Annotated in this window: 84 protein-coding genes (2 of these 84 running past the window's edge); 40 read left to right on the top strand and 44 right to left on the bottom strand. The window is 38.4% G+C overall.

Features of this window, described 5'->3' with window-relative positions; translation table 11 throughout:
• Both CYTFE_RS26600 and CYTFE_RS0114250 read right to left on the bottom strand, forming a co-directional pair.
• Positions 1 to 2,314: the 5' portion of a M1 family metallopeptidase gene (locus CYTFE_RS26600; RefSeq protein ID WP_052343207.1), read on the bottom strand. The gene continues 311 nt to the left of window position 1, outside the view; only the first 2,314 of its 2,625 coding nucleotides appear in the window; the start codon lies at positions 2,312 to 2,314; its stop codon lies beyond the left edge, outside the window.
• 199 nt (positions 2,315 to 2,513) lie between these two features.
• Positions 2,514 to 5,129: a glycoside hydrolase family 3 C-terminal domain-containing protein gene (locus tag CYTFE_RS0114250; RefSeq protein WP_027472338.1), complete on the bottom strand. Its 2,616-nt coding sequence runs from the start codon at positions 5,127 to 5,129 to the stop codon at positions 2,514 to 2,516.
• 401 nt (positions 5,130 to 5,530) lie between these two features.
• On the opposite strand from CYTFE_RS0114250, the gene CYTFE_RS0114245 reads away from it, so the two are divergent.
• From CYTFE_RS0114245 to CYTFE_RS0114235, 3 genes are all read left to right on the top strand, one after another.
• On the top strand, positions 5,531 to 6,703 hold the full coding sequence (locus CYTFE_RS0114245; RefSeq protein ID WP_027472337.1) for a helix-turn-helix domain-containing protein: 1,173 nt from the start codon (positions 5,531 to 5,533) through the stop codon (positions 6,701 to 6,703).
• A 150-nt stretch (positions 6,704 to 6,853) separates the two neighbouring features.
• Positions 6,854 to 8,155: a Na+/H+ antiporter NhaC family protein gene (locus CYTFE_RS0114240; RefSeq protein ID WP_027472336.1), complete on the top strand. Its 1,302-nt coding sequence runs from the start codon at positions 6,854 to 6,856 to the stop codon at positions 8,153 to 8,155.
• A gap of 87 nt (positions 8,156 to 8,242) precedes the next feature.
• Positions 8,243 to 9,145 carry a DMT family transporter gene (locus CYTFE_RS0114235; protein WP_027472335.1) on the top strand — a complete coding sequence of 301 codons (903 nt, stop codon included), beginning with the start codon at positions 8,243 to 8,245 and terminating at the stop codon, positions 9,143 to 9,145.
• A 100-nt stretch (positions 9,146 to 9,245) separates the two neighbouring features.
• Here CYTFE_RS0114235 and CYTFE_RS0114230 read toward each other — a convergent pair whose 3' ends face one another.
• Complete coding sequence (locus CYTFE_RS0114230) at positions 9,246 to 12,692, bottom strand: sensor histidine kinase (protein WP_027472334.1); 3,447 nt, start codon at positions 12,690 to 12,692, stop codon at positions 9,246 to 9,248.
• A 232-nt stretch (positions 12,693 to 12,924) separates the two neighbouring features.
• On the opposite strand from CYTFE_RS0114230, the gene CYTFE_RS0114225 reads away from it, so the two are divergent.
• Together CYTFE_RS0114225 and ppdK are read left to right on the top strand one after the other, a co-directional pair.
• Positions 12,925 to 13,932 (top strand): dihydroorotate dehydrogenase-like protein, encoded by a 1,008-nt coding sequence (locus CYTFE_RS0114225; protein ID WP_027472333.1) that lies wholly within the window; start codon positions 12,925 to 12,927, stop codon positions 13,930 to 13,932.
• A 253-nt stretch (positions 13,933 to 14,185) separates the two neighbouring features.
• Positions 14,186 to 16,900, top strand: coding sequence for a pyruvate, phosphate dikinase (gene ppdK, locus CYTFE_RS0114220; protein ID WP_027472332.1), 2,715 nt, complete (start codon positions 14,186 to 14,188; stop codon positions 16,898 to 16,900).
• Positions 16,901 to 17,105: 205 nt separating this feature from the next.
• On the opposite strand, the gene CYTFE_RS0114210 is transcribed toward ppdK, so the two are convergent.
• The gene (locus CYTFE_RS0114210; RefSeq protein ID WP_027472331.1) at positions 17,106 to 18,320 is read right to left on the bottom strand and encodes a response regulator; all 1,215 of its coding nucleotides are present in this window, start codon (positions 18,318 to 18,320) and stop codon (positions 17,106 to 17,108) included.
• 380 nt (positions 18,321 to 18,700) lie between these two features.
• Between CYTFE_RS0114210 and CYTFE_RS0114200 the strand changes: the two genes are divergently transcribed.
• From CYTFE_RS0114200 to CYTFE_RS0114165, 8 genes are all read left to right on the top strand, one after another.
• A complete protein-coding gene (locus tag CYTFE_RS0114200; protein WP_027472330.1) occupies positions 18,701 to 21,232 on the top strand; it encodes an endonuclease MutS2 in 2,532 nt (843 codons plus the stop codon).
• Entirely contained in the window at positions 21,177 to 21,962 is a 786-nt protein-coding gene (locus tag CYTFE_RS0114195; protein WP_235208072.1) for an urease accessory protein UreH domain-containing protein, read from the top strand. Before CYTFE_RS0114200 ends, CYTFE_RS0114195 begins: the two co-directional genes overlap by 56 nt.
• 137 nt (positions 21,963 to 22,099) lie before the next feature.
• On the top strand, positions 22,100 to 23,230 hold the full coding sequence (locus CYTFE_RS0114190; RefSeq protein WP_044262822.1) for a DOMON domain-containing protein: 1,131 nt from the start codon (positions 22,100 to 22,102) through the stop codon (positions 23,228 to 23,230).
• A 513-nt stretch (positions 23,231 to 23,743) separates the two neighbouring features.
• Entirely contained in the window at positions 23,744 to 24,868 is a 1,125-nt protein-coding gene (locus CYTFE_RS0114185) for an efflux RND transporter periplasmic adaptor subunit (RefSeq protein ID WP_027472327.1), read from the top strand.
• Between the two features lie 10 nt (positions 24,869 to 24,878).
• A complete protein-coding gene (locus CYTFE_RS0114180; RefSeq protein ID WP_027472326.1) occupies positions 24,879 to 28,043 on the top strand; it encodes an efflux RND transporter permease subunit in 3,165 nt (1,054 codons plus the stop codon).
• The gene (locus CYTFE_RS0114175; RefSeq protein WP_027472325.1) at positions 28,030 to 29,358 is read left to right on the top strand and encodes a TolC family protein; all 1,329 of its coding nucleotides are present in this window, start codon (positions 28,030 to 28,032) and stop codon (positions 29,356 to 29,358) included. The genes CYTFE_RS0114180 and CYTFE_RS0114175 overlap by 14 nt, the downstream gene beginning before the upstream one ends.
• 16 nt (positions 29,359 to 29,374) lie before the next feature.
• Positions 29,375 to 30,406 carry a sensor histidine kinase gene (locus tag CYTFE_RS26595; protein ID WP_052343205.1) on the top strand — a complete coding sequence of 344 codons (1,032 nt, stop codon included), beginning with the start codon at positions 29,375 to 29,377 and terminating at the stop codon, positions 30,404 to 30,406.
• Positions 30,399 to 31,169 (top strand): LytR/AlgR family response regulator transcription factor, encoded by a 771-nt coding sequence (locus CYTFE_RS0114165; RefSeq protein ID WP_052343204.1) that lies wholly within the window; start codon positions 30,399 to 30,401, stop codon positions 31,167 to 31,169. Before CYTFE_RS26595 ends, CYTFE_RS0114165 begins: the two co-directional genes overlap by 8 nt.
• A gap of 116 nt (positions 31,170 to 31,285) precedes the next feature.
• On the opposite strand, the gene CYTFE_RS0114160 is transcribed toward CYTFE_RS0114165, so the two are convergent.
• The 5 genes from CYTFE_RS0114160 to CYTFE_RS0114140 form a co-directional block, all read right to left on the bottom strand.
• A complete protein-coding gene (locus CYTFE_RS0114160; RefSeq protein ID WP_152541703.1) occupies positions 31,286 to 32,077 on the bottom strand; it encodes an SDR family oxidoreductase in 792 nt (263 codons plus the stop codon).
• Between the two features lie 206 nt (positions 32,078 to 32,283).
• Positions 32,284 to 34,593, bottom strand: coding sequence for a family 65 glycosyl hydrolase domain-containing protein (locus CYTFE_RS0114155; RefSeq protein WP_027472322.1), 2,310 nt, complete (start codon positions 34,591 to 34,593; stop codon positions 32,284 to 32,286).
• A 214-nt stretch (positions 34,594 to 34,807) separates the two neighbouring features.
• On the bottom strand, positions 34,808 to 35,464 hold the full coding sequence (gene pgmB, locus CYTFE_RS0114150) for a beta-phosphoglucomutase (RefSeq protein WP_027472321.1): 657 nt from the start codon (positions 35,462 to 35,464) through the stop codon (positions 34,808 to 34,810).
• A 93-nt stretch (positions 35,465 to 35,557) separates the two neighbouring features.
• The gene (locus tag CYTFE_RS0114145) at positions 35,558 to 36,916 is read right to left on the bottom strand and encodes an SLC45 family MFS transporter (protein ID WP_027472320.1); all 1,359 of its coding nucleotides are present in this window, start codon (positions 36,914 to 36,916) and stop codon (positions 35,558 to 35,560) included.
• 383 nt (positions 36,917 to 37,299) lie between these two features.
• The gene (locus CYTFE_RS0114140) at positions 37,300 to 38,325 is read right to left on the bottom strand and encodes a LacI family DNA-binding transcriptional regulator (protein ID WP_027472319.1); all 1,026 of its coding nucleotides are present in this window, start codon (positions 38,323 to 38,325) and stop codon (positions 37,300 to 37,302) included.
• A gap of 436 nt (positions 38,326 to 38,761) precedes the next feature.
• On the opposite strand from CYTFE_RS0114140, the gene CYTFE_RS0114130 reads away from it, so the two are divergent.
• The 9 genes from CYTFE_RS0114130 to CYTFE_RS29525 all read left to right on the top strand — a co-directional run bounded on the left by CYTFE_RS0114130 (position 38,762) and on the right by CYTFE_RS29525 (position 53,620).
• A complete protein-coding gene (locus CYTFE_RS0114130; protein WP_027472317.1) occupies positions 38,762 to 41,722 on the top strand; it encodes a SusC/RagA family TonB-linked outer membrane protein in 2,961 nt (986 codons plus the stop codon).
• Positions 41,723 to 41,733: 11 nt separating this feature from the next.
• Positions 41,734 to 43,359, top strand: coding sequence for a RagB/SusD family nutrient uptake outer membrane protein (locus CYTFE_RS0114125; RefSeq protein WP_027472316.1), 1,626 nt, complete (start codon positions 41,734 to 41,736; stop codon positions 43,357 to 43,359).
• 18 nt (positions 43,360 to 43,377) lie between these two features.
• Complete coding sequence (locus CYTFE_RS0114120) at positions 43,378 to 44,430, top strand: SusE domain-containing protein (RefSeq protein WP_027472315.1); 1,053 nt, start codon at positions 43,378 to 43,380, stop codon at positions 44,428 to 44,430.
• A 73-nt stretch (positions 44,431 to 44,503) separates the two neighbouring features.
• Positions 44,504 to 46,108 (top strand): SusF/SusE family outer membrane protein, encoded by a 1,605-nt coding sequence (locus tag CYTFE_RS0114115; RefSeq protein ID WP_027472314.1) that lies wholly within the window; start codon positions 44,504 to 44,506, stop codon positions 46,106 to 46,108.
• 61 nt (positions 46,109 to 46,169) lie between these two features.
• Complete coding sequence (locus CYTFE_RS26590; RefSeq protein WP_044262819.1) at positions 46,170 to 48,026, top strand: glycoside hydrolase family 13 protein; 1,857 nt, start codon at positions 46,170 to 46,172, stop codon at positions 48,024 to 48,026.
• Positions 48,027 to 48,098: 72 nt separating this feature from the next.
• Positions 48,099 to 50,606 carry an alpha-amylase family glycosyl hydrolase gene (locus CYTFE_RS26585; RefSeq protein ID WP_052343202.1) on the top strand — a complete coding sequence of 836 codons (2,508 nt, stop codon included), beginning with the start codon at positions 48,099 to 48,101 and terminating at the stop codon, positions 50,604 to 50,606.
• Positions 50,579 to 50,884 (top strand): T9SS type A sorting domain-containing protein, encoded by a 306-nt coding sequence (locus tag CYTFE_RS31665; protein ID WP_316929585.1) that lies wholly within the window; start codon positions 50,579 to 50,581, stop codon positions 50,882 to 50,884. Before CYTFE_RS26585 ends, CYTFE_RS31665 begins: the two co-directional genes overlap by 28 nt.
• 244 nt (positions 50,885 to 51,128) lie before the next feature.
• On the top strand, positions 51,129 to 51,971 hold the full coding sequence (locus tag CYTFE_RS0114100) for an alpha/beta hydrolase (RefSeq protein ID WP_152541704.1): 843 nt from the start codon (positions 51,129 to 51,131) through the stop codon (positions 51,969 to 51,971).
• Between the two features lie 5 nt (positions 51,972 to 51,976).
• On the top strand, positions 51,977 to 53,620 hold the full coding sequence (locus CYTFE_RS29525; protein ID WP_081735998.1) for a GDSL-type esterase/lipase family protein: 1,644 nt from the start codon (positions 51,977 to 51,979) through the stop codon (positions 53,618 to 53,620).
• A 241-nt stretch (positions 53,621 to 53,861) separates the two neighbouring features.
• On the opposite strand, the gene CYTFE_RS0114085 is transcribed toward CYTFE_RS29525, so the two are convergent.
• From CYTFE_RS0114085 to CYTFE_RS28810, 3 genes are all read right to left on the bottom strand, one after another.
• Positions 53,862 to 55,121 carry a permease gene (locus CYTFE_RS0114085; protein ID WP_044212347.1) on the bottom strand — a complete coding sequence of 420 codons (1,260 nt, stop codon included), beginning with the start codon at positions 55,119 to 55,121 and terminating at the stop codon, positions 53,862 to 53,864.
• 141 nt (positions 55,122 to 55,262) lie between these two features.
• On the bottom strand, positions 55,263 to 55,835 hold the full coding sequence (locus CYTFE_RS0114080) for a helix-turn-helix domain-containing protein (protein ID WP_044262816.1): 573 nt from the start codon (positions 55,833 to 55,835) through the stop codon (positions 55,263 to 55,265).
• A 184-nt stretch (positions 55,836 to 56,019) separates the two neighbouring features.
• Positions 56,020 to 57,468: a sugar transferase gene (locus CYTFE_RS28810; protein WP_161636234.1), complete on the bottom strand. Its 1,449-nt coding sequence runs from the start codon at positions 57,466 to 57,468 to the stop codon at positions 56,020 to 56,022.
• Between the two features lie 142 nt (positions 57,469 to 57,610).
• Here CYTFE_RS28810 and CYTFE_RS0114070 point away from each other — a divergent pair, with 142 nt between their 5' ends.
• Positions 57,611 to 58,252 carry a protein-L-isoaspartate(D-aspartate) O-methyltransferase gene (locus tag CYTFE_RS0114070; RefSeq protein ID WP_027472308.1) on the top strand — a complete coding sequence of 214 codons (642 nt, stop codon included), beginning with the start codon at positions 57,611 to 57,613 and terminating at the stop codon, positions 58,250 to 58,252.
• Positions 58,253 to 58,319: 67 nt separating this feature from the next.
• On the opposite strand, the gene dnaB is transcribed toward CYTFE_RS0114070, so the two are convergent.
• Positions 58,320 to 59,885, bottom strand: coding sequence for a replicative DNA helicase (gene dnaB, locus CYTFE_RS0114065; RefSeq protein WP_027472307.1), 1,566 nt, complete (start codon positions 59,883 to 59,885; stop codon positions 58,320 to 58,322).
• 213 nt (positions 59,886 to 60,098) lie between these two features.
• On the opposite strand from dnaB, the gene ispE reads away from it, so the two are divergent.
• Complete coding sequence (gene ispE / locus CYTFE_RS0114060) at positions 60,099 to 60,911, top strand: 4-(cytidine 5'-diphospho)-2-C-methyl-D-erythritol kinase (RefSeq protein WP_027472306.1); 813 nt, start codon at positions 60,099 to 60,101, stop codon at positions 60,909 to 60,911.
• A 48-nt stretch (positions 60,912 to 60,959) separates the two neighbouring features.
• Here ispE and CYTFE_RS0114055 read toward each other — a convergent pair whose 3' ends face one another.
• From CYTFE_RS0114055 to tgt, 4 genes are all read right to left on the bottom strand, one after another.
• Positions 60,960 to 61,280: an acetyl-CoA carboxylase biotin carboxyl carrier protein subunit gene (locus CYTFE_RS0114055; protein WP_027472305.1), complete on the bottom strand. Its 321-nt coding sequence runs from the start codon at positions 61,278 to 61,280 to the stop codon at positions 60,960 to 60,962.
• An 11-nt stretch (positions 61,281 to 61,291) separates the two neighbouring features.
• A complete protein-coding gene (locus CYTFE_RS0114050) occupies positions 61,292 to 62,836 on the bottom strand; it encodes an acyl-CoA carboxylase subunit beta (protein WP_027472304.1) in 1,545 nt (514 codons plus the stop codon).
• A 169-nt stretch (positions 62,837 to 63,005) separates the two neighbouring features.
• Complete coding sequence (locus tag CYTFE_RS0114045) at positions 63,006 to 64,097, bottom strand: LptF/LptG family permease (RefSeq protein ID WP_027472303.1); 1,092 nt, start codon at positions 64,095 to 64,097, stop codon at positions 63,006 to 63,008.
• Between the two features lie 109 nt (positions 64,098 to 64,206).
• The gene (gene tgt, locus CYTFE_RS0114035; protein WP_027472302.1) at positions 64,207 to 65,337 is read right to left on the bottom strand and encodes a tRNA guanosine(34) transglycosylase Tgt; all 1,131 of its coding nucleotides are present in this window, start codon (positions 65,335 to 65,337) and stop codon (positions 64,207 to 64,209) included.
• A gap of 291 nt (positions 65,338 to 65,628) precedes the next feature.
• Between tgt and CYTFE_RS26570 the strand changes: the two genes are divergently transcribed.
• The 8 genes from CYTFE_RS26570 to CYTFE_RS0114000 all read left to right on the top strand — a co-directional run bounded on the left by CYTFE_RS26570 (position 65,629) and on the right by CYTFE_RS0114000 (position 72,362).
• The gene (locus CYTFE_RS26570) at positions 65,629 to 66,780 is read left to right on the top strand and encodes a glycosyltransferase (RefSeq protein ID WP_152541705.1); all 1,152 of its coding nucleotides are present in this window, start codon (positions 65,629 to 65,631) and stop codon (positions 66,778 to 66,780) included.
• The gene (locus CYTFE_RS0114025) at positions 66,771 to 67,382 is read left to right on the top strand and encodes an RNA polymerase sigma factor (protein ID WP_027472301.1); all 612 of its coding nucleotides are present in this window, start codon (positions 66,771 to 66,773) and stop codon (positions 67,380 to 67,382) included. The genes CYTFE_RS26570 and CYTFE_RS0114025 overlap by 10 nt, the downstream gene beginning before the upstream one ends.
• A 41-nt stretch (positions 67,383 to 67,423) precedes the next feature.
• Positions 67,424 to 68,044, top strand: coding sequence for a 16S rRNA (guanine(527)-N(7))-methyltransferase RsmG (rsmG, locus tag CYTFE_RS0114020; RefSeq protein ID WP_027472300.1), 621 nt, complete (start codon positions 67,424 to 67,426; stop codon positions 68,042 to 68,044).
• Positions 68,045 to 68,198: 154 nt separating this feature from the next.
• Complete coding sequence (gene rpmH / locus CYTFE_RS26565; protein ID WP_044262814.1) at positions 68,199 to 68,357, top strand: 50S ribosomal protein L34; 159 nt, start codon at positions 68,199 to 68,201, stop codon at positions 68,355 to 68,357.
• 99 nt (positions 68,358 to 68,456) lie between these two features.
• Positions 68,457 to 69,299 (top strand): PASTA domain-containing protein, encoded by an 843-nt coding sequence (locus CYTFE_RS30040; protein ID WP_044212349.1) that lies wholly within the window; start codon positions 68,457 to 68,459, stop codon positions 69,297 to 69,299.
• A 3-nt stretch (positions 69,300 to 69,302) separates the two neighbouring features.
• Positions 69,303 to 70,358 carry an RluA family pseudouridine synthase gene (locus tag CYTFE_RS30035; RefSeq protein WP_027472299.1) on the top strand — a complete coding sequence of 352 codons (1,056 nt, stop codon included), beginning with the start codon at positions 69,303 to 69,305 and terminating at the stop codon, positions 70,356 to 70,358.
• Between the two features lie 192 nt (positions 70,359 to 70,550).
• Positions 70,551 to 71,531 (top strand): D-alanine--D-alanine ligase, encoded by a 981-nt coding sequence (locus CYTFE_RS0114005; protein ID WP_027472298.1) that lies wholly within the window; start codon positions 70,551 to 70,553, stop codon positions 71,529 to 71,531.
• A gap of 114 nt (positions 71,532 to 71,645) precedes the next feature.
• Positions 71,646 to 72,362 (top strand): DUF2490 domain-containing protein, encoded by a 717-nt coding sequence (locus CYTFE_RS0114000; protein ID WP_161636235.1) that lies wholly within the window; start codon positions 71,646 to 71,648, stop codon positions 72,360 to 72,362.
• Positions 72,363 to 72,479: 117 nt separating this feature from the next.
• On the opposite strand, the gene gcvP is transcribed toward CYTFE_RS0114000, so the two are convergent.
• The 6 genes from gcvP to CYTFE_RS0113970 form a co-directional block, all read right to left on the bottom strand.
• On the bottom strand, positions 72,480 to 75,356 hold the full coding sequence (gene gcvP / locus CYTFE_RS0113995) for an aminomethyl-transferring glycine dehydrogenase (protein ID WP_027472296.1): 2,877 nt from the start codon (positions 75,354 to 75,356) through the stop codon (positions 72,480 to 72,482).
• Positions 75,357 to 75,626: 270 nt separating this feature from the next.
• Positions 75,627 to 76,265: an MBL fold metallo-hydrolase gene (locus CYTFE_RS0113990; RefSeq protein WP_027472295.1), complete on the bottom strand. Its 639-nt coding sequence runs from the start codon at positions 76,263 to 76,265 to the stop codon at positions 75,627 to 75,629.
• A 68-nt stretch (positions 76,266 to 76,333) separates the two neighbouring features.
• Positions 76,334 to 77,032 carry a YjjG family noncanonical pyrimidine nucleotidase gene (locus CYTFE_RS0113985; RefSeq protein WP_027472294.1) on the bottom strand — a complete coding sequence of 233 codons (699 nt, stop codon included), beginning with the start codon at positions 77,030 to 77,032 and terminating at the stop codon, positions 76,334 to 76,336.
• 235 nt (positions 77,033 to 77,267) lie between these two features.
• A complete protein-coding gene (locus tag CYTFE_RS0113980) occupies positions 77,268 to 78,140 on the bottom strand; it encodes a Cbp1 family collagen-binding glycoprotein adhesin (protein WP_027472293.1) in 873 nt (290 codons plus the stop codon).
• Positions 78,141 to 78,183: 43 nt separating this feature from the next.
• Positions 78,184 to 78,906, bottom strand: a complete 723-nt coding sequence (gene rsmI / locus CYTFE_RS26555) for a 16S rRNA (cytidine(1402)-2'-O)-methyltransferase (protein ID WP_044212350.1) — start codon at positions 78,904 to 78,906, stop codon at positions 78,184 to 78,186.
• Between the two features lie 79 nt (positions 78,907 to 78,985).
• Entirely contained in the window at positions 78,986 to 79,771 is a 786-nt protein-coding gene (locus CYTFE_RS0113970) for a hypothetical protein (RefSeq protein ID WP_027472292.1), read from the bottom strand.
• A 145-nt stretch (positions 79,772 to 79,916) separates the two neighbouring features.
• Here CYTFE_RS0113970 and CYTFE_RS0113965 point away from each other — a divergent pair, with 145 nt between their 5' ends.
• On the top strand, positions 79,917 to 80,495 hold the full coding sequence (locus tag CYTFE_RS0113965; RefSeq protein WP_027472291.1) for a thymidine kinase: 579 nt from the start codon (positions 79,917 to 79,919) through the stop codon (positions 80,493 to 80,495).
• Positions 80,496 to 80,502: 7 nt separating this feature from the next.
• Entirely contained in the window at positions 80,503 to 82,968 is a 2,466-nt protein-coding gene (locus CYTFE_RS0113960) for a bifunctional UDP-N-acetylmuramoyl-tripeptide:D-alanyl-D-alanine ligase/alanine racemase (protein ID WP_027472290.1), read from the top strand.
• Positions 82,969 to 83,000: 32 nt separating this feature from the next.
• Here the strand turns inward: CYTFE_RS0113960 and CYTFE_RS0113955 are convergent, their stop codons facing one another.
• The 4 genes from CYTFE_RS0113955 to CYTFE_RS0113940 all read right to left on the bottom strand — a co-directional run bounded on the left by CYTFE_RS0113955 (position 83,001) and on the right by CYTFE_RS0113940 (position 87,305).
• The gene (locus CYTFE_RS0113955; protein ID WP_027472289.1) at positions 83,001 to 83,711 is read right to left on the bottom strand and encodes a Crp/Fnr family transcriptional regulator; all 711 of its coding nucleotides are present in this window, start codon (positions 83,709 to 83,711) and stop codon (positions 83,001 to 83,003) included.
• A gap of 130 nt (positions 83,712 to 83,841) precedes the next feature.
• On the bottom strand, positions 83,842 to 85,503 hold the full coding sequence (locus CYTFE_RS0113950) for an NAD+ synthase (RefSeq protein WP_027472288.1): 1,662 nt from the start codon (positions 85,501 to 85,503) through the stop codon (positions 83,842 to 83,844).
• A gap of 39 nt (positions 85,504 to 85,542) precedes the next feature.
• A complete protein-coding gene (locus CYTFE_RS0113945) occupies positions 85,543 to 86,214 on the bottom strand; it encodes a porin family protein (RefSeq protein WP_027472287.1) in 672 nt (223 codons plus the stop codon).
• Between the two features lie 125 nt (positions 86,215 to 86,339).
• A complete protein-coding gene (locus tag CYTFE_RS0113940) occupies positions 86,340 to 87,305 on the bottom strand; it encodes a bile acid:sodium symporter family protein (protein ID WP_027472286.1) in 966 nt (321 codons plus the stop codon).
• Positions 87,306 to 87,695: 390 nt separating this feature from the next.
• Here CYTFE_RS0113940 and gldB point away from each other — a divergent pair, with 390 nt between their 5' ends.
• Together gldB and CYTFE_RS0113930 are read left to right on the top strand one after the other, a co-directional pair.
• Positions 87,696 to 88,715, top strand: a complete 1,020-nt coding sequence (gene gldB / locus CYTFE_RS0113935; RefSeq protein WP_027472285.1) for a gliding motility lipoprotein GldB — start codon at positions 87,696 to 87,698, stop codon at positions 88,713 to 88,715.
• A complete protein-coding gene (locus CYTFE_RS0113930) occupies positions 88,712 to 89,263 on the top strand; it encodes a 5-formyltetrahydrofolate cyclo-ligase (RefSeq protein WP_081735997.1) in 552 nt (183 codons plus the stop codon). Before gldB ends, CYTFE_RS0113930 begins: the two co-directional genes overlap by 4 nt.
• A gap of 49 nt (positions 89,264 to 89,312) precedes the next feature.
• On the opposite strand, the gene CYTFE_RS0113925 is transcribed toward CYTFE_RS0113930, so the two are convergent.
• Both CYTFE_RS0113925 and CYTFE_RS0113920 read right to left on the bottom strand, forming a co-directional pair.
• Positions 89,313 to 89,483 carry a DUF362 domain-containing protein gene (locus tag CYTFE_RS0113925; RefSeq protein WP_027472283.1) on the bottom strand — a complete coding sequence of 57 codons (171 nt, stop codon included), beginning with the start codon at positions 89,481 to 89,483 and terminating at the stop codon, positions 89,313 to 89,315.
• Positions 89,484 to 89,634: 151 nt separating this feature from the next.
• Positions 89,635 to 90,825 carry a M20 metallopeptidase family protein gene (locus tag CYTFE_RS0113920; RefSeq protein WP_027472282.1) on the bottom strand — a complete coding sequence of 397 codons (1,191 nt, stop codon included), beginning with the start codon at positions 90,823 to 90,825 and terminating at the stop codon, positions 89,635 to 89,637.
• 167 nt (positions 90,826 to 90,992) lie between these two features.
• Here CYTFE_RS0113920 and CYTFE_RS0113915 point away from each other — a divergent pair, with 167 nt between their 5' ends.
• Positions 90,993 to 91,922, top strand: a complete 930-nt coding sequence (locus tag CYTFE_RS0113915) for a cation diffusion facilitator family transporter (protein WP_027472281.1) — start codon at positions 90,993 to 90,995, stop codon at positions 91,920 to 91,922.
• Between the two features lie 142 nt (positions 91,923 to 92,064).
• Positions 92,065 to 94,050, top strand: a complete 1,986-nt coding sequence (locus tag CYTFE_RS0113910; protein WP_027472280.1) for a cation:proton antiporter domain-containing protein — start codon at positions 92,065 to 92,067, stop codon at positions 94,048 to 94,050.
• Positions 94,051 to 94,608: 558 nt separating this feature from the next.
• Here the strand turns inward: CYTFE_RS0113910 and CYTFE_RS0113905 are convergent.
• The 3 genes from CYTFE_RS0113905 to CYTFE_RS0113895 form a co-directional block, all read right to left on the bottom strand.
• Positions 94,609 to 95,706 (bottom strand): TlpA disulfide reductase family protein, encoded by a 1,098-nt coding sequence (locus CYTFE_RS0113905; protein WP_027472279.1) that lies wholly within the window; start codon positions 95,704 to 95,706, stop codon positions 94,609 to 94,611.
• Positions 95,707 to 95,753: 47 nt separating this feature from the next.
• Positions 95,754 to 96,872, bottom strand: a complete 1,119-nt coding sequence (gene meaB / locus CYTFE_RS0113900; RefSeq protein WP_044214119.1) for a methylmalonyl Co-A mutase-associated GTPase MeaB — start codon at positions 96,870 to 96,872, stop codon at positions 95,754 to 95,756.
• Positions 96,873 to 97,007: 135 nt separating this feature from the next.
• Positions 97,008 to 98,117: a DUF1573 domain-containing protein gene (locus CYTFE_RS0113895; RefSeq protein WP_044214118.1), complete on the bottom strand. Its 1,110-nt coding sequence runs from the start codon at positions 98,115 to 98,117 to the stop codon at positions 97,008 to 97,010.
• A 472-nt stretch (positions 98,118 to 98,589) separates the two neighbouring features.
• Between CYTFE_RS0113895 and lpdA the strand changes: the two genes are divergently transcribed.
• The gene (gene lpdA, locus CYTFE_RS0113890; RefSeq protein ID WP_044214116.1) at positions 98,590 to 99,981 is read left to right on the top strand and encodes a dihydrolipoyl dehydrogenase; all 1,392 of its coding nucleotides are present in this window, start codon (positions 98,590 to 98,592) and stop codon (positions 99,979 to 99,981) included.
• Positions 99,982 to 100,060: 79 nt separating this feature from the next.
• On the opposite strand, the gene CYTFE_RS0113885 is transcribed toward lpdA, so the two are convergent.
• From CYTFE_RS0113885 to CYTFE_RS0113830, 12 genes are all read right to left on the bottom strand, one after another.
• Positions 100,061 to 100,417: a TM2 domain-containing protein gene (locus CYTFE_RS0113885; protein WP_027472275.1), complete on the bottom strand. Its 357-nt coding sequence runs from the start codon at positions 100,415 to 100,417 to the stop codon at positions 100,061 to 100,063.
• Entirely contained in the window at positions 100,414 to 100,644 is a 231-nt protein-coding gene (locus CYTFE_RS0113880) for a DUF2752 domain-containing protein (RefSeq protein WP_235208330.1), read from the bottom strand. Before CYTFE_RS0113880 ends, CYTFE_RS0113885 begins: the two co-directional genes overlap by 4 nt.
• A gap of 84 nt (positions 100,645 to 100,728) precedes the next feature.
• Complete coding sequence (locus CYTFE_RS0113875; RefSeq protein ID WP_027472273.1) at positions 100,729 to 102,633, bottom strand: sensor histidine kinase; 1,905 nt, start codon at positions 102,631 to 102,633, stop codon at positions 100,729 to 100,731.
• Between the two features lie 83 nt (positions 102,634 to 102,716).
• Positions 102,717 to 104,369 carry a nucleoside kinase gene (locus CYTFE_RS0113870; protein WP_027472272.1) on the bottom strand — a complete coding sequence of 551 codons (1,653 nt, stop codon included), beginning with the start codon at positions 104,367 to 104,369 and terminating at the stop codon, positions 102,717 to 102,719.
• A gap of 83 nt (positions 104,370 to 104,452) precedes the next feature.
• Positions 104,453 to 107,317 (bottom strand): excinuclease ABC subunit UvrA, encoded by a 2,865-nt coding sequence (gene uvrA / locus CYTFE_RS0113865; protein WP_027472271.1) that lies wholly within the window; start codon positions 107,315 to 107,317, stop codon positions 104,453 to 104,455.
• Between the two features lie 141 nt (positions 107,318 to 107,458).
• A complete protein-coding gene (locus CYTFE_RS26550; RefSeq protein WP_081735996.1) occupies positions 107,459 to 108,514 on the bottom strand; it encodes a lytic transglycosylase domain-containing protein in 1,056 nt (351 codons plus the stop codon).
• A 181-nt stretch (positions 108,515 to 108,695) separates the two neighbouring features.
• Complete coding sequence (pdxA, locus tag CYTFE_RS0113855; RefSeq protein ID WP_027472270.1) at positions 108,696 to 109,799, bottom strand: 4-hydroxythreonine-4-phosphate dehydrogenase PdxA; 1,104 nt, start codon at positions 109,797 to 109,799, stop codon at positions 108,696 to 108,698.
• Positions 109,800 to 109,910: 111 nt separating this feature from the next.
• The gene (locus CYTFE_RS0113850; protein WP_027472269.1) at positions 109,911 to 111,347 is read right to left on the bottom strand and encodes a leucyl aminopeptidase family protein; all 1,437 of its coding nucleotides are present in this window, start codon (positions 111,345 to 111,347) and stop codon (positions 109,911 to 109,913) included.
• A gap of 56 nt (positions 111,348 to 111,403) precedes the next feature.
• On the bottom strand, positions 111,404 to 111,802 hold the full coding sequence (locus CYTFE_RS26545) for a hypothetical protein (RefSeq protein ID WP_044214113.1): 399 nt from the start codon (positions 111,800 to 111,802) through the stop codon (positions 111,404 to 111,406).
• A complete protein-coding gene (locus CYTFE_RS0113840) occupies positions 111,803 to 112,801 on the bottom strand; it encodes a DUF4837 family protein (RefSeq protein ID WP_027472268.1) in 999 nt (332 codons plus the stop codon).
• 45 nt (positions 112,802 to 112,846) lie between these two features.
• Entirely contained in the window at positions 112,847 to 114,025 is a 1,179-nt protein-coding gene (locus CYTFE_RS26540; RefSeq protein ID WP_052343201.1) for a lytic transglycosylase domain-containing protein, read from the bottom strand.
• 1 nt (position 114,026) lies between these two features.
• Positions 114,027 to 114,803: a V-type ATP synthase subunit I domain-containing protein gene (locus CYTFE_RS0113830; protein ID WP_235208325.1), complete on the bottom strand. Its 777-nt coding sequence runs from the start codon at positions 114,801 to 114,803 to the stop codon at positions 114,027 to 114,029.
• A 282-nt stretch (positions 114,804 to 115,085) separates the two neighbouring features.
• On the opposite strand from CYTFE_RS0113830, the gene CYTFE_RS0113825 reads away from it, so the two are divergent.
• Positions 115,086 to 115,343, top strand: the 5' end (the start) of a protein-coding gene (locus CYTFE_RS0113825) for an Ig-like domain-containing protein (RefSeq protein ID WP_027472266.1). Its footprint extends 1,545 nt past the window's final position; 258 of the gene's 1,803 nt are visible here — the first part of the coding sequence; it begins with the start codon at positions 115,086 to 115,088; the stop codon falls past the right edge of the window.

The following is a 115,343-nucleotide window of genomic DNA, read 5'->3' as shown; positions in this document are numbered from 1 at the left end:
TTAGTACCCAATTTTCTTTTTTTCTGTTTTCCTTGTATTGTAGGTTCTCAACAAATCTATCTAAATCTGTTTCGTTGGGTGAGAATACTGGACTTACAAATAGAAGTTTGTTCTTTATCTCTTCATTTTTTAGTTGGTTTGCAAAAGAAATAACAAAGTGTTGATCTATTGTTTCGTCTTTGAGAGCGAGGTGCAGTACTGCTTGACTTAAGTCTCTGTCGGAGAGTGTGAAATTATATATTTCTGCCTTTTCAATAACTTGTTTAAGTTTCTGAAGACCAGTATGGCTCGTCACTATTTGTGTCCAGGTGTTAAAAAGCAATTTTTGGATGCTGCTGATTTTACTGATGGAGAATCGTTTGAGTAGTGTTTCTTCCATTTTTTTTGCATATTTCAATCTTGTGCTTTGGGTGGTGAAACGCCAGAATACATCTATGAGTTGCGAACAAGCTAAGTTTAATACCTGTTCATTGTGTTCATTGACTACGATGGTTTGTAACATATTCAAATATGCGGAAGGTGCTATTTCTCCGTGTAAAAAGTTCTCATAAAGTTGAATTAACATGGCGCCTCTGGTTAATTCATCATCCCAACTGTTTATATGCATAGTGGCATAGGTTAAGGAGTTTTTATCCATTAAAAATAAGCCATAGCCGCTTTCATTGATAGTAGGAAGTATGTACTCTGGTTTCTGAAGAACTTCTTCGATGCTTGTTTTTGCTGATAGTAATTCTACTTCTTCATTTGTTTCTTTTGAGTCATTGATTCTGCAGTATTTGATTCGTTGTGCCCATATTTTACTGGTGTCTCCATATTCGGGTTGTTGTTTTATGACCAGTTGGTCATCCTCAAAATGGAAGCGAATGATCGGGCGACCGGTCTCGTGGATCCATGTATTGCTCCATAGTTGCAGGTCATATTCCGAAAAGTCATTTAAAATCTCGATTAGATGAGTCCATGTGGCATTGCCATAGCTATATTTTTTTAGATATTGACTAAGTCCATTACGAAGTTGTTCTTTGCCAGTTAGGTGCTCTAATTGATGCATCATAATAGGCGCCTTATGGTAAATGATATTTCCGTACATGGAACCGGCATCTTTCAGATTTGTGAGTCTTTGTTGTATGGGGTTGGCGCCTCTGCTCCGGTCAACGGAGTAGGATGCCGGAAAGTGATTTGTTAAAAAGGTAAGTTGATGATTTAACTGAGGAAATTGTTCTTCTACAATTTTATCGGCCATAAAATTAGCAAAGACCTCTTTCTGCCAAACCCCACTAAACCATTTCATGGTCACTAAATCACCGAACCACATATGTGCCGTTTCATGAGCTAGAAGTTGGGCCCTGCGTAATAATTGTTGTTGTGTTGGTTTTTTGCTTAGAAAAAGCAGGTCGGAGCGATAGTAAATAGCTCCCGGATGTTCCATACCTGCAAATTGAAAAGAAGGGATGCAAACTAAATCATATTTAGAGAATGGAAAATCTACCTCCGTATAGTCTTCAAGCCAATTGATAGAATGGAAAACTTGGTCGAAGATGGCAGGTGTATTTCTCAATATCTGAGCGCTATCTTTTTCCATATGGTAGATGCTAATCTCCCTTCCATTTCTTTTTTGTGTTATTTTCTGGTATGCTCCCACAGTAAAAGCCCAAAGGTAGGTGCTGATGGGGTGGGAGCTCGCATACCTGACCAGCTTTCTGTTGTGAGATATTTCTTCCATGTATTCTTGCTGGCCATTGGTTATGGCGGTTAATTGTTGAGGCATACTGATTACATAGGTGATGCTCGCCTTTAAGTCTGGTTGGTCGAAACAGGGAATGGTGGTTCGGGCCTTGGCTGGAACAAAAAGAGAATATAGATATTGATCATTTCTATGGAGTGCTTCGTCGCCTAGTATGTAGCTTATTTCTATCTCGTTTTCTCCTTTTTTTAAGAAGCGTGGAGGGATGACTAAATGCTCGTTTTCGAGACTGTAAAATGCTTTGTTATCATTTACCAATACTTCTTTTATCTTTTGCGGGCTGCTTACAAAATCGAATATCAGTGGTGTTTTGATGCTTTTTTTGTGTAATGAGATGATCGATTTACCTTCGATTTTACCTTCTATGGAATCGGGAATAGTCAGTTCTAGCTGATATTTTATATGGGAGATGTCGTTGAATCGTTGTTTTGCCAAGTCGATGGATACGCCTGGTTCTATGGATATTTGTTCTGCCTGCTGACAGGCATATAGCATGAGGAAGGCTGGGATCAGTAGAGCGATGAACTTATTCATAATGGATGCATTGGGCTTTAACAAACGTAGTTGAAGCATGAAATTAATTATTTTCTAACAAATGCAAAATACTAATATTTTTCTAACCTGTGCTATTTGCATATTTTTTCTGGTGTTTATAATCAAGATGTTTTGCCTTTTCTCTTTGTTTTTTAGTTTCTCATTACAATAATTCAGTAATCAATCAGGTTAGTGGCTGTAATTATTTGTGATTACAGCCACTGGAATAGCTTTGTGATTATTGGTTCATTGATGACCGATGTATCTTTTCAATCACAAAGGGCTTTTTATCGCCCGGAGGGATAATTTGTATGGATGCATGTTTTATCTTTCCTTTTAAGGTTTTAATTTTAAGACGTACTGGAGTGCCATATTCTGGAGGAATTGGAATCTTAATAGGCAATTTTCTTTTCCCATCTAGTTTATAAGTGTTTATCTTAAGGCCTTCCATGGATGTTTCTAATACTGCATCTTTCGAAGCATACTTAAAATGTAGTTCTGCATCCCAAGTGTTTACATAAAACCCTGGGTCTGTGAATAGGATTTCGTATTCTATCCATTTATACGAAACATTATCTGTGTTTTTTGTTTTGTGATCATCAACAATATTATTTTCATAAATGTGATCCCATTTTTTTGTGCGGTTTTTATCATTGGCATTAAAATATCCACTTTTTTCACCAACCCTCACTTCAGGAATATCTCCTCCTGTCAGCTCAATTGCTTTTACAGCCACAATATTCTCACTGGATTGACCTATCATAATTTCAAACGTACCGGATTCCACCTTGAATTTATGAGTGTTTTTATCGTAATGAGAAAATGCTTCGTATGGTAGTTTAATAGAAACGGATTTACTTTTACCAGCAGGAATATGTACACGTTTAAATCCTTTTAGTGCTTTCGTAGGTGCGATTCTATTTGTCTTCACATCTCGTACATACACCTGTACTATTTCATCACCATCCATTTTACCTATATTCAAAACTTCCATATTTACCATCACATCGTCCATTTCTTTCATGTGACTTTTACTTAATTTGACATTCTCAATTTTGAATTTGGTATAACTTAAACCATAGCCGAATGGATATAGTGGTTTAGTGGTTGAATACATGTATGTCCGACTTATCTCAGGACCGTAATCATCTTTCCACCTTCGTATGTTGTAATCGTGCATATGAGGCAGGTTATTTGCCGATTTTACCCATGTGGCAGTTAGTTTTCCACCTGGATTAACCTCTCCGTAGAGTACATGGGCTAAAGCCGTACCTTGTTCCTGCCCATTGGGCCATGCACAAATAATTCCAGGGATATTTTCTTGTTCCCATGTGAGATTTGTTGGTCCGCTGGGAACAAGCACCAGAATAATATTTTTATTGACGGCTTGTACTGCTTTTATGAGCTGATGTTGCTTTCCTGGTAATTTTAAGTTCTTTCTATCTACATTTTCTGTAGCAGTTGATTCATCGTTACCTACAACCAGAATTACATAATCGGACTTTTTAGCTAAAGCAATAGCTTCGTTTATTTTGTCATCATCAGAGATATCGCCTTTAACCGTACACCCTTCTGCAAAGCTAACTTCGCCTTTGGCACTTTTTATGATTCCATCCAATGGGGATATTTTACTTTGAGGATTACCGGAGTATATACCCAACCAGCAGCGGTTAGCAAACGGGCCAATAACAGCTAAGTGTTCAATGTCTTTGCTAAGAGGTAGGACCTCATTGTTTTTTAAAAGAACAATCGATTGCTCGGCTGCTTTAAGTGCGAGTTTTTTGTGTGTTTCGCACTCTAATACCGACGCCGGAATCTTTGAATAAGGGTTAAGCGTAGCATCATCAAAATCGCCCGTCATAAAGCGAAGTCTTAATAATCGTCTGACTGATACGTCCAATTCATTTTCACTCAGTAGTCCCTTCTCGATGGCAGGCTTTAATGCTTGTACCATTGGTGCGGGTTTCGTTTTGTGTCTGAAACATTCTTGATCCAATCCTGCTCTTATGGCCATTGCAGCTGCCTCTTCTTGCGTTTGTGCAAAATGCATACGTTTTTCAATTCCCTGTACTGCTGCCCAATCTGCAATTACATAACCTTTGAAGCCCCATTGTTTACGCAATACACCATTGATTAACCAATCGTTGGCAGAGCATGGGACTCCATTTAATCCGTTTAAGGCAGTCATTACGCCTGTGGCTTCTTCGTCTACAATACATGTTTTGTATGCTGGGAAATAATATTCGTACAAATCCTCAGGGCCGATAAGAGAGTGGCTATATTCTCTTCTTTTGTCTACATTGTTTGCAACAAAGTGTTTTACTGTGGTAACAGTCTTGGTATACTTAGGATCATTTCCTTGCATACCTCTAATGTACATGCGAGCCATTTCAGACATTAAGAATGGGTCTTCGCTGTAACACTCTTCGTTACGTCCCCACCTTGGGTCGCGTGCCATGTTAACTGTAGGTGAAAACATCATTACTTCCTTTCTTCCCATGTTTTTTAAGGCTCTTGCTTCGTTAGAAATGGCAGTGGCCACATCGAACATTAAATCAGGATTCCAAGTGGAGCCCATGGCTATGTTTTGAGGAAATTGGGTGCAGTTCCAGTCGATAATGCCATGTAATGCTTCTCCGTACCAAACGAAATCAGGAATGCCTAACCGATCAATACCTGGTATTACGGAACCGCAGTAACTAATTTTTTCATCTAATGTCATCCTTGATAACAAATCATCAACACGCTTGTCAATAGGGGCGTCTGGATTTCTCCAGGTTTGACTATAGGTTGTATTTCCTATTGTTAGGCATAGAAAAAATAGCAATGTGGAAATTTTCATTTGTTGCTTCATGATAATATCTTGAGTTAATAATAGTTTTTTGTATCCAGTTTTTATGCAATGGTACATTGTCTGCTTGAAGAATATTTATATAGGTCTGTTTTTTGTGTTGTAAAATGGCTGCTGAAACGTTGTTTTAACCGTTAAATACGAAAAATGTATTGGTTTATTGTGTGTTAAAAGTGTTGTAAGTCAATGTGTAAATAAGCTTGTGTTCATTTTTCATAGCAGTACTATGTCTTATTTCAACAAGTTTTTGATGGGTTGCTCTTTTATCTCTTATCATAAAGTTCTGGTGCGTCATTTGCGTTAAGTCCAAAGGTGCCATTTCTTGATGCGGTGTAGTTGCTACGTTGCTTTCTTTTGTCTATCAGAATGTGCTTTCTTAAAAAAACGTCGTATTTTTGTGAACTATGATCCCGGATAATAAAAAGCAAGTTATTGAGGAGGCACTAAAGCGTATATGTGGGCACAAACTATTTGTTCATTCTCCTACTTATATCGATTTGTTAAAATACCTTGTAGTAAAAACACTCAACAACGAAGAGTTAAATGAGGTTACTATAGGCAGTGACCTATATGGTATTGATTATTCCCTAAACAAAAGCAATAGTACAGTTCGTTCTTATATACATAAACTAAGAAAAAAGTTAGCCGATTATTATAATGAAGTGGGAGCAAACGAAACAGTAGTATTTCAAATAGCTAAAGGGCAATATAATTTGAGTTTTTTATCGTCTCATGAATATCTTAAAACAAAGAGAAGTGAAATTTCTACAGTAACCATTCCAATCAAATATTTTAAGTTGAGTGGTGGATTTGTATTGCTGTTCATCATTGCTTTTTGCTGTATCAAAACTTATGTTTCTAAACCTTGTTTGGTGTGGAAAAATTTTTTTGATCCCAATGCCCAAAATTTGCTTGTTATTTCCGATCAATTTGTTGTTTCTCAGCGATTTGAGGATGGTAGGTATTATGGAGTGTCATATCCGGAAGTGAATAGTAATGATGACTTTATAGAATATACGCAAGCACATCCTCAAAAGAAAATAAAGACAACTGACTATACTTTAATGACAAAAATGGCTCCGTACACAGTTAAGTCGTTGAGCTTGTGGTTTCAGTCATATAAAAGTGATTTTAATCTCGGGTTAGAAAGTCAAATGAAATACGAAGATGTGACCAAGTACAATATTGTTTTTGTAGGTCAGTATAAAACAATGAACCTGTCAAGAACTTTGTTTTTAAAGAACAGTAAGGTGTTTACTACGTTTGACGATGGATTTATGTATAAAAATGGTCGTATCGAGAAAATATATAACACCCAATATGGAGGTAATCATAAAGTTGAATATGCGATGGTTTCCTATACTTCGTTTGCATCAGGGAAAAGTGCATTGTACTTTGTGTCAAATAACGATATAGGCGTGTTATCAACGGTGCGAAATTTTACCGATAAAGCTTGGCTTACTAAATTTCAAAAGCAAATAGGAAGTGAGGCAAAATATTTTAATGCTTTGTTTGAGGTAAGTGGGTTGCAACGAACGGATGTGAGTTGTAAGTTGGTGGAGCTGGAAGTATTGTAAGGGAGGATACTCATTGATGTTATTTCTGTTTTGCCTAGTAAAGCTTTGGTCTAATAATGAATAGGTTCGTGTAGATGGTAGAGATGTTATTTTGATATCAGAAGGTTTGTTTTACTAACTCGTTCAAAATAGCTTTCTTTGCAAAAAAAAATGGAAAGCAAATCCTTGAAGCACCCGATACTAGCTTTGTTGCCTATTATTGTATTTCTTATACTTTATCTGGTTTCCTCGGTTATCTCCGGAGATTTTTATAAGATGCCAGTTCCTGTTTCTTTTTTGGTAGCATCGGTGATTGCCTTGGGAATGAATACAAAAAGAAAGTTTAAGGATCGAACCGAGACTTATTTAAAAGGAATGGGCAACTCGGGGATTATGATGATGTGTTTGATCTTTATATTGGCGGGTGTTTTTGCTAATTTGGCAAAAACAATGGGAGCAGTTGATGCAACGGTTACTATTGGTATTCATCTTCTTCCACCCAATGTTTTAATTGCGGGTATATTTATAATAGGATGTTTTATCTCATTGTCGGTAGGAACTTCTTTGGGAACCGTCGTTGCCCTTACGCCTGTGTCAATGGGTATTGCTGAGCAAACAGGTATTTCTGTAGCTTTGGCTTTGGGCGCTGTTATTGGAGGAGCTATGTTTGGCGATAACTTATCATTTATTTCAGATACAACTATTGCTGCTGCCAGAACGCAAGGCTGTAAGATGAGGGATAAGTTTAGGGTGAATTTTATCATTGTTTTACCAGCTGCCATCATTACCTTTATTATTTATCTGTTTTTGAATCCTCAGCAGACGGTTCCTATTGTTAATCATGATATAGAATATCAGTGGTTAAAGGTGATGCCTTATTTGTTTGTTCTAGCGGCCGCTCTTGCAGGTATGAATGTTTTTATGGTGTTGGTCTTTGGTTCTGTTTTGGCTATGATTATTGGCTTATCTATAGGTAGTTTTGATGCTTGGGGTATGGTGAATTCTATTGGTAATGGAATGGATGGGATGTCGGAAATTATTATTATTTCGATACTAGTGGGGGGAATGGTAGAGATTATTCGATATAATGGAGGAATCGATTATATTATCAGATTAATCGGAAAGAATACACGATCGAAACGGGGCGCTGAACTAAGCCTTGCCCTTCTGACTTCTATTGTTAATGTTTTTACCGCCAATAACACAATTACAATTTTAATGGTAGGCCCGCTTGCTAAGGATATATCTGCAGAATATGGTATTAAAGCTCGTAGGTCGGCTAGTATATTGGATACTTTCTCTTGTTTTATGCAGGGCTTGTTGCCCTATGGAGCACAGATATTAGCTGTTATTGGTTTGGCAGGGGCAAGTATTTCACCTTTTGAGATTATGCAATATTTATTTTATCCATACCTGATGGGACTCATCTCTATTTTGGCCATATTATTTGGCTTTCCAAAGTTGAAGGATTAATTCATATCCTTTCATATTTAAACTATCTTCGTGGCTTGTTTTTTAGGTCATATTGTTCCATATGGCCTTTGAAAGAAAAATATAAACATGAAAAAAATAATAACGCATACTTATTTTTTGGCCATCATAGCCTGTTTACTTTGGTCAACAGCCTTTGCAGGAATTAAAATAGGGCTTCAATATACTACGCCATTGCAATTTGCAGGAATCCGATTTTTTTTTGCTGGCTTATTTATTATTCCTCTTACCAAAAATTTAAGGGTATTTGTATCTGCTATGCGGAGTGATTTTTGGCTTATAGCCCGGGTTTCGTTATTTCAAACGATTATTTTATATAGTTTGTTTTATTTAGGTGTTAGTTTGGTTCCCGGGGCTATTGCGGCTATTTTAATTGGGTCTCAACCTTTGTTTGCTGCCTTGGTGTCTTCGGTGATGCAAAAGAACGACCAATTGTCTTTTAAGAAGTTGCTGGCCATATCTTTAGGGATTGGCGGTATTGCTTTGATTGCTTATGATAAAGGCTGGGGTGATGAAAGTGGATTGCAACAAATGATGGGTATGGGTATTCTTATTTTGGCCAATATCTCATCGGGGATAGGAAACGTTTTTGTGTCGAAACAAAAAGGAAAAATTTCTCCAACAGTATTAAGTGCTTGGCAAATGAGTATGGGTGGACTGGTGCTTTTTTTGATTTCTTTGATATTTGAACCTTTTTCTGGTTTTGATATGCCTGTGGCTTACTTTTTATCTTTGGGGTGGCTTAGCTTTTTGTCAGCGACTGCTTTTACCATTTGGTTTACGTTGCTTCAGCGTTCCGAGGTGCGTGTGTCAGATTTAAATATATGGAAATTTATCATACCTATTTTCGGAGCTATGTTAAGTTGGATTATTATTCCCAATGAGCATGCAGAATTAATCCCTATTCTGGGTATGATTATCATAGGATTTTCTTTGGTGCTATACGGTTTGGTGAATCGAAAAGTAAGTTAGCTGGCGACTTGATTGGCAGTGAATTACTATTTCTAATAGATTTTTAATGCATTTTTTCCGGCTATCCTTTTTTTAGGAAGACTTGTTTGGGGTGTTAAAATCAATTTTTATGCTCGGATGCCAGCTGGTGTTGAGAATGCAAGAAATGGGCATTTATGTAGAAGCTAAAGGTGGTTCCTTGATCAAGGTTTGATTTTACAATGATTTCTCCTCCTAATAGTTGAATAATATTTTTCACAATACTCAATCCTAAGCCCATACCTTTGTATACTTTATTTCTATTGGCTTTTTGGAATGGTTGAAATATCAGATCTAAATCACTTTCCTCAATACCTATTCCGGTATCCTCTACCTGAAATAAAATAGGTGTCATGTTGTCTTGCTCGTATCTTACATTTTCAAATCCAAGCGTTTGTAAATCCTTGGGAGGTATCCTTTTTACCGTTAGCTTTACATGTCCAACTTTGGTAAACTTAAATGCGTTTCGTATTAAATTACTCAACACTTGTTTTAGGCGCTGTTTGTCTGAATAAATATTTTGATCTTCCTCTGCCAGGGAGCAATCTTCCACAAACGCAACATAAGTAGATCTATCCTCAAAACTTAATTCTTTGATGGTTTCTTTAATGATGTCGGGTATATTCACCTGTTGTTTAGATAACTTAATATTTCCGGTCTCTATGCGCGAGATATCTATGATGTCATCTATTAATGTTAGCAAGGTTTCGCTGCTTTGTCCAATATGATATATTAATTCTTTTTTCTGATCTTCAGGAAACTCTTCGAGTTGAATAAGGCTTGAGAAGCCAATAATGGCATTCATGGGAGTCCTGATTTCATGGGAAAGGTTTGCTAGGAAAGATGTTTTGAGTCTGTCGGATTCTTCTGCTTTTAATTTGGCTTTTTCTAGGTCTCGGGTTCTTATCTTCACTAAATCTTCGAGGTAATTACGATGAATGTTCAATTCTACATTTTGATTCAAGATCTCTTCTTTTGTTCTTTCTAGTTCTTTATTGGCAGTAGATATTTCTTTGGTTTTTTCGTTCACCATATTGAGTAAAACCTTTTTTTGATCACTGTACCAAGTTGTTCTAACTTTAACAATGGCATATATCGTTAATAATATGATTGTGAAAATGCCAAGTTTAAACCATAGGGTTTCGTAGTATGATGGTATGATGATTACATTTAAACGTGCTTCATCTTTGCTCTCAATACCATGGTTATTAATCCCTTTAACCCGGAGAACATATTTTCCGGATTTTAAGTTATTAAAAACGATAGGTTCTGAGGTGTAACTCCGGGTCCAGTTAGTAGAATAGCCCTCCAATTTCCAGCTGACTCGGTTACTGCTGGAGTGGGAATAATTTAATACCGATGGAAAAAATTTAATATCTCCGCCATCGTCTTTGTGGTATTGTACAAGGGTATCTTTAATATAAGTGACATCTTCGTATAATTCAGACATAAAGCCAGATACCCTGGTTTGTTTGCTCCATGCACTTATTTGTGGTGCCTTGTTGTAAGGGTTTTGATAAATGTGGGCAGGATCAAATTCGATAAAGCCTTCATCCCCTCCAAAAAGTAAGATACCATCTTCTCCTTTATAATAAGTCCGCTTGTTAAATTCTTTCCACAAACTACCATCATTCATATCATAGGTTAAGAACGACATGTCATTTGTATTTACTTTACTAATGCCAAAGTTTGAACTTACCCACATATGGTCATTGTTATCGGAAAGGATTCCATAAACATAGCTCTCAAGTTCTTTGATGGCAAGTTGATTTGAGATGCTGTCTGTTTCGGGGTTGTAAATTAATACTCCTGAACCAAAGGTGGCAATCCATAGCTTGCCTTGCTTGTCAACTTCCACGTCAACAATCATTTTTGTTGTGCGGTTGGTCATTGGGGTGTTTATTTTTTCGTATTTGCCGGTTTTGATCTGGAATCTAAATAAATTTCCGTCTCGTTCAGAAAACCATAGAAATTGTTTATCAAGAGAAAAATCCAGCGATACAAATCTTATTAATCCAGTTTTTTTAAGGAAAAATTCATTGTCGAAGGTCTCATATGCGTGGGTTTGGGTGTTAAAACGTATAAGTCCCCCATACCCCAATAACCACAATGTATGATTGTTTTCTTTGAGGCCTATATGTAAGTGGTTTAGTCGACGTTTGTTTTTGTCTGCTGCTTTAAAAGGATAGGCTTTAAATTCCTTGGTTTTTAAGTGGTAACTTCGTAATCCGAGGTTTGTGACGAACCAAATGGTATGATTATCGCCTTGAATGATTTGGTAAGTGTAGGTGCCAGAAGACTTAGAGAAAAGCCCAAATTGTGTATCGTTCGTGTTTTTTTTAAATACCTTACCATCGTTGGTTCCTATCCAGTAGGTGCCTTCACTGTCTTTAAATACCATTGTTAACAGGTCTGCTTTGTTGTTGGTTAACTGATAGGCATTGAATCGTTTAAAAAGGTTTTTGTGGTAGTCGTATTTTAATAATCCGTTTTTTGTGGCTACAAATAATATTTCCTGGTCCTTTATGAAAAGCATATCCTTGATTTCATCAAAAGGCAGGTTATTGTAGATGTCGGATTCATCTTTTTTATAGTTTGTGACTTTTTTCTTTTGGACATGATAAAAGAATAAACCGTCTTTGATGGAAGCTACCCAGTAGTTTCCATATTTATCAGCCACAATTTTCTTTAAGATGACACCTTTTTTCACGGTGAAGACATTAGATAATTGGTGGGTTTTTATATTGAACTCAAATAAACTATTACCCGTTGTAAAAACGATGCGGTCTTCATCAATTTCCAGCACATCTCGAATGCGAACCGAAAATGTTCCGCTTCTCTTAGCCAACCCGTCCTTGTCCATATCTTTCAAGCTGAAATTATTGATATATGTTTTTTGTTTTTTGCTAAAACACATTAAGCCGTTGGAGCTGACAATCCAAATGTTTTCAGAACCATCTGCTATCTTGTAAACATTTGTTTGTGGGTAAGGACAGTTTGTTCTTGAGAACTTACCTGTGGATGGAATGAAAAAAAATAGGCCCTCAAAATCGGTTCCAACTAGCAAGGTGTCTTTACTGAGTTGGTAAATGCAATTGATTCGTTTGTGCCTTTTATTGCGCAGAGCTTCTATTTGGTAATTTTTGAAGGTGTTTTTTACAATGTCAAACCTGTTTAATCCTCCCCATGTTGTTCCTATCCAAAAGGTATATTCATCTTGATCTTCAATAATGCATGTGATTGAATTGTCGCTTAGTGCCGAGGTATCTTGCGGGCCCCTTCTGAATACATCAAAAAAAGAACCGTCGTAACGCATTAATCCGTCTGTTGATCCTACCCACAGAAAGCCCTTACTGTCTTTGTATAGAGATGTGGTGTTTAAATGAAATAGGCCATCTTTTTTGCGCAAATTTTCAAAACCTCCGTATTCAGATTGTGAAAATAAGGGCAATGATGAAAATATCAAAACATATACTATGATAGTTATATTGATATCGAATATGCTTTTATGCTGATGTATTGAGCGCATATGAACTGAAAACGTTTATGGCCTTTGTTTATTTAATGGCCTTAAAAATATGCTTATTTGTTATGCATTCCAATACCTTCATACTATAATCATTGCGGGATTATATTTATTGTTTTAGTTTATAGTTGTTTGCATGATAAACTCTTTCTAAAAAAATGATATTCGGCTATTTAAACATTTTCATTATTAGAATGTTTTAACAGCAATGTATTAACCCCTTAACAAACAAATCATGGATTTAAAAACAACGTATATGGGTATTGAGCTCAAAAATCCCATTATTGTAGGAGCAAGCAACCTGGTGACAGATGTTAAAATGGCTCAAAAGTTAGAAGAGGCAGGCGCTGCTGCTATTGTTTTCAAATCGCTCTTTGAAGAACAAATCCATTTAGAAGCTGCTGAACTTGATGAAGACCTGCATGAATATGACGAGAGAAATGCAGAAATGACTTCTTTATTTCCTCAAATAGAGCATAGTGGACCCAAGGCGCATTTGATGGCTTTGAAAAGTGTGGTGGATGCGGTGTCTATTCCGGTTTTTGCAAGCCTCAATTGTCTGTATGATGTAAGTTGGGTTGAATATGCCAAGTATTTGGAAGAAACAGGAATTGCTGGGATAGAGTTGAATTTTTATCCTACCATTTCCGAAAACCAAAAGAGCTCTGTTCAAATAGAACAGGAACAATTGGAAGTGCTGATAAAGGTGAAAGAAGCTCTAAAAATTCCTGTTAGTGTTAAGCTGAGTCCGTATTATTCTAATACGCTCCATGTTATCCGTAATTTTAACGATGCCAAAGCAGATGCATTTGTGCTTTTTAATCGACTTTTTCAGCCGGATATTGACATCGAAACGGAGGCGCTTAAGATGCCGTATAATTTAAGTAGTAAGAATGATAATAGACTTTCTTTGCGTTATGCAGGGCTTCTTTCTGGCAATGTGAAAGGCTCTATTTGTGCCAATAATGGTATTCATGATGCTGAGGATTTAATTTCAGTATTGTTAGCTGGTGCTGATGCTGTGCAGATTGTGAGTACCATCTATAAAAACGGACTTATACAGGTGACCACTATGCTTGAAGATTTGTCTGTTTGGATGAAAAATAAAGGATACGCTAAACTAGAAGACTTTAAAGGTAAACTGTCAAAAAATAGTCTGAAAGAACCTTATGCATACAAGCGGGCACAATATGTTGATTATTTGATGAAGCCAAAAGAATTCACAAAACAGTTTCAGATTTAGTATTTATAACTCTTTTATGGAGCAAGAGGTGCCTTGGGCACCTTTTTTTGTACCCGTATTTTACGGGTTTAGGAGTTTATCTGCATCTTCAGGTCTGCAAATATGATTATAAAAAATGCTGTCGCGAAACATGCTGTTTATGAGCATGAATTGATTGAAGGCATTTTTATTCTCGAAAAAAATCGTTTACTTTATTAGCACAGTAAAAAATATCCCAAATTCAAAATTTCTAACTATAAAAAATTCCTTAATTATGGCTGTAAAAAGAGTTTATACCTTTGGTAACGGACAAGCAGAAGGAAGGGCTGATATGAAGAACCTCTTGGGGGGTAAGGGTGCTAACCTGGCAGAAATGAACCTAATTGGAGTGCCAGTGCCTCCCGGATTTACAATTACGTCAGATGTTTGTACCGAATACAATACGTTAGGTAAAGATGCAGTTGTTGCACTGTTAAAATCAGATGTTGAAACTGCCATTAAAAATATTGAGTTATTAACAGAAACATCTTTTGGAGATAAAAAAAATCCTCTTCTGGTATCTGTGCGTTCTGGCGCAAGGGCTTCCATGCCTGGCATGATGGATACGGTGCTTAATTTAGGTTTGAATGATGAATCGGTGGTTGGTATTGCTTTGAAATCAGGTAATGAGCGTTTTGCTTGGGATTCTTATCGTCGCTTTGTTCAGATGTATGGTGATGTTGTTTTGGGTATGAAGCCTGAATCTAAGGAAGAGATTGATCCTTTTGAACGGATTATGGAAGAGGTGAAAGAACAAAAAGGGGTGGATTTGGATACTGATTTGGATGTGGATGATTTGAAAGAATTGGTGGTTCAGTTTAAGGCTGCTGTGAAAGAACAAACCGGTCAGGATTTTCCCGAGAGTGCATGGGAGCAGTTATGGGGGGCTGTAATGGCTGTATTCGATAGCTGGAATAACGAGCGAGCGATTTTGTATCGTCGTATGGAAGGTATTCCTCATGAATGGGGAACTGCTGTCAATGTGCAGGCCATGGTATTTGGAAATATGGGCGATAATTCAGCTACAGGAGTGGCCTTTACACGGGATGCTGCCACCGGAGAAAATATATTTAATGGAGAGTATCTTATCAATGCACAAGGTGAAGATGTGGTGGCAGGTATACGTACCCCTCAACAGATTACCAAGGAGGGGTCATTACGATGGGCTGAACTACAAGGAGTAACAGAAGAAGATAGAGCGGAGATGTACCCTTCTTTGGAAGAGGCTATGCCTGAGGTTTTTAAAGAGTTGAATGCCACACAGCAAAAGCTGGAACGCCATTATAAGGATATGCAAGATTTAGAATTTACCGTTCAGGATGGAAAATTATGGTTGTTGCAAACACGTAATGGAAAAAGAACCGGAGCAGCGATGGTGAAGATTGCGATGGATCTGTATCGTGAAAAAATCATCGACGATAAATTAGCGTTGATGAGAATAGAGGCTCATAAACTGGATGAGTTGCTTCATCCGGTATTCGACATGGATGCTATTGGAACCGCCAATGAACTGGCCAAGGGTTTACCTGCTTCGCCGGGAGCCGCTTCTGGACAAATTATTTTCTTTGCTGATGAAGCCAAAAAATATCCTGAAACCATATTGGTGCGTATAGAGACTTCTCCAGAAGATTTGGAAGGTATGTTAGTGGCCAAAGGTATATTGACTGCGCGGGGAGGTATGACTTCTCATGCGGCTGTAGTAGCACGGGGAATGGGTAAGTGTTGTGTATCTGGTGCAGGAGCCTTGAAAATTGATTACAAAGAGCGTGTTTTGCGTATTGAAGGTAAAATGTATAGAGAGGGAGATTGGATATCGTTGAATGGTTCTACTGGTAAGGTATATGAAGGAAGAGTGAAAACACGTCAGCCAGAGTTAGATGGTGACTTTGCCTCTATTATGGATTTTGCTACCAAATATACGCGTATGACCGTGCGTACCAATGCTGATACACCTAAAGATGCTAAGATAGCTCGTGGTTTTGGTGCACAGGGCATTGGATTGTGCAGAACTGAGCATATGTTTTTTGAAGGAGAGCGGATTAAGACCGTTCGAGAAATGATACTATCTTCGGACGAACAAGGACGAAGGGCCGCTTTGGATAAGTTATTGCCCTATCAAAGAGGTGACTTTGAAGGGATTCTGGAGGCCATGCAAGGATATGGTGTTACCATCCGACTGTTAGATCCTCCTTTGCACGAATTTGTGCCGCATACCGAATTGGCACAACAGGAAATGGCCAAAGAAATGGGTATCAGTTTGGCCGATGTTAAAAATAAAGTGGCTGATCTCTCGGAGTTTAATCCAATGTTGGGACACCGTGGTTGTCGTCTGGGTAATACCTATCCTGAAATAACAGAGATGCAGGCACGTGCAATTATTGAAGCTGCCTTGAATTTGAAAGCTAAAGGTGTTATTACCAGGCCAGAGATTATGGTTCCTTTAATTGGAACTGTTGAGGAGTTTAAGATGCAGGCTGATATAATCCACCAAACAGCGCAATTGCTCTTTACCGAAAGAGGTGATAAAGTTGAATATTTGGTGGGTACCATGATTGAGATTCCTCGTGCTGCATTAACAGCCGATAAAATTGCTGAGTTCGCTGAGTTTTTCTCCTTTGGAACCAATGACCTAACCCAAATGGCTTTTGGTTATTCTCGTGATGATGCCAATAAGTTTTTGCCCATTTATATTGAAAAAGGTATCCTTAAAACTGATCCTTTCCAAATACTGGATCAGGAAGGTGTGGGACAGTTAGTTCGAATGGGAACAGAGAGAGGTCGTTCTTCTAAGGCAGACCTTAAAGTAGGTATTTGTGGAGAACATGGTGGAGAACCTAGCTCGGTTGAGTTTTGTGATTCTGTTGGGATGGATTATGTTTCTTGCTCTCCTTTCCGTGTGCCTATTGCCCGGGTGGCTGCAGCCCAAGCTAATATAAAAAAGAACAGTTGATGTTTTTTTGTTGATTGTATTTTGGTAGGCCATCTTAAAAGTCGTTTTTTAAACTTTTGAGATGGCTTCTTTTTTCCTACTAAGTCCGCAAAATACACTGGAAAATCTACTAGGCCTTAAAATGGCTTCAAAAGAAGTTATTTCTTTTCGTCAACTCACCATAGCGGTTGCTATGCTTTATCTCAATAAGTTCTTGACTGTACTTTTAATTCTCATGACGAAGTTCTAAGGTATCATTGGGGTTAAACCGATAACCGAGTACCAAAACATCGTCCACCTGTTCGTTGTGTCCCATCCAATCAGTAAAATAATTGCTTAGTTTTTCTTTTTGCTCACTCATGATTAGATGATTGTTCGATACCAACAATTTTTTGAAATGTCTTAGCATCATCTTTCTTTTGGCTTCACCGCCAAATTGATCTGCATATCCATCTGAGAACATGTATAAGCTATCACCGTCTTTTAAATTTATCTTGTGATTGGAAAAAGGAGTTTGTGAAGGGTAAATACCCACTGGCATCCGGTCTCCCTTAAAATCAATTAATTCACCATCCCGAATGATGTAAATAGGAGAGTTGGCTCCTGCATACTCCATCAGATTTGTGTCCGGATCAATTAAAACAATGGAAGCATCCAGACCATCTGAAATATCATTATCACCATCCCTGTTAAAGGTATGAATAATAATAGATCGTAGTTTGTTTAAAATTTCATTGGGTTTGTAAATTTTTCCCACATTAACTATTTCATTGATTAGTGCCATGCACATCATACTCATTAAAGCGCCAGGGACTCCATGGCCAGTGCAGTCTGCTGCGATCAGTAATTTCTTATTTTCTACCTGGTGTACCAAATAAAAGTCCCCGCTAACAATATCTCTGGGCTTATAGAAGATGAAATACTCATTCAAAACGCGTTTCAGGTAAGCAGCATGTGGTAAAGTAGCATGCTGAATTTTTTGGGCATAATACATGCTGTCGGTAATGGTATCATAAATCTCTTCGATGGATTTCAGGTAAATGGTGTTATTGTCCAACGATTTTTTAAACTTTAACTGATTGGCCACCCTTGCTTTAAGTTCTTCGATGTTGAAAGGTTTGCTGATAAAATCCGCTGCACCAACCTTAAAGCCTTTTACCAGATTTTCCGGGTCACTTTGTGCTGTTAAAAAGATAACAGGTATTTCACTGGTCTGGGCATCACTTTTTAGGCTTTCGCATACCTCATAACCATCCATTCCATCCATAATGATATCCAAGAGTATTAAATCGGGTTGCTTTTGGGTGTGGATAAATCTCAATGCCTGATGTCCAGAAGTGGCTGCAATGCATTTGTATTCGTTCAGTGCATCTCTTAAGGCAAGAATATTAGCCATGGAATCATCAACGATGAGTATTGTTTGCGGATCTGGGGTAAACATAGACTGATGTATTAATTTTGAATCAAGTTAAGGATTTTACCCTATTGTACACTAATTTTTAGTGTTTTAATTTTATCTCCAGTCTCACTTACAACAGGCCCGGGGTCATCCTGTATTTGTGTGAGAATATTGTTCTTATGGGCTATATAATCTGCTTTAAACATTGGTTTTTGTATATGTTTTTTTCAATATTGTGGGTGGTTTTATCTTTTGTGTTTAGAAGATCTGTTTTGAAACAAACTCAATGTCAGATAATAACAAAAATATTATCATACGAATAATTTAACTATTTTTGCGCTGTTTTAGAATTCCATAAGCAGGGTTCTTCCGTGATGAGGAATTGTAAACAGCGTTGAATAATCGATCATAAAGAAATACAATTGATATATCCAGAATTTTTTGAAGAGAAGATCCGTTTCGATCGGATTAGGGAACTGATTAAGGAACAATGTTTAAGTTCCATGGGGAAGGAACGTGTAGACCAGATGCGGTATGTGACCTTGTATGATGTGGTATCCCGGTGGGTTCACCAAACCAATGAGTTTAAACAAATTTGTATGGAGGAGTCATCTTTTCCAACCAGTTACTATATTGATGTGAGGGGGCCTTTGAATCGAATAAAGGTGGAAGGGTTATTCCTGGAGGAGAGGGAGCTTTTTGACTTGCGTCGTTCGCTGTTGTCTGTAAAGGATATTGTACGCTTTTTTAAGAATAAAGAAGAACAGAATGCTTATCCTCACCTTCGTGAGATCGCTTCTAAAGTGATGGTGTATCCATATATCTTTGAACGCATAGATGCGATCTTAAATAAATTTGGTAAGATAAAAGATAGTGCATCACCTGAGCTGGCTCGTATTCGAAATGAGATGATTAAAAAGCAAGGTAGCGTATCCCGTAAGATGGCTGCCATTTTGAATCATGCCCGTAAAGAAGGTCTGGTAGAAACAGATACCAATGTGGCTATTCGCGATGGGCGGGCAGTGATACCTGTTCCGGCCGGAAACAAACGTAAGCTCAATGGTATTATTCATGATGAGTCGGCAACAGGAAAAACATCATTTATTGAGCCTGCTGAGATTGTTGAGATCAATAATGAGATTAGAGAGCTTGAATATGCCGAAAGACGCGAGATAAACAGAATTTTGGTCGCTTTTTCGGATAGTATACGTCCTTATCTGGAGGATCTGATCTTTTCGTATGAGTTTTTGGGTATCATGGACTTCATTCGTGCTAAAGCTAAGTTTGCTTTGCAAATAAATGCCTGTCTTCCCAATATGGTGACATATCCTGAAGTTAATTGGGAAGATGCCACACATCCTTTGCTTTACTTGCAGAATTCAGTGGAAGGTAAGGAAGTGGTTCCTTTGTCTATTCAACTAAATAAGGAGCAACGTATTGTGCTGATTTCTGGTCCCAATGCTGGAGGAAAATCGGTATGCCTGCAAACGGTGGGTTTGTTGCAGTATATGTTTCAATGTGGATTATTGGTTCCTATGGATGAACGCAGTACCATGGGCATATATCAGCATATTTTTATCGACATTGGCGATCAGCAGTCTATCGAAAATGATTTGAGTACTTATAGCTCGCATCTGTTTAATATGAAATATTTTTTGCGTCATGGTACGCCTGAAACCCTCATTCTGATTGATGAGTTTGGTACAGGGACTGAACCTGCTTTGGGAGGTGCCATCGCTGAATCTGTGTTGAAACGCTTTAATACCATGAAGATGAATGGTGTTATTACCACTCACTATACGAATCTTAAACATTATGCTTCGGGTGTAGAGGGGATAGAGAATGGAGCTATGCAATTTGATACTGGTCAGATAAGACCTTTGTTTAAATTGTTGATAGGTCAACCGGGTAGCTCTTTTGCTTTTGAGATTGCACGGAAAATCGGATTGCCTGAAGAACTGTTGGATAGTGCCAAGGAACGGATAGGAGAGGATCATATTAATTTTGATAAACATTTGCGCGAAATTGCCCGTGATAAAAGATACTGGGAACAAAAACGAGATAATATACGACGCAAAGACAAACAGTTGGAGGATGTATATGAAAAATACCTGACGCAATTAGAGCAAAGTAAAAAAGAGCGTCAACAAATTTTGGAGAAAGCCCGGCGCGAAGCAGAAGAGTTGATGGCGACAGCCAATAAGCGCATAGAACGTACTATTAGAGAAATTAAAGAAAGCCAGGCAGAGAAAGAACGTACTAAGAAGGCTCGTGAATCACTCACCAATTTTAAAGAACGTCTGGAAAAATCGGATGATAAGCAAAAGCATCGCATTGAACGAGAGATAGAACGTATTAAAAATCGTCAGAAACGTAAAGAGGAGAGACCCGATGGGGAAGCTTTATCAGAAAAGAAAAGCAAAGAGAGTGGATCCGAAAAGAAACGTCCGACCAAAACTAGCGTAAAGGATGACGGTATGGTTCGTAAAGGAGATAAGGTGAGGCTCGAAGGACAATCATTGCCTGGTGAGGTAATGGAGATTACGGGTAAAAATGCCATGGTTGCTTTTGGACACTTGATAACCAATGTGAAAATTTCCCGTTTACAAAAGATTAGTAATCGAGAAGTTAAACAAGCCATGCGCTCACTGAACCAACAGAGTCTGGGTGCTAATATGGCCGAGCAGGTGAGGAAAAGAAAACTTACTTTTAAACCAGATATTGATGTGAGAGGCCAGCGTGCTGAGGAAGCCATCCAAATAGTGACCGCTCATATTGATGATGCAGTAATGTGTGAAGTAGGAACTGTAAAGGTATTACATGGTAAAGGTAATGGTATCTTGCGTCAAATGTTAAGAGAGATGCTTCATACCATGCCGCATGTAAAAAGTTTTAGGGATGAGCATATTCAGTATGGAGGAAGTGGCATTACTATTGTGGAGATTGACATCTGATGATAAAATAATAAACATGACGGCAGACATACAACTATTGACAACAACAGCTGTTTCGGCTGGGTTTATTCATACGATTCTGGGACCGGATCATTACCTTCCTTTTATTATGATAGGGAAGGCTCGCGATTGGAGTATTTCCAAAATATTAATGCTCACTTTTATTTGTGGTCTAGGTCATGTGCTTAGCTCTGTAGTTTTAGGTATGGTGGGTGTTTTCTTTGGCGTGGGGCTTGAAAAACTTGAATTTATCGAGGCGTCACGCGGTAATATGGCTGCTTGGGCTCTTATTGCCTTTGGTTTAGTGTATGCCATATGGGGTTTAAGAAAAGTTTATAAAAACCGTCAGCATGCACATGTGCATACCCATAGTAGTGGTGTTATACATTCGCATAAACATACACATACCCACGACCATACGCACGTTCATGGTCAGGAAGAAGGTAAAAAGATAACACCATGGGTGTTGTTCATTATTTTTGTGTTAGGCCCTTGTGAGGTTCTTATTCCCTTAATCATGTATCCCGCTGCTCAAAGTAGTATCTCAGGGACAATCATGGTTACCGCCGCCTTTGGTGTTTCTACCTTATTGGCCATGCTAGGTACTGTAACTCTTGGGGTATTGGGTTTTTCTTTACTACCAGTGAAAAGAATGGGGCTTTATACCCATGTTATTGCAGGAGCAATGATCTTTTTGTCTGGTATAGCCATTCGAATGCTGGGCATTTGAAGGTGATGAATGTTCTATTGCGGGCGTGGAATAAACTTTTTTAGTAGTTATATCTTTAACTTTAACAATAAATTGTATAGGATATAATTGTATAGGATGTAGATATGATGTAAATTGTGTATGTCAGACCCGCATAAATGCTAAAAGAAAAACCATATTGCTGTTTTGTAATGATTCTGTTTGCTTGTATGCTGGGTTGCCACCAGACTCAGGAAAAGGCACTTAGGGTGAATGAATATGGTTTGTCTAATTGTCCCAGCTATTGTACTCCCCAAGTATATGCTATTCATCGCTTATTGGAAGCCCCTTGTATAGATGGACTTATCTTAGATGACGAATGGGGCGAAGCTCCCTGGAGCGACCCATTGGTGCCAAGTGTAAAGAATGGTATGGATTATCCATCCAATGGAGCCAGCTATAAACTGGGCATAAAGGGCGACTCTCTATATCTTTGCGCAATTGTACATGATAGACATATTTGGGCGGTGAATGATATATGCCAGTCTTATTTTTTTGAAGATAACTTTTTGGAGTTTTATTTAGATGCAGATAAGGATGAGGCGGATTATGTGGTGCTGAAAATAAATGCACTGGGTAATTTTTGTGGCGAATACCGTAATCGTAATAATACGGAACCTATTTTAAGATTTTCACTCCTGGATAAACCGCATGGTCGATGTTCTGTTTCTGTGGAAGGAACATTGAATAATCCACTGGATAATGATGAATATTGGTCGTTTGAGTGTGTTGTACCTCTGTTTTTGCAAGTGGATAGTGTGAATTTGTTGCAAGCGCATCATTCTTGGAATGTGAATGTGCAAAGAACACATTGGCCTTTTGTGGTGGTTTCTGGTTTATATAAAAAGATGCTAAACCCCCATACCGGCAAGAAATATCCCGGAGAAAAATGGGTTTGGAGTTTTTTGGATGAAAGCAGTATTTATAATCCTGAACTCTGGGGTGTATGGTACTTTAATGACCATAACCTATCGGAGGGTGAAAAAAAGCAACAGCAGTATGTTGAAGAAGTGCGTTGGGAGCTTAGGAATATTTATTACGCTCAACAGGCATACCTAAAGCGGTATGGCCGTTTCTCCAAGAAAGTGGTCGGTCTTAAAGATGTTGGATTGAAAGTGTCGCAATTGCGGTATGACCTTCATATGAAAGTGCAGGATAGTACCTTTGAGATTGATATTGTGAACGCGGAAATAGAAGCCCGGTATGTGATTAATCAGGAAGGTAAAATTTGGCAAGAAAAGCTTTTGTAATTCATGCCAACGCCGGCTCTGTGGCTATTGTTCCGGCCAACCCTGTGGTTTTTTTACTGGTAGTTTAGTATTCAAATGGAAACTATCCATTAACTGAGTCTAATAACTTACCAACTCTACAACTTGTACAACTCGCCTTTTTAAAGCTTCTCACTGTCTTCGTAAGTAATTTCAAGTTTAGTGTAATACATCTTTATCCCTGTAAATCCTGATTCATCTTTTCATATTTCTTATTCACACCCTTTATATTTCAATATTTCCTTACATTGATCATTTTTGTTATCGATAATGCTACAAAGGCGAAACAAGTCATAATAAAGTGTTTCTCACACAGGGAAAGGTCTTAGAGGCGAGTTTTATGTGGCCTTTGAAAATAAAATTAAAAAGGATGAAACTGATGTGGGCCGCGTAAATAATTAGACACACAGGTGTATGATTAAAATTTGCACTGGTTTGCAACGTTTCGCTCATTTTTAAACATATAAAAGAAACTTAAATTATAATACCATAAGTATGAAAAGGAGAATCATAACCATTGGAATAGCACTGTTAATTGTTTTGGGTGCATTTATAGTGGTAAAAGCACTTCCTAAAAAAGAAGCAAAGTCAGCTACGCAAGTCTCATCGGCTAAAGCAGAAGGTTTATTGGTTGAAGTGCTGTATGCTGAGCTGGGAACCGTGCAGCATTCATATACAGCTACAGGAAAACTTAGGGCATTTGATCGTTTTGAGATTTTTGCACAAGCAGACGGACAATTGTTGGCATCGGCCAGAAATTTTAAAGAGGGACGTAGTTATGCCCGAGGACAAGTAATGCTGGAGATTGATCAGCGAGAGTATCGCATGACGGTACTGGCCCAAAAAAGTAACTTTATTACTTTGATTACTTCTATTTTACCAGACCTTAGGTCGGATTATCAGGATGCTTATGCCCTTTGGCGGGCTTATGCTTCTGAGATAGATGTTCATAAGAATTTAAAAGAACTACCTAAGGTGGATACTGAGCAGTTGAAGTTTTATTTGGCAGGGAAAGGTGTTTATAGTAGTTATTATAATATTTTGTCGGCAGAGGAGAAGCTGTCAAAATATATTATACGTGCTCCCTTTGACGGTGTTGTGACATCTGCTCTTGCCGAGGCTGGAACGGCCGTTCGTAATGGTTCTGAATTGGGAACCTTCATTAGTACCTCATCTTATGATTTAGAGATTACGGCACCTTTAGCCTTGGTGGAGGATGTAAAACCAGGAACCAATGCTGTATTAACATCTACTGAGATTGACGGACAATGGCAAGGAAGGGTAGTTAGGGTAGGTGGTGCAATAGACGAACAAACCCAAAGCCTAAAGTTGTTTATTAGAACAAGCGGTGATAATTTAAAAGAGGGTATGTTTTTAACGGCAGAGCTGGAACAGCAGCCATTTGAAAATGCCATGAGCTTGCCACGTAAAATGGTTGACAGTGATGATAACGTTTTTACGGTTGAGGATGGAGTATTACATAAAAGGCATGTTAAAGTATTGGCTCGCCAAGGTGACCTAGCTATAATTGAAGGATTAGAGCAAGGTACTCCTGTGTTGTCAACGGTGATCAAAAGTGCGCATGAGGGGATGAAGGTGCATGTGGCCATTGAAAGATAAATTTAGACATATGAAAAAATTAATAGCATATTTTATAAAATTTCCATTGGCTGTAAACTTGCTGATGGTTATGGTGTTCCTGTTTGGGATTATTGCCCTACTGAACACACAGAAAAACTTTTTTCCCAATATTCCCACACGTAATATATATGTAGATATTGTTTATCCCGGCGCATCTCCTGAAGAGGTGGAAGAAGGAGCAATTTTGAAGATCGAGGAGAATGTAAAAGGGCTGGAGAATATGGAGCGAATCACCTCCGTATCGCGCGAAAATATGGGTACCGTAACCATTGAGATGCTGAAAGGTACTGATATGGATGAAGCTTTGACGAGGGTGAAAAATGAGGTGGAGAAAATTTCATCTTTTCCTGTAAATATAGAGTCGGTAGTTACTTATAAACACGATAATACCAATTTTGCTATCAATTTTGCCATAGTAGCTAAGGGTGGTAATAAAGTAACGCTCAATCAGTTAAAATTAGCTGCTCGAGATATTGAACATGATCTGTTACGTATGGATGGAATCTCTAAAATTTCTATTGGGGGTTATCCGGATGAGGAGATAGCAATCCTTCTGGATGAGGAAGCTATGGAGTCGTACCAGATAAGCTTTACCGAAATAGCGAATGCCGTAAAAGCATCTAACCTGTTAATGACAGGAGGTAGTATAAAAGATGGAGCCGAAGAGTTTTTTATTCGTGTCCGAAATAAAGAATACAGAAGTGAGGGTCTGGAAGATATCGTGGTTCGTAATTCTAGTGATGGAGGAATTGTATACTTAAAGGATATTGCCACCATAAAGGATATGTGGGACGACTCCCCATCCGACATCGTATATAACAAGAAACAAGCTGTTGTTGTAACTATCAATACTACTTTTGAAGAGGATATTATTGTGGCTTCTGAAAAGTTGAATGCCTATTTGGACGACTATAATAAGAGCCAGGATTTGTTTGAGACCGAGATTATTCGTGATCAGAGTGATACCTTGAACCAGCGGATTGAACTATTGATGAATAACGGTTTGCTAGGTATCTTATTGGTGTTGTTGTTTTTATCCTTATTCTTGAATCCGCGTATCGCGTTTTGGGTGGCCATCGGAATTCCATTTTCAATGTTGGGAATGTTTGTAATGATACCTGCTACCACAGTGACTATTAATATGCTGTCGTTATTTGGATTGATACTGGTGTTGGGTATTTTGGTGGATGATGCCATTGTGGTGGGAGAAAATATTTATAGGCATTGGCAAATGGGAAAGAGCCCTGTACAAGCTGCCATTGAAGGTACGCTTGAGGTGACTGCCGCAGTTGTTTCCGGTGTAATAACCACTATTACTGCTTTTTGTACTTTCTTATTTTTGGATGGCCGCTTGGGAGAAATGTTTTCGGAGGTTTCGGTGATTGTGATCATTATTTTATTGGTTTCTTTGGTTGAAGGACTGATCGTTCTGCCTGCTCACATGGCGCACTCCAAGGCTTTGGTGAGGGGCAGTGATAAAAAATGGATTCAATATATGGGGTGGTCAGAAGCCTGGCTGGTCTGGATGCGGAATAAAATATACAGTCCTATCCTTTCTTTCTTTATTAAAAATAAGATCATTGCTTTTTCTGTATTTATTGCTACATTTATTTTCTCCATATTAGCCGTTAGTAATAAGGTTGTTACCACTACATTCTTTCCGGATGTGGATGGGGATAATTTTACGGTTACACTTACCATGCCATCTGGAACAGATACGCCTGTTACGCAAAAACACCTGGATCGGATCTCGGCTGGGATATGGGAAGTGAATGAGGAGATGAAAGGGCTTCAGCCTGAAGGACAGGATATCATTAAAAGTCTCTATCAGCAATACCAAGGAGCTGGTAACAGTGCTACCATTGAGGTGTCTTTGTTGGATGCAGAAGTTAGAAACTCATCAACAGCTGAGGTGATTGAGCATATACGTAGCAAAGTGGGTGAAGTGCCGGGTGCAGAAACGTTTGAAATAATTGGTTTTAACCCCTTTGGGAAAGCCCTTTCCTTATCGTTGGTGGGGGATGATAATAAAGCACTTCAGGCTGCCAAAGAAGAAGTAAAGCTTGCCTTGAAGAAAATGCCAGAACTCTCTGATGTGTCAGATAATTCTCCAGTTGGAAGTCGTGAGATTGAGCTTAGCTTAAAACCCAAAGCGCATCATCTGGGGATTACGCTTCAGCAGGTGATTGGCCAGGTACGTGAGGCTTTCTTTGGAAATGAAGTTCAACGACTCCAGCGTGGAAAAGATGAAGTGCGTGTTTGGGTAAGATATGATATCGAAAATCGACGGTCTCTAGGGCAGTTGGAGAATATGAAGATACGTTTGGGGAATGGTGTTAATTATCCCTTAGCAGAACTGGCATCCTTTAAGATGGTCAATGGAGTTACCAATGTTCGTCATTTACAATTCGACCGTGAGGTGCAGGTGGTGGCCAATCAAACAGATCCTACTTCTTCATTGCCTGAGATCATGCAGAAAATTAATAAGGAAATATTACCACCTATTTTTGCGAAACACCATGGGGTAAGGGTTTCATATGATGGACAGCAGCGTGAAACCAATAAAGTAGCATCTTCGGCTTCTGTTGTGATTCCTGTTGTTTTGTTATTGATGTTTGGTATGGTCATCCTAACAACAAGATCTGTTAGTCAGTCTATTTTGGTATACGCAATGATTCCTTTGAGTTTGTTTGGAGTGGTGATGGGGCACTGGATTCACGGTCAGGCTATTAGTCTAATGTCTTTTATGGGCATGATTGCTCTGGTGGGCGTCATGATTAATGACGGATTGATACTGGTAAATGCCTTGAATGTTAATCTGAAGAATGGAATGCCGTATTATGATGCAGTGGTGGATGCTGGAATATCAAGATTTCGTCCTATTATTTTGACTACTCTGACCACAGTTGCGGGTATGGCGCCTATGGTACTTGAAACCAGTTTGCAAGCCCAATTTCTTATTCCGATGGCTTTATCACTGGCATATGGTATGGCCATGGCCACAACTACAACCTTATTTTTGTTGCCCGTGATGTTGCTTATAGTGAATCAATTGAAAGTGAAATGGGTTTCTTTGATTAAGGGAAGAACCGTGAGTGCTGAGGAAGTGGAAAATGCTATTAAAGAAATGAAATACGATTATGATAAGCTTTAAAGATAGAATGCTGGTTTTAGCCTGTTTGATGATGGGAGGACTGCTGTTTGGACAAAAGAGCCAAACAGTTCCCAGTATGATGAACTTGCAAAAGGCCATTGAAATAGCCCTGGCTAATAATTACGATTTAAAAATGGCCGAGAATACATTGAAGCAGGCCCAAAATAATAACTCTGTTGGTAATGCGGGACTACTGCCATCGGTTTCGCTAAGTGGCGGAAGTGATTATTCTAAGGCCGACTCGGAGAGTGAGACAACCTATACCGGCTTGTTAGAGAGTGAAGGTGCAACATCAATGGGATATAATGGTAGTGCCCGTATTGATTATACCTTGTTTGATGGTTTGGGGAATCAGTATACTTATAAAAAGCTGAAACAGACGGATGAACGTCAGAATATACTGTTCCAACAGCAGTTGGAGAATACTATACTGAGTGTGGTGCAGACCTATTATGGTGTTTGTAGCGCACAGCAAAACCTGAAATTGGCCAAAGAATCCATGAAAATATCAAAGGAACGTTATCAAAAGGTTGTAGATAGAAAGGCTTATGGTCAGAGTAATACGCTAGAAGTACTGAATGCCGAAGTTGATATGAATAGTGATAGTACGCAGATATTAAATACGGAACAAAATTATTTGATGGCTGTTAAAGACCTAAACGTGGTTTTGGGTTTGCCTGTTGACTCAGATTACGCAGTAGATGAAAAACTGCAGTTTAACAATGACTTCTCTGAAGCGCAAATTGTGGGTTTGGCCCTTGTTAAGAACAGTTCCTTGTTATCGCAACTTAAAACGGAAGAAATCACTGAACTAGATATGAAGATTACCAAGGCAGGAAAATACCCTACGATTGCTGCTTACGGTCAATATGCATACAGTAAAACTGATTATGAAAATAGTACCAGTATTTATTCGCAAAGTAATGGTTTCAGCACGGGGTTGAGTCTTAGCTTGAACGTGTTTAATGGTCGTCAACAGCACATACGTGAACAAAATGCACAACTGAATTTATTAAGTGAGCAGGAAAGAACGCGCCAGATAAAAGCAGCTTTGGAAAGAGATGCTGCAAATGCTTATACCGATTACTCCTATAAAAGGAGGATTGTGGAGTTACAGGAAAGAAGCATGGAGCAAGCAAAACTGAATTTTGAACAGACAAAAGAAATGTTTAAACTTGGTAATGCAACGTCCATCGAATTTCGTACGGCACAGGAAAACATGTTGAATGTGACCAATCAGTATAATGATGCACGCTATAATGCAAAAGTGGCAGAGTATAATTTATTACGTATTTCAGGACAGTTGACCCGTTAAATGAAAAGCGCTTGTTATGATTGCTAATCGTAGAAAAATACTTTTTATCCCTTTTATTACCATTTTAATCATGGCTACTTCTGTTTTGCTGATGATTTTCTTTGGTTATAGATCGGTGGAAGAAGTAAAAAGTGTTTTGTTTTATCGTATGGGGATGGCTTTTCTAAATGCTATTATAACCGTTACACTTTTTTATCTTGCGGTTAACTGGTTCAATAAAAAAATAGATTGGAAACATAAATGGGGGCTTCGCTTGCTCCTGGATGCCGGTCTTATATTGTTTCAGTCCTTTATTGGAATTGCTGCTATTTCTTATTTAAAAGCGCATATAGTTGGTAATCAGGCTATCATAAAAGAGTTTATGTATGTGATTCCTTTGCTTATTAACAGTTTGTTTTTGGTATTGATTGAACTGATCATGGGAATGGAAGAGCGAAATAAACTGGCATTGCAGGTGGCTAATCTGGAAAAAGAACAAATCAATGCTAAATATGGTGCATTAAAGGCCCAGTTGGATCATCATTTTTTATTTAATAATTTGAGTGTGCTCTCATCTATTATTTATGAGGATGTGCATAAGGCCGATAAATTTATACAGCGTTTCTCGCAGGTATATAGGTATGTGTTGTCTATTAATAAAAGAGACTTGGTTTCGTTGGAGGAGGAAATTGCTTTCATTAAAAGTTATTTACAACTTTACAAGTTTAGATTTGAAGATGGTTTTAATTATGAAATTAACATTGAGCAAGCTAAGAATAAGATGTTGATAGCGCCATTAACATTGCAAGTATTGGTGGAAAATGCCATTAAGCATAATGTGGTTTCCAGATGTCAGCCATTGTGTATTCGTGTTTTTAACGAAGATGATGTTTTGGTGGTAAGGAATAATTTGCAAATTCGTGATAAATCAGATGTGGAATCCACCTATACCGGACATAGGAATATCATTGAAAAGTATGAGCTGTTAAATCAGCGAGCACCTGTTTTTTGTAAAAGAGAGGGTAGCTACACTGTAAAAATTACCCTAATACCACCTCTAGATGATTAAAGTTTTGATAGTTGAAGATGAGATGCCTTCGGCACGGAAACTCAATGCGATGTTAAAGTATATAGCACCCGATTTGGAGGTTGTGAATATTTTAGAATCAGTGGAGCAGACAGTGGCGTTTTTGAAGGAAAATCAAGTGGATTTGATATTTCTGGATATTCATTTAGCTGATGGTAATAGTTTTTTAATTTTTGACCAAGTGTCGGTGGAGACCCCGATAATATTTACCACTGCTTTTAATCAATATGCCATTGATGCTTTTCGACAGGTAAGTGTTGATTATCTTTTAAAACCTATTGATAAAGACCGATTGGAGTTGGCTATGGATAAGTTTAGAAAGTATCATTTAGTGAAGAAGGGTGCTCTTTCGGTGGATTATCAGGAAATCAATAGAATGATTGCCGCTTCGGTAGGTCGAAAAGAATATCAGGAGCGCTTTATGGTGCATTATAGGGATAAGATCAAAACAATTGGAGTAATTGATATTGCTGCTTTTTATGCGGATAATAAGTCCGTTTTTATTGTCATGTTTAATGGACATTCCTATGATTTGCCCAATACCTTGGAGCAATTGGAGGAGAAGTTGGATCCTAAGTTTTTTTTTAGAGCCAACCGTAAATGTATCGTTCATATTAATGCGGTAAAAGATGCGGTGGTTTATTCTAAGAGTAAATTAAAACTGAATGTAGAACCTACTTTACCCTTTGAGGTTATTATTTCTACCGAAAAATCATCGAAGTTTAAGCAATGGCTCAATAAATAGTACTGTGAATATATAGGCTAAGCGTATTTTATATTATTTTTTATTTAACCTGAGCTGCTATTTATACAAGCCTTCTTTTATTGCCATTTTAATGCCTATTACAAAGTTCTAATACATCATTTGGGTTCAATGAAATGCGTTAGGTCGGGATGTTTGAATTGGTAATTTAAGTGCTTTTTTAATTTGTCATTGCTAACGATTTTGTATTCCGAAGCCTTTGTATTGTCGAATACGGGTGGTTTTCTACCTTCTTTTTGCATCTCTTGGGTGTAGTATTCTCTTCGGGAGGGATGGGTGTCTGCACAAGCGTTAAATACCTGATTCCATATGTTTTTTTCAATCAGTGTTTTGATAATTTGTATGCAATCATCTAGGTGAATGAGGTTGATAAATCCGTCCGGATTTTTTATCAGGCTATCATCTCGAAAAAAAAGACCAGGCTTTCTGTCCCCGCCAAATAGGCCTGCAAAGCGGATGATGGTAGTTTGAATACCGGAGATGTTGGAGAAGATGGACTCGATATTAGCAAGTGGTGTAGGTAGTGTTTGGCTTTTTTCGGTAACTTCTCCGTTTGTGTTTGGGTAAACGGAGGTGGAACTGATGAATATCAATCGATTGATTTGGGAATTTTTAATTTGAGTGCGGAGGAATTTAAAATTATCGATGTTCTTATGGGGAACAGCAATGATGAGTATATCTGCGTTCAAAAAATGGTTGCGGTCTTTTCTGTTATGCAAATCTATCACATAGGGATGTAGACCCAGTTTGGTGAGTTCTTTTAATTTAGCAGGCGATGTGGTTGATCCTTTAACCGGGTATCCTGCCTTTAATAATGTTGTAGATAAAGGTATACCTAGCCATCCGCATCCCAATATACTTATGGATGGTTTCATGTTCTTCTTTTCCAATTTTAAATCCAATGCATTGTAAAGTACAAATTTTTATCGTAAAAGAAAGGATTTTAGGATGTATTATTCGGGTTAAAGATTGACCTGATAGAAATGTAAAATAGCATGAATTACAATAGGTATGGGAGGAAGAAATTGAAGGTATAAAAACAAAGACCCGAGGGTGCCGAATGGCATATTCCTCAAGTCATTGTATTAGCTATCTTCTATCGGGAAATAGTTTGTGACTGTTGAGGTTCAACAGTTACTAATTGCTTATAAACGTATAATTGAATGGTTTTTTTTGCATGAGAAATGATTTCCACCTCTGTTTCACTCACTCTTACCTCTAAGTCGTTGCCCTTAAATGTAATACGGAAAGCATACTCTTCCCACTGAGAAGGTATATCCGGATTTAAATATAGCTTTTCATCATAGGCTCTTTTGCCTCCAAAACCTTCCACAATCGACATCCATGTTCCGGCCATACTTGTGATATGCAGTCCTTCATGTACCTCTGCATTATAGTCGTCTAAGTCTAATCGTGAAGTACGTAAATACATTTCATAGGCTTTGTCAATTCGTCCTATTTTTGTGGCCAGAATAGAGTGGACACAAGGAGAAAGAGAAGACTCATGTACAGTACGTGGTTCGTAGAAATTGAAGTTTCTCTCAATTTCTTCTGTACTAAATTCTTCTTCTAACACATACATGCCCTGTAAGGTATCTGCCTGTTTAATAAAGTTTGAACGAAGTATTCTATCCCACGACCAGTGTTGGTTGATAGGACGTTGAGTAGGATCTAGGTCAGCAGCCATTAGCTGTTCTTTATCCATAAAGCCATCTTGTTGCATGTGCACCTGAAGTTCTTCATTGAATGGGAAATGCATTTTTGCAACAATGTCTTTCCATCGTTGTGTTTCATGCTCTTCGTTTAGCTTGAGTTTAGTTACCAGTTCTTCAAATCTGTCCGGATTGTTTTGCTTCACGTATTCCAGTGATTCCATGGTGTATTGTAAGCACCATGTTGCCATTTTATTGGTGTACCAGTTGTTGTTTACGTTGTTTTCATATTCATTGGGTCCGGTAACGCCCAGCATTACGTATTTTTTTCTGGCTTCTGAGAAGGTTATTCTCTGGCTCCAGAAACGTGATATGCCCACTAATACTTCAATGCCATATTCTGCCAAATAATTTTTATCGCCAGTATGACGGATGTAATTGTGGATAGCAAACGCAATAGCTCCATTACGATGTATCTCCTCAAAAGTAATTTCCCATTCGTTATGACATTCTTCACCATTGGCTGTTACCATAGGGTATAGTGCAGCCCCTTTGTTAAAACCTAGTTTCTCGGCGTTTTCAATAGCTCTGGGGAGATGTTTGTATCTGTAAATTAGTAATTGACGGGTGACCTCAGGCGGCGCTGTCATTAAAAAAAATGGTACACAGTAGGCCTCGGTGTCCCAATAAGTGGTACCGCCATATTTTTCGCCCGTAAAGCCTTTGGGACCCACGTTTAATCTTTCATCCTCACCTGTATAAGTTTGGTTTAAATGGAAAATATTAAATCGGATGCCTTGCTGGGCTGCTACGTCGCCTTTGATTTTAATGTCGCTGTGCACCCATTTTTCTGCCCATTTTTTTTGGTGATCAGTGAATAACTGATCAAAACCTTTGTGGTATGCGTAAGATGCTAACTCTTCAGCATTAGATTTAAGTTGATCCGCAGCGTAATTTAAAGAAGAGGTTACGCCAACGTATTTTTCCATACAAGCGGTTTGTCCTTCTTTTAATTCAAAAGTGATTTTGTTACCTACCCATTTAGCTAGTTGAATAACTTCGGGTTTGCTTTGTGTTTTTTTGCCATTTACCGAAGTCCTATATTTCATGGCAATACCTACTCTGAAGTCGGATTTTTTTGTTTGAGATTCTAGATATGCACCTCCTTCGGAAGCATTCACATCTAATATGTTCCAAAATTTCTCGTCGTAGTTGGAGTCTTCGTTTTTAATATCTCCGTCAATATAGGTGCAAAAGCTGATGGAGCCACTAAAGTTGAGAGCTGTCACTTCGTATCGGATGGCGCCATTTTCTGTGTCGGCCATGCTTACAAATCGACGAGACCTCACATGAATTTTTTTCTCATTGCTTAAAACTGCATCGAACTCCCGCTCTAAGAACCCTTCTTTCATGTTGAGCGTACGGATAAAGTTCTCTACTTTACATTTGTATAGATCTAACTCTGTACCGTCAATAGTAACATCAATTCCAATCCAGTTGGGTGAATTTAATACTTTGGCAAAATATTCAGGATAACCATTTTTCCACCAACCCACTCTTGTTTTGTCAGGATAGTATACGCCTGCGATATAACTACCTTGAAGACTGGGGCCCGAGTATTGCTCCTCAAAATTGGCACGCTGTCCCATTTTTCCGTTCCCTATACTAAAAATGCTCTCTGAAGCTTGGTGGTTGGCAGGATCGAAACCTTCTTCGATTACGCACCATTCGTTATGTTTAAGATATTCCTTCATATGCTTAAAAATTAGTGAAACTTTACTAACCAGTGCAAATTTCAATCATTCACTTATGCGTCCTCTTATTTGCGCAGGCCATGCCAGTTTCATATGTTAAATTTGTTTTTCAATGGTCATATGGAACTCGCCAGGATGGATTATCCCCTTGTGTACGAAACTATTCACATGGCTCGTTTCATATGTCTAAAATTTCTTTTTTTTATGCAGGGCGTTAGTTGTTTAATGAACTTAGTTTTTGCATGTCCATTTTATGCAGTCCTTCCACAACCAGATGTGCTTTTCCCAATACATCTTCTTTTCCAATGCCTACGCATTTCATACCTCCTGCCAGGGCAGCATCAACACCAGCTTCTGCATCTTCAAACACAACACAATCCATTGGAGCTACACCCAATGCTTCGGCACCCTTCAAAAAGACCTCAGGGTCCGGTTTTGCTTTAGATACTTTTGTTCCGTCAATGATGGCTTCAAAGTAAGGGGTGAGTTCCAGGCGTTCCAGTATGGTCATGGCATTTTTACTTGCTGATCCGAGTGCGATTTTGATTCCTTCTTTTTTTAGTAATTCCAGAAAGTCGCGGGTACCGGGAAGAATCTCCTCCGGTCCCATCTTTAGAATATAACTTAAGTATTTTTCGTTCTTTAGGGTGGCCAAAGCCAGTTTTTCTTCCTCGCTTTTTTCTATATTTCCTATGGATAGTAGTATATCCAGTGATGTCATTCTGCTTACACCTTTTAATCTTTCGTTGTCCTCGAGGGTGAAGTCAAACCCCATATTGTTTGCCAGTTCTTTCCATGCTATATAATGGTATTTGGCAGTATCTACTATTACCCCGTCTAAATCGAAAAGACACGCTTTTACTTTTCCCATTTTTTTTAATATTAGAGATGTATGTTTTAAAATCAAGCTATTTATTTGATCCGAAAAAATAAATTTGGATGAACTATTAGATATAAATGTTTATTAATGAACATCTTCATTTGATTGTTTTATAAACATAACAGAGAGTGCACCTAGTATCATAATAACACCAGCCAGAACTAGGATGTAAATACCTTGATTTTGGAAAATGGATCTGAGGATGGGGCCTCCAATAAGGCCACTCAATATTTGAGGTACCACCACTGTTAAGTTAAATAGTCCCATGTAAATCCCTATTCTTTTAGGAGGCAATACATCTGAAAGCATGGCATACGGCATCGATAGAATAGCTGCCCAGGCCATTCCAATACCCACCATGGAAATTAATATGTGGTACTGATTTGTAAAGAAGAATAAGCTGATAAAACTTAATCCACCGACCAGTAACGAAAAGCTATAGATGGTTTTTCTGCTGGTTAGCGCAATGAGTTTGGGTAATGCAATGGAATAAATGGCAGCTATTAAACTGTACATGGCAAAGCACATACCTACCCAGTTGCCTGCCTCGTCAAAGGCATTTCTTAAAACGCTATCTGTGTTTTCGCTGGCATTATAATCCATGGGTACACCAAAGTAATGTTGAGAAATAGCGGTGGTTGAATAAACCCACAGCAAGAAAAAGGGAAACCAGGAAAAAAGCTGAACAATGGAAAGCTGACGCATCACCTTAGGTGTTGTTTTTAATAATTGCCAAAAGCTTTCTTTTTTCTGCTTATCTGCTTCAGTTATGTTTTTATAGGCCTCGTATTCTTCGGGTGGATACTCCTTTGTTTTTAACACTGTTACCAGTACACTGATCAGTAATAATGCACCACCAATATAGAATGACCATATAACCGAAGGTGCTACCTCTCCTGCTTCTCCTACATTGGAAACACCAATAGCTGTTAAAATAAAGGGCAAGGCGGAACCTATAACTGCACCAAAATTAATTAAGAAACTCTGAACGGAATAACCAACGTTGCGTTGCTCTTCTGGAGTCATATCCGCAACCAATGCCCTAAAAGGTTGGAAGGTTACGTTGAATGAACCATCCATAAGCGCTAGCATAATAACACCAAAGGCCAATGCAGCAATGGTACCCGCTTTAAAAACAAGGGGTGCGTTAGGCATAAAAAACATGGCTACCATCGAAATAATAGCTCCAAATAAAATGTACGGTGTCCGTCGTCCTATTTTGGTCCATGTTTTATCACTTGCCGCACCAACAATCGGCTGAACAGCCAAGCCCATGACGGGTGCTACCAACCAAAAAAATGATAAATTGTGTGGGTCGGCACCTAAACTGGTTAGTATCCTACTGGCATTTGCATTTTGTAAAGCAAAACCAAATTGAACGCCCAAAAATCCGAAACTTAGGTTCCAGATTTGCCAAAAGGATAATCGTGGCATCTTCTTCATAAATCAAAAATAAATATATGATTACTATATGTCTGTTATTGCAAGACTTATCGCAGGTATACAGTCATACACTGTTAACCCGTTTTTTATCCAGGAGAGTAAAATACTTTGCTAAATCGACTATTGGATCCAGCAAGATGTTATGAATATATTAAATCGCGTCCAATGATTTAAAATCAGTAACAAATATACGGTATAAATTTAATTATAAGCAATCATATATTGTTCGTTATAGACCTGTGTATTCAAGGTATCTTTGTCAATGGCTGATTGCAACCGTTTGCGATAAATAGAAAAAAAAATGAAAAAAAAATTGTGATGGATTTCGAAAACGGTTGCAAGTAATGTGTTTTAGGGTTTGTTCATGTAAAATTGTTATATATTTAGTCCTGGATTTTAGCGGTTGATTCTCGTATCCTTAATACAGGTGTGAGTATTTTGGTCTGAGGTTTATGAGTTTCTGGATCATTTTCTATTTGATTGATGAGTAGTTGAATAGCTTCTTTCCCCATTTCAATGCCTTTTTGTTCTACCGTAGATAAGGGGGGATAGGCTATGGTGGCATTGGGACCGTCACCAAAACCAATTACAGAAATATGTGCAGGTACTTTTATGCCATTTTTCATCAGTACTTGCATGGTAGCAATGGCCGTTGAATCGTTGACAGCAAAGATACCGTCTATCTCGTTGGCTAATTGTAGTATTTTACCCGCATTCGCAAATACTTCATCGCGTGTATCGCATTTGATGATGTAATCAGGATTATTAGTGAGTCCAACTTCTTCTAATGCAGATAAATATCCTTCTTTTCTTCGCTGTCCTATGGCCAGGTTTTGTGGGCCTGCTAAGTGTAATATATTTTTGCATCCAATAGATAGCAAATGGTGTGTGGCTATTTTAGCTCCAGTAAAGTCGTCAATAAGTACTTTGTCAGCTTCAATATTTTCGGGTGCCCTATCGAAGAATACAACAGGAACCCCATTTTCAATTAAATTACGAATGTGATCAAGTTGATAAGTGGTTTTGCTCATAGACATTAAAATACCATCAACACGGTTGTCTAGCAATGCTTGCGCATCACTTACTTCACGGTGAAAATCTTCGTTTGACTGACATATCATTACATTGTATCCTGCTGCATAGGCAACTTTATCAATTCCCGCTAATACCGACGAAAAGAAATGGTGCACAATTTCAGGTAATATGATTCCTATTGTGTTGGTTTTGCTACGTCTTAAATTTAAAGCCAAGGCATTGGGTCTGTAATGTACTTTCTCGGCAAAGGCCTGTACCATTTTTTTTGTTTTAGGACTGATGTCTGGATGATCTTTTAGTGCCCTGGAAACAGTGGAGGCAGAAATGCCTAATGTCTTAGCTATGTCTTTGATAGTTACTTGATGCGTAGCCATATATGTAATTAATATGAGTATTAAAAGAGCTGTGCCCTGTGTTGTACATTTTAAAAATACAATAATTGCCTATACTTTCAGTTTTTTTGCGCATTCTTTTCATAAAAAGAACCGTTTGTGGTACAAAAATAGAAGTAAAGAGGCTCATAGATCTTGTTTTGTTACAAGCAAAAACATGTTATATAACATATGAATTTATTGCAAACGTCCTCGCAAACGACTCCGCAATCGTTTGCGTTAAAAAGTGTCAATTTGTATGCTTTACATGTTAATAAATGTATAAAAACACTTTGATTTTGTTGTAGATTTGTAATGTCCAAATGAGAGTAAAATAGCAGTATTACGAGGTGATATGCTATGTATTAAATCAATTTGAAGATTTAAAATCAACTATTCAAAAAATTAAACAAGTTTTTAACTGTTAATCTTTAGTTTTATGATTAAATCATTTCGTTTTAACAAAGTCCTACTGATGCTGGCAGGTTTGTTTATGATAACAAATATGGCAATGGCACAGCAAGTGACTATATCCGGAACCGTAAGGGATGCCGGTATGAGTGAGGTGTTACCCGGAGTTACTGTACTTATTAAAGGTACAACCACAGGTACTATTACTACACCAGACGGAACATATACTTTAAATGCCAATAAAGGAGATGTATTGATGTTCTCTTTTATTGGATATATGGGGCAAGAAATAACTGTTGGGGATCAAACAGTTATTGACGTGCAATTAGAGCCAGAAGTAATTGGCGTGGGTGAAGTAGTGGTCATTGGTTATGGTGTGCAAAAGAAGGAAGACAAAACAGGTTCAGTAGTAAGTGTTTCTTCAAAAGACTTTAACAAGGGTAATATTACTTCTCCGCAGGATTTATTAGTAGGTAAATCTTCGGGTGTTGTTATTACTTCGTCAGGTGGTGCTCCAGGAAGCGGTTCTACTATTCGTATTCGGGGAGGTTCTTCTTTGAATGCTTCTAACGATCCACTTATTATTGTGGATGGAATGCCAATTGAAGGTGTTGGTAACAATGTATCGGGTAGTTCAAATGCTCTTTCGTTTATTAACCCTAACGATATAGAAACATTTACTGTTTTAAAGGATGCATCAGCAACTGCAATCTATGGTTCAAGGGCTTCTAACGGTGTAATTATTATTACCACTAAAAAAGGTTCGAAGGGAACTCCGCTAAAACTTTCTTATTCAGGAAGTGTATCGATTTCTACCCCTGAAGACTATGTAGATGTTTATTCTGGAGACGAAATGAGAAAAATTGCTCTTGATAACGAAGGTCTTTTTGATCCTACGTATTATAATTTACTAGGTACAGAAAATACAGATTGGCAAGATGAAATTTTTCGCACGGCAATTTCTCACGATCACAATTTTGCAGCTTCAGGAGCTTATAAGAATCTACCTTATCGTGTTTCGTTAGGTTATACAGATCAAACAGGTATCCTAGAGAATACAGATATGCAAAGATTTACTGCTTCTTTAAACTTAAGTCCTTCGTTATTGGATGATCATCTTAAAGTAAATGCTAATGCCAAGTTAATGAGCAGTAAGCATAACTTTGGTGATGATGGAGCCATTGGATCGGCTATTTCAATGGATCCAACTCAGCCTGTTTACGAAGAAGGAGCAGATGAGTTTGGAGGGTATTATCAATGGCAAAACCATGGCGCTAACTTAGGTACTCCAAACCCGGTTGAACAAGCTATGGCTGTAGATAATCAGTCGGATGTAATTCGTTTTGTAGGTAACTTAAAGCTGGACTATAAATTGCCTTTCTTACCAGAATTGAAAGCGTCGTTGAATTTAGCAACTGACTATAACGAGAGTGACGGACATAATAACCGTCCAATTACTTCACCATCTACGCTTTCTGAAGCGAGTGGAGAAGGAAAATTAAATGATTATGGTGGAACAAATAAAAACAATTTGCTTGATTTCTATTTAAACTATAACAAAGAACTTACTGAAAGTCATCGTGTAGACGCAACAGCAGGTTACTCGTGGCAACACTTCGAAAGAGAAGGTAATTCATATACTCGAGTAGCTAGTGGAAATATAGATGATGTTAAAACAAGTTGGATTACGGAGAATTATTTGGTTTCTTTCTTTGGAAGATTAAATTACGCATTTAGAAACAAATACCTTTTAACAGGAACTTTCCGTTACGATGGTTCTTCTCGTTTTGATGAGGATAACCGTTGGGGGTTCTTTCCTTCAACTGCTTTTGCATGGAAAATTCATGAAGAAGCATTCTTAAAAGATGTTGATTTTTTATCTGACTTAAAACTTAGATTAGGATGGGGTATCACAGGTCAGCAAGATATAGGTAACGACTATCCTGCGCAAGCTGCATATACTTTAGCTGGTGCTGCAGGTTATTACATGATTAATGGAGAGTATATCCCAACGCTACGTCCAGAGACTTACGATCCAGATATCAAGTGGGAGGAAACAACCACACAAAATATCGGTATTGATTTTGGTTTCTTGAACAATCGTATTAACGGTACTATTGATTATTATTTTAGAGAGACTGAAGATTTATTAAATACGGTTACTATTCCAAGTGGAAGTAACTTCTCCAATAATTTATTAACTAATGTTGGTAGTTTAGAGAACAAAGGTATTGAAGTAGGTTTAAACTTTGTGGCTATCTCTAAGCAAGATATGTCGTTGAATTTAGGTCTTAACTTTTCGCACAATAAAAACGAAATTACCAAACTGTTGTTAAACGATGATTCTGATTATATTGGTATTCTTTATGGAGATGCCTTTAATGGTATTACTCAAGTTACAAGAGTAGGGGAACCGGCATATTCATTCTTTATGAACAAACAAGTTTATGGGTCGGATGGTAAACCAGTTGAAGGATTGTACGAAGATTTAGCAGGTAACGGAGGTGTTATCTCGGGAGATAATGGTAACAAATATGTTTACCATAGTCCTGCTCCAGAATATACGTTTGGTTTTTCTGCACGCTTTAATTATAAAGACTTCGATATATCAACTTCGTTAAGAGCTAATATCGATAACTATGTGTTAAACCAAGTTGCGTCAGGAGCATCTTACGATCAAATGCAACAAATTGGTTACTGGAAGAATATGCCAACTCATTTAAGTAAAACCAACTTTGTAAAACGACAGTTTACTTCTGATTATTTTGTTGAAAATGCATCGTTCTTAAAAATGGATAATATAAGTGCTGGGTACAACTTTAACAAAGTTGCTGGAAAAGATATTAATGCAAGAGTGAGTTTTACAGTACAAAATGTATTTACAATTACGGAATACACAGGTCTTGACCCAGAAGTTGACGAAGGTATTGATAACAACTTCTATCCTAGACCACGTACTTTTACTTTAGGTGTTAACTTAACCTTTTAATTGAATTAGAGATGAAGAAAATGAAATTAAATATAATATTTGGAATTCTAATCTCTGCACTAATGTTTACTGCTTGTGTAGATGATTTAGATGTGAAACCAATTGACCCGAATACAGTTTTATCGGGTAACTTGGGTGACGATCCTGAAAATATAGAAAGAGCTTTAGGTAAATTATATGCCAGTTTTATTATTGCAGGGCAAGGAGAAGGACATGATGCAGATATTTCCTCAAGTGATGATGGTTTCTTTACTTTGGCAAGGGCATATTGGAACCTACAAACGATTACTACCGACGAAGGTATTTGTGCATGGGGAGATGTAGGTATTGCTGATTTGAACACACAAACTTGGACACCTCAAAACCCGTTTTTGACTGCAGTATACCAGCGTTTAAGTTTAAGTATTACGTATTGTAACGATTTTTTGAATACAACAGCAGGTACTTCTGATCCTGATGTTATTAGATATCGTGCAGAAGCTCGCTTTTTAAGAGCTTTAGCGTACTCTTGGCATATGGATTTATTCGGAAACCCTCCGTTTACAACCGAAGCTGATAGAGTAGGTAAATATTATCCAGAGCAAATTCAACGTGCCGACTTGTTTAGATATGTGGTAGATGAATTAAAAGCTATTGAATCTGATTTAGGAGACCCGGGGTATTCTTACCCACAAGCTGACAAAGGTACTTGCTGGATGTTATTATCAAAAGTTTACCTGAATGCTGAGGTATATACTGGCACAGCTAAATGGGATAGTGTTAAGTTCTATACCGATAAGGTAATTGCTGATCCTGCTTATTCATTGGCAAGTAACTACAGAAAAAACTTCGCTGCAGATAACGATCGTCATCATGGAAACAATGAAATGATTTTTGCTTTTGCAGAAGATGGTGTAAACACGCAAGGTAATGGAGGTACTACCTTTATTATTCAATCATCAAGTGACGCTACCTATATTCCTGCAGAATATTATCATGGATTAACATCAAATACAAACTGGAACGGTAATCGTGCCAGAAAACAATTGATGAATATCCTTGTAGATACGTTGGCTACTTATGGAAATGTAAATGTACCTGCTGACGATACTATTTTCGCTCAGAATCCTGATACGAGAATTTATCTACGTCAGAAGCGTTCTTTAGACATACCTTCAGTCAGTTCAAGTGGTGATTTTGGAGTAGGGGTTTACAAATTTACAGCTACAAACCTAGATGGTTCTGAAGCTGATAACTATAATCCAACATATGCTTGTACCGATTTTCCTATCTTCCGTTTGGCTGATGCTTATATGATGAGAGCGGAAGCTGCATTCAGAAATGGAAATATGAGCGATGCTGCTGATGATATTAATGTGGTAAGAAGACGTGCTTACGGTGATAACTCAGGAGATATTACTGCTGCAGATGTTACTGCTGACTTTATTTTAAATGAGCGTGCGCGTGAATTTTACTATGAAGGACAAAGACGTACAGACCTGATTCGTTTTGGTAAGTTTACTGGCGACGATTACCTATGGGCTTGGAAAGGTGGAACATTTGATGGAACAAGCACTAGTAGTCATAGAGATCTTTATCCTATTCCTGGTGATGAAATCTCAGCTAATCAGAATATCAAACAAAATGATGGGTATTAATCATTAAAAGTTAGAAAAATGAAAAACTACTATATAATATTATTTGCTCTGCTTGGCTTGTTAACATTAACAACCAGTTGTGAAAAAGATGGTGATGAACCAATTATTCGCAAAACAGTAATTGCACCAGAAATACTCACAATGCCAGATTTAGAGTTATTAAGAGCCAATGGCGATAATGAGGTGACATTTGTTTGTTCGCCAGTTGATGCAGGCTTTAATGCTTCGGTTAATTACTTTTTAGAAGCTTGCCCTGAAGGCGATGGCTTTCAAAATGTTATTCAAGTCTATAAAGGGACTACTTGTAGTCAAATAGTGTTGACTGTGAGTGAATTAAATGCAATACTTTTAGATGGGTTTAAAGAAGATGTTACATCATCTGCTGATTTTAGGATCCGTTGTGAACTTGAGACAGATGCGGGTATGGGAGTCAGTTCTTTAGAGTATAGCTCACAAACAGTGACAACCGATGTGACTGTATTTGGGTTATTACGATTGGATGTCATTGTTGCTGGAGCAACGGGAACACCTCAAAAAATTGTTACGCTGGCAAGTGATGGATTTTATGAAGGGTTTGTGAAGTTAGAGGCAGGCGACTCTTTTACCTTGTTAGATCCAGATAACAATATTACTTATGGTGTCAATGGATCAAGTTTAGCCAAAGATGGTGCAGCAATTGCAGTGGAAGATGCTGGATGGTATAAAATATCGGCTCATACAGTTGATTTAACTTTCGAAAACCTTAGATATTTGGTTGGTATTGTTGGTGTTGTTAATGATTGGTCTGCTCCCGATTTAGTGATGGATTATGATATTGATGGCAAATATTGGTATCTCAATGCTGTTGTATTACCTAATGGAGGAATGAAGTTTAGACATAATGAAGACTGGAGTAACGACTTTAACTTTGGAGTTGTAGACAATTCTGTGGAATTAGATTTTACTAATATAAGTTTGGTAAATGCTGGCGACTCGCAAGATATTCTTATGGATGCTGGAACTTATGATATTAAACTGTGGATTGATTTAGATGGAGACAGTAAGTGTTCTATTGTTTCAAGTAATCCATAATAGGGTTATTTTATTTATGCCACGCTCTGTCGTGGCAAATTTAAATCAGTTATAAATTTTAGATTTTACGTAAATGAAAAATATATTTCTTAAAGTTACAGGTCTGTTTTTGGTTTCGCTGATACTTGTTTTGGTAGGATGTGAAAAAGATGACCTAAAAACTCTGGATGCCGAAATGGTAACCTGGAAAAATGATGGAATTACATCCACCTCTGTTGAATTGAGTGGATATGTGGTTGCGGAAGAAAATGGATTTACTGAGTATGGAGTAGTTTGGGGTACGAATGAAAATCCTACTATATCCGACAATAAAAAAGTTGCTGACAAAGTTGAAAATGCGGTATACTGGGTTACAGTTGATGGCCTTGAGCATTTAACAACATATCACTATCGTGCATATGTGGAAACAGAAGATGGGACAGTTATTTATGGGGATGATGATAAATTTACTACATTGGCTCATGTAGCTACTGTAACAATTGCAGATGTTGCAACAAATGTTACGGACATAAGCGCTGATATTGATGCAAATGTTCCGTATGATGGAAAAGATGAAGTGACAGAAAAAGGGGTAGTATATTCAACAGCATCAAACCCAACAGTTGATGACTCTAAAGTCGATGGCGGTTCTGGAATGGGCGAGTTTACAGCTTCGTTATCAGGGTTAGTTGCAAATACTACCTATTATGCACGTGCTTATGCTATTAATGGAGTTGGTACTGTTTATACATCTGAAATTTCGTTTAAAACGGCCATTGGTATAGCAACGGTTGTTACCGGTGAAGCTACAGGAGCTGCAACATCTGCAATAATTGCTGGAAATAATGTAACTTATAATGGAGGTGCTGACGTTACCGAAAGGGGCGTATGTTATAGTACTTCTGAAAACCCAACTGTTGATGATATTGTAGTTAATGCAAGTGAAGCTGGAGATGGTGAATTTACTGTAGAGTTATCCGAACTGGATATGAATACTACTTATTATGCAAGAGCATATGCTATTAACAGTGAAGGTGTAGCGTATGGATCTGATGTTGTTTTTGCAACTTATCCTGCAGCAATGTATATTAATGGTAGCTTTACTGGTAATCCTTCTTGGAGTTGGGATGACCCTGCTGTTATAGAAATGATACCGGTACATAGTAATCCGCATCTTTTCTGGAAAATTGCATGGTTTGATGCCAACTCTGAATTAAAGTTTAATTCAGCCAAAGCATGGAATGGAACTGAGTTTGGTAAAGTTGGTGATGCGTCAGGAGAAAATGGTGTTTGGAATAAAGGTGGTGATAATATACCATCCGGAGAGGAAGGGTATAAAATGATTGTTGTGAACTTACTGACTAATACTATTCAAATTACAGATCCAGTTATTTATGCACAGGGTTCTGCTTTTGGAAATTGGAATGGAGGGGAGTTCTTATTTACTCCTGATGCAACTGATGCAAAAGTTCTTGTTTCTCCTGCTGCCGTTGCAGATGATAATGCAAGAATGTATGTAACAGCTACTACATTAACTAATGGAGATGGAAATGTGGTTGATTGGTGGCAGGCCGAGTTTAATGTTTATACTGGAGGAATTGAGTATAGAGGTACTGGTAATGATCAGGCTGCTGCTCCTATTTTAACAGGGCAAAAAGTTAAACTTAACTTTAGTACTGAGACTGGATTGTTTGAATAACTGTATAAAAAATAAATGCTAGAGTCGCCATTCGTGGCGGCTTTTTTTAATTTCCATCGTTATGAAGTACATTAACCTATTCTTATTTGTCCTCTTTTTTTTTAGCGCTTGCCAACATCCATCAACCACAAACCAACCAAACGAATTAGCAGCTCCTCCTTCTTGGGCCAAGGATGTTATCTGGTATCAAATATTTGTGGAGCGGTTTTATAATGGCGATAAGTCTAATGACCCTACTCCGAAAACGATGTACGCAGCTTCTAATTTTAAGGACACACCAGAAGATTGGAAGTTAACTGAATGGACCGGTGACTGGTATAAAGAAGATGATTGGGCCAAAGAAACTGGACTGGATTTTTATGGTAATCTGCAGATGCGTAGGTATGGTGGTGATCTGCAGGGGGTTCTTGATAAATTAGATTATTTACAGGAACTGGGCATTACTGCTATTTATTTTAATCCCTTAAATGATGCACCTTCTCTTCATAAATATGATGCACGGAATTATCATCATATTGATGTAACATTTGGCCCGGACCCTGAAGGGGATATGGAGATCATTGCATCTGAAGACCCCAACGATCCTTCCACCTGGAAATGGACTGCGGCCGATCAGATGTTTTTGAAGATTATTGAAGCATGTCACCAAAGGGCTATTCGAGTGGTGCTCGATTATTCGTGGAATCATACTGGCGTTGAATTTTGGGCATGGAGAGATATCGTAAAAAATCAAGAGAAATCTAAGTATAAAGATTGGTATATCATTCAATCTTTTGATGATCCCAATACGCCTGAAAATGAATTTGAATATGAAGGATGGTTGAATATTAAAAGTCTGCCTGCCTTTAAAAAGGTTCATACCCATGGCGAACACAAAGCAGGTTTTCCTTACGAAGGCGATTTACATCCAGGTGTAAAACAGCACGTTTTTGATGTCACCAAGCGTTGGTTGGCTCCCAATGGTGATGTGAGTAAAGGACTGGATGGTTATCGACTGGATGTGGCAGATCATATACCCATGGGTTTTTGGCGCGACTATCGTAAGTATGTGAAATCTATTAAACCGGATGCTTATTTGGTGGGAGAGATATGGTGGCAGGAATGGCCGAATAAACTGATGGATCCTGTTCCTTATGTGAGCGGCGATGTGTTTGATGCCGTCATGCATTATCAGGTGTATCGTCCGGCACGGTACTTTTTTGCAAAATCTAATTTGCAGATTGATGCAGCTCAACTCGTAGATAGTTTAAATTATCAATGGGGAAGAATAGCGGATGCTACAGCAAAAGCCATGATGAACGTTTCTGCAACGCATGATTCACCAAGGTTGTTAACTTCGTTTGCCAACCCGGGTATGTACAAATACAAAGCCAAACCCAACGATGATGAAAATTACCTAACTGGGAAGCCAAACGCAGAAACTTATCAGCGTGTAAAACTATATTTGTTACATCAATTTACCAGTGTAGGTGCTCCTCAAATATGGAATGGCGACGAAATGGGCATGTGGGGTGCGGATGATCCTGATTGTCGTAAACCGCTCTGGTGGCCAGAGTATTCCTTTGATGATGAAAATAGAAATAGTGTGTTGAATAAGGAGCCTGAATATGATGCGGTGGGCTTTGATGAGGATTTGTATCGTTATTATCAACAGATGATTCGCTTACGTAAAGAAAATCCCGTTTTGGTGGATGGAAAAATAGCGTTTGTGAAAGCCGAAGGCCCTTTGTTAGCCTATACCAGAAGTCTGGGTGAAGAGAGGTTTTTGGTTATATTAAATGCCGGAGATGAAGAAGTGGATTTTGAATTGTCGCCCGATAAGAAATATATAGATGCTCTAACAGGTGCGAGACTAGAGGGAGATAAAGTGATGATGGAGCGTTTTTCTGGTTATGGCTTAAAAGTAATGGATAACTGAGACAAGAATTATTGGATATAGTCTGGGATGATAGCCTTGTTGAATACATTTTTAATGTTAAAATTTTAAGAAATGAAAAATTGGTTCATGTTTTTATTGATGGCTTGGAGTACCTTGTTCGTCAGGGCGCAGGTCGTTACATCTGATCCTACGATTCCTCTAGAAAGCGATGAGGTTACCATTACTTTTTATGCAGATGAGGGAAGCGGAGGTTTAGAAGATTATACGGGTGAGGTATATGCGCACACAGGTGTTATTACCGATAAGAGTAGTAGTGGATCCGATTGGAAATATGCCTCCACTTGGGGCGATAATGATGAAAAATATAAATTGACAAGAATTACTACTAATACCTACACACTAAGTATTTCGCCCAGTATTCGTGAATATTACGGAGTGCCTGAAGGAGAGGTGATTGAACAAATGGCTTTTGTGTTTAGAAGTGCTGATAACTTAAAAGAAGGTAAGGATACCGGCAACAAAGATATTTTTGTGGATGTGTCAGAGGAGGTATTGAGCGTTTCTGTTTCTTCTCCTGTTAATAATAGTGTCTTTGAGCAGGGTGCTGATGTTGAAATAAAAGTAGATGCCTTGCTGAGTGATCATCTTGAACTGTTTGTTAATGAAGTTTCGGTGCTTAGTACCACAAGTCAATCAATCACATATACTATTTCAAATGTGACTCTTGATAAATATGAAGTTAAGGCAGTCGCTACCAAGGATGGAGAGATGGTAGATACTGATGTTAAGTTTTTTGTAAGGGGAGATGTGGTGAATGAAAGCATGCCTTCGGGCTTGCGGCGTGGTGTTAATGTGATAGATGATCATACTGTTACCGTTTTGTTGTTTGCTCCTGATAAGGCTTTTGTTTATCTGATGGGCGATTTTAATAATTGGGAGCCTTCCAACGATGCACTGATGAAAAAAGATGGTGATTACTTTTGGTTGACGGTGAATGGCTTGAATAGTGATGCCGAGTATGCTTATCAGTTTTGGTTTGAGAATGGTCTTAAAGTGGCTGATCCTTATACCAATAAAGTGTTGGATCCTTGGAACGATCAATACATTTTGGATCGGGTGTATCCTGAGTTGAAAGATTATCCTGAAGGAAAAACGGAAGAGATTGTTAGTGTGTTTACAACGGCAGATCAAAGTTATGAATGGCAAATTGATGATTTTGATGTCCCAGATCCATCTCGGCTTGTGATATACGAATTGCTGATTCGTGATTTTACAGATAACGGAGACATTAAAACAGTCACTGATTCTATCCAATATTTGAAACGTTTAGGTGTTACTGCCATTGAACTGATGCCCTTCAATGAGTTTGAAGGGAATGATAGCTGGGGCTATAACCCATCGTTTTATTTTGCGCCTGATAAGGCTTATGGTACAGCCAATGATTACAAGGAATTTGTGGATGTCTGTCATCAAAATGGGATAGCTGTCTTAATGGACATGGTGCTCAATCACTCTTTTGGCCAGTCTCCTTTTGCGAGGATGTATCTTGAGGATGGCAAGCCGGCAGACAATAATCCATGGTATAATCGCGAACATAATATGTTGGAGCCGGCAGCTCAATGGGGCTACGACTTTAATCATGAGAGTGTTCATACCCAGCAGCTGGTAGATTCTATCAACGCCTTTTGGTTGGAAGAATATAAGATAGATGGTTTTAGGTTCGATTTTACCAAAGGATTTACGAACACTGAATATCCAGTGGGCGATTGGGCCAGTGCTTATGATGAAAGTCGAATCACGATATTAAAACGTATGGCAGATGCTATCTGGGGCGTGAAGGAGGATGCCATTGTATCCTTTGAGCATTTAAGTGATAACTCCGAAGAAAAAGAGTTGGCTGAATATGGTATTTTGCTTTGGGGTAACCATAATTACAGTTTTAATGAAGCGACCATGGGATTTAACGAAAACGATAAGTCAGATTTTTCCTGGGCCTCTTATCTCGAAAGAGGATGGACGAAGCCACATATTGTTAATTATATGGAAAGCCATGATGAGGAACGTATTATGTATAAAAATAATACTTATGGGGCAAGTTCAGTAACTTATGATGTCACTAATTTGGCAACTGGCTTGGAACGAACAAAGGCTGCTGCTGTCTTTTTATTAGCTATCCCTGGTCCAAAGATGATCTGGCAATTTGGAGAGCTGGGCTATGACTACAGTATCAATAGCTGTAGTGATGGATCCATTAGTGATGATTGTCGTACTGCTAAAAAACCAGTGAAGTGGGATTACCTGGAGGTAGATCAACGAAAATCACTGTTTGATATTTACCGGGAGATGATTCAGCTGAAAAAAGATGAACCAGTATTTGCTACCGAAAACTTCAACATGGAGGTGGGTGCTTCAACTAAATTGATTGAACTTAACTTGAGCGGTTCAGATATTCGACTGGTGGGAAACTTTGATTTAACCGAGAAAACAGTCTTGCCAAAGTTCAGTACAACAGGTTATTGGTACAATCATTTTGATGGTGACAGTATAAATGTAAGCAATACTGGCATGACCTATACCTTGGAGCCGGGCGAATTTGCTTTGTTTACGCAAAAAAACTGAACGGTTTTGTTCCTCATGTAGGTATTGGAGATCCTACTTATTTTAACAATGCTTGGATCGCTCCTAATCCGGTTAGCGATGATTTAAAGATTTTTTCTGGAGATAATCCGCTTAAAAGAGTCAAAATTACCTCCATATCAGGACAAGTGCTTTATGATAAATTAGTTGTAGGAAATGAAGAAAGTGTCCACCTGTCTTCATATAGCAACGGAATTTATTTAGTCCATCTAATTGGAGATGATAATGGATACAAAGTTTTTAAAGTAGTTAAAAAGTAATTTTGCGCATGTTAATAGCATTCCGGTGTGGGGATGCTATTAGCTTATATTCAATTTGTCCTGTACTTGATATTGGAGGATTAAAGTGCATTTCCTAATCGTTTAAGTCCATTGGTGTCATGTACTTGTTAAAGTGCATATTGTTAATAGGAAGCCAGCGGCAGCCGACATTTATGGAAATGTTTTATTTATTTTTATCACAATGAGAAATTATTACATAATATTATCAGTATTCATATTTACTATGTGTAGCTCAAAAAAAGAAGCTTCTTCTAGAATTGAGCATGTAGAAGCATTTAAATCGCAGTATATTCCTGCTCGTAATATAGATATATGGTTGCCTCAAAACTATTCAGAGGATAAGAAATACAATGTACTTTATATGCACGATGGGCAAATGTTATATGATAGTACAGCTACCTGGAATGGACAAAGCTGGAATGCCGGAGAAACCATGCAAAAAATGATGGATGCCAAAAGGATTAAAGAAACGATTATTGTTGGTATTTATAATATTGCAGAACTAAGAACCATAGAGTATTTTCCACGTAAAGCTTTTGATTTATTGGAGCCTGAAATAAAAGATAGTCTAAGTCAGGAACTATTGAAACAAGAACCTGAATCGGATCATTATCTCAAGTTCATTGTTCAGGAGTTAAAGCCTTATATCGATTCGGTTTATAGTACAAACCGTGCCAAAGAAAATACTTTTGTGGCCGGATCAAGTATGGGCGGTTTAATTTCTATGTATGCTATTTGCGAATACCCGGATGTGTTCGGAGCTGCAGCTTGTCTCTCAACGCATTGGCCTGGTTCTTTTGAAAGTAATATCGAAATTCCAACAGCTTTTAAAAGGTATATGGAAGCGAATTTACCGTCACCGGAAAATCACAAAATCTATTTTGATTATGGTACGGAAACGTTGGATGCGCTTTATAAACCATATCAACTGATGGTTGATAGTGTAATGAGAAAGAAGGGGTTTACCTCAGATAATTGGATGAGCAAAGAATTTGTTGGACATGCCCATAAGGAAACAGATTGGGCTAAACGTTTGCATATACCTTTTGAGTTTATATTAAAGTAGTTTTTATGAATTTACTTTTAAAGTTAAGTAGTTTGCTTTCAGTTTTATTGTTGATATGTCTTGATTTAATTGCACAAAGCCATGCTTATAATCTGACAACAGACGTCATTTTAGAACGGAGCTTTAATAAAAATAGACAGATAAATACTAATAACTTTACTTTCCCCAATGGCAAACTGAAATGCTTGGTAATGAGTTTTGATGATGGTCCGGAACACGATCGGGTATTGTTAGAAAAGCTGAATAAAGCAAACATTGTTGGAACCTTTCATCTTAATTCAGGCAGATTGGGTAAAAAGGCCGAATGGTTAAGTTCTGAATTGGGGTACGATGTGCATTTCGTTACAGAATCTGAAGTAAGTTCCTTATATCGTGGTCATGAAATCTCAGGACACACTGTGCACCATATCGGCTTAAACAACCCAAACGATTCAATCATTAAATTTGAGGTGTCCTCTGATCTTAAAAGGATGAATGCCTTAATTGACAATGAGTATTATAGACCAGTTCAAGGCCTGGCATATCCTTTTGGAGCATACAATCATCAAACGGTGAGTATTTTGGAAGAGTTAGGCCTTAAATATGCTCGAACAGTTGATGCCACATATAATTTTGAAATACCCACATCTAATTTTCTAACACTTAATCCCACATGCCATATTTTTGATGCACTAAACTATGGTTCTTATTTTGTCAATGATGAGGCTACTCAAATGCAATTGTTAAATATTTGGGGGCATAGTTATGAATTCCATAAAAATTGGGAGCTAGCTGATTCTATATGCAATATGTTAGGGAATAAGGAAGATATATGGTATGCTCAAACGGTTGAACTGGTTGATTATTTAACTGCCATTGAGGAGTTATCGTACGCTAATGATTCCGTTTTTAATCCATCAAAAGATATTACGGTTTGGGTAAAAAATAAAAATGGAGATGTTGTAGCCTTACTTCCTGGTCAAAGCATGGCGGTTCATTTTCAAAGTTCATATGCTGAGGTAAGTGAACTTGACCGTCTTTATCCACCTGGATCAACAATCATTAAGTATCATGGCGATTGGACAAAGAATCATTACAAAGAGCGAATTACCACATTTAAAAATTCACCTTTAAATTTTGGAGATATAGTATTTATTGGAAATAGTATAACAGAGCAAGGCGGTGATTGGGGCGAGAAATTAGGTGTAAAAAACGTACGTAACCGTGGCATTGCAGGTGATGTAACTGATGGTGTTTTAAAACGAATAAACGAAATAACGTATTATAAGCCAAGAACGGTTTTTATATTAATTGGTATCAACGATTTGTTTAATTTATATTTTCAAAAAGAGATTCCATCTCCTGAATATGTGGCAAATAACATCCTTAAAATTACAGAAGTAATTCATAAAGGATCTCCGGAAACAAAAATTTATTTGCAAACCATTCTACCAACATCCAAAGATTATTTGATGGAGGATATAACCAAAGTAAACACCATGATCAGAATGCATAAAACCGATTCAAATTATAATTTGATTGATTTATTCGAGGTATTTGTTGGAGATGACGGTTTAATAAAACCTAACCTTACATCGGATGGTACACATTTAAATAAATTGGGTTATCAACTTTGGGTAGAAACAATAAATGCAACTATAAATAGGTGAAAGTAGGTTTTCCTAAGTAGAACTTGTTTATGGGGTTGGAGGTGAAGATTTTAATGGTGGTAGCATTCACGTTACCGATAAAAACAGGAGCTATACCTGTGTATAGGTTGTGTGAAGTGGGGCGTGGGTAAGTCTTTGTGATATAGTCAAGTGATTACTTGAAGCAAGTGCTTTGTAAATCTTCTGATAGCCTGTTACAATAGCCTATACTTATAAGGCTTTTATAACAGGCTATCTTGGTTTAAACAGCTTTGTAGCCAAGTGAATTTACGGTTTCTTTTACCTTCTCTAGTACAATGTTATCCCCTTGAAGGGTGACGGATCTTTCTTTTAGATTTACTTTTGCACTTTGAATAAAGTCCAGCTTCTCAAGGTTCGATTCTACATTGGCTTTGCAATGGTTGCAGGTCATTCCTTCTACTTTGATTATTTTTGTTTCCATTGTATTGTTATTTGTTGTTTCATCTGTTTTTTGTTGGGGAGCTAAGTGCTGTTGTATATAGCCATTAATGATTAGAGTCACCAGAATTACACCAGCGCTAATTTGCCACCAACTGATGTTTTGTCCGTGGTGGTGTGCTAGATGCTCGCTTGGTATTTGTGTAAACCAGGCTAATGGAAGTGCATAATCTATTATTAAGCCAAACCCTAATGCGCCAATAATTATGACGCCCAAGTAGGTAAGTAAACTTTTTTTTCCAAGTACTTTTCCAATCATGGCTATGGTTGCAGCGTTGGTGGCCGGACCGGCCATTAAGAGCACAAATGCGGCTCCTGGACTCATACCTTTGAGAATGAGTATGGCCGCCAATGGAATTGAACCTGTTGCGCAGATATAAAGCGGAATAGAAACCACAAGTATGAGTAGCATTTGGACGATAGGAGACATGTTTAATAGTTCAAAGAATTCGTTGGGAATGAGGGCCGATATGATAGCGGCTAATACCAAGCCAATTACCAACCATTTAGAGATATCCTGGATAAACTCCACAAAGCCGTACCTAAAGGTATCCTTCAGCTTTTGTGGAAAAGATTTCTTTTCTTCAGTTTGTTCTTCAAAGCTTTTACTGTCGTATTCATTTTTGGTTATGGCACTGGTAATCATTCCTCCTGTGATGCCAGTTACAAGTGCAGCTAATGGTCTAATGATGGCAAAGGGCAGTCCCATTAATGAAAATGTTGCCAGAATAGAATCAACACCTGTTTGTGGAGTTGAAATGAGAAACGAAACAGTGCCTCCTTTGGATGCTCCATTTTTATAAAAAGCGGTTCCGGTGGGAATAACACCGCAAGAACAAAGTGGTAAGGGTACCCCGAATAAAGAGGCCAGTACCGACGATTTAAATGGCTTGCCGTTAAAATATTTTTCAATTTTTCTTTGTGGAATAAAAGCATAGAGAAGGCCTGCGAAGAAGAATCCTAACAAAAGAAAGGGAGACATCTCTCCTAATATTTTTACAAAATCATTTAAAAAAGTTGTTATAAATTCTAATATATCCATGATTGGTCTATTCTATTGTTTTATAATGTTCAAAGTAAAGAAGTATGTATGTAAAGCTTATCATACCATTTGGGTAAATTTTTATATTTTTTTTGTTTTTAGATGTGGCTCCCTGTTTTTTTTATTGTTGTATGGAGCTTATTATACTTGGTCAAGGGGCTTTCGTTTGTTGTCCTTGAGTCTTTTGAAATGAGAAGGGGTTAATCCGGTTACCTTTTTAAATTGAGCAGACAAGTGCTGTACGCTACTATACCCTAACTGATATGAAATTTCATTTAGTGATAATTCATTGTAAACCAATAGTTCCTTCACTTTTTCTATTTTTTGGTTGATGGTGAATTTTTCAATGGTTATACCCTCAACGGATGAAAAGAGATGGCTTAGGTATGAATAGTCAAGCCCCATTTCTTTAGCTATATAATCAGAGCTATTTATGGAATCAAATGCTTTTTCGGAATGGTGTATTTTCTCTATGATAATCGTTTTTATCTTAGCAATTTGTTGACTTTTTTTATCGCCAATTAACTCAAAGCCATTTTGTTGCAATACGTTTTTAATCTCTGTCATCTTGGCATTTGAGATTGGGGATAAGACCTTGGCTTGGCCAAGCTCAACTTCTTCAATCTTCAAATTTAATTTTGTAAACTCGTCTCTTACCACCTTAATGCAGCGTTTACAAACCATGTTTTTGATATGTAGTGTTGTTGTAGCCATATGCCAAAGATACAATTAGCTGCTGTTTTTGTTTGCTGACATGCTTGTAAAAGTTATAAACCATTGTCAGGCATGTACTACATTGATCAAGTAATAGCTGATTTCATTGCCCAGATGTAAGTAATGTTTGCGCGTAAGATGTGTTGGGGTTGTTGAGCGCGTGTAAGTGGAAGTTTTTTCGGTGTTATATTCCTTTTCCTTTTATAAGTGTCTTTAATGAATACAAGAGTATTTTAAGGTCAACAACTAATGTTCTGTTCTCCAAGTATAGGATGTCGTACTTAAGTCTTTTTATCATTTCATCGACATTCCTGGCATAACCAAACTTTACGATTCCCCATGAGGTAATACCAGGTTTTATCTTTAATAAGAGGGCATAGTAAGGTGCTTTGCGAAGAATCTTATTTACATAATATTCTCTTTCGGGTCTGGGGCCAACAAATGACATGTTGCCTATGATAACGTTGATAAGTTGAGGTAACTCATCCAGTCGCCATTTTCGGATGACGTTTCCTACCTTTGTAATTCGCGGATCATTCTGGTATGATAAAGCAGGACCATTTTCTTCTGCATTTACGTACATGGATCGGAATTTATAAATGATAAAAGGTTTTTTGTTTTTTCCTATACGCTCCTGTCGATAAATAATGGGGCCTTTGGAATCTATTTTGATGGCCACCGCAATGGCTATTAGTATTGGTGTTGTTACGATAAGGCTTACCCAAGCCAGAGCTAAATCCAGTATTTTCTTTGTCATATTTTGCCAAACAGGCATCTTATGGTTGGAGATAGTGATGAAAGGGGAGCTTTCTAGATTTTGTGTTTTAATGGTTCCATCCAGCATGGGGTGCAGGTTTGTGGATAGTCGTATTAGTATATCTTTTTGCTTTAAAATGTTAATGACTTGGTTTATTGTATGGGGCTGTGAGTGGTTTAAGCATACGGTGGCTTCGTCAACATCTTTCTTCATCACCAGTTTTTCTATGTTAGAGAGCTTGCCAAGGCATGGGAGGAAGTCAGTCATATTATATCCATATTTCTCATCCTCTGGTATATAACCGATATATTCGTGTTTCAATATATGTGGGTTGGGGTGTCTCTTTAGAGTTTCGAGGGCTTGTTGGTTGTTACCAATTAATACTTTTTTGTAAGCTGTCTTTCCTTTGTTTAAGAGATAATGTAATCGCCAAATGATAATCATTCGAAATGAAAAAACACTTATGAAAACAAAGAAAAAATAATGAAAAGATAAACTTATTGGTTTAATTGTTAGCTCCACAGGAGCGTAGTTTTCTACAATAAGGAGTAGTAAAATGGATACCATAAAACAAGTAGCAGCAGTGGGGCCAATTGTTTGTAAGCCTGATTTACGGGCTGGATTGTTATAGTGGCCTGAAATATAAAAAGCAAAGAGCCATATGATCACTATCATAAGGATGGCGAGGGGGATGCTCAGGTGTTCACGGAGTGGTACGAGTGGTGAAAAAAGGTCGTAGTAGGGCAGCTTGTACTTGCTTAAAAATAAGATATGACATACAACGAGTACCAATAAATCACTCAGAAAGTGCCATGCTATTATTTTTTTTTCAACAATTCGTTTAAAAGATGTTGTTTTTTTTTTGATCCTAATCATCCCGCCATCATACATAGTTCTAATATAACGATAAATTGTATGATTCAGTATAAGAAAAGGGTGTATTTTTTAATTAAAAGTAGGGTGTATACCCTTTAAATCCGAAGGAAGCATTATTTTTGAATTTGAGATAACGTAAGATATGGATTCGTTTAGGCATAAAGGTTTAAGAAATAGGTTGGTGAAGGAGATTTCCAATAAGGGGATTCAGGATGGAAAAGTGTTAAGTGCCATTGGGGCTGTACCTCGGCATATGTTTTTTGAGAGTAGTTTTATACAGTTCGCTTATCAGGATAAGGCATTTCCTATTGGTGCCGGACAAACTATTTCTCAACCTTACACTGTTGCTTTTCAATCGGAACTGTTGGAGGTCTTGCCAGGTCAAAAAGTGCTTGAGGTGGGCACCGGCTCAGGATATCAGGCAGCTGTTTTGTGTGAGCTGGGGGCGAAGGTTTATACAATAGAGCGCCAGAGAGAATTGTATGTTAAATGTAGTAAGTTGCTTCCTAAGATGGGATATAAGCTTCGTTTTTTTCTGGGAGATGGTTATAAAGGTTTGCCACAGTTTGGACTGTTTGATAGGATAATAGTGACAGCAGGTGCTCCTCAAATACCTGAAGATTTACTGACACAGCTAAGTTTAGGTGGGATGATGGTGATTCCACTGGGAGGGGGTGAAGTGCAGGTGATGACTCGAATTACACGAGAATCAGAAACTGCATTTAGCCAGGAGGAATTTGGCCACTTTGCTTTTGTTCCAATGTTGAAAGGAATAGTCAAGTAGCCATGTATTCTCCTGAAAAATACAATTTAGGGTGAATGAATAGATGATTCATTCCGTGTGTATATGCTTAAAAGGGCATGTCTTTATCGTGCGGACTTTCAGGGAATTGAGGTAAGCCAAAATTATTGCCAGCCGGAGCTTGATTAAAGCTATCTCCACCTGTGGGTTCATTCATCTTAGAACCGTAAGTGATGGATTGTCCACCCTGATCCATACCCAGATCGGCACCAAACACTCCTGTGTCAGGGTTCTCGAATCGGGCCAGTTCGCCTCTAAATCGTAAGTTCACATCACCTGTGGCACCGTTACGGTGTTTGGCAATGATAATTTGTCCCATTCCGATCAGACTGTTGCCTTGTTCGTCTTCAGTAATTCCATAGTATTCAGGCCTGTGAATAAAACATACCATGTCGGCATCCTGTTCAATTGCTCCTGATTCCCTAAGGTCCGATAGTTGAGGGCGTTTACCTTCGGCTCCGGCACGTCCTTCAACACCCCGGTTAAGCTGAGATAAGGCAATGATAGGAATGTTTAACTCCTTAGCAAGCCCCTTTAGGTTACGGGATATCATACTTACTTCTTCCTGTCTGGAACCGGGATTCATACCATTGGCGTTCATCAACTGAAGATAATCGATGATCACCACCTGTATGTCGTGTTCTTTTTTAAGTTTTCTACATTTGGCTCTTAATTCAAAAACAGATAGGCCAGGTGTGTCATCCACATAGATGGGGGCATCAATCAGATTTTGTATCTTATGATCCAGTTGCTCCCATTCGTAGCTGACCAAATTTCCTTTCTTAATTTTTTCGGCAGGTAATTCTGTTTCAGATACTATTAAACGATTGACTAATTGTACGTTACCCATTTCGAGCGAAAATACGGCCACACCTTGTTTGAATTGCAAGGCCATATTACGGGCCATGGATAATACAAAGGCTGTTTTACCCATGGCAGGACGGGCTGCAATAACTACCATGTCGGTTTTTTGCCAACCGGAGGTTATCTTATCTAATTCGTGAAAACCAGAAGGAACCCCGCTGAGTCCATCTTCTCGTTGTGAAGCTATCTTGATCATCTCAATGGCTTCGTCTATAACAGGGTTAATTTGCGTAACCCCTTTTTTCATATTACCCTGGCTGAGCTTAAAGAACGCACTTTCCGATTCGTCCAAAAGATCGTCTACATCATATCCTTCGTCAAAGGCCTTGCTTTGTATCTCTGAGCTAATGCGAATTACTTCACGTTGCAGATATTTTTGCCATATGATTCTGGCATGATACTCTATGTGAGCGGCCGACGCAACCCTACCAGTTAGTTGAGTGATGAAATAAGCGCCACCTACCTCTTCCAATAGCCCTAAGCTTCTTAATTCTTGCGTTACGGTTAACATATCTACAGGTAAATCCTTTGAGTTAAGGTTCTGTATTGCGGTATATATTTTTTGGTGTGTGTCTTTATAGAAACATTCGGGTTTGAGTATCTCGCCAACAGCGGTGAAAGCATCCTTTTCTAACATCAGGGCACCCAATACGGCCTCTTCAAGCTCCAGAGCCTGAGGTGGCATCTTTCCTACCTCTAAATCAATATTAGGTGATTTTTTTTTGTTCGAATAATTTCTCTTTTCTGCCATGTTCTATATCGTATTTTCAAAAGGGAGACAAAGTTAATCAACAAAATCTAGTCATCCATGCTGCTGGTCAAATACTTTTAAAATTTATTGTAAATGAAAGTGTGCCAGGAGCATAGGATAGCTTTTTTTGTTGAATGGTTCATATTATAGCTACTTCATATCTACGATGTGATTCTTTCGTTATCTTTGGTGGCATTTTAGAATGAAGATACGATGATTTGTTTTCCCAACGCAAAAGTTAACATAGGTTTATATGTGACCGAAAAAAGAGATGATGGTTATCATAATATCGAAACACTTTTTTTTCCAATTCAACTGAAGGATGTACTGGAGATTATTGAGAATGAGGATAGTCAGGACGATTTTGTTTGGAGTAATAGTGGAATTTTGGTGGATGCCAAACCAGAGGATAATCTGTGTGTGAAGGCTTTAATGCTTTTAAAACAGGATTATAACATTCCTCCGGTAAAAATGCACTTGCATAAGGTGATTCCTTTTGGGGCCGGTTTAGGTGGCGGGTCGGCGGATGCAGCATTTACATTAACGACTCTGAATGAAATGTTTGGGTTGGGTATCAGCTTGGATAAACTGCATCAATATGCTGCTAGTCTGGGGGCTGATTGTGCTTTTTTTATTGATAATAGACCCTGTATGGCGAGTGGTATTGGCGATGTGTTGACTCCTTTTGATATGGATTTAAAGGGATATCATTTGCTATTGGTAAAGCCCAATGTGCATGTGTCAACTCCGGAGGCGTATGGCGGAATTACTCCAGGATATCCTGAAGTGGATTTGAAAGATCAGTTGAACTTGCCTGTTGATCAATGGAAGGGGGGTATTGGTAACGATTTTGAATCTTCGGTCTTTCCCAAGTATCCTTCAATTGGAGAGCTGAAGGCAATGATGTATGCCGAGGGGGCCATGTATGCCTCCATGACCGGTAGTGGAGCTGCTGTTTTTGGTTTGTTCGCTGAGAAGCCACAAGTGAATTTAAAGCATTGTTTTGTGTGGACAGAAGTATTATAAAAAAGCCCCGAAATACTCCGGGGCCTTATTCATATCTAAAACAGATGATTACTCTTCAATAATAATCATCAGTTCATCTTTAGGAATTTTGTCACCTTCTTTAACGCAAATCTCTTTTACCTTACCATTAAATGGCATGGCAATTTGATTTAGCATTTTCATGGCTTCAAGTACCATAAGTGAGTCGCCTTCTTTGACCACATCACCTACTTTTACGTGAAATTTAATGACCGTACCAGGGATGTGAGAGCGAATTTCACAAGGGTCTGGAGCGTGCCAAGGCTTTCTGTTGGTATACTTTTTTGTAGCCTTAGTTTGGTACTCCATTGTATGTACCCTAAAGCCAACTAATTCGTCTTTATTTATCATCTTTAGTCGATTTAAAATGGAGGAATTCCGTGTTTTTTCTCAGGATGACGTACGTCTTTACCCTCAGAAACTTCTAAAGCATGTAATAAAATACTACGTGTGTCGTTGGGCTCTATAACAGAGTCGATGTAGCCTTTGGCTGCTGCCACATAAGGGTTTGCAAATTTGTCTTTGTATTCTTGAACCTTTATTTGACGCATCTCTTCTGGGTTTTCAGCTCCTTCAATCTCTTTTTTAAAGATGATGTTGGCTGCTCCTTCAGGTCCCATCACGGCAATTTCGGCAGTAGGCCATGCAAACATAAAGTCAGCTCCCAGGTGACGTGAGTTCATCGCAATATATCCACCACCATAAGCTTTACGTAAGATAACGGTAACTTTAGGTACGGTGGCCTCAGAATATGCATACAGAACTTTTGCACCATGACGAATTACACCTGCATGTTCTTGGTCTGCTCCAGGAAGGTACCCCGGCATGTCTTCAAGAGTGACAATAGGAATATTGAAAGAGTCGCAGTAGCGGATAAAACGAGCTGCTTTATCGGAGCTGTCACAATCTAATACACCTGCCAATACAAGAGGTTGGTTGGCTACAAAACCAATGGTTTGTCCATTTAAGCGGCCAAAGCCAATGACGATGTTAGCGGCAAAAAGTTCTTGAATCTCAAAAAAGTCACCATCATCTACAATTCCTCTTATCACATCACGTACATCGTACGGATTGCGGGGATCAGATGGAATTAAGTCTTCGATGTTTCCTTTGAATACAGGATCTTTGGGAGGAAATTCCTTCGCTTTTTTACTGTTATTCCAAGGGATGTAAGTGATTAATTTTTTAATTTGTTCGAAACATTCTTGTTCGCTTTCGGCAAAGAAGTGTGCATTACCGGTAGTCTCGGCATGAACACGGGCTCCTCCCAGTTCTTCCATTGATATTTCTTCACCCAAAACTGTTTTAATGACACCCGGACCTGTGATGAACATTTTAGAAATGTTATCAACCACAAATACAAAGTCAGTAAGGGCTGGAGAGTAAACGGCACCACCGGCACAAGGGCCTAGGATGACTGAGATTTGAGGGATTACTCCGGAAGCGATTGTGTTTCTATAAAAGATCTCTCCATAACCAGCAAGAGAGTTAACTCCTTCCTGAATACGGGCACCACCCGAATCGTTAATTCCAATTAAAGGGACGCGCATTTTTAACGCGTGATCCATGATTTTAGTAATTTTTCGGGCGTGCATTAGCCCTAAAGAACCACCGGCAACAGTAAAATCCTGAGCGAACACGCAAATAGGTGCTCCATAGATAGTACCAGTACCGATAATCACACCATCACCGTGGAGTTGCTTTTTGTCCATCCCGAAGTCTTTTGCTTCGTGCTCAACAAAAAGATCGTACTCTGTAAAAGAATCTTGATCAAGAATGGCAAGAATACGCTCACGGGCAGTCATTTTACCCATGGCAACTTGTTTTTCGATGGCTTTTTCACCACCTCCCATTTCAACCTTTTTCTTTCTTTTACGAAGATCAAGGATGTGTTTTTTCAATGACATAGTTAAATAATTTTAATTAACTTAATGCAAATCAATATCTTAAAGATAAGGATATGCTTGAAATTTCAGGGTACATAATTACAAAAATTATTTTGATACCAAAACTTGCACCTGAAATCATTTTATTTTAGCAAAGAATAGGCTTGTTTGGATATTATTGTTTGCCCCTTTATTTGGGGGCTTTTTTATAAAGATATAACCCAATAAGGGTAAATACTATGTTGGGCATCCATACGGCTATAAGTGGATTCATATTTCCATTTATTGCAAAGGTGGTGGATATAGTCATAAACAGAATGTAACCAAAGCTCAGCCCCAGACCAATACCAATATGCAAACCAATACCACCTCTAACTTTACGTGAAGCCAATGAAACGCCTATCAAGGTAAGAATAAATGCTGAAAAAGGATTGGCCCAGCGTTTATAATATTCAATTATATATGGTTTTATGGAACCTACTCCTTTTTTTGTTTGTGCTTCAATGTAAGCGCTGAGCTCGGTGTTGGTCATCGTTTCAAACCAATTGTGCTCTGATTTGAAGTCCGATGGTGTCATATTAAAAACAGTATCTATTTTACTTCCTTCTGTTATTTGGATATGTTTATCATCTACAAAATCTCTTTGAATATAGTTGGTGAGCGTCCAGTTTTTTTTGTCCTTATTATAAGTAATGCTTTGCGAGGATAGTTTGGAGAGCAATCTGGTTCCTTCAAAACGTTCGGCGCAAAAGTGGTTTCCTTTGTTTCTATAACCGTAGAATCTACCCATATAAATAAATAATCCAGGTTCTAGTTGTAGGTGGATATCTGTAAGTCCTGTGTCTTTTTTGTTTTTAACATAGGTGGACTCAAATTCCAGCCGAACCTTATTGGAGGGGGGTATGATATATGCCCCCAAGATAAAGGAGAATATGGCTACGATTAAAGCACCTACAAAATAAGGAAACATTAGGCGTTTAAAGCTTATGCCGCCTGATAAAATAGCGATTATCTCGGTGTCGTAGGCCATTTTTGAGGTGAAAAATATCACCGCAATAAAAACAAAAAGAGGCGTGAAAAGGTTGGCAAAGTAAGGGATGAAGTTGGCGTAGTAATCAAAGATGATCGCATGGATGGGCGCTTCCTTGTCCAGAAAATTGTCAATTTTTTCTGTAATATCGAATACTACCGCTATGCTGATAATTAATAAGATGGCAAAAAAATAGGTGCCCAGGAATTTTTTAATGATGTACCTGTCAAGCTTTTGTATGGCTCCTCTCATTTGAAGTGGTATACTTTAGTTATAAACAAAATAACAAAAAAATAATGGACAAAACTATTGTTGTGATTTATTTTGATGTTGATTTAACGCAAGTTAAAAAGCGGGTTTCTTAGAGACGTACAGATAGTTGTTTGACCATGTTGTCTTTCCATTCACTAAAGTCGCCGGCTTGAATGTGCTTGCGTGCTTCCTTGACTAACCACAAATAAAAGGCCAAATTATGCAGGCTACCTATTTGGGCGGCTAAAAGTTCTTTGGATACAAATAAATGACGTAGGTAGGCTTTGGTATATTGATGGTCTACAAAAGAAGTACCTTCCGGATCTAAGAGTGAAAAATCATCTTTCCATTTCTCATTTTTCATGTTCATGATGCCTCTGGAAGTAAAAAGCATTCCATTTCGTCCGTTTCGGGTTGGCATTACACAATCGAACATATCTACGCCGAGTGCGATGGACTCTAAAATATTTACAGGTGTTCCAACCCCCATTAAATAACGAGGTTTATTTTGCGGAAGAATGTCTGTAACTACTTCGATCATTTCGTACATCACTTCCGGGGGCTCGCCTACTGCCAGCCCTCCTATGGCGTTGCCTTCTCTTTCAAAGGAGGCAATGTATTCGGCCGACTGTTTCCGTAAATCTCTGAATCCTGCTCCTTGTACGATAGGGAAAAATGTTTGCGAGTGACCATATAGCGCTTGGGTGGCATCAAATTGAGTGATCCCCCTTTGGAGCCAGCGATGTGTTAGCTGCATAGAGTTCTTGGCATACTTGTGATCGGCATCACCAGGTGCACACTCGTCAAAAGCCATTATAATGTCGGCTCCTATAATACGTTGTGTGTCCACTACATTTTCGGGAGTAAACAAATGTTTTGAACCATCAATATGGGATCTGAAAATAGCACCTTCTTCCTTTAGTTTTCTGTTGCCACTTAAAGAAAATACCTGAAAACCACCACTGTCCGTTAGAATGGGGCGATCCCATCCATTGAACTTGTGCAATCCTCCTGCTTTTTCAATGATCTTTAAGCCCGGTCGTAGGTATAAATGATATGTGTTGCCAAGAATAATCTCGGCATGAGTGTCGTTTCTCAGATCGTTAAAATGAACCCCTTTAACGCTACCTACAGTTCCTACGGGCATAAAAATAGGGGTTTCTATTTCGCCGTGATCTGTAGTTATCTTTCCTGTTCTTGCTCTACTTTTGGGGTCTGTTATCTGTAATTCAAAATCCATTAGCTCTTCATTTGGGGATGCAAATATAAAAATACATTATTGACTTTATTAGGTATATTTTATAAAAATATATTGTGGTACTTATTCTTTATGTATTCAACCATCAGCCTTTCTTTACGCTTGCTATCAGATAGTATTCTTTTGAGTACATGATTTTAGTGGTTAGGTATCTGTTTGGAGAGAAAAATTACTCAACTAAATGAAGAAGTGTAGTGTTTTACTATATCTTTTTTGAACAATACTGCGTAAATAACACTTGCCAGAGTCCGTTAAATTATTCATATTTGGAAAGTGGAATTATCATATTTTATACCGTTGAGTGGGCCTTGGTTTTACGTAAGCGTTCTATTGCTTTGTGCCTTTTTTGTGCAGATGTTTTACTATTTGTACTTTTACCTTGCATTGGGTAAATATTTGAAAAACGATCAGGGGGAGTCAAATTTCTCCTATCCGCCTGTATCAGTCATTATATGTGCTAAAAATGAATCCAAAAATTTAGAAAAGCATCTTCCTGCGGTGTTGGAGCAGGAGTATTCGGCTCCTTTTCAGGTTATTGTGGTAAATGATGCTTCGGAGGATACCTCGGAATTGGTATTGGCTCGCTTAAAAGAGAGGTATGCAAATTTATATTTTACCAGCATACCTTATGATAAGAAGTTTCGGCATGGTAAAAAACTTGCCCTAACCTTGGGGGTGAAAGCGGCCAAATATGAACATCTCCTGTTTACTGATGCCGATTGTGAACCCGTGGATAAATATTGGATCAAAGAGATGGTGCAAGGTTTTTCCTTAGGAAAAGATATTGTGTTGGGATATGGTCCTTATAAAAAACAAAAAGGCTTTATTAACCTTTGGCAGAGATATGATACCTTTCAAATAGCCATTCAGTATTTGTCGTTTGCTTTGCGAGGTATTCCTTATATGGCAGTGGGAAGAAATATGGCCTATAAGAAGTCTCTTTTTTATAATAACCAAGGTTTTAAAAGTCACCAGCATATATTATCTGGTGATGATGATTTATTTATTCGGGATGCAGCCAATAAAAATAATGTGGCCATTGTGGCTTTGCTTCATAGTCAAACCCGTTCGGTGCCTGTAAAAAGTTTTAAAGAATGGAAAAGGCAAAAAAAAAGACATCTGACTACAGCCCCTTATTACCGGTTTAAAACAAAGGTTCTGCTTGGGGTTGAGGCCTTATCGCGACAATTATTGTGGTGCATATCCTTAATGTCTGTTTTTTTTTCTAATTTTGAAGTGTTTTTCATTACGATTATAATTGTTAAATTGGCTGTTCAATATTTTATTCAAAGAAAAATAGCCAGGCAAATAGAAACAACTGAGTTAGCATGGGGCGGATTATTATTAGATTTTATACTGCCTTTGGTAACAGGTTTATTGCTTATTAGTGGAAAAAGACAAGCAAATAGAAATAAATGGACTTAAATCCAAACTTATCAGAAAAGGCTAGGCACGATTATGCACTCGTTCAATTAGCTGTGAAAGGCGATCAGAAATCGTTTGCCGAACTTATGGGTAGATATCGCGATGCCATCTACTTTATGTTATTGAAAATGGTGAACAATAAAAGTGATGCAGAGGATCTTACCATTGAGGCTTTTGGAAAAGCTTTTAAAAACATCCATCAATACTCGCCTAATTACGCATTCAGTACTTGGCTTTTTAAAATTGCGTCTAATAATTGTATCGATTATTTGCGTAAGAAGCGGAATAATATCGTTTCGATAGATGGAACACATCTTAGCGAAGACAAGGAGAATGATACTCCTATTCATTTGAAAGATGATACTCCGGATCCGGAAGAGGGGCTGATCAAACAACAAAAGGCTGTGCTAATGCGCACGGTGGTTAAAAAGCTAAAGCCAAGATACCGTACCTTAATTGAGTTGCGTTATTTTAGTGAGTTCTCCTACGAAGAAATTGCTCAAGAATTGGATTTGCCTCTGGGAACTGTGAAAGCGCAGCTGTTCAGAGCACGTGAGCTCCTTTTTAATACGCTGAAAAATACCGATGTAAAATTAGATTAGACTTTAGGGGAACTGCCTTAAAGTGTGTAGATGGATTTAAAATGGATTTGATTCAAAATTACTTTCCCGAATTGTCGGAAGAGCAGATTGGGCTGTTTAATAAATTACAAGAGCTGTATCCTGAATGGAATGAGAAAATAAATGTTATTTCTCGTAAGGATATTGATGAATTAAATATTCGTCATGTGTTACATTCTTTGGCTATTGCTAAATATACCAAGTTTTGTGCCGGAACAAAAATAATTGATGTGGGAACTGGAGGAGGCTTTCCGGGTATTCCGCTGGCTATTTATTTTCCTGATTGTGAGTTTCACCTGGTCGATTCTATTGGAAAAAAAATTAAGGTGGTTAATACCATCGCTCAAGAACTGGGATTGAAGAATGTGAAAGCCCAACAAACACGTTCTGAAAATGTGAAAGGAAAATATGATTTTGTAGTGAGTAGGGCTGTGACAGCTTTCCCTCGTTTTGTTTCTCTGACCAGACATCTGGTTAGCGATGTTAATAAAAATGCTGTGTCTAATGGTATTTTATATCTTAAAGGCGGGGAATTTGAAGATGAAATAAAGCCTTTTAATAAAAGAATATCGGTGTTGGAATTGACCGATTATTATGCCGAAGAATTCTTTGAAACCAAGAAATTGATACACCTTACGTTCTGATGAGAGAAACTAAGAGCTATGGGGCTGTCGTACAAAAAGTAACAATTCTTTAAATAAATCTTTTATTTTTTTTGGAAGAAGGAAATAAAGATGTATTTTTGCAGTCCGAAATTAGAAACTAACGAACTGTCGAAAGATATAAAAAAATAATACGATGAAAAGGACATTTCAACCTTCGAACAGAAAAAGAAGAAACAAGCACGGATTTAGAGCTAGGATGGCCAGCGCTAACGGACGTAAAGTTTTAGCTTCAAGAAGAGCTAAAGGTAGAAAGAAACTAAGTGTTTCAAGCGAGAAAAGACATAAAGCATAATTAATGCTTCAACAGATATTAAAAAGGATTCCTCGTGAATCCTTTTTTTTTGCCTTTTTGTATTATTTTTGAGCTCATCTTGATTAAAACGTACAATTTATGTCGGTTCTTAAATTTTTGATCAGCAAAAAGTTTCTTATTCATATAGCATCAGCTTTGGGTTTGATTGCTTTGTTATTGATAATTACTTTTGTTTCGCTGAGTATTTATACTCATCACGGTGAAAATTATGCAACACCGGATTTCTCAGGTTTAACCGAGAGACAGTTTATTGATTTGGTGCAACAGAAAAAGCTTCGGTATAATATTATCGATTCAGTTCATGTTGCCGAAATGGCGCCCGGAGTAGTGGTGGAGCAAACGCCAAAGCCTGGTAGTAAGGTGAAAGAAAATAGAACTATATTTTTTACTATCAATGCTTTCTCTGCCGAACAGGTGCCTATGCCACAATTGGTTGATTTTTCATTGCGTAATGCACAGGTAACCCTGGAGTCGTACGGGATAAAGGTCGGAAAGTTGATTTATATACCTTCGGTTTATACGCAATTGGTATTGGGGCAACAATACAAAGGTAAGCCTATTGAACCCGGAACTCTTATTGCCAAAGGGTCAACCATTGACTTGTTGGTGGGGCAGGGACTGAGTGATGAAAAAACCGAAGTGCCTGATTTGTTAGGTATGACTTTGGAAGAGGCGCGGTCGTATTGTCAAAGTAACTCGCTCAATATTGATGCGGTTATTTATGATGATAGTATTCCAACATTGCAAGATAGTACTAGAGCCTTTATTTGGAAACAGTTACCTGATGCTGAGTCAGGAAGAAAACTTCGCTTGGGATCTTCGTTGGATGTGTGGCTAACCATTGACTCGTTTAAGATCATGCCCGATACCCTATGGGTGGATTCATTAGCTGTAGATTCGTTGGCAGCGCAAATAAATTAAATCATGACGGAGCAGAAAAACAATAGAGAAGAAACCAAGGGGTTTGAGGATGAACAGAATGAAATGTTTGAGCATTTTCGTTTTGTGAGTGATGCTGGTCAAAAACCAATACGTATTGATAAGTTTTTGGTTAATAGGATGGAGAATGCTTCTAGAAATAAGATACAAGAGGCAGCTTCGGCAGGGAATATATTGGTTGATGGTGCTCCGGTAAAATCAAATTATAAATTAAAACCCAACGAAACCATTACCATCGTAATGGAGTATCCGCGTAGGGAAATTGAAATCATACCTGAAGATATACCATTGAATATTCATTTTGAAGATGATTATTTAATGGTGGTCAATAAGAATCCAGGTATGGTAGTGCATCCCGGTCATGGGAATTATTCGGGTACTTTGGTGAATGCCCTGGCTTATCATTTGCGCGATTTGCCACTCTTTAATGCCGATGATCCACGCCCTGGTCTAGTGCATAGAATAGATAAAGATACTTCTGGTTTATTGGTTGTGGCAAAAACAGAGCAAGCAAAAAATCATCTGGCTCGTCAGTTTTTTGACAAAACCACAGAGCGTAAGTATGTAGCGCTCGTATGGGGTAATATGGAGGAAGATGAGGGAACCATTACCGGGCATATAGGACGAAGTCTTAAGAATAGAATGCAAATGTCTGTTTTTCCTGATGGTGCGTTTGGAAAGCATGCGGTGACCCATTATAAAGTATTGGAGCGGCTGGGATATGTGACGGCCGTGGAATGTGTGTTGGAGACCGGAAGAACCCATCAGATTCGTGCGCATATGAAATACATTGGGCATACCCTCTTTAATGATGAGCGGTATGGCGGTGAAGAGATATTAAAAGGTACGACTTTTACTAAATATAAGCAGTTTGTGCAAAACTGTTTTAAAATATTACCTCGTCAGGCATTGCATGCTAAGACCCTGGGTTTTATCCATCCGCATACAGGTGAGAAAATGAGCTTCGATACTGATATCCCGGAAGATATGTCAATGGTTATAGAAAAGTGGAGAGCTTATATTGCTGCCCGGGGAGAATAAAACAGGTAAGTAGGTTTTGGTGGATGCGCAGTTATGAGAGAAAAGGATGTGAAGGTGGGTTTTAAATGTGGTGGCTTGTTGGTAACCCGCGGTTGGATAAAGTGAAATATGGGAGTGTGCCCATCTTAAAATATATAGTGAACTGCTTGTGGAAATAGTGTATAGAGTAAGTTATAAGGATAATCATATATCATGAGTAAAAAGAATATTGCGGTAGTTTATGGTGGCGATTCGTCGGAAATAGTAGTGTCAAGAAACAGCGCAAAGGGTGTGCTGTCTTTTATCGATCCATCTGTTTATCGTGCCATCCCTGTTTTGATTACTTCGGAAAAATGGGAGGCAGAAGTTGACGGGAAGGCGTATGCAATTTGTAAGGATGATTTTTCTTTTGTGCAAAAAGATGATCGGGTGTCTTTTGATTGTGCCTATGTCACCATTCATGGAACACCGGGTGAGGATGGACGATTACAGGGCTACTTTGATATGATTGGAATGCCTTATACTACCTGTGGTGTTTTGTCTTCTTCGTTGAGCTTTAATAAGTTCGCCTGTAATACTTATTTAAAAGGTTTTGGAGTGGCGGTTGCTGATTCTCTTTTGATCAGAAAAGGTACTGCGTATAATGTAGATCATATTGTGGATACACTGGGTTTACCTTGTTTTATTAAACCCAATGCGGGAGGCTCCAGTTTCGGTATTACTAAAGTTCAGAGAATAGGCGAAATAGCCCCGGCCATTATAAAGGCCTTTGAAGAAAGTGATGAAGTCATCATTGAGCAGTTTATTCAAGGCAATGAGTTTACTTGTGGCTTATATAAAACGCCTAAAGGAGAAAGGGTTTTTCCAATTACGGAGGTGATTTCAGCCAATGAGTTTTTTGATTTTGAAGCTAAATACAATGCCGATAAGGTACAGGAAATAACGCCCGCCAGATTGCCGGAAAAAACAACTGAAAGGGTTCAGAAAATTTCTTCGCTTATTTATGATATTTTGGGGTGTAAGGGTATTGTGCGCGTGGATTATATTCTGAGCAACAACAATATATTTCTTCTGGAAGTAAATACAACACCTGGAATGACCGAGACGAGTTTTATCCCTCAGCAAATAAAAGCAGCAGGATTAAATATCAAGGATGTTTTTAGCGATATCATTGAAAGTTCCATAAATAAATAGTTTGTTTTTTTTAGTCTTTTTTTTCATTTTTGCCCTTGGTAACAATAAATGAATATGGCGCTGTTTGTATAGTATTAGCCGTAAATGGTGTCGTGTGTTGATTGGAGAGGTAAGATGATGATAAAAAGAACGATCGTTTTTATTTGTATTTTTATTTCTGGGGCTGCTTTGTGGGCGCAGAAACAGGAGCTTAGGACCTTATTGCAGGAACAGTTTAAAGTGAGTCCCTTGTGGAAGACCAGTTTTGATGGTGGATATTATAGGGGATATGATGGCGTTGAGTGGACGCGTTGGGGGATTAGAAATCTGACAGCCTATCAACTAAATGATCATATTTCGGTGGATGTTGGTGTGATGTATAATAGAACTGCCACATCTGATCAAGAAGTGAAAAATGAATTCAGACCACATCAATCCATAAAAATTTCATATCCCAGATTGGCACATATGTCTTTCTCGCATCGTCTGAGGATGGAAGAACAATTTTATACTTATAAGAAAGCCGAAAAAAGTGAAAATGCTTCGCGTTTTAGGTATCAAATTAAAACCGAAAGAAACTTTTGTACACCTAAAAAGAAAGGGGTTAATATTGCATACTGGATTGCCTCGTTAGAGTTCTTTTTTAATCCTGTGGGGAAACTTCAGGATGATTATATTCTGTTTAATCGAGGGCGGCATGGACTTGGTGTAGGTTATCAGCTTAGTGCCAAGACTTCAGTGGAGGGGATGGTACTATATCAGCATACTCATAATAATACGAGTTTTAAAGATTATTCGGATATGGCTATTATTAATTTTAGTATTAAGAATAGTTTGTTTTCTGGCTCTTAAATGTGAATGATCCATTAGAACTTCGTAGTATATATATCAATGTATTTTTTTTGGGGGGGTAAAAAAAGGCTGCCTCCAAAATATATGAAAGCAGCCTTCAATGATGTAATAGTGTTTTTATTTGTTTAGCAACTCATATTCCTCCGGAGTACCGCAGGCACAAATCAGGTTTCTATCTCCAAAGGCATCATCAACCCTGGCAACCGATAGCCAAAATTTATTATCTCTTACCCACTCTAGTGGAAATGCGGCTTTTTCACGACCATAAGAATGAGACCATGTATCTGATACTACAGAATAATCGGGGTGTGGTGCGTTTTTGAGTACATTGTCTTCTCTGTCAACGTCGCCAGACTCTATTTCTTTGATCTCCTTATAGATTTCTTTTAAGGCCTCGATAAAACGATCCAGTTCTTGTAAGGATTCACTTTCTGTAGGTTCTATCATTAAAGTGCCATGAACAGGAAACGATAGTGTAGGGGCGTGGAATCCATAATCCATTAACCGTTTGGCTATGTCCAATTCGCTAATGCCTGCGCTGGCTTTTAAATGACGGCATTCCAGAATCAACTCGTGGGCTACTCTTCCTTTTTCTCCTGTGTACAGGATGCCGTAGCCTTCTTTTAGGTGATGAGCCAGATAGTTGGCATTTAGAATTGCTACTTCTGTTGATTTGGTTAATCCATCGCTTCCCAGCATTTTTATATAACCATAGGTGATGGGCATCACACTGGCACTACCCCATGGAGCTGCGGCTACAGCAGAGATGCCCTTACGTCCGGTTTGAACAACAGGGTGGGTTGGCAGAAAGTCTACCAAATGTTTTGCTACTCCAATGGGGCCAACACCGGGGCCACCTCCACCATGTGGAATGGCAAATGTTTTGTGCAGATTTAGGTGGCAAACGTCGGCTCCTATTAAACCTGGATTCGTCAGTCCTACTTGTGCATTCATATTGGCACCATCCATATATACTTGGCCTCCATTGGTATGGATGATTTCACATATTTCAACAACCGAGGCCTCAAATACACCATGGGTTGATGGGTAGGTAATCATCAGACAAGCAAGTGTTTCTTTGTGTTTTTCGGCCTTTTCTTTGAGGTCCTTGACATCTATATTTCCTCTTTCGTCACATTTTACCACAACCACTTGCATGCCAGCCATGACTGCGCTGGCGGGATTGGTTCCGTGGGCTGAAGAAGGTATGATAACCACATTGCGTTGTTGTTCTCCTATGCTTTGGTGGTAGGCTCTGATCACCATGAGTCCTGCATATTCTCCGGCAGCACCAGAATTGGGCTGGAGGCTGATGTCTGCAAAACCGGTAATTTCAGCCAAATCTCTTTTAAGTTCGGCAAAAAGCAGGTGGTACCCTGCAGCTTGATCAACGGGGACAAAGGGGTGGATGCCTCCGAATTCAATCCAGCTTAGTGGAAGCATCTCGGTGGCAGCATTTAATTTCATGGTGCATGACCCCAAGGATATCATGGAGTGAGTAAGTGATATGTCTTTGCGTTCTAGTTTTTTAATGTAGCGAACCATTTCGGTCTCAGAACGATAGCGTTTAAATATTTCTTGCTGCATGTATTCGCTACTTCTGAGGTAGGCGCCATCGATGGTGCATATATCTGGTATGTCTTTTATTTCTGGTTCTTCGTTGCATGCAGCCCTGGCAAATACTTCTAAAATCCAGTTGATATCCTCCAGGTTAGTGGTTTCATCAATACTAATGCCCACATCGCCGTTATCGAAATAACGGAAGTTCATTTTTAATTCCAACGAATATTTTTCTATCAAATCAACAGAGGCGTGTGGAGCCATGGCAAACCTGATGGTGTCGAAATAATTTTCGTTAAGTTGTTGATAGCCTAATTTCTCAATCTCCTGGGTCAATAAAGAGGCTATGCTATGTATTTCTGCTGCAATTCTTTTGATACCTTCTGCTCCATGGTATACAGCGTAGAAGCTGGCCATGGTTGCCAGTAGGGCTTGTGCAGTGCATATGTTGGAGGTGGCTCGTTCGCGTTTGATGTGTTGCTCGCGTGTTTGTAATGCCATTCTAAGTGCCCGGTTGCCGTTTTTGTCCTTGGTAATGCCGATAATTCTTCCGGGTAAGTGGCGTTTGGCAGACTCTCTGGCGGCAAAGAATGCGGCGTGTGGTCCTCCGTATCCCATAGGAACACCAAAGCGTTGCGAAGAGCCGAAAACAATGTCAGCTCCCCATTCGCCTGGAGGACTTAATAATGCCAGACTTAGTAGGTCGGCTCCTACGGCTATTTTACATTCATTTAGGTGTGCTTTTTCCACAAGTGTTTTGTAGTCTTCAATGTTTCCGTCAGAATTGGGATATTGAACAATTACACCAAAGTGTTGGTCTGTGGGCGTGTAATGATTCCAGTTGCCAAATTGCAACTCAATACCCAAGGGCATTGCTCTTGTTTCCAGAACAGCACGTGTTTGAGGCCATACTTTTTCGTCAACAAAGAGTATGTTGGCTCCAGCTTTAGCCATGGCTCTGGAACGTGAATTGAACATCATTATCATGGCTTCGGCAGCTGCTGTTGCTTCATCCAGCAAGGATGCGTTGGCGATCTCCATTCCTGTGAGATCTATCACGACGGTTTGAAAATTTAACAACGCTTCTAGTCTGCCTTGAGAGATCTCTGCTTGGTAAGGGGTGTACGATGTGTACCAGACCGGATTTTCCAATACATTGCGATGGATGACCGCAGGTGTGATGGTATCGTAATAGCCCATTCCTATATAAGTATTGTACACCTTATTTTTGCTAGCAATGTCTAAAATTTTTCTAAAATATTGACGCTCGGTGAGTCCCTTAGCCAGACGTAAGTCTTTTTTTAGCCTTATGTTCGAAGGAATCGTCTGGTCAATTAATACATCCATTGATTCGGCACCAATGGTTTTTAACATTTCGTCAATCTCATGGTCACGAGGTCCAATATGCCTTGCAACGAATTTATCTGTAGCCATATCTGTATAATTATGTTTTTGCCTAAGATGTTGACAATCCTTTGTTTATGATTGTTAACCTTGTGTAAATTATAATTTTTAAAGCGCCTTTAAAGGTAAGAGATTAAGCAAATTATAAAAATGATACATGTGGGATTTGAAGATGATTTTTGTCAGAATATCAAGGGTAGTCCCCAAAAATAAGGGCAGGTGCTTAAAAAAAACGAGCCCATCACTGGAATTAACGGTCAGTTTATGGGCTCGAATATAATTTATCTACATAATATTTTGTTATAGAAATTGATTATGAATCTTCTCGTGTGCAATGGTAGACGAAGGTCCGTGACCAGAATAAATAACAGTTTGATCTGGTAATGTTAAGAGGTGGGTTTTAATGGCTGTGATAAGAGTGTCAAAATCCCCACCGGGTAAATCAGATCGTCCTATGCTTTCTCTAAAAAGTGCATCTCCTGCAATCAGTACTCCTTCTTGCTCCATATATAAGGCAACACCTCCGGGAGAGTGCCCGGGCACATGAAGTACCTTTATGGTAGACCCACCAAATTCAATAATCTGGTCATGCTCCAGATATCTTTTTAAAGCAGGAGGGTTTTCTGTTAAGGTAAATCCCATCTGAGCAGCATAAGGAACGGTTTGTTCAATCCAGAATTCATCTGCCTGATGAGCTTCGGCCGATAGTCCATAGTGTTGACAGACAAAACGGTTCCCGAATACGTGGTCCAGGTGTAAATGCGTATTGAGCAAACGGACTGGCTTGAGATGATTGTCCGCCATATAAGAAACTAGGTTTTGTTGTTCTTCATCAGATAGGCATCCGGGATCCACAACGATGCAGTCTCCATTCTCGGCTGCAATCAGATATGTGTTTTCTTGCCAGGGGTTGTAAGTAAGTGCGTGAATTTTTAACATGTCTATCAGTTGATTGTTTTTAGCTGCTTGGCGCTTGCGCTGACGATTGTGAATGCGTTTGTGACCAATTAGCTTTTTACTATATTAATTATTTGTCTTAAATCAGTTATTTCGTTCATTAATTGTCGCTTATGTTCGTTTTTATTTGGGTTGAAAAAAATATAATCCAATCCAAAATTAATGGCTCCATCAATATCGGTTTCCAAGTTGTCGCCAATTATCAGACATTCTTTTTTTCGCGCGTTGGCACTTTTTACGGCATATTCAAAAAAGGCTGTTTTTGGTTTGGAAGCGCCTATGGTTTCAGAAATAAACACCTTGGAAAAATAATGATGCAAATGACTGTTTTTTAGTTTTATAAATTGAACTTCCTTGAATCCATTGGTAATAACGTGTAGAGTGTGTCTTTGTTTAAGTTGATCCAGTACTTCTTTCGCATGTGGCATTAAAGCAGTTTTGGTAGGACTAACCGTAATGTAGTCATGGGCAAAGCTTTGTGCAATAGCGTCATCACTTATGCCTGCTTCTGAAAGAGGGGTGTGGAACCGGTTGAAGTTTAGGAGTTCTTTTGTGATCTTACCTTCGCGATATTGTACCCAAAGTTCCTCGTTATGTGCCTCATAACGTTTATAAAATGCATCAAAACCCTGAAACGAATCACTTAATTTATATTTTTCATATAGTTCTTTCAAGGTGTGGATAGAGTTTGTCTCAAAATCCCATAGGGTATGGTCCAGATCGAAAAAAAGGTGTTTGTATTTTTGCATTAAAATTCAATTGGTTTGTAATCTATCATTGGGGTAAAGTTAAAATATTTTTACCCATTTGATAATATCCTTTTCTTTGGCAGCAGTCTTGTATCTTACGTAGAACAATAGGATAATAAAAACTCCGCCATTGGCGGAGTTTTTTATTATTGTTTAAATTGTATTTTCAATCATCCAACGGGGCTCTTCTTCTAATTCAGATTCCTGTGTCGGAGAACTTTCGATTTTATTCAGCTTAATTCACTTGGGCTACCATAAATTTAGAGATGCTCCAGAATGCTTCTTTGTCTAATATTTTAATGGTCTTGGTATCTTCTTCGCCATTTAATAGTTCGAATGATCCTTCAGGGTGATTGGTAAGCATTTTTACTTTAGGACGAAATAAAGGAATGCTTTCTACCTCCCGGATGTCGATTTTGGTAAAGTAATCTTCGTTAAAATCTTCGCTTAACACCTTTTGTTTACCAAATAAAGGAAGTCCTTCGTTTGAAATAATATGATGTTCTTTTAGTTCTTTTTTGGTGCCAAAGGCATAGTAAGCGGTGTATAGTTCTGTGGTTGTAGAGTCCAGGATGGCTTCCGTTTTTTGTTTGACCATTCTGATGGAATCGATTACTTCAGACATTCCTTCCAAGGTGAAGTTCAAAGAAGCAATTTCGATGTTTTTATTATTTAGTTCTTCTTTGAGCGTAATAATTTCTATACTTTTTTCTTTTAACTGACTGTTCAGTCGGCTTATCAGGTTGTTCATGTTTTTGTTTTTTGAGCCCGAAGATTTTAACTTTTGTTCCAGTTCAGCAATCTTTTCCTTGTTGACCAACATTAACTTATAGATATCAAGAATATCCTGATTGATACTCTTTTGGATATCTTTGGAATTTCTTTCAGGAGATTCTAAATTTCCTTTAATGATTTGTTCTTTTTCTTTGATATCCTGTAGGTTCTGATCAATGCTAACCAGCGTATTTACTAGGTCATTTGTGATTTGTTGTTGTTCAATGGCAACGGAAACCAATGAATCGTTTTGTTGTTCTAGTTCCTTTTGTTTGGAGGTATTGCAGGCTGTAAATGCAATGACCAATAATGATAAAATAAGTGTTTTTTTCATGATGTGTTGTTTGTGATTGTTAATAATGTAAATATAATTTTTTTTAATGAACGTTGTCTGTTGCGTATTTGTTTTTCTTTTTTTCAAGGGGTTTATCTTCTTTGCCTTCTAATACGATCACGATTTCTCCTTTTACTGTTTTGTTGGTAAAGTGTTGAGCTACTTCGCTTAAGGTGCCTCTTTTGTTTTCTTCGTGTAGCTTGGTGAGTTCTCTGCTAACAGAAACTTTTCTTTGTTCTCCAAATACCTCAATAAACTGTTCTAGTGTTTTAACTAGCCTAAAAGGAGACTCGTAAAAGATCATGGTTCGACTTTCTTCTGTTAACGCGTGTAGCCTTTTTTGTCGGCCTTTTTTTTGTGGTAAAAAACCTTCAAAGCAGAAGCGGTCATTGGGTAGGCCGGAATTGACCAAAGCCGGTACAAAAGCAGTTGCTCCGGGTAGACATTCTATTTCTACTTCCTGATCAAGGGCATGTTTTACTAGTAAAAATCCAGGGTCTGAAATGGCAGGTGTTCCCGCGTCTGAAACCAAGGCGCCAGTTTCTCCAGATAATATGCGCTGCACAATTAAGTCAGATGTTTTGTGCTCATTAAATTTATGGTGCGAAAACATCTTTGATTCAATTTGAAAGTGCTTTAACAAAAAACCGGTCTTACGTGTGTCTTCTGCCAAAATAAAATCGGCTTCTTTTAAAATGTTGAGCGCACGCAGTGTTATGTCTTCAAGGTTCCCGATAGGGGTTGGTACTATATATAATTTGCCCATTTGTTTTGCAGTGAGCAGCTCAATGCATTCGGTCAACAGTCATCCAGATGGTGACTGTTGATGGCTGTCATTGGCTGAATTAAAATTTTCTTTCTATGTAATTAAAAAATGCCTTTGTCACTTCCTGGTCTTCGTCCCAATTGAAATTGGATCTGATAAAGGATTTTGCAGAAGTGTAATCTGGCATATCGTTTAGTTGTTGTAATGTCTGGTTCAATATATCCATTTTACCTCCAAATAATTCTCTTTGAAACATAAACCGGTCATTGATTCCTAGTCCCCGGGTGAGATCTTGTATGGGTTTGCCTTTGAGTGTTTTTGAGGTGTTGGATTCTTGGGTGTTGGCAATTAAATCGTTTACAGATCTCTTTTCTGTAACAAAAGACTCGCCGATGGTTTTAGGTATGTCGTCTTGTTTACTGGTTGTTGCCTCCGTGTTTGGGACTGTTATTTTGGGTTTATCAATCTTTTCTGTATGTTCTGTTGTTGTGATATTGGCCTGATCGTACTGATGTTCACTAATCATTTCTTCGTTGGTTGCCGGTGTTTCTTGAATGATTTCAGGCACGATGGTTTCCTCAATAACCTCTTGTTCGATTTCTTTTGTGGCAAGGGGTTCAACAATGGGAGGTGCTTTTTCTACAGTTGTTGCCTGCTTTTCTATTTTTGTAGCGGGTGAAACAGCTGTTTCTTTCTCATTTAGTTTTTTTAATAATTCAAATTCCTCGCTTATATTGGAGAGCTTATTTTCTGTTAGATTTAGAAATGCGCCGGGGATATCTTCTTGACCATGAAACGATTTGATGAGTGTTTCTATTTCGGCGATGTCTTTAAGAATAATATCGAGTAATGTTTCTTTGTCCATAATAATATCAATTCAAGCTCTTTTTTCTTATTTTGCAAAGTTAGTGATAATATGCGGTATAAAATGACCATATAAAAGTAACAAGAAAAATACCAAAAATAGAATGGTTCATAATATTGATACTTTTTATTTATTTTAAGATAGGATGTTTTTAGAGAATAAAATAAAATCAGCAGGAAAGCATGGTTGGATTGAAGTGGTAGCTGGATCTATGTTTTCGGGAAAAACGGAGGAATTACTCCGTCGCTTGCGCAGAGCGAAGATAGCTCATCAAAAGGTGGAGATATTTAAACCGCATATTGATGTGAGATATAGTGATGAGGAGGTGGTTTCGCACGATGATAATTCCATTATGTCGACGCCTGTGGAGACATCGGGAAATATTTTATTGTTATGTGGTAATGTGGATGTGGTGGGAATTGATGAGGCACAGTTTTTTGATCAGGGATTGGTTCAGGTGTGTTCTCAGTTGGCAGATCAGGGAATTCGTGTTATCGTTGCAGGCCTGGATATGGATTTTAAAGGTAAGCCATTTGGACCCATGCCCCACTTATTGGCTATTGCCGAGTATGTAACCAAAGTACATGCTATATGTATGCGCTGTGGTGACCTTGCACAGTTCTCTCATCGATTGGTTGATGAGGAAAAATTGGTGATGTTGGGCGAAAAGGTGGAGTATGAACCTTTGTGTCGGACATGTTATTGTAATGTCAATAAAAAATAATGTAGTGATGCAGGAGTATCTCTTTAGTGAAGTATGTGGTTGGATATCATGTAAGTCAATAATAAATAAGGATGTGCGGTTTTCGAATGTGATTACCGATAGTAGAACTGTAAGTATTCCATCAAAGTCTTTGTTTGTTGCGATATCGGGAATGAATCATAATGGACATGATTACATTTCATCTCTTTATCAGCAGGGAGTGCGTTGTTTTTTGGTAGAAGAAGATTTTGATTTTTCAGTAGGGCTGGATGAAGCTAATTTCCTAGTGGTCAAAAATACTTTGCAGGCCTTTCAGCAGTTAGCGGAAAAGAAAAGACGAACCTATGATTGTCCGGTGATTGGAATCACAGGAAGTAATGGTAAGACCATCGTTAAAGAGTGGATCTCACAGTTGGTTGGTAATTCTATGTCGGTAGCTCGGTCTCCTAAAAGTTATAATAGTCAAATAGGGGTTCCTCTCTCTGTATGGCAGATGGATGGTCATACCGAGCTAGGGGTTTTTGAGGCTGGCATTTCTAAACGGGGAGAAATGGAAATTATTGCCCCGATTATTTCTCCAACAATAGGAGTGCTGACCAATGTGGGTGCAGCACATCAAGAAAATTTTGTTTCGCAACAGGAAAAGTTGCAGGAAAAGATGATGCTTTTTGAAGGATGCGAATGCATTATTTTTGGCTCTGACTCGACTATGATTAGGCATGAGATGTACAATAAGTACCCATGTAAACGTTTTTTTATGTGGGGCCGAGGTGTAGATGCTGATCTGCAAGTTCTGTACAAGAAGGATCATGGTACCGGAATGCTTATAGGGTTAAAATATAATAGTGTAGAATATGATGTGTTGATTCCGTTCTCCGACGATGTTTCTTTTGAGAATGCCTTGGGTGCTGTTTCTGCTTTGCTGGTACTGGGATTCTCAATGGAATATATATCTGGAATGATTCAGAAGTTAGTGCCTGTGGCTATGCGTATGGAGCTGAAAGAGGGGATTAATAATTGCATTGTGATCAATGATTCCTATAATTCAGATCTGTCTTCTTTGGCTTTGTCGCTGGCTTTTTTAGTGCAGCAAAGTCGTGGTAAAACTGAACAAAGGACATTGATCCTTTCGGATATTTATCAGAGTGGTATGGATGATCATAGCTTGTGTGTACAGATTAATGATTTGTTAAAGCAAGTGGGCGTGTCTAAGTTGTTGGGGGTTGGGAGTATTCTTAAATCCCATGCGCACTTGTTTCATCTGGATGCTATATTTTATGATAGTACCGATGAATTACTCCAAAATGTAGTGCCTAATTCCTTTAAAAATGAGGCGATACTTATTAAAGGCTCGCGTAATTTTGGATTTGAGAAGGTGGCTTCGGTGTTAGAAATGAAACATCATCAGACCTGTCTGGAAATTAACCTCAATGCTTTGGTCGATAATCTTAATTATTATCGTTCTAAACTTAATGATAATACTAAAATACTAGCCATGGTGAAAGCTTTTGGCTATGGTAGTGGTTCGTTCGAAATTGCCAATGTGCTACAGCATCAGAAGGTCGATTATCTGGGTGTTGCCTTTGCCGATGAAGGGGTGGAACTGCGCAAAGCCGGTATTTCTTTACCTATCATAGTAATGAATCCTGAGGTGAAAAGCTTTCCTGTGATGTTGATGCATCATTTAGAGCCTGAGTTGTATGGTTTTAAGGTGTTGGACCAATTTGTTCAGGTGTTGGCCCAGGAAGGAATCAGGAATTATCCGGTGCATATAAAGCTTGATACAGGAATGAATCGTCTGGGATTTGTGCATGACGAGGGAGAACGGCTCTTTGAGATATTAAAAAGCAGTCCCGAAATAGGTGTGAAGTCGTGCTTTTCTCATTTGGTGGGAAGTGAAGATGTTGGGTTGGATGAGTTTACGAAGTCGCAGATAGATCGCTTCTGTGAATTTACCTCCCGGATGGAAGCTATATTAGGTTATTCTTTTATTAAGCATATCTTAAATTCTGCTGGTATATTAAGGTTTCCTCAGGCGCAGTTGGATATGGTTCGTCTGGGAATTGGTATGTATGGGGTAGGAGGAAGCGATCAGGTGGCCTTAAAGCCCGTAACACGATTTAAGTCATTTATCTCTCAAATAAAAAGTGTGAAGGCCCATGAAACCATTGGTTACAACCGAAAAGGAGAACTGGGGTATGATGGTCAAATAGCTATTGTACCGGTTGGTTATGCAGATGGCTTAAATAGGAGATTGGGCAATGGAGTAGGTAGGGTGATGGTGAATGGACAAGGAGCGCATATCGTGGGAAATATCTGTATGGATATGTGCATGGTGGACGTCACCGGACTATTGGCCGAAGAGGGTGGAGAAGTGGAGATCTTTGGCCCTTATAATCCGGTGGAGAATATGGCCGAAGCATTGGGCACCATCCCTTATGAGGTGTTTACCAGTATTAGTCGCAGGGTGAAGCGAATTTATTATTATGAATAGTGTTAGGTGACCTAAGTTATTCGGAAGTGGTATTATCCTAATTTGGATATTTTCTCCAGTTTCTCTGAGTCCAGTATCTTGATGATCCTGCCGTCAACGGTTATTACGCCCTCGTTTACAAAAGTAGATAGGGTGCGTATTGCGTTGGAGGTGGTCATATTAGAAAAATTAGCCAGATCTTCTCGCGAAAGATGAACGTTCAGTGTGCTGCTATCATCTTCAAACCCATATATCTCTTTTAGAACCAATAGGCTTTCTGCTAATCTGCCACGTATGTGTTTCTGTGTAAGAGTTACCGTTCTGTATCTGGAGAAACCTAGCTCCTGAGCCAGCGATCTAATGATGTTTAAACTGAACTTGTGGTTGTTCTCCAATAATTCAAAAACAAGTGCTTTGGGAATGTAGAAAACAGTACAGGGTTCAATCACAACAGCTGAAGCCACATGTGGACCTTCGGCAAAAAAAGCTCTGTAACCAATAAAACTGGTGGGGTTAGCCATACGTACAATCTGGTCGCGGCCACCAAAACCAAGTTTATATACTTTTACCTTGCCAGAACCTAGGCAAAGTAAACCGTCTGGGACTTCTCCTTCGCGATAGATTACCTCATTCTTTTTGTAATGTATGGCCTTGTGGTTATTGAGTACTTTCTCTTTTTCTTCCTCCGTTAGTACGTCGTAAAGTTGAGAGATCTCTTTGATCGTGGGTTCTTGGACTTCAGTTTTTTCAGCTCTTCTTGGCATATTAGGTATGTTGTACAACATGTAAATTTCAGCCAAAAATAGAAAAAAGCCCACATACTCACAAGTAAAATAGGGTAATGCGGACTTTTTTATCTGTATTTTAACGATTAAAAGGGCTGAACCGTACGTTTTATCGCTGAAGTTGTATGCTTGAAACCAATGGTATTCTTCGTCCTAGACCAAATGCTTTTGATGAAACCCTAATGATAGGTGCCGTTTGAAAACGTTTATATTCATTGATGTTTACCATCCTAACTGCTTTATTAACGATGTTTTGGTCAAAACCTGCAGCAATTATTTTGGCGGGGGACTCGTTTTTTTCAATATAATTGAATAAAACCTGATCCAAGACATCATAGTCAGGTAATGAGTCGCTGTCTTTTTGGTCGGGACGAAGTTCAGCAGAAGGGGGTTTTACAATGGTATTTTCTGGTATGATTTCTTCGTTTCGGTTAATATAACGGGCCAAAGCAAATACATCTGTTTTATATATATCACCCAAAACAGAAAGGCCGCCATTCATATCGCCGTATAAGGTACCGTAGCCTACGGCAGCTTCACTTTTGTTGGAGGTGTTTAACAGGATGTGACCAAATTTATTGGAAAGGGCCATTAAAACAGTTCCGCGTACTCGGGCTTGAATATTTTCTTCTGTTACGTCGGGTTTTAATCCTTCAAATAATGGAGCTAAGGTACTTTCAAAACTGTCTACAATGTCTTTGATGGGCACTATGTTTTGTTCAATACCTAAGTTGTTGGCCAAATCTTCGGCATCTTTGATGGAGTGATCTGATGAATATTTCGAGGGCAAAAGAAGCACTCTTACATTTTCTGCTCCCAAAGCGCGTACGGCAATCACCAAGGTGACGGCCGAGTCGATGCCTCCGGATAGTCCTAATGTAGCTTTCTTGAAACCCATTTTACCAAAGTAGTCCTTTACACCTAGCACGAGGGCATCATGAATCATATTTAGTTTTTCATTGGGGCTGGGTTCAATGATGTTAGCCTGTTCAATGTCTTCCAGTTGACAGTATTGGATATCCTCTTGAAAGGAATTGAGCTGATTTACAATTTTACCTTGACTGTTCACTACCAATGAGCTACCGTCAAATACAAGCTCAGTATTGGCACCAATCTGATTTACATAAATAAAAGGTATCTTGTTTTTGGCAGCTTTGCCTCTGATGATCTGTTGACGAATCTGTCCTTGGTTATAGGAGAACGGAGAGGCAGCTATGTTTACCACAAAGTCGGGATCTAGCTGTTTTAATTCTTTCATGGGAGACTGGGTGTACAGCTTGCTTTTGGCAAATGAATTGGCTACGGGTTGCTCATCCCACAGGTCTTCACAAATGGTAAGGGCTATCTTTTTGTCTTTTACTTTTACCAGACTGAATGTTTTATTGGGTTGAAAGTAGCGGTATTCGTCAAATACATCATAGTTGGGAAGTAATGTTTTGTGATGGATCGATTTTATAACACCCTCATTGAGAACAAAGGCTGAGTTATATAGATTTTTACCTTGGGGTTCCGGGTTGATGCTGGGACCCCCTACAATAGCCGTGATGCTTTTGCATTTTTGGGCAATCAGATTCACCTGTTGTAAGCATTGCTCCACAAACTCTTCTCTTTCTAGTAGATCCAGTGGTGGGTATCCGCAAATGGCCAATTCAGAGAATACAATTAAATCGCAACGGTCATTTTGTGCGTTTTCAATGGCCTCAATAATTTTTGTTGTGTTGGACTCAAAATTTCCAACGTGATAATTCAGTTGAGCAAGTGCTATTTTCATTTATTAGATACTTATGATTGATCCCTCTACAGGGTATGTTTAAAATATGATGCCGAAATTGAACACTAAGCGGTTTAAAGTGGTTTTGTCTTTAATTGTTTCATTGTCGGTAATGTCTGAAAGACCTTGGTTGTATGTTAGGCCGAATTTTAAATAGGCGTCGCCACCTATGGAATATTGTACGCCACCTCCAAAGCGGTATCCAAAATTAATTCGTCTTACTTCGTCATCAAGATTTTTGCCGGAACCATCGTTTGTTTTAATGTTAATCATCCCTGATAAACCAAATATGCCATAGTAGCTGGTGCGTTGAAAGTCGCTTGTCTGTAGCTTTAGGGCAAGGGGTATTTCTAGGTATTTCAATCGGTATTCTAGGGTGCTGTTCGGAGCTAAAGTGCTTTCTTGTCCCCCTATGGTTACCTTTGTTGCTTCATCTCCGCTATATCTTAATTTTCCACCTGTGGTGTTAATGGTTAATCCTGTTGAGAAGGCATAGTTTTTAGCAAAGAATTTATCCATTTCAAACCCAAAATTATAACCCATCAAGTTTCCCTTGCCGTCAACGGCGTTATTGTCGGACTTTAACCAACTGATTTGGGGACTAAGAACAAAGGCAAAGCGGTAGTCAGAATCTCGTCCCGACGAGGATTGAGCCTTTGTGGAGAAGGTGATTAGAACCATCAGTATAAATAGTGTGCTTAATTTCTTCATGGTAGTATGATTATTTGATTAATTACGAATGTTGCAAACTTAATAAATTAATAGCTATTAGCCGATAGTAGCTCATTGGTGTGTGATTGAATAAAATAAGCTGAATATTCTGTTTTATGCGTTTATCATTTTTCTTTTAAACCCAAACGCTGGGCAATAAAACTTATTGTAATCAATTGTAAGGAATGGTATACCATAATAGGTATAATAAAAATTCCTTGTGAAGCCATGTTTTTGAATAGTACATTAGCCATGACTGAACCATGCACCAAAGATTTTTTTGAGCCGCAAAATAAGGCGGTTATCTGGTCTTCTTTTGTGAATTTTAGTTTAAGGGTGATAGCAAATATAATACCATAAATAATGGTGAACAAGCTAATGATTATCACTACTGTAAGAATAAGATGTGCTAGTCTTATGTCATTAAATATTTGGGCGACAAATGATTTACTAAAGCTGTTATATACAATCATTAATATGATGCACTTATCAAATAAGTTGATGTACTTACCGTGTTTTCTGACGGTGTTTCCTAGGTATTTGTTGAGAGCGAGTCCCAGTAATACGGGGCACAGTATTTTTATTATCAGGCTTGTTACACTTGCCAGAAAATCAAAGTCGGCTTCTTGCGTGTGCATAAATAAGCCCATCCAAAGTGGCGTTATAATAATGCCTATTAAACCCGAAATGCTGGCATTGAATATGGCACCCGGAATATTTCCTTTGGCAATAGATACCATTACTACGGAAGATGATACGGTGGATGGAAGGGCTGCCATGAAAAATAAAGCCAGCCAGAGCAAATGTGTTTCTTCTGTTTTGACTAAAGGACGTAAGCAGATAATGAGTAGCGGAAATAAAACAAAAGTTGTTATTTGAACCAAGATATGAAGGCGGAAGTTTGATAGGCCTTTTTTCATGGACTGTGGACTTAGTTTTAATCCGTAAAAGAAGAATATCAGTGAGATTCCAATGGATGTAATCATTTCCAGTTGTATCCAGCTGTTCTCATCTCCAATTCCTGGATAAAAGTAGGCAAGTGCTATCATGCACAGCAGGCCAACAATAAAGCCATCTATTCTTTTTAGCATATTTGTTTTGTTTAGGACAAAAATAATTAAATGTATTAAAGTTGCTGTGATTTAGTGAGGCTATTGTTTGTTCAAATATTTTGAGGGGTGATGACTTTGTATGTAGTCTTTGCAAGAAAACTCCAAATACTGCGTTATTCTCATTTTTGAAACAGTCATTTACAATCAGTAAACTCCTTGGTTTCAAAAATATCGAAAGCCTTGTCTTTGAAGCTTTCTTATCAAAGACAGAAAAATAAGTCGTTTTCTTGCAGCCACTATGTATGCTTGCGTATGGTATACGTGCATCATGTTAGTTTTATGTATTTTGGTGTAAATAGTTTAGAGCATAGGTATTTTGTGTTAAAATTTTTAAGTTTGAAGTCATTAATGTAAAATTATAAAAATCGTATGTCTACTGTTTTTAAAAGGTTTGAGTGGCTGTTTTGTATAGCCTTGAGTATTACTGTTTTTTCTTGTCGTGATAAGAATATGTATCCTGACATAAGTAATGTCACCATTGATTTAAATCTCATTCCAATTTATCAAGATATTCATGGAATGGACACTTTGAAAGTGAAGGAGGAGATTGTTCCAATCATTGATAAATATCCTGATTTTATGAAGGCATTTAGCTATAAAATAGCTAAGCTGGGTAACCCGGAAGCACCGGATTATTCAGATCGTTTGTATAGTTTTGTGACCTATCCTGCCAATAAGGATATTTATGAGAAATCAAAAGAGGTTTTTCCTGATTTTCATGTCTTTAAGCGAGAGTTGGAGACTGGATTTAAATATTATAAACATTATTTCCCTGAGATATCGGTTCCTGATGTGTATTTAATGATATCAGGTTTTAGTCAATCTATCGCAGTTGATTCATCGTGGGTTGGGGTGAGTATTGAAAAATATTTTGGACAGGACTGTAAGTTTTATTCGTGGTTAGGTATACCTAAATATTTACGAAAAGGAATGGTGAAAGAAAAGATGGCCTCTGATGTATTACGTGCCATGGCCCTGACCAACTATCCCGATACTCCAGAGGTGGATGACCTGATTAATAATATGATTTATCGTGGCAAGATAAGATATTTTGTACAACGCATGTTTCCCGATATTCAAGATAGTCTGCTTTTCGATTATTCGAAGGAACAAATACGTTGGTGTCATAGTCATGAGGCAGATATGTGGGCTTCGCTAGTGGAGTGGAAACATCTTTTTAAGGAAGATAGGATGTTGATACAGAAATATACAGGAGATGCGCCTTTTACTTCAAATTTTGGCAATAATTCGGCACCCAGGGCAGGTGAGTTTTTGGGTTATAAGATTGTGGATGCTTACATGAGGAAAAATAAGAACGTGACGCTGAAGGCTTTGATGGAGGAGACCGATGGGCGCAAAATATTGGCTGAATCACATTATCGACCATGAAGTGTGTAGAAGATGAAAAAAGAGCCATTCGGCAACATATAAAAGATCAGAAAATGAAATTGTCGGCAACCTTGCGTTGTCGGCAAGCTCAGCAGGTTTTTGATCAGTTGGAACAACAAGCGTATTTTGCGAAGGCTAGTCATGTGTTGTGTTATTGGTCATTACCAGATGAGTTGCCAACGCATGATTTTGTCAATAAATGGTACCAGCATAAGAAATTCTACCTACCCAAGGTAGTGGGCAAAGATCTGCATTTGCGTCGTTATTCAGGACAGGCGTCTTTGCAAAAAGGTGCCTTTGGTATTGGAGAGCCCACGGGTGATCCTTTGCTTCAACTTGACTTAGTGAACTTGGTGATTGTACCAGGAATTGCTTTCTCTGTTCAGGGGAGTAGGATGGGACGTGGAGGTGGGTACTATGACCGGCTATTGCCTAGACTGAAAAATGCCTATAAGATAGGTGTGTGCTTTGATTTTCAGTTGCTTGATGATGTGCCTTGTGAAAAGCATGATGTAAATATGGATGGTGTGATCACCATTGTGCCATAAAAAAACCCCACTTAACAAAAAGCAGGGTTCAATCTTTTTTATCGGTAAATTATTTGGCTGGATGAATAGCCTCTGTAGGACAAACATCAGCACAGCTACCGCAGTCAGTGCACGATTCAGCATCAATTCTATAGATATCACCCTCAGAAATAGCATCTACTGGGCATTCATCAATGCATGTTCCACATGCAATACAATCTTCGTTAATAACGTAAGCCATTTTCGTAATGTTTTTATTAATATTATAAGAACAAATGTATTTTCTTTTTTTTTATATTAAAACAATATCCTGAGTTTTAGTTTTATTTGAAACGTTTTTAAATAAGATAAATAGATCTAAAATTTCACTGTGGGTACCAATAACTTGTGTTTTATTGGCCTAATATATCCAAAGCAATATAGGCCATTAGTCCAACGGAAGTTTCTAGTGCTGACTCATTTAGGTTGAATCCAGGAGTGTGTAACCCTCCTGTTTTAAAATTGTTCGCTTGCTGAACCCCAAAACGATAAAATGTACAAGGGTAAGCTTGGGTGTAATAACCAAAATCCTCTGCTGTCATTCTGATATCCATCTTATGAACCCGTTCGTTACCGAGAAATTTCTGGGCTGCAGTATAAGCTTTTTCAGTGATTTCGATATGATTCGTAACAACTGGATATCCGTCGTTTATTTTTACTTCGCAAGTTGCACCCATGCTTTGGGCCATCTCAGTTGCTATTTTACGAATTTGGGTTTTTATTTTGGCTCTCCATTCTTCATTCATAGTGCGCAGTGTACCTGCTATTTCAACCTTTTCGGGAATGATATTGGTGGCACCATCCGCTATCACTTTTCCAAAGGATAATACGGTGGGGATATTTGCCGGAACCATGCGCGAAACAATTTGTTGCATCGATACAATAATGTTGGCAGCTATGAGCACATTGTCGTTTAAAATATGTGGCATGGCTGCATGACCGCCTTTTCCTTTGATGGTTAAATATATTTCGTCACCTGAAGCCATGTACATGCCTTCCTTAAACCCAACATGACCGGTCTCCATATCGGGTAGTACGTGTTGGCCAATAATAATTTCAGGTTTGGGATTGTCTAAGGCTCCTTCTTCCATTAGAAGTTTGGCACCACCAGGGAACTTTTCTTCTCCAGGCTGAAAGATGAGTAGGATCGTTCCTTCCCATTGGTCTTTTAACTCGTTTAATATTTTTGCAGTGCCTAATAGGGAGGCCGAATGTGCATCGTGTCCACAGGCGTGCATCACACCTTTGTTGCATGATTTTATAGGATTGTTCTCATCTTCTATTATGGGTAAGGCATCCATGTCGGCTCTTAGGGCAATGACTTTCTTGTTTGGATTTTTTCCTTTGATGGTTCCTATAATGCCTGTTTTTACATAACCTGCCCGATAAGGTATGTGGTATTCGTCGAGTTTGGAGCAGATATACTTGGAAGTGTTGAATTCTTCAAATGAAAGCTCCGGGTTTTTGTGAATATGTCTTCTGATGTCCAAAATTTCAGGATAATATTTTTGGCTTAGCTCTTTAATAATCTGCTTCAAATCCATGATGGTGTCTTAAAAAAATGTATGTTGCAAATATACAATTATGAATTTAAGGAAGGTCACTCCCAGATATGGATAGGGGCATTAAAAAAAATAATTTTAATGATTGTGGTATAATTTGAAGAATATCCTATCGAATTATTTCAAAATCTTTATTTTTACCTAAAAAAATGGAACATCATCATCATGATCATTCTCATGGACATCATCATATAGAACTTAAAGGAAAAAATCTTCTTATTGCCATATTGCTAAATGTGCTGATAACAGTTTCGCAAATAATTGGTGCTATATTTAGTCATTCTCTTTCGTTGATGACTGATGCTTTGCATAACCTGTCTGACGTAATGGCTTTGGTAATTAGCTACGTGGCTCATAAGCTGGCGAAGAGGAAACCGACCAGTAAGCAGTCTTTTGGCTATAAGAGGGCGGAGATTTTGGCAGCTTTTATTAATGCAGCCACTCTTTTGGGTGTCTCTGTTTATTTGATTGTGGAAGCCATGGAGCGACTGTTCACTCTTGGTGCTGTTGAGGTGGGTGGTGAATTAGTGATGTGGCTGGCCGGGCTAAGTATACTCGCAAATGGCTTGAGTGTATTGCTCATTCAAAAGGATGCTAAAAAAAGTATGAATATGAAAGCCGCTTATTTGCATCTCTTTTCGGATATGTTGACTTCAATTGCGGTGCTAGTGGGTGGTTTTTTAATGATACGTTTTGGGTGGTATTGGGTCGATAGCCTGTTGTCTGTTATGATTGCTGTCTATCTGATCATCTCCAGCTGGAACTTGGTAGTGGGGGCTATAAAGGTGTTGATGCAGTTTACGCCGAAGGATATTGATGTTGATAAAATTACGCAGGCTATCTGTGTTTTAAAGCAGGTGAAAAACGTACATCATGTCCATATATGGCAATTAACTGATCATGAAATCCACTTTGAGGCGCATATTGATTGTGAAGAGGATATGTTATTGTCGGAGGTGGATAAAGTGATGACACAGGTGCGTGAATTGATAAGTCATAAGTTTAATATACACCATGCTACGCTTCAGCCGGAGTTTCATGTTTGTGATGATAAATCCCTAATCGCCCGTGAAGAATAGTGTTTGTTTTGGAGGAATGATTTGTTGATGTTGTTAATTTGATGTTGTCTGCTCTGTAATTGCCCCTGAGTGCATGTTATAAAAGAGCAGTATGACTTTATTAAGTGGAAGCGAAAAATAGTTATACCCTAATTTATTGTATATGGAATTTCCAATACTCTCTGATATTGTTGTCATATTCGCATTGTCAACCGTAGTGAATTTAGTGTTCACTAAATTAAAGATACCAACTGTTGTGGGGTATTTGCTTACTGGTATTCTTGCAGGTCCTCATCTGCTTGCTTTGGTGCATGGAGAACATGAAATTGAAGTCTTGGCGGAGATCGGTGTTGTATTATTGCTTTTTACCATTGGCCTGGAGTTTTCTTTAAAGCATCTGCTGAAGATCAGGAAGATTGTATTTTTGGGTGGTCTGTTGCAAGTATTGGTGACAGCTGGGATATTCTATGTAATATCTCAATTTTATGACCTTTCTTGGCAAACAAGTTTATTTATTGGTTTTCTGGTGGCATTGAGTAGCTCTGCTCTTGTGCTCAAGATATTGCAGGAGCGGTCGGAGCTCTCTTCAAATTATGGACGAACAATTCTGGGGGTTCTTATTTTTCAGGATCTATTGTTGGTTCCTCTCTTGTTATTTGCTAATCTGCTCGGAAAAAATGAGGTGCATATTGTGCATGAATTGTTGCTGCTCGGATTAAAAGCTGTTTTTATTATACTACTTGTGTATGTTGGTAATAAATGGCTCTTGCCAAAGTTGTTGCATATAATAGCTATGACGAAGAATCAAGAGTTGTTTATGATGAGTATCTTTTTAATTTGTCTGGCTATTGCTTTGATCACATCGCAGTTGGGCATGTCACTGGCTTTTGGTGCTTTCTTGGCAGGACTCATGATCTCTGAATCGCAATACAGTCATAATGCCTTTTCTAATCTGATACCATTTAAAGATACGTTTACTAGTTTTTTCTTTGTGTCTATTGGTATGTTGTTAGATTTAAGATTTGTGTTGGATAATTATCAATTGGTTATATTTATTGTTGTGTTGGTCATGGGCATAAAAACCGTCGTGGCTGGAGGTGCAGGTTTTATGTTGGGACATACCTTGCGAGGTACTGTTTTGGTGGGATTGGCATTGAGTCAGGTGGGTGAATTTTCATTTATATTGGCTAAAATAGGATTAAACAATGCTATTATTGATGATTATTTTTATCAGTTATTTTTAGCGGTGGCTGTGATCACCATGTCGTTCACCCCTTTTTTAATGAATGTGTCGCGTCCTTTGGCTAATGCGTTGTTAAAGCTTCCTCTGCCTGATTTTCTGATCAATGGATTATTTCCTTTAAAGGAAATTGAGATACCGGATATTAATAATCACCTGGTGATTATTGGTACAGATACGAGTGCCTTAAAATTATCGTTGATGGCCAAGCTAAATAATTTGCATCATGTCTCAGTTATTTTTGATCCTATCCTGGCCAAGGAAAAAATGGATAAAGGTGACTTGGTGGTGTATGGTGATGCGGTCAATGAGCCCATCTTAAAGAAAGCCCATGTGGATACCGCCGAAATTGTTTTGATTTCCGTAGGTCGGTTAATTCCTTCTATGGCGATTATTGAAAAGGTGAGAGGCCTGAATAAAAAGGCATATATTATTGCACGTTCAAAATACATCCAGAATATGGAGCAGCTATATATGCTTGGAGCCGATCAGGTGTTGCCTGAAAAGCTTGAGATTGCCATCGATTTGTTTAATCGAATACTGGTGAAAAAATTATATCCACAAAAAGAGGTGAACCGTATTTTGACACATATTCGAAACTTGAACCTGGGGGAGTTCTCTGAACGTGATATCGTAAATCAACCGAGTATTTTTGATGAACTGATGCATATGAATATCTCTGCCATAAAAATAGAAGTGGACTCTCCTGTTGATGGTAAGTCGCTTTCTGATATTCAATTACGGAGTAAGACGGGCGTAACCCTTTTGGCCATCAAGCGCGGGACTGCTATTATTGAGCATCCGGCTCCTGACACTATTCTTAGGTATAATGATATCGTATATGTGTTGGGTGATCCGGAACAAACTAATTGGGCTTTTGAATTATTTGATAAAGAATTATGTGAATAGGGGGTTGTTCCGTTGGGATGCTGTCAGGATAGTGTTAATGATACTTTTGTATCTAGTAGTAAGTGATTTATGGAAAGCTTCTCGCCAACGCCGGCCCCGGGGCTATTGTTCTGGCCAACCCTGCGGTTCATTAATTGATAGCTTTGTACATTAATAGAAGATATCCTTTAGATGAGAGTTCTTGAATATGGTTATGGATAAATTGTAAAGACTTTCGTTATACTTGAAATTATTATTAAAATAGAATGTCAACACCCTTAATTTCAAATCCTTAGTTTGAGATATGCTTTCCGCTTGAAGATTTCCGATAGGATACGATCTGGAAATAATCTAATATTCCTGCTGATAAAAATAGAGCCGCCGATAGCTCCAATGATAGTTCTTCTTTCACAATTTGTTTTATCCGTTTCTATTTAACAGCTAAATAAATACTAATTTTTCAACAGACTCAACTTTTGTGCGTGATCCGCTATGTGCTTATGTATTATCTTGTCAAGCGAAAAAGGCGCCCCTAAGGACGCCTTTCAAGTAATATCTATGTTTGACAGGTGTGAGTTATTAGTTCAGTAACTCGGACAATTTATGACTAAGAGCTTCTCCTCTTAGATTTTTAGCAATGATCTTTCCTTCTTTGTCAAGTAATAAGGTGAAAGGAATGCTTGTAACACCATAAGTGTTGGCTGTATTGCCTTCTCCGTCGATTACTTGTGTCCATACTAGCCCATCGTCTTTAATGGCTTTTTTCCATGCATCCTGGTCTCTGTCTAATGACACGCTTAATACTTCAAATCCTTTTGCAGCGAACTCGGCATAAGCATTAATAACATTGGGGTTTTCTTCGCGACAAGGCTTGCACCATGAAGCCCAAAAGTCAACCAAAAGATATTTGCCCTTGAACGAAGAAAGAGTTACTTCGTCACCATTAACAGACTGTAGAGTAAAGTCTGGAGCAATGGCGCCTATTTCGGTGGCCATGGCAGCAGCGGCTGCTTTTTCCATTGGTTCCAAGGCTTTTTTCAAATTGGTAACATACTTACTGTCACCTAAATTGGCTTCGAATTCAGCGGTAAGGGCTTTAAATTCTTCCATGTCGAATTCGCTAATAGCCTGCATAGCCATATAGGCACCTACAATGCTGTTGGTGTTGTTTTTGATAAAATCAAGAAAATAGGCTTTTTGTTCTTCCATCAATTCATTTGCCTCATCGCGTAGCGCTTGTTGTGAAGCCTGATCTCCAGCTCCCATCGCTTTTTGATATTCAGAGTTGATTTCTTCTAAACGTGTTTTTCCCGGAACTTTATTGACAAAGCTGGTGTACACATCCGTAATGTCTGAGCCAGAAACAACTGCTTCCTGCATATTGTTGGCATTGGCTTCGATGTTAATGTTGGCATTCTCGCCAAAGAACACAATAGGAGTATTGTTGTTTTCAACAAAAATTAAATATAATTCAGGCTCATCTACAGTTCCTGTAAAGGTAAACTTGCCCTCTACGATATCAGCTGTGTCCAATGATGCAGGCCTTCCGTCCACTATGTTCTTTAAGATCGCTTTCCCTTCGGTAACACCTTCGATAGTACCGTTGATAGTGAAAGTTGTTGGCTGACAAGCAGCGAAAATAATGGCCATCATTGCCACTAAAAAAATGTTTTTCATTCTGATTCTTTTTAAGGGTAAGCTTATTTATACCCGGTTGAAAATACTTATTGGTTTATTTTATTGAAATATTTATTTAGCAACTCTTGGGCTGCCTTAAACGAACTTATCTCGTCGTTTAATACTTTTTGTTTGTACGATTCTGTTAATGTTGCTAATTCAGGATTGTTGTAAAAGTTGGATTTTAAATTTTCGTTGATTGATTCGAACATCCAGTATTGCGACTGTTCATTTCTTCGGTACGAAAAATATCCGTTTTTGTTTGTCTTTTCAACGTATTCTTTTACCATGTCCCATATCTCATTTATCCCTGTTTTTTCAAGAGCCGAACAAGTTTCAACCCTGGGTATCCACCCTGATTGTGTAGGTGGAAAAAGGTGAAGTGCACTGGCGTATTCTGTCTTGGCCAAATTGGCGCGATGAATATTGTTGCCATCTGCTTTGTTGATAACGATGGCATCGGCCATCTCCATGATGCCGCGTTTAATACCTTGTAGTTCGTCACCTGCACCAGCCAGCATGATCAATAAAAAGAAATCAACCATGGAATGTACGGCTGTTTCTGATTGACCTACTCCTACGGTCTCAATAAAAATAGTATCAAATCCAGCTGCCTCACATAGTATTATTGTTTCTCGTGTTTTGCGGGCAACACCACCCAGTGAGCCCGCGGAGGGTGAAGGACGGATGTATGCGTTAGACTGAGAGGAAAGCTCTTCCATGCGTGTTTTGTCACCTAGAATGCTTCCTTTGGATCTTTCGCTGCTGGGATCAATGGCCAGAACGGCCAGCTTTCCGCCTTGTTTTATAATATGCATTCCTAATGCTTCTATAGCTGTACTTTTTCCTGCTCCAGGAACCCCTGTAATACCCAAACGAATGGACTTCCCAGAATAGGGTAGGCATTTTTCTATGACCTGCTGGGCCACCTTATGGTGATCCGGGCGGGCACTTTCCACAAGGGTAACCGCTTGGCTCAATAAGGTAATGTCACCTCTGCGGATGCCTTCGAAGAATTCATCAACGCTGGGTAATTTCCTTTTTTTCTGTAGGAATCGTTGAGCCGCATCTGCGTTAACCGTCTCAACATTCTCTACTCCCTTATTAACGTTTAAGTTACTATAAAGGGCGTCATTTTCAATATGATGATGGTCGTCGTTAATCATTGCTGCAATAAATTTGTTGCGAATTTACATTAAATCCACATTAATTGTCACTTTTTTAAGCAAAAAACGGAACGCCTCATACTGGAAGGTGTTCCGTTTTTATATTCATTTGTAGCCTTTCGTTATCAAATGATATTACTTGGTAACAGTACCTTGTATTCTCAAAAGTGTGCTGCTGGCCAAAGGATCGTTGGTAATTACTGTAATTGATTTATTTTGGCGACCGCTTTTGCCGGCTGAATTAAACTCTGCAGTAATCGCTGTTTTTTCTCCAGGTGCAATAGTTGTTTTTGCTGGCTTAATAGCTGTACACCCGCACGATGCTTTTACCTTACGGATTAATAAATCTGATTTTCCTGTGTTGGTAATATAATAAGTGTGTTTGGCTTTTTCTCCTTGCTTAATCTCACCAAAGTCAAATATTTTATTGTCTACACTTATTTTTGCTGCTTTTGCTTTTTGTTCTTGGCTCCAGCTAGAAAAATCTTCCTGGATATTGGCATTGACACTGATGCGGTTTTTATAATTTGTTTCGCCGTTGATTTTTAAAAATACCTGATCGTATACAAAGCCCCAATCATTTTTGATAGCTGCATTATAAGTTGCGGTAATATTTCCTTTCTCACCGGGTTTAAATGTATTGATATTGCTCCCTGATGAATTGTCCTGATGCTTGGCTACCAAACTAATATGTTTCGGTACTCGGTCAAAATCTAAAGTAATGGTTTGATCGGAGGTGTTGACAAATTCAATGGTTTCACTCTTTTTTTCTTTGGGTTGTATGCGCGTGAAACTAATGTGTGTGGTTTTAAAACGCAAGGGGCCTACCTCTCTTGGGTAAATATCTTCCAGCGTCTTGGGACGAGGTGTTACATTGCCTGTGATTCTTAAAACCGTATTGGGGTTCGCGGTATTGGCTGTTACTGTAATGGTTTTATTAAAGTTTCCAGGACGATTTCGTGGGTCAAAAGTCGCTTTTACAAAGCCTTTGCCTCCTGGTGCAATAGGTTTTCTACTCCATTCGGGAGATGTACAACCACAAGAAGCGCGTACGTTATGTATGACCAATGGAAGACTACCTGTATTGGTAAAACTAAATTCGTGAGATACTTTTCCGTCGGCTTCTTTTACTTCTCCAAAATTATGAAGTGTTTCTTCAAAAGAAAAAGCAGGTTTTGTTTGTTGCGCCCATGTGGCAGAAGTCCATAGTAATGCAAAGGTAAATAATAATATGATCTTTTTCATTTTCAATAATATTTTGAAATGTTATAAGTCAGTTAAAGTATATTTGTTTTTTCGATTTACAAAGCTAATAAAACAAATGCAATGCCCAGACATCAATAGGGCGAATTAACATCATGTTAACTAAAGTAGAGTTGTTATTTAGCGTGTTGTAGTACAGAACGGTTAAACGAGACTATCCGCCAAAAGGTTTCTTATTTTTTCAAGGAGTTAAATCATCTATATAATTCTTTGAAGGATACATTTAAAACTATACCTTAGAATTTAATTTGAAAAGTATTTTTATTGAATCAGGATGATCTGCACGAGAAATAACAATGATAGGTTTAACAAATCAGTCATGTGTTCAACTTTTTTGTGTAAGCTTTGTTAATTTATCGTTGCCGTCAATCAATATATAATATGATTGCCTGACTTTGGTAGTTAATGAATGTGTGAATTGATGACGTTTTAAAGAATCATATACTTAAGTAATATGCAATACGATTTAGTAGTTATTGGAAGTGGCCCGGGGGGCTATGTAGGAGCTATCCGTGCTTCACAATTAGGCTTAAAAGTAGCCATAGTAGAAAGAGCCGAATTGGGCGGGATTTGTTTAAACTGGGGATGTATCCCAACCAAATCACTGCTTAAGAGCGCCTCTGTTTTTGAATATATTCAGCATGCCGAAGATTATGGTATCAAGATTGAAGGAGAATCGAAGGCCGACTTTGAGGCGATGGTTGCCAGGAGTAGAGGCGTAGCTGATGGCATGAGCAAAGGAGTTCAGTTTTTGCTTAAAAAGAACAAGGTGGATGTCATCAATGGCTTTGGTAAACTGAAAGACAATAAAACAGTAGAAGTTAAAAAGGAGGACGGAAGTGTCATTGAGGTTGCTGCCAAACATATTTTATTGGCAACAGGAGCAAGAAGTCGTGAGTTGCCTAATCTTCCGCAGGATGGCGTTAAAGTGATTGGTTATAGAAAGGCGCTGACGCTGGAAAAGAAACCTGAATCTATGATTGTAGTGGGCTCGGGCGCTATTGGAAGCGAATTTGCTTATTTTTATAATTCCATTGGAACGAAGGTTACTTTAGTGGAGTACTTGCCCAATATTGTTCCTTTGGAGGATGAAGAAGTATCTAAACAATTGGCCCGCTCTTTTAAGAAAGCCAAGATTAATGTGATGGTTTCTTCGGAGGTACTTAGCGTAGATACCAGTGGAGATAAAGTGAAAGCCCTTATAAAAACCAAAAAGGGTGAGGAAACCCACGAAGCGGATGTAATTTTATCAGCGGTAGGTATTGCACCTAATATTGAAGGAATTGGATTGGAAGAAGTTGGCGTGGTAGTAGAGAATGGTAAGATTAAGGTGGATGCGTATTACAAAACATCGGTGGATGGGGTATATGCGATTGGTGATATCGTGCCTGGACAAGCCTTGGCTCATGTGGCCTCTGCTGAAGCTATTACCTGTGTCGAAAAGATTGCTGGACATACGCCTGAGCCTATTAATTATAGTAATATACCAGGATGTACCTATACTTCACCTGAAGTAGCTTCTGTTGGTTTGAGTGAAAAAGCAGCCAAAGAGGCGGGTTATGAACTTAAAGTGGGTAAATTTCCTTTTTCAGCTTCTGGTAAAGCAAGTGCTGCCGGACATAAGGATGGCTTTGTCAAGCTTATTTTTGATGCTAAATATGGTGAGTTATTGGGAGCACACCTGGTAGGTGCCAATGTGACTGAGATGATCGCCGAACTGGTAGTGGCCAAAAGGTTGGAGACAACAGGTCCTGAGTTGATTAAGTCAGTGCACCCTCACCCTACCATGTCTGAAGCTATTATGGAAGCAGCGGCTGCTGCGTATGATGAGGTGATTCATATTTAGTAAATTTTATTCTGATAATAGATAGATGCGGCTGTCTCATAGGTATTGTGACAGCCGTTATTTTTTTTACAATGTGATGTTATTTTTGGGACATAGACATATAGGCCTTCACCTCAAAGGCCATCTTTTGGTTGTATTCAAATGCCAATGACTTGTAATTTACAAGATCTACGATTGTTCCAATTAAACAAAGACCGCCTGTTAAAAAATACAGTACGCCCATTCCCACTTGGTTAATAATAAAGCGGTGTATTCCGGCTACGCCAAATATACCTACCAAAGCGAGTATTAATATCATTTGAGGATCTTTGCGTCTGCTTCGATAAAGCATGGCAAAGTTTTTTACTTCTTCATCGCTGTAATCTTGGATAATACCATCTATAAATGATGCTTCTTCTAATTCTAAATCTGGGAAAAAATTAATGATTCTGTTCATGTATTTGCATTTTTATGGTTGTTCTTAAATATTTGAAATATTCTGTATGTTAAAATGATAAGTGCGAATATGCCTAAGGGATGACTATGGAATGAATTGGCAATTTCGCCCCTGAATAAAAAGCCCAATGAATGTCCTAATCCGCATCCGGGACAAAAGTCCAACCCGCTGTTTTTAATTAAACACAGAGAATAATGTGCATGTGCATGGGGGTCTGAAATGCTCATCAGTAATAATCCCACAATCCAAATGAAAGCTTCCAGATTTTTTTTTAAATATATAATAATTTTAGATAGACTCATGCTGTATTGTTAAATAGAGGGAATATTGTTAGGGACTACAAATGAAAAGGTAGATCCAGTTCCTTGTTTGCTTTCAAACCAGATTTCACCACCCATTAGCTTTATGATTGATTTTGAGATGTTAAGGCCAAGACCGACACCGCCATGATGTCCCATGTATACCTGATCGAGTCGTCTAAATCTTTCAAATACAAATGTTTTGAGTTCCTGAGGTATGCCTATTCCATAATCTCTTACCGAAAACATACAGTATTGATCGTCGTTGAGTTGGTAATGCTGCAGTTTAATTTTCGATAAAACTTCTTCTCGGGTATAAAAATGATAGCTCAAGGTGATTGTGCCTGAATAGGAATATTTAATGGAGTTGTTGATTAAGTTCTGAAGGATCTGATTTAGTCGAAAAGTATCTGTATATAGAATCTTAGGCCCTCCTTGGGGAGTTTTTAACCTGAGTTTGAGCTTGGTTTTACCATAGCGTTCAAGTTGAACGGTATTTCGTTTGATGAGCTCATCTGTAAATGTAGGTAAAAAAACTTCACTATTGTTCAGCTTTACTTCATTGGAGTCTATCAATGATAAATCCAGTACATCATTTACCAAACGTTCTAATATATAGGAGCTATCGTGTATGTGTTTTATATATTCATTTAGGTTAGCACTTTTGTTCTCTGCTTTTAAGATATCAGAGAATCCGATAATTGCATTGAGCGGCGTTCTGATTTCGTGTGAGATGTTGGCTATAAAGGATGTTTTTACCGCTTCTGATTGTAGTGCATTATCTCTGGCCTCTTCAATTTTTTTGCGGTAGCGTTTTTGGTTTTTGTTATTGATTATCATTGTGATGATGATGGCGACACATGCTGCTATGAACGAAAAGTTAATATAGGCTATCTGCTTGAATTTGCTAAATATTGATTCTGGTTTATTTACAATGATGGCATCTCTTGGTAGTAATTTATGATCAATATGAAAGCGTTTTAGTTCCTGGTAATTATACAAAAGTTTTCCTTTGGGGTAAATGAAACGAGGCTTAAGCTCTTGACCATGAAGTAATTTTATTACCATGTGTGCGGCCGTACGGCCGTGAAATTCACCAATATTCTCTTCGCCGCCAACGATATTGTTGATTCCGTCACGGATGTGGGCCCCTGAAAAAATGGGAACGTCCAAAGGTTTGTTCATCTTAGTGAGGATGTCGTTATATGGCCAGTGGGCTGCCGATTTGCTAAATGTTCTGTTGAATAGATATACCATATCCTTGGAGCCAAGGGATTTAAGAATGTTAACCATTGAGTCTTGGTTGCTACTCATAATAATATGGTATTCAGGTACTCCAAATTCTTGTGCGTATTTGGCTACAATGGATTGATTTAAGGAATCGGTATGGGAAGTGTTTGAAAATACATATACATTTTTTCTGTCAGGAAAGAGACGGTGCATACTGTAAAATACATGTTCCCAGCCTCTTCCTTCCACTATTCCGTATGCCTCTATATCGTTAAGGTGATAGTCGTCAATATTGTTGATGCCGGCAAAGATTAGAGGCTTGTGTTTGAATATGATGGAATCTTTGTGGTATAGGAAAAAATCAAGGGCATTATTGTCCGCGGTCACCACAGCATCAAAATCAATACCCATATATTTGGTCTTGAGGTACTGATAAAAATAATCATAGTGAGAATGAAATTGGATTCGTTTGGTGTCCATAAATTCTGTGTAATAGGCTATGTCCCCACTCTTGTCCAACTCAGTTTTTAGGCCTAGCGTAAATTCATCGGTCCACAGCAAACCAATGCTATAGGAATTGATATAAAGAATTTTTTTGTTTTCAGTAAAAGCCTGGCTCAGCAACCCTTGCACTAAATAAATTAGTAACGATATAATTATATGTAGTTTAAAGGTTGCTTTTTTCACATTCTAATTTTGATAGAAGTTAGTGAAAAAAAAGATGCCAGTAAAATTTTATTTTATGAGAATCATCTATTATTTCTGAAAGTTTAGTAATCAAAGCTGCTGCCTCCTAAAAATTCTCTTAAAATAGAGGTGGGAGGAATGCTATGGGATTGTATACTATCGAAATAGCTGAAGAAATAGAGTAGTCTGCTGGCTTCTGCATATTCTGGTTTATTGTGAGGAACTTCCAGTAACATCGGTTCTACCAAGGGCTTTAAAACAGCCAGTTCATATAAAAGGGCTGTATTAAACATAACGTCCGCTTCTTCTTGGTAAGGGAAAATGTGCTTGTCTTCACCTCTTCTAACGCTTTGCCAACGCGAAAGCGTATCTACGGCAGAATAGTTTCGGTATTTGTAATCCCGAACAATTCTTCTGATGAGGCGGTTGTCTGTGGTGGGTATTCTGTTATGGCTGTCTATGTTGATGGAGGTGAGTGCCGAAACATAAATTTTAAATTTAAAGGAATCGGGAATATTGTGTGTTAGCTCTGGGGTAAGACCGTGAATGCCTTCAATCACTAAAATGTCGTTCTTCTTTAATCTGATTTTGGTGTTGTCGTAATAGCGCTTGCCTGTTTCAAAGGAAAACTTAGGTAAGTCAACTTTTTCACCTTTGAGGAGTAGACTAAGGTCTTGGTTGAATTGATCTATATCTAAAGCTTCTAGGGCTTCAAAGTCGTAATCGCCATTCTCGTCTAGTGGTGTTTTTTCACGGTCAACAAAATAATTGTCTAAAGATAGGGTGTGTGGTCTTAGTCCATTGACCATTAGTTGTATGGCTAGACGTTTGCTGAAAGTGGTTTTTCCACTGGATGAGGGACCGCTGATCAGAATAATTCTAACATGGTCTTTTCGCTCGGCTATATGGCCTATCTTTTTCTCATGGAATGCTTCTGATACTTTTATGAGACGCTGGGCTTTGTTGTTCTTTTGTAGTGTATTTAAGTCGTGTATGTTGGTTACTTTGAGTACTTTGCTCCAATGGCTATATTCCTGAAATATTTCAAACATTTTGTTTTGGATCACCATGCGCTCCACTTCTTCTGGTTCAAAACGACGAGGTATTTGTAATAGGATGCCGTCATAGTATTTATTGACATCGAATACTTTTAGGTATGCCGTTGAAGGAACTAAATAGCCATAAAATGAAGCAATGGTGTCTTTTAATTGATAATAAGAAGAGTAATGATGGCCTCTGCTTTCCAATAATCCTATTTTGTCTTCAAAGCCTTGTTCCTTAAAAAGTTCTATTACTTTTTCTGTTTCTTTTTGGTAATACTCAAAGGGAATATCTTGTTGAACCAGATTACGCATGTATTCGGATAATTTGCTTATTTCGTCAAAGCTTACTTCGTGTGGACCATCGAGTTTACAATAAACGCCTCTTGAAACGGAATGTTCTACGCTTAGCTTTGTGCCGGGAAGAACATTTTCAACGGCATAGTATAACAGAAAAGAAAGACTTCGGATGTACATACGCATCCCGTCAGGATTTGTGATGTCAATAAACTCAACTGTTTTTGGGTGAAATACTTCGTAGGACAACTGCTCTAGACTGTTGTTGACCATAGCGCCTATTATTTCGCTTCGGAGCTTTATGTGATGGTCGTCTGCAATTTGTTTTAATGTGACACCCCGGTTGTAAGTCTTGTATGTATTGTTGTTGACACATTTAATTTCAATTTGCTGGCTCATATAGGTGATTTTTGATTGTTTATTGATGAAACATTAAAAGTAATAAATACACATAGATGCATCAAGTTTTTTAAGTCGAACCTTTATGGTAGTTCAAGTCTTAGATATTGGGCAGTAAAGCTATCTTTGTTTTTGATGATTGTTTCGGGTGTCCCCTCGCAAAGGATTTCTCCTCCAAAACGACCTCCTTCTTTCCCGATATCGATAATGTAATCAGCTACTTTTATCACATCCAGATTGTGCTCAATGACAATAACAGTGTTTCCTTTATCTACTAATTTGTTAAGCACATCCAATAATACTCTGATATCTTCAAAGTGTAATCCGGTAGTTGGTTCATCCAGTATATAAATGGTTTTTCCTGTGTCTTTTTTAGCTAGTTCTGAGGCAAGTTTGACTCGTTGTGATTCTCCACCGGATAGTGTAGTGGAGGGTTGTCCAAGTGTGATATAGCCAAGTCCAACTTCTTTGATTACCCGCAGTTTATGTGCGATTTGAGGAATGTTTTCGAAGAAATCAACGGCTTGGTTAATTGTCATATCCAGTACATCGCTGATTGATTTGCCTTTGTATCTTATCTCCAGTGTTTCTCGGTTGTAACGTTTGCCATGGCATTCCGGGCACTCTACCATTACATCGGGAAGGAAGTTCATCTCAATTACTTGTACTCCTCCGCCTTTGCAGGTTTCACATCTTCCTCCTACCATGTTAAAGGAAAAGCGTCCGGGTTTGTAATTTCTTATTTTTGATTCGGGTAGGTTGGTGAAAAGCTTTCTAATTTCATCAAAAACTTTTGTGTAGGTGGCAGGATTAGAACGTGGCGTCCTTCCTAAGGGCGACTGATCCACATCTACTACCTTGTCTACAGATTGTAAACCATCTATTTTTTTATAAGGTAGAGGGTCTTTTACTGAATGGTACACATGTTGGTTTAGAATGGGGTATAATGTTTCGTTGATCAGTGTTGATTTTCCGCTCCCTGAAACACCGGTGACACATATAAACGTGCCCAGCGGAAAGGTGGCGGTTACATTTTTTAGGTTGTTGCCGCTGGCGTTGTGAAGAACTAATTTGTTGCCGTTTCCTTTTCTCCTTTTTTTAGGTATCTCAATGGATTTTTTGTTGTTTAAATAATCGGCCGTAAGCGTATTTTGTTGGGCTACTTGTAAGGGGGTGCCATGCGCAACAATCTCACCTCCATGTCTTCCTGCGTAAGGACCCATGTCAATGAGGTAGTCTGCTTGCATCATCATATCTTTATCGTGTTCTACCACCAAGATACTGTTGCCGGTATCTCGTAATTGATGCAACGATTGGATTAACTTGTGGTTGTCGCGCTGGTGCAGACCTATGCTGGGCTCATCTAAGATATAAAGTACGTTGACCAGTTGTGAGCCTATTTGTGTTGCTAGTCTGATTCGTTGGCTCTCGCCACCTGATAGGGTCATGGCACTTCTGTCTAAAGCGAGGTAACCCAGTCCTACATTGAGTAGAAAGCCAAGCCGGCTTCTTATTTCTTTTAATATCTCAGCCCCAATGGCTTTTTGTTTTTTGCTAAGGTGCGTTTCTATATCTTGAAACCACTGTGATAAAAGGCTTAAATCCATTTTGGACAGGTCGGCAATGTTTTTGTCATTGAGTTTAAAATGCAAAGCCTCTTTGTTTAGCCTTTGTCCTTTACAAGTAGGGCAGACTGCGTTGGTAACAAATTGCCCGGCCCATTTTTTTGCTTTTTTACTGGTGTCGTTGCTTTGTTGCTGCAGTATGTATTTAATGACGCCATCAAAGCTAATAAAGTAGTTAGACCCCGTTCCGAGCGGCGTGTTTTTTAAAGTGATTGGTTCGGTTGAACCGTTCAATATAGTGTCTAAAGCTTCTTCGGGTATATTTTTGATGGGTGTTTTTAGTGTAAACCCATACTTTTCGGCCAGCGCTTGTATCTGCCAAAAAATAAGAGTGTTTTTATATTTTCCCAGTGGAGCAATTCCACCCGCATGAATACTTATTTTGTTATCAGGTATTACCTTTTCAAGGTCAACCATATTGATGGTTCCAAGTCCTTTACATTTGTTGCATGAGCCCTGTGGGGAGTTAAATGAAAAGGAATGGGGCGCGGGTTCGTTGTATGAAATGCCCGTAGTAGGACACATTAGTTTTTGCGAATAAAATTTGGCGTCATTGGTGTCAACATCCAGAATCATCATAATGCCTTTGCCATTTTTCATGGCCAGATGAAGTGAGTCTGATAGTCTCTTTTCTTCCTTCTCAGAAACTTTGATGCGGTCGATGACCATTTCTATTTGATGGTTTTTATATCTATCTAGTTTGTATCCATGTTCCAACTCTACTATTTCGCCATCTACCCTTGCGTATAGGTATCCTTTTTTTCGAATCTGTTCAAATAGTTCTTTGTAATGTCCTTTTCTGTTTTTTACCAGAGGTGCAAGTACCATTACCTTTTTATCATTGAAGTTCTCTTTGATAAGGGTAAGTATTTGTTCTGTGGTGTATTTTATCATTTTTTCGCCCGTATTATACGAATATGCATCAGCAGCACGAGCGAATAAAAGCCTTAGAAAATCGTATATTTCCGTGATGGTTCCAACGGTTGAACGAGGATTCTTGTTTGTGGTTTTCTGTTCAATGGAGATTACCGGACTTAGTCCTGTGATCTTGTCCACATCCGGACGTTCCATGTTGCCTAAAAATTGTCTGGCATAAGCGGAAAAGGTCTCTATGTATCTTCGTTGACCTTCTGCATATATGGTGTCAAAAGCCAGTGAAGACTTACCACTCCCGCTCAGGCCGGTGACCACAACCAGTTTATTTCGGGGGAAGCTGATGTCAATGTCTTGTAAGTTGTGCACTCTGGCTCCCATTACGGAGATTGATCCATTCTCCACGATATCCTCCTCTGTGCGTTCTATTTTATCTTCTTTTGTACCCATGTCTTGCAAAAAATTACAGCCAACAAATATACTAACAAATCACTTTTGTTTTGGGCAAAAAGGTCTTTATATCTGTGGTTTGCTTTTATAAAAAAGCCCTGATGGTTATATACAGGGCTTTGGAGTGTTTATAAGCTGTAGTTAGTTTTTATTTTGAATGCTCATTCCTTGGGTTTTGATGGATATCTGACTCTCATCGATGATAGGGGTAGGGATAGACTCAGGACGGATGGGTTTTGACGGAATTTTTTGTGTGTTAAGTGCACTTACTGGTAAGTCAATTTTATATGTCTTCTTCCTACTGTTGGTTAATTTATTGTCTCTTAACCAGGGATTTAAATCCTTTAGCTCTTTGTAAGAGATATCATATTTCTTTGCAAAGCTTGCTATATTGTGAATAGAGCTGTCAACGCTTACTGCTCCAGTTTTTAAATGAGCATACAAGTCTTCTTCGTCCACATAGAAACCGTACTTATCAGGAGTCGAAAGGATTTCTTTTAAGGCAATGATGCGATAAACATACCTGCCGGTTTCTTCTCCAAGTAATAAATTGTAATAATCAGATGCTTGTTGACGATCTAATTGTCTGCTAATACCTGCTTTGCCTGCATTATAAGATGCGGCTACCAAGGTCCAGTTCTGGTATTTGGCGTACGATTTATTAAAATATTTGCATGCAGCGATGGTTGCCTTTTCTAAATGGTAGCGTTCATCTACTTCGCTGTTTACTTCTAAACCATATTCTATAGCTGTGGATTTCATAAATTGCCAAATGCCCGCTGCCCCTGCTGGAGAAATAGAACGAGGCATCAACCCGCTTTCAATTACAGCCAGGTATTTAAAGTCATCAGGAATGCCCTGCTCTTTAAGGATGGGTTCAATAATAGGGAAATAGCGGTTACAACGCTTGATAAATAAAACAGTTTGCGATTGCCAATAGGTGTTTACTAGTAATTCTCTGTCCAGACTTTCCCGAACCCAATGTTTTTCAATGGGCACCTTTTCGTTTGCAAAATGAATACTATCTGGTATTTTTAAACTGAAAATAGAATAATTGTTTTTAAATGTAGGTGTATTATCAATTGTAGGTGTTGGTGTTGATGAAAAAGTAAATAATTGTGTGGTTATGTAAAGTGCAATAATGCAGGTAGATAATGATAATACCTTAATGTACCCCGATGTTTTTTGGCGTTTCATAGTTTGTCCCCTCTTTTCTTTCTGTTGTTGAATACGTATTTATTGAAATATTAGAAACTTTTGTAGATGTCTAATATTAACAATACGTTGAAATTCTAATTTTGTTTTGTGGATTTTTGAAAGGTGGTGTATTTTCGGCAGGCTGTTGAGTGTTAAAACGGCCTGCCGAAGGTATTCAATTTTAAAGTTGCTCTTTCTCTTCTTCTTTGGGAAGTCTGTCATCTAATTTGTCATCCATTTTACTGATGTCATAGGACTTAAGTGGATCTTTAGATATTTCCTTATTGGATTTTCGGTTTCTGAAAATGTCAATGGCATAATATACTGCTTGTCTGAACGACTCTTCGTCGGCAGTGCCTTGTCCGGCAATTTCAAAGGCCGTTCCATGGTCGGGCGAGGTTCTTACAATAGGTAGGCCTGCTGTAAAATTAACACCCGAAGAGAACGATATGGTTTTAAACGGTATTAAACCTTGATCGTGGTACATGGCCAGTATTGCATCAAATTTGGATAGGTTATTGGATCCGAATAATCCGTCGGCAGGGTATGGTCCGAGTGCCATAATACCTTTATTTTTAGCTTCTTCGATGGCAGGGATGATGATGTCCTGTTCCTCTTTTCCTATTAAGCCTTTGTCTCCGGCATGCGGGTTTAGTCCCAGTACTGCTATTCTAGGTTTTCGGATGGTAAAGTCCTCGCGTAAAGATTTATTCAGAACCTTGAGTTTGTTTACTATTTTTTCCTTTGTAATGCTTCGTGATACATCGTTTAGTGGGATGTGGCCTGTCACCACACCTACCTTTAATACATCGCTGACTAATAACATCAATGAATTGCCGTCACCAAACTCCGCTTCCAGGTATTCTGTATGTCCGGGGAAATTAAAATCCTCTGATTGTATGGTTTTTTTATGAATGGGAGCGGTCACCAATACATCAATTTTGTTTTCTTTGAGATCGGAGACTGCTTTACTCAGGGCTGAGAATGCCGCTTCTCCCCCCATTTTTGTTGCTTTACCTAATTCTACTCTTACACTGTCGTCAACACAGTTGATAATGTTGGCGCGCTTGGGGTGCGCTTCGTCTGCTGTTTTGATGTTGTTCAGACTAAAGTTAGATATATTTAAAGTCTTGCGATGGTATGCAGCTACCTTTGACGAACCATAAACAATAGGGGTGCACATATCAAACATTCTGATATCACTTAATGCCTTGAATATTATTTCGTAACCAATTCCGTTTATGTCGCCATGGGTTATTCCCAGTCTTATTTTATCTGTTCTCATGTGTTCTTTTTTTCTTCCAGTAGTGAATCTTCTTCACGTCATATTTTTCGTTCCCAAGTATGAGATGGGGTTTAAATATCGCCATTTTTGAGGAACTATTCCGATAAAAGCTTATTTTTTTGTTTTTGCCTTCAAAAACTGGTATAACAATCGTACGCCAACACCAGACGCTCCTTTACCGCGATAGCTACTTTCGGTTAAATGAAAAGAGGGACCTGCAATATCTAAATGGATCCAAGGGTAATTTATGAATTTAGAAAGGAATTTACCCGCTGTGATGGATCCTCCTTCTCTACCTCCCAGGTTTTTAATGTCTGCGATATCCGATTTTATTAACTCATCGTAGTCGCTCCAGAAGGGGAATTTTACAATTCTCTCGTGTGTTTCAAATCCTTTTTGTTCTAGTTCAGCAAAGGTTGCGTCATTGGCTGTGCCCATGGCAACTGTTCCATATTCGCCGATGGCCATCACGGCTGAACCGGTTAAGGTAGCCAGATCAATGACCAGTTCTGGTGCGTATTTATTGGCATAGCTAAGGGCATCTGCCAAAATAAGTCTTCCTTCGGCGTCGGTATTTAAAACCTCAACTGTAAGTCCGTTGTGCATTGTTAGTATATCGCCCGGCACATAGGCGTTTTTGCCGGGGCGATTATCTGTGGCTGGAACAAGACCGATCACATGAATGGGTAGTTGGTTTTTGGCGATGGCTATCATGGTGCCTATTACGGAGGCAGCTCCTCCCATATCGCATTTCATGGTATCCAAACTGCCAGGAGGTGTTTTTAGGTTAATACCTCCTGTGTCAAAAACAACACCTTTGCCCACTAATACATAGGGTTTTTTATTTACAGTATGTGCGGGCTTCCATTCCATTACTGAGAAGGTGGGAGGGTCGATACTTCCTTTGTTTACAGCCAAAAGTCCGCCGAACTTCAATGCTTCTATTTTAGTTTTGTTAAATACTTCGGCATGAAAACCTGCTTTTTGAGATTGCTCCATGATAAAGTCAGCCAGCTGTGTGGCGTTGAGCTTATCTACTGGTTGGTTTACCAGGTCGCGTGTCAGATAAACTGATTCAACAATGTGGTTTAGCTCCTCAATCTCTTGTTCTGTAATGGCTGGACTTACAAGATCAATGGTTTGTAAGTTAAATGCCTTGTCTTTGTTGTCTGTTTTATATCTCGAAAAACTATAGGCACTTAGTGCTATTCCTTCGGCCAGTGCTATGGTTTGATCTTTGTGGCTTGTGAGATCAATCAATGAAAAATGGGTGACTTCTTCTGCTTTGAGCTTTTTGAAGATGGAGTTGCCATCTTTCCTTATCTTTTCGTTTTCTTCGGTGCCTTGTTGACTGGAAAAACGGATAAAGACTTGTTGCGAGAGTCGGTTGATATGTACCAAGGTTTGTTCCTTGGTAATCTTGTTTTGGATATAGTTAATCTCATTTTCTGAGAATTTAAAATCGTTGAGCGCTGCTATGTTGTTTACCAGAAATACCAAATGTTTTTCGTGGTTGATATCAATTGTTTTTTTTATTGTAGGATGCATATATGCTTTGTTTTGCGTGTAGAGTAAAAGAACGTACCTATTTGTGATTTGTTCGTTTAATCTAATTTAATTTGTTCGTTTTTATTGCTTTGTTGTCTGAAATAATCACGGGTAATCACCTTCTTTAATTCGCGGTGTATGATTAACTCGGTCAAAACTTCATTGTAATCGCGGTTGGGCATTTCCTTTTCATATAATGCGATCTGTTTTTCGCTAATATCAATGCGGTAGAGGAAATTCATTAAGCGATCTATACTGCTTGTTACTAAAGAATCTACATGTTCTTTCATCTGCTCAAATAGTTCTTCGTAGAAATCATTGGCTTTTCCTGAGAAATGTATTTCTAATCCGAACTCGCCAAAATCCTTTTGGATCTGCCTTCCGGTTTCAATAATCAATTCATTTTTACGTGAGGCTTCTTGTAGGTCGGCCCGTGATGTAGCAGGAATATTCATTTACTGCTCTTTTTTAATGGGTGAATAGGAATATAAAATGGCTTCCAACTGCCTCACCATATTTCTTTTTTTTGGTTTCTCAGGATTGTAGGAATACCCTTCGGTAATGATTATCTTATTTCGTTCGACGTTATGATGTGCCATGGCAATAAATGGCCCGCCCATCATATCACCTTGTACCTTCCATAAGCCCCGTAGCATTACGGTGTTGGTATCTGTTGGTGTTTTGATTACTTGATAGTTAATGGGGAATTGGTGTTCGGTGGTCATGTAGGAACCTTCCGATGGACCCGGCACTTTCTTCATCATTGTTTTATCTCTCTGATTTAACAGGTATTCTTTTGAGAAACTTCCTTCACCTACGTAATCTATTTCATAGATCATTAGACCCAGACTGGAGCTGTTTGTTTCTTGTGACATCCATATAAAATCTGCTTCTTCTTTTCGTAGGGAGAAGTCGCGTGGTATATTCATGGACACCCCAAAGGTATTCGCTACCTTGTCCTTTAGGTCTTTGTTAAAGGTGGTTTTGAAATAGTGTGACAAGCGTTCTCTTTCTGCTTTGGTAAAGAAACCCACCAGTTTGAGCTCGTTATCATCAACCAGTTGTTTCATAGAGGCAGCATCTTTGGCGTAGATACGTACCAAGGCTTGCTGTTTAGCCCATGTGCCTTTATGAAAAAATATACCTTCTTTTTGTACCTCCTGACCTACTTCAACGACTACAATATTTCGGTAAGTCTTCATAAAGTCAGACAATGAGCGGTGGGGGATCACAGAAACATCGAACATAGGTTCTTCTTGTGGTAGACCAATCATGGGCTGTACCATAATGTCCCATAATTTCTTTCCTGCTTCGGTTTTTTTTACGGCATCGTTCATGACTATAATCATTACTCCTGCGTTACCCGAAGGGTTGGGTTTGTGGGAATTGGGTTGTGTTTTGCAACTTGTAGTTATGATGGATACAATAAGTAATAAATACGCTAATTGCTTCATATTTTAAAATTTAATTTCTGTTTGATACTATAAACTTTTGTAAAGTTATTTTGCTTCTGCCAAATTATCAAATTCATCTTTGATAAAAAAGAATTTTTGCGTCTCTTGTTTTTTCCAGATCGTTAGAGGTTGGCCAGGATGAAGATCTTTGTTTTTCATATTGTTCCATTTCATAATATCTTCTATGGTGCATGCGTGCTGGATGGCTATTTTATGAAAATATTCTCCTTTTTTCACAATGTGAATGCTTTTTACACTTGATTTTTGTTTGTCAGCCGGTGTTCGTTCGGTAAAGTTGTACAGACGAGGTTCGTTTCTTACAAAGTTATTTGCATATTCTGTTGGAAGAAACAGACATATGGGTTCTTTGCTAGGCGGTATAGTCTGCTTTGTGAATGCAGGGTTTAAAAAGGTAAGGTCATCTAGGTCTATACCTATCACCTCCGATATCTTGTTGAAAGAAAGTGTTTGGTGTACAAATACAGTATCGAGCTGGTTGAAGTTAAATTTTGAGGGTCTTGCTTCAATATCGTAGTTGGAATGATATTCAATGGCATAATTGGCGGCTATAAAAGCGGGCACATATCCTTTTACCTGTTCAGGTAGGTAGGGGCGAAGTTCCCAATAGTCGGTTTTACCCCCGGATCGCTCAATGGCTTTTTTTACTACTCCTGCACCTCCGTTGTAGGCTGCTAGTGCCAATTGCCAATCGTCAAAAATTCGGTATAGGTATTCCAAGTAACGACAGGCTGCTTCTGTTGCTAATATGGGATCACTGCGTTCGTCAACGTAGGTGGTCACCTTGAGATCAAACATGCTGCCGGTGTGATATAGGAACTGCCAAAGTCCCTTGGCGCCTGATTTTGATTTTGCTCTTGGGTCGAGGGCCGACTCTATAACAGCTAAATATTTGAGTTCAAGCGGAAGATTGTATTTATCGAGATATTCTTCAAAAAGAGGAAAGTAAAGCTTTGAAAGACTGATGATATTGGCTAGATGTCCCCTTCTTTTTATGGTGTACACATCAATGTATGCCTGAACATTCTGATTATAATCCAGTTGAATAGTTGTTTTGCTATTAAGGGCTTCCATTCTTTTTTCCACCATCCAAGTTGGAAATTGAGGCAGGCTTTTTTCCTGACCGTATGTACTTGGGCATGTCATTATCCATAACACACTCAATAGTAGTGCGCGGTATGATATGGGGTGGAATAAGTCCCTCATGTTACTTTAAATTAAAAGTCATGGTGCCTATGTTATAGCCATCTGCAAATATATCAGCCACATATTCTCCTTTGGTGAGTTCTCCTGCATCTACTTGGTAGTATAAACAGACATCTACTTCCTCTCCTCCGTATTCAATGATGCGTTTTGAAGAGTAATTTATTTTTTTGTTTTCGTGTAGAAATAAATCTTCTTTGCTATGGTATAACAGAGCACCATCTGGTCTTAATACCCTTAAATAAATGGTTTTTTCACCGACTTCAGCTGTAATGTTTTTTTGAATGGAGAAACAGATCCTAATTTTAGAAACACGGGATGTCTTGGTGGTTGTTCGGTTTTTGGAGTTGAGTCCGTCAGCTTCTATATTATAGGTTTCCAGTTTGGATGCTACTTTTACTTTTTTCTCCAAGGTTTGCTTTACCTCTTCCAGCTTGCTGTACGTAGTTTGCATATTGGATACTTTCTTTCTGTATTTCAGATTTTCTTCTTGCAATGCTTTGTTGCTTTGGTTGAGCGAATCGATCTGAACCACATAGTTTTTAAGTACCTTGCGTAAAGAGGTGAGTTCTTTTTTGTATTCTCTTATTTTAGATGCGTTTGTGGCTTTGATGGTTTGTATCTCTTCTATCAGTTGTGAAATCTTTTCACGCTCCATCTCCAGCATAGTGTTCAGGGTGTCACTGTTGGTTTGTAAGGAGTCATAGTCCAATGCTAAGTTCTCAAACTCATAGGTTAACATCTCCTTTTCTTCTACCATTTCGTTCACGAGCGCCTTCATCTCACTCCGGTTTTTGAAGTAAAGGAATCCCAATAGAATGATTAAAACAAGGGATACAGCTCCTACAATAATTGTAGTTTGGTGCGATTTATGTGGTTTGTTGTTGTTTGTGTTGTCCATTTGTTATGCATGTACTGTTTTATATGAAAGGCAAATTTAAAATTTTTAGTGCATTAGTTATAACGAGTGGGCAATTATATCATATTATTTTCATCATTTAAGTGGATGAATGTATAATTGAATTAAATTTGCCAATTATATTGAACTAAGATATTGTAAGTAATGCGAAATTATATTTTGGGCTTGGTAGCTATCGTCATATTGTATTCATGTGCTAACCCGGGTTATCCTACGGGAGGACCAAAGGACGAAGCACCTCCAAAAATTAAAAGATCAACACCTAAACCTAATGCTTTGAATTATAAGAGGGACGAGGTGATCATTGAATTTGACGAGATCATTAAACTGGATGATGTGTATCAGAAATATGTGATATCACCGCCTTTGAAAAAAAGACCAAAAATTGTTGCGCGTGCCCAC

This window comes from Saccharicrinis fermentans DSM 9555 = JCM 21142 (assembly GCF_000517085.1).
Classification (GTDB): Bacteria; Bacteroidota; Bacteroidia; order Bacteroidales; family Marinilabiliaceae; genus Saccharicrinis; species Saccharicrinis fermentans.
This window is presented reverse-complemented; position numbering and strand designations above follow the sequence as displayed.

Coding starts and splice junctions, on each gene's coding strand:
- CYTFE_RS0114250 (WP_027472338.1), bottom strand. CDS start 5,129: ATGAAGCAACAAATGAAAATTTCCACATTGCTATTTTTTCTATGCCTA.
- CYTFE_RS0114245 (WP_027472337.1), top strand. CDS start 5,531: ATGATCCCGGATAATAAAAAGCAAGTTATTGAGGAGGCACTAAAGCGT.
- CYTFE_RS0114240 (WP_027472336.1), top strand. CDS start 6,854: ATGGAAAGCAAATCCTTGAAGCACCCGATACTAGCTTTGTTGCCTATT.
- CYTFE_RS0114235 (WP_027472335.1), top strand. CDS start 8,243: ATGAAAAAAATAATAACGCATACTTATTTTTTGGCCATCATAGCCTGT.
- CYTFE_RS0114230 (WP_027472334.1), bottom strand. CDS start 12,692: ATGCGCTCAATACATCAGCATAAAAGCATATTCGATATCAATATAACT.
- CYTFE_RS0114225 (WP_027472333.1), top strand. CDS start 12,925: ATGGATTTAAAAACAACGTATATGGGTATTGAGCTCAAAAATCCCATT.
- ppdK (WP_027472332.1), top strand. CDS start 14,186: ATGGCTGTAAAAAGAGTTTATACCTTTGGTAACGGACAAGCAGAAGGA.
- CYTFE_RS0114210 (WP_027472331.1), bottom strand. CDS start 18,320: ATGTTTACCCCAGATCCGCAAACAATACTCATCGTTGATGATTCCATG.
- CYTFE_RS0114195 (WP_235208072.1), top strand. CDS start 21,177: ATGAGCATATTCAGTATGGAGGAAGTGGCATTACTATTGTGGAGATTG.
- CYTFE_RS0114190 (WP_044262822.1), top strand. CDS start 22,100: ATGCTAAAAGAAAAACCATATTGCTGTTTTGTAATGATTCTGTTTGCT.
- CYTFE_RS0114185 (WP_027472327.1), top strand. CDS start 23,744: ATGAAAAGGAGAATCATAACCATTGGAATAGCACTGTTAATTGTTTTG.
- CYTFE_RS0114180 (WP_027472326.1), top strand. CDS start 24,879: ATGAAAAAATTAATAGCATATTTTATAAAATTTCCATTGGCTGTAAAC.
- CYTFE_RS0114175 (WP_027472325.1), top strand. CDS start 28,030: ATGATAAGCTTTAAAGATAGAATGCTGGTTTTAGCCTGTTTGATGATG.
- CYTFE_RS26595 (WP_052343205.1), top strand. CDS start 29,375: ATGATTGCTAATCGTAGAAAAATACTTTTTATCCCTTTTATTACCATT.
- CYTFE_RS0114165 (WP_052343204.1), top strand. CDS start 30,399: ATGATTAAAGTTTTGATAGTTGAAGATGAGATGCCTTCGGCACGGAAA.
- CYTFE_RS0114155 (WP_027472322.1), bottom strand. CDS start 34,593: ATGAAGGAATATCTTAAACATAACGAATGGTGCGTAATCGAAGAAGGT.
- pgmB (WP_027472321.1), bottom strand. CDS start 35,464: ATGGGAAAAGTAAAAGCGTGTCTTTTCGATTTAGACGGGGTAATAGTA.
- CYTFE_RS0114145 (WP_027472320.1), bottom strand. CDS start 36,916: ATGAAGAAGATGCCACGATTATCCTTTTGGCAAATCTGGAACCTAAGT.
- CYTFE_RS0114140 (WP_027472319.1), bottom strand. CDS start 38,325: ATGGCTACGCATCAAGTAACTATCAAAGACATAGCTAAGACATTAGGC.
- CYTFE_RS0114130 (WP_027472317.1), top strand. CDS start 38,762: ATGATTAAATCATTTCGTTTTAACAAAGTCCTACTGATGCTGGCAGGT.
- CYTFE_RS0114125 (WP_027472316.1), top strand. CDS start 41,734: ATGAAGAAAATGAAATTAAATATAATATTTGGAATTCTAATCTCTGCA.
- CYTFE_RS0114120 (WP_027472315.1), top strand. CDS start 43,378: ATGAAAAACTACTATATAATATTATTTGCTCTGCTTGGCTTGTTAACA.
- CYTFE_RS0114115 (WP_027472314.1), top strand. CDS start 44,504: ATGAAAAATATATTTCTTAAAGTTACAGGTCTGTTTTTGGTTTCGCTG.
- CYTFE_RS26590 (WP_044262819.1), top strand. CDS start 46,170: ATGAAGTACATTAACCTATTCTTATTTGTCCTCTTTTTTTTTAGCGCT.
- CYTFE_RS26585 (WP_052343202.1), top strand. CDS start 48,099: ATGAAAAATTGGTTCATGTTTTTATTGATGGCTTGGAGTACCTTGTTC.
- CYTFE_RS0114100 (WP_152541704.1), top strand. CDS start 51,129: ATGTGTAGCTCAAAAAAAGAAGCTTCTTCTAGAATTGAGCATGTAGAA.
- CYTFE_RS29525 (WP_081735998.1), top strand. CDS start 51,977: ATGAATTTACTTTTAAAGTTAAGTAGTTTGCTTTCAGTTTTATTGTTG.
- CYTFE_RS0114085 (WP_044212347.1), bottom strand. CDS start 55,121: ATGGATATATTAGAATTTATAACAACTTTTTTAAATGATTTTGTAAAA.
- CYTFE_RS0114080 (WP_044262816.1), bottom strand. CDS start 55,835: ATGGCTACAACAACACTACATATCAAAAACATGGTTTGTAAACGCTGC.
- CYTFE_RS28810 (WP_161636234.1), bottom strand. CDS start 57,468: ATGATTAGGATCAAAAAAAAAACAACATCTTTTAAACGAATTGTTGAA.
- CYTFE_RS0114070 (WP_027472308.1), top strand. CDS start 57,611: ATGGATTCGTTTAGGCATAAAGGTTTAAGAAATAGGTTGGTGAAGGAG.
- dnaB (WP_027472307.1), bottom strand. CDS start 59,885: ATGGCAGAAAAGAGAAATTATTCGAACAAAAAAAAATCACCTAATATT.
- ispE (WP_027472306.1), top strand. CDS start 60,099: ATGATTTGTTTTCCCAACGCAAAAGTTAACATAGGTTTATATGTGACC.
- CYTFE_RS0114055 (WP_027472305.1), bottom strand. CDS start 61,280: ATGATAAATAAAGACGAATTAGTTGGCTTTAGGGTACATACAATGGAG.
- CYTFE_RS0114050 (WP_027472304.1), bottom strand. CDS start 62,836: ATGTCATTGAAAAAACACATCCTTGATCTTCGTAAAAGAAAGAAAAAG.
- CYTFE_RS0114045 (WP_027472303.1), bottom strand. CDS start 64,097: ATGAGAGGAGCCATACAAAAGCTTGACAGGTACATCATTAAAAAATTC.
- tgt (WP_027472302.1), bottom strand. CDS start 65,337: ATGGATTTTGAATTACAGATAACAGACCCCAAAAGTAGAGCAAGAACA.
- CYTFE_RS0114025 (WP_027472301.1), top strand. CDS start 66,771: ATGGACTTAAATCCAAACTTATCAGAAAAGGCTAGGCACGATTATGCA.
- rsmG (WP_027472300.1), top strand. CDS start 67,424: ATGGATTTGATTCAAAATTACTTTCCCGAATTGTCGGAAGAGCAGATT.
- rpmH (WP_044262814.1), top strand. CDS start 68,199: ATGAAAAGGACATTTCAACCTTCGAACAGAAAAAGAAGAAACAAGCAC.
- CYTFE_RS30040 (WP_044212349.1), top strand. CDS start 68,457: ATGTCGGTTCTTAAATTTTTGATCAGCAAAAAGTTTCTTATTCATATA.
- CYTFE_RS30035 (WP_027472299.1), top strand. CDS start 69,303: ATGACGGAGCAGAAAAACAATAGAGAAGAAACCAAGGGGTTTGAGGAT.
- CYTFE_RS0114005 (WP_027472298.1), top strand. CDS start 70,551: ATGAGTAAAAAGAATATTGCGGTAGTTTATGGTGGCGATTCGTCGGAA.
- CYTFE_RS0114000 (WP_161636235.1), top strand. CDS start 71,646: ATGATGATAAAAAGAACGATCGTTTTTATTTGTATTTTTATTTCTGGG.
- gcvP (WP_027472296.1), bottom strand. CDS start 75,356: ATGGCTACAGATAAATTCGTTGCAAGGCATATTGGACCTCGTGACCAT.
- CYTFE_RS0113990 (WP_027472295.1), bottom strand. CDS start 76,265: ATGTTAAAAATTCACGCACTTACTTACAACCCCTGGCAAGAAAACACA.
- CYTFE_RS0113985 (WP_027472294.1), bottom strand. CDS start 77,032: ATGCAAAAATACAAACACCTTTTTTTCGATCTGGACCATACCCTATGG.
- CYTFE_RS0113980 (WP_027472293.1), bottom strand. CDS start 78,140: ATGAAAAAAACACTTATTTTATCATTATTGGTCATTGCATTTACAGCC.
- rsmI (WP_044212350.1), bottom strand. CDS start 78,906: ATGGGCAAATTATATATAGTACCAACCCCTATCGGGAACCTTGAAGAC.
- CYTFE_RS0113970 (WP_027472292.1), bottom strand. CDS start 79,771: ATGGACAAAGAAACATTACTCGATATTATTCTTAAAGACATCGCCGAA.
- CYTFE_RS0113965 (WP_027472291.1), top strand. CDS start 79,917: ATGTTTTTAGAGAATAAAATAAAATCAGCAGGAAAGCATGGTTGGATT.
- CYTFE_RS0113960 (WP_027472290.1), top strand. CDS start 80,503: ATGCAGGAGTATCTCTTTAGTGAAGTATGTGGTTGGATATCATGTAAG.
- CYTFE_RS0113955 (WP_027472289.1), bottom strand. CDS start 83,711: ATGCCAAGAAGAGCTGAAAAAACTGAAGTCCAAGAACCCACGATCAAA.
- CYTFE_RS0113950 (WP_027472288.1), bottom strand. CDS start 85,503: ATGAAAATAGCACTTGCTCAACTGAATTATCACGTTGGAAATTTTGAG.
- CYTFE_RS0113945 (WP_027472287.1), bottom strand. CDS start 86,214: ATGAAGAAATTAAGCACACTATTTATACTGATGGTTCTAATCACCTTC.
- CYTFE_RS0113940 (WP_027472286.1), bottom strand. CDS start 87,305: ATGCTAAAAAGAATAGATGGCTTTATTGTTGGCCTGCTGTGCATGATA.
- gldB (WP_027472285.1), top strand. CDS start 87,696: ATGTCTACTGTTTTTAAAAGGTTTGAGTGGCTGTTTTGTATAGCCTTG.
- CYTFE_RS0113930 (WP_081735997.1), top strand. CDS start 88,712: ATGAAGTGTGTAGAAGATGAAAAAAGAGCCATTCGGCAACATATAAAA.
- CYTFE_RS0113925 (WP_027472283.1), bottom strand. CDS start 89,483: ATGGCTTACGTTATTAACGAAGATTGTATTGCATGTGGAACATGCATT.
- CYTFE_RS0113920 (WP_027472282.1), bottom strand. CDS start 90,825: ATGGATTTGAAGCAGATTATTAAAGAGCTAAGCCAAAAATATTATCCT.
- CYTFE_RS0113915 (WP_027472281.1), top strand. CDS start 90,993: ATGGAACATCATCATCATGATCATTCTCATGGACATCATCATATAGAA.
- CYTFE_RS0113910 (WP_027472280.1), top strand. CDS start 92,065: ATGGAATTTCCAATACTCTCTGATATTGTTGTCATATTCGCATTGTCA.
- CYTFE_RS0113905 (WP_027472279.1), bottom strand. CDS start 95,706: ATGAAAAACATTTTTTTAGTGGCAATGATGGCCATTATTTTCGCTGCT.
- meaB (WP_044214119.1), bottom strand. CDS start 96,872: ATGATTAACGACGACCATCATCATATTGAAAATGACGCCCTTTATAGT.
- CYTFE_RS0113895 (WP_044214118.1), bottom strand. CDS start 98,117: ATGAAAAAGATCATATTATTATTTACCTTTGCATTACTATGGACTTCT.
- lpdA (WP_044214116.1), top strand. CDS start 98,590: ATGCAATACGATTTAGTAGTTATTGGAAGTGGCCCGGGGGGCTATGTA.
- CYTFE_RS0113885 (WP_027472275.1), bottom strand. CDS start 100,417: ATGAACAGAATCATTAATTTTTTCCCAGATTTAGAATTAGAAGAAGCA.
- CYTFE_RS0113880 (WP_235208330.1), bottom strand. CDS start 100,644: ATGAGCATTTCAGACCCCCATGCACATGCACATTATTCTCTGTGTTTA.
- CYTFE_RS0113870 (WP_027472272.1), bottom strand. CDS start 104,369: ATGAGCCAGCAAATTGAAATTAAATGTGTCAACAACAATACATACAAG.
- uvrA (WP_027472271.1), bottom strand. CDS start 107,317: ATGGGTACAAAAGAAGATAAAATAGAACGCACAGAGGAGGATATCGTG.
- CYTFE_RS26550 (WP_081735996.1), bottom strand. CDS start 108,514: ATGAAACGCCAAAAAACATCGGGGTACATTAAGGTATTATCATTATCT.
- pdxA (WP_027472270.1), bottom strand. CDS start 109,799: ATGAGAACAGATAAAATAAGACTGGGAATAACCCATGGCGACATAAAC.
- CYTFE_RS0113850 (WP_027472269.1), bottom strand. CDS start 111,347: ATGCATCCTACAATAAAAAAAACAATTGATATCAACCACGAAAAACAT.
- CYTFE_RS26545 (WP_044214113.1), bottom strand. CDS start 111,802: ATGAATATTCCTGCTACATCACGGGCCGACCTACAAGAAGCCTCACGT.
- CYTFE_RS0113840 (WP_027472268.1), bottom strand. CDS start 112,801: ATGAAGCAATTAGCGTATTTATTACTTATTGTATCCATCATAACTACA.
- CYTFE_RS26540 (WP_052343201.1), bottom strand. CDS start 114,025: ATGAGGGACTTATTCCACCCCATATCATACCGCGCACTACTATTGAGT.
- CYTFE_RS0113830 (WP_235208325.1), bottom strand. CDS start 114,803: ATGAAGGCGCTCGTGAACGAAATGGTAGAAGAAAAGGAGATGTTAACC.